At 54.0% G+C, this 113,455-nt stretch carries 96 protein-coding genes, 1 pseudogene and 1 other annotated feature (1 of these 98 only partly in view); of the genes and pseudogenes, 37 read left to right on the forward strand and 60 right to left on the reverse strand.

What is annotated here, in order from left to right; all coding sequences use genetic code 11:
- The 4 genes from HOY33_RS13615 to rluA form a co-directional block, all read left to right on the forward strand.
- On the forward strand, positions 1 to 1,205 hold the 3' portion of the coding sequence (locus tag HOY33_RS13615) for a sensor domain-containing diguanylate cyclase (RefSeq protein WP_172290760.1). 373 nt of this gene lie to the left of the window's left edge; the window shows 1,205 of its 1,578 coding nt (coding positions 374-1,578); the start codon falls outside the window, past its left edge; the stop codon is at positions 1,203 to 1,205.
- A gap of 146 nt (positions 1,206 to 1,351) precedes the next feature.
- Positions 1,352 to 3,718 (forward strand): DNA polymerase II, encoded by a 2,367-nt coding sequence (locus HOY33_RS13620; RefSeq protein WP_172290761.1) that lies wholly within the window; start codon positions 1,352 to 1,354, stop codon positions 3,716 to 3,718.
- Between the two features lie 181 nt (positions 3,719 to 3,899).
- Positions 3,900 to 6,803: an RNA polymerase-associated protein RapA gene (rapA, locus tag HOY33_RS13625; RefSeq protein WP_172290762.1), complete on the forward strand. Its 2,904-nt coding sequence runs from the start codon at positions 3,900 to 3,902 to the stop codon at positions 6,801 to 6,803.
- Positions 6,804 to 6,940: 137 nt separating this feature from the next.
- Positions 6,941 to 7,594 (forward strand): bifunctional tRNA pseudouridine(32) synthase/23S rRNA pseudouridine(746) synthase RluA, encoded by a 654-nt coding sequence (gene rluA / locus HOY33_RS13630; RefSeq protein WP_172290763.1) that lies wholly within the window; start codon positions 6,941 to 6,943, stop codon positions 7,592 to 7,594.
- Positions 7,595 to 7,689: 95 nt separating this feature from the next.
- Here the strand turns inward: rluA and djlA are convergent, their stop codons facing one another.
- Positions 7,690 to 8,559, reverse strand: coding sequence for a co-chaperone DjlA (gene djlA / locus HOY33_RS13635; protein WP_172290764.1), 870 nt, complete (start codon positions 8,557 to 8,559; stop codon positions 7,690 to 7,692).
- A gap of 151 nt (positions 8,560 to 8,710) precedes the next feature.
- Between djlA and lptD the strand changes: the two genes are divergently transcribed.
- The 6 genes from lptD (at position 8,711) to apaH (ending at position 15,532) form a co-directional block, all read left to right on the forward strand.
- A complete protein-coding gene (lptD, locus tag HOY33_RS13640; protein WP_172290765.1) occupies positions 8,711 to 11,101 on the forward strand; it encodes an LPS assembly protein LptD in 2,391 nt (796 codons plus the stop codon).
- Positions 11,102 to 11,193: 92 nt separating this feature from the next.
- A complete protein-coding gene (gene surA / locus HOY33_RS13645) occupies positions 11,194 to 12,489 on the forward strand; it encodes a peptidylprolyl isomerase SurA (RefSeq protein ID WP_172290766.1) in 1,296 nt (431 codons plus the stop codon).
- On the forward strand, positions 12,489 to 13,490 hold the full coding sequence (pdxA, locus tag HOY33_RS13650) for a 4-hydroxythreonine-4-phosphate dehydrogenase PdxA (protein WP_172290767.1): 1,002 nt from the start codon (positions 12,489 to 12,491) through the stop codon (positions 13,488 to 13,490). The genes surA and pdxA overlap by 1 nt, the downstream gene beginning before the upstream one ends.
- Positions 13,483 to 14,301 (forward strand): 16S rRNA (adenine(1518)-N(6)/adenine(1519)-N(6))-dimethyltransferase RsmA, encoded by an 819-nt coding sequence (rsmA, locus tag HOY33_RS13655; protein ID WP_172290769.1) that lies wholly within the window; start codon positions 13,483 to 13,485, stop codon positions 14,299 to 14,301. The genes pdxA and rsmA overlap by 8 nt, the downstream gene beginning before the upstream one ends.
- A 14-nt stretch (positions 14,302 to 14,315) precedes the next feature.
- Positions 14,316 to 14,693: a Co2+/Mg2+ efflux protein ApaG gene (gene apaG / locus HOY33_RS13660; protein WP_172290770.1), complete on the forward strand. Its 378-nt coding sequence runs from the start codon at positions 14,316 to 14,318 to the stop codon at positions 14,691 to 14,693.
- Between the two features lie 2 nt (positions 14,694 to 14,695).
- Entirely contained in the window at positions 14,696 to 15,532 is an 837-nt protein-coding gene (gene apaH, locus HOY33_RS13665) for a bis(5'-nucleosyl)-tetraphosphatase (symmetrical) ApaH (RefSeq protein ID WP_172290771.1), read from the forward strand.
- Between the two features lie 55 nt (positions 15,533 to 15,587).
- On the opposite strand, the gene folA is transcribed toward apaH, so the two are convergent.
- From folA to HOY33_RS13680, 3 genes are all read right to left on the reverse strand, one after another.
- Positions 15,588 to 16,070, reverse strand: a complete 483-nt coding sequence (gene folA / locus HOY33_RS13670) for a type 3 dihydrofolate reductase (RefSeq protein ID WP_172290772.1) — start codon at positions 16,068 to 16,070, stop codon at positions 15,588 to 15,590.
- Positions 16,071 to 16,163: 93 nt separating this feature from the next.
- Positions 16,164 to 16,634: a threonine/serine exporter gene (locus HOY33_RS13675; RefSeq protein WP_172290773.1), complete on the reverse strand. Its 471-nt coding sequence runs from the start codon at positions 16,632 to 16,634 to the stop codon at positions 16,164 to 16,166.
- Positions 16,625 to 17,401 (reverse strand): threonine/serine exporter ThrE family protein, encoded by a 777-nt coding sequence (locus HOY33_RS13680; RefSeq protein WP_172290774.1) that lies wholly within the window; start codon positions 17,399 to 17,401, stop codon positions 16,625 to 16,627. Before HOY33_RS13680 ends, HOY33_RS13675 begins: the two co-directional genes overlap by 10 nt.
- A 160-nt stretch (positions 17,402 to 17,561) precedes the next feature.
- On the opposite strand from HOY33_RS13680, the gene HOY33_RS13685 reads away from it, so the two are divergent.
- Positions 17,562 to 18,176, forward strand: coding sequence for a LysE family transporter (locus HOY33_RS13685; protein WP_172290775.1), 615 nt, complete (start codon positions 17,562 to 17,564; stop codon positions 18,174 to 18,176).
- Positions 18,177 to 18,214: 38 nt separating this feature from the next.
- Here the strand turns inward: HOY33_RS13685 and HOY33_RS13690 are convergent, their stop codons facing one another.
- The 9 genes from HOY33_RS13690 to ribF all read right to left on the reverse strand — a co-directional run bounded on the left by HOY33_RS13690 (position 18,215) and on the right by ribF (position 31,020).
- Positions 18,215 to 19,147, reverse strand: coding sequence for an SDR family oxidoreductase (locus tag HOY33_RS13690; RefSeq protein WP_172290776.1), 933 nt, complete (start codon positions 19,145 to 19,147; stop codon positions 18,215 to 18,217).
- A 228-nt stretch (positions 19,148 to 19,375) separates the two neighbouring features.
- On the reverse strand, positions 19,376 to 22,600 hold the full coding sequence (gene carB, locus HOY33_RS13695) for a carbamoyl-phosphate synthase large subunit (protein ID WP_172290777.1): 3,225 nt from the start codon (positions 22,598 to 22,600) through the stop codon (positions 19,376 to 19,378).
- A 14-nt stretch (positions 22,601 to 22,614) separates the two neighbouring features.
- Entirely contained in the window at positions 22,615 to 23,763 is a 1,149-nt protein-coding gene (gene carA, locus HOY33_RS13700) for a glutamine-hydrolyzing carbamoyl-phosphate synthase small subunit (protein ID WP_370541741.1), read from the reverse strand.
- A 444-nt stretch (positions 23,764 to 24,207) separates the two neighbouring features.
- A complete protein-coding gene (gene dapB, locus HOY33_RS13705; RefSeq protein ID WP_172290779.1) occupies positions 24,208 to 25,029 on the reverse strand; it encodes a 4-hydroxy-tetrahydrodipicolinate reductase in 822 nt (273 codons plus the stop codon).
- Positions 25,030 to 25,319: 290 nt separating this feature from the next.
- Positions 25,320 to 26,270: a 4-hydroxy-3-methylbut-2-enyl diphosphate reductase gene (gene ispH / locus HOY33_RS13710; RefSeq protein WP_172290780.1), complete on the reverse strand. Its 951-nt coding sequence runs from the start codon at positions 26,268 to 26,270 to the stop codon at positions 25,320 to 25,322.
- The gene (fkpB, locus tag HOY33_RS13715) at positions 26,251 to 26,724 is read right to left on the reverse strand and encodes an FKBP-type peptidyl-prolyl cis-trans isomerase (protein WP_172290781.1); all 474 of its coding nucleotides are present in this window, start codon (positions 26,722 to 26,724) and stop codon (positions 26,251 to 26,253) included. The genes ispH and fkpB overlap by 20 nt, the downstream gene beginning before the upstream one ends.
- Complete coding sequence (gene lspA, locus HOY33_RS13720; protein WP_172290782.1) at positions 26,724 to 27,233, reverse strand: signal peptidase II; 510 nt, start codon at positions 27,231 to 27,233, stop codon at positions 26,724 to 26,726. Before lspA ends, fkpB begins: the two co-directional genes overlap by 1 nt.
- The gene (gene ileS / locus HOY33_RS13725; protein ID WP_172290783.1) at positions 27,233 to 30,046 is read right to left on the reverse strand and encodes an isoleucine--tRNA ligase; all 2,814 of its coding nucleotides are present in this window, start codon (positions 30,044 to 30,046) and stop codon (positions 27,233 to 27,235) included. The genes lspA and ileS overlap by 1 nt, the downstream gene beginning before the upstream one ends.
- A 32-nt stretch (positions 30,047 to 30,078) precedes the next feature.
- Positions 30,079 to 31,020 (reverse strand): bifunctional riboflavin kinase/FAD synthetase, encoded by a 942-nt coding sequence (gene ribF / locus HOY33_RS13730; protein ID WP_172290784.1) that lies wholly within the window; start codon positions 31,018 to 31,020, stop codon positions 30,079 to 30,081.
- A 417-nt stretch (positions 31,021 to 31,437) separates the two neighbouring features.
- On the opposite strand from ribF, the gene rpsT reads away from it, so the two are divergent.
- Entirely contained in the window at positions 31,438 to 31,701 is a 264-nt protein-coding gene (rpsT, locus tag HOY33_RS13735) for a 30S ribosomal protein S20 (RefSeq protein WP_009111382.1), read from the forward strand.
- A 78-nt stretch (positions 31,702 to 31,779) separates the two neighbouring features.
- On the opposite strand, the gene nhaA is transcribed toward rpsT, so the two are convergent.
- The 3 genes from nhaA to dnaK form a co-directional block, all read right to left on the reverse strand.
- Positions 31,780 to 32,982 carry a Na+/H+ antiporter NhaA gene (gene nhaA, locus HOY33_RS13740; protein WP_172290785.1) on the reverse strand — a complete coding sequence of 401 codons (1,203 nt, stop codon included), beginning with the start codon at positions 32,980 to 32,982 and terminating at the stop codon, positions 31,780 to 31,782.
- Positions 32,983 to 33,129: 147 nt separating this feature from the next.
- A complete protein-coding gene (gene dnaJ / locus HOY33_RS13745) occupies positions 33,130 to 34,263 on the reverse strand; it encodes a molecular chaperone DnaJ (RefSeq protein ID WP_172290786.1) in 1,134 nt (377 codons plus the stop codon).
- Positions 34,264 to 34,374: 111 nt separating this feature from the next.
- Positions 34,375 to 36,291 (reverse strand): molecular chaperone DnaK, encoded by a 1,917-nt coding sequence (gene dnaK / locus HOY33_RS13750; protein ID WP_172290787.1) that lies wholly within the window; start codon positions 36,289 to 36,291, stop codon positions 34,375 to 34,377.
- A gap of 394 nt (positions 36,292 to 36,685) precedes the next feature.
- On the opposite strand from dnaK, the gene satP reads away from it, so the two are divergent.
- A complete protein-coding gene (satP, locus tag HOY33_RS13755; protein ID WP_172290788.1) occupies positions 36,686 to 37,258 on the forward strand; it encodes an acetate uptake transporter in 573 nt (190 codons plus the stop codon).
- Positions 37,259 to 37,351: 93 nt separating this feature from the next.
- Here satP and HOY33_RS13760 read toward each other — a convergent pair whose 3' ends face one another.
- Both HOY33_RS13760 and mog read right to left on the reverse strand, forming a co-directional pair.
- Complete coding sequence (locus HOY33_RS13760) at positions 37,352 to 38,698, reverse strand: MFS transporter (protein WP_172290789.1); 1,347 nt, start codon at positions 38,696 to 38,698, stop codon at positions 37,352 to 37,354.
- Between the two features lie 124 nt (positions 38,699 to 38,822).
- Positions 38,823 to 39,410 (reverse strand): molybdopterin adenylyltransferase, encoded by a 588-nt coding sequence (gene mog, locus HOY33_RS13765; RefSeq protein ID WP_172290790.1) that lies wholly within the window; start codon positions 39,408 to 39,410, stop codon positions 38,823 to 38,825.
- Positions 39,411 to 40,084: 674 nt separating this feature from the next.
- Here mog and HOY33_RS13770 point away from each other — a divergent pair.
- On the forward strand, positions 40,085 to 40,846 hold the full coding sequence (locus HOY33_RS13770; RefSeq protein WP_253906972.1) for a GGDEF domain-containing protein: 762 nt from the start codon (positions 40,085 to 40,087) through the stop codon (positions 40,844 to 40,846).
- A gap of 79 nt (positions 40,847 to 40,925) precedes the next feature.
- Here the strand turns inward: HOY33_RS13770 and tal are convergent, their stop codons facing one another.
- On the reverse strand, positions 40,926 to 41,879 hold the full coding sequence (gene tal / locus HOY33_RS13775; RefSeq protein WP_172290792.1) for a transaldolase: 954 nt from the start codon (positions 41,877 to 41,879) through the stop codon (positions 40,926 to 40,928).
- 70 nt (positions 41,880 to 41,949) lie between these two features.
- On the opposite strand from tal, the gene HOY33_RS13780 reads away from it, so the two are divergent.
- Together HOY33_RS13780 and yaaA are read left to right on the forward strand one after the other, a co-directional pair.
- Positions 41,950 to 42,183: a hypothetical protein gene (locus tag HOY33_RS13780; protein ID WP_172290793.1), complete on the forward strand. Its 234-nt coding sequence runs from the start codon at positions 41,950 to 41,952 to the stop codon at positions 42,181 to 42,183.
- 70 nt (positions 42,184 to 42,253) lie between these two features.
- Complete coding sequence (yaaA, locus tag HOY33_RS13785) at positions 42,254 to 43,027, forward strand: peroxide stress protein YaaA (protein ID WP_172290794.1); 774 nt, start codon at positions 42,254 to 42,256, stop codon at positions 43,025 to 43,027.
- A 40-nt stretch (positions 43,028 to 43,067) separates the two neighbouring features.
- Here yaaA and thrC read toward each other — a convergent pair whose 3' ends face one another.
- The 5 genes from thrC to HOY33_RS13810 form a co-directional block, all read right to left on the reverse strand.
- A complete protein-coding gene (gene thrC / locus HOY33_RS13790) occupies positions 43,068 to 44,357 on the reverse strand; it encodes a threonine synthase (protein ID WP_172290795.1) in 1,290 nt (429 codons plus the stop codon).
- A gap of 3 nt (positions 44,358 to 44,360) precedes the next feature.
- Entirely contained in the window at positions 44,361 to 45,290 is a 930-nt protein-coding gene (thrB, locus tag HOY33_RS13795) for a homoserine kinase (RefSeq protein ID WP_172290796.1), read from the reverse strand.
- A gap of 2 nt (positions 45,291 to 45,292) precedes the next feature.
- Positions 45,293 to 47,752 carry a bifunctional aspartate kinase/homoserine dehydrogenase I gene (thrA, locus tag HOY33_RS13800; protein WP_172290797.1) on the reverse strand — a complete coding sequence of 820 codons (2,460 nt, stop codon included), beginning with the start codon at positions 47,750 to 47,752 and terminating at the stop codon, positions 45,293 to 45,295.
- 27 nt (positions 47,753 to 47,779) lie between these two features.
- Positions 47,780 to 47,895, reverse strand: a sequence feature (Thr leader region).
- A complete protein-coding gene (gene thrL, locus HOY33_RS20815; RefSeq protein ID WP_172290859.1) occupies positions 47,834 to 47,902 on the reverse strand; it encodes a thr operon leader peptide in 69 nt (22 codons plus the stop codon). Its footprint overlaps the feature before it by 62 nt.
- Positions 47,903 to 48,098: 196 nt before the next feature.
- Positions 48,099 to 48,800, reverse strand: a complete 702-nt coding sequence (locus HOY33_RS13810; protein ID WP_172290798.1) for a tRNA/rRNA methyltransferase — start codon at positions 48,798 to 48,800, stop codon at positions 48,099 to 48,101.
- A gap of 648 nt (positions 48,801 to 49,448) precedes the next feature.
- On the opposite strand from HOY33_RS13810, the gene arcA reads away from it, so the two are divergent.
- A complete protein-coding gene (gene arcA, locus HOY33_RS13815) occupies positions 49,449 to 50,165 on the forward strand; it encodes a two-component system response regulator ArcA (protein WP_172290799.1) in 717 nt (238 codons plus the stop codon).
- A gap of 70 nt (positions 50,166 to 50,235) precedes the next feature.
- Here arcA and creA read toward each other — a convergent pair whose 3' ends face one another.
- Positions 50,236 to 50,724: a protein CreA gene (gene creA / locus HOY33_RS13820; protein ID WP_172290800.1), complete on the reverse strand. Its 489-nt coding sequence runs from the start codon at positions 50,722 to 50,724 to the stop codon at positions 50,236 to 50,238.
- Between the two features lie 179 nt (positions 50,725 to 50,903).
- Here creA and robA point away from each other — a divergent pair, with 179 nt between their 5' ends.
- Complete coding sequence (gene robA / locus HOY33_RS13825; protein WP_172290801.1) at positions 50,904 to 51,785, forward strand: MDR efflux pump AcrAB transcriptional activator RobA; 882 nt, start codon at positions 50,904 to 50,906, stop codon at positions 51,783 to 51,785.
- Here robA and gpmB read toward each other — a convergent pair.
- Entirely contained in the window at positions 51,774 to 52,424 is a 651-nt protein-coding gene (gpmB, locus tag HOY33_RS13830) for a 2,3-diphosphoglycerate-dependent phosphoglycerate mutase GpmB (RefSeq protein ID WP_172290802.1), read from the reverse strand. The genes robA and gpmB overlap by 12 nt on opposite strands.
- A gap of 51 nt (positions 52,425 to 52,475) precedes the next feature.
- Here gpmB and yjjX point away from each other — a divergent pair, with 51 nt between their 5' ends.
- Positions 52,476 to 53,012 (forward strand): inosine/xanthosine triphosphatase, encoded by a 537-nt coding sequence (gene yjjX / locus HOY33_RS13835; RefSeq protein WP_172290803.1) that lies wholly within the window; start codon positions 52,476 to 52,478, stop codon positions 53,010 to 53,012.
- A 69-nt stretch (positions 53,013 to 53,081) separates the two neighbouring features.
- Here yjjX and HOY33_RS13840 read toward each other — a convergent pair whose 3' ends face one another.
- A complete protein-coding gene (locus tag HOY33_RS13840; protein ID WP_172290804.1) occupies positions 53,082 to 54,101 on the reverse strand; it encodes a LacI family DNA-binding transcriptional regulator in 1,020 nt (339 codons plus the stop codon).
- Between the two features lie 433 nt (positions 54,102 to 54,534).
- Here HOY33_RS13840 and HOY33_RS13845 point away from each other — a divergent pair, with 433 nt between their 5' ends.
- On the forward strand, positions 54,535 to 55,455 hold the full coding sequence (locus tag HOY33_RS13845; protein ID WP_172290805.1) for a sugar ABC transporter substrate-binding protein: 921 nt from the start codon (positions 54,535 to 54,537) through the stop codon (positions 55,453 to 55,455).
- Positions 55,456 to 55,514: 59 nt separating this feature from the next.
- Here HOY33_RS13845 and trpR read toward each other — a convergent pair whose 3' ends face one another.
- Together trpR and sltY are read right to left on the reverse strand one after the other, a co-directional pair.
- A complete protein-coding gene (gene trpR / locus HOY33_RS13850; protein WP_172290806.1) occupies positions 55,515 to 55,856 on the reverse strand; it encodes a trp operon repressor in 342 nt (113 codons plus the stop codon).
- A 67-nt stretch (positions 55,857 to 55,923) separates the two neighbouring features.
- Positions 55,924 to 57,852 carry a murein transglycosylase gene (sltY, locus tag HOY33_RS13855; RefSeq protein WP_172290807.1) on the reverse strand — a complete coding sequence of 643 codons (1,929 nt, stop codon included), beginning with the start codon at positions 57,850 to 57,852 and terminating at the stop codon, positions 55,924 to 55,926.
- Positions 57,853 to 58,243: 391 nt separating this feature from the next.
- Here sltY and ettA point away from each other — a divergent pair, with 391 nt between their 5' ends.
- Positions 58,244 to 59,911, forward strand: coding sequence for an energy-dependent translational throttle protein EttA (ettA, locus tag HOY33_RS13860; RefSeq protein WP_172290808.1), 1,668 nt, complete (start codon positions 58,244 to 58,246; stop codon positions 59,909 to 59,911).
- Positions 59,912 to 60,043: 132 nt separating this feature from the next.
- A complete protein-coding gene (locus HOY33_RS13865; protein WP_172290809.1) occupies positions 60,044 to 61,045 on the forward strand; it encodes a zinc-binding alcohol dehydrogenase family protein in 1,002 nt (333 codons plus the stop codon).
- Between the two features lie 42 nt (positions 61,046 to 61,087).
- Here HOY33_RS13865 and serA read toward each other — a convergent pair whose 3' ends face one another.
- Together serA and rpiA are read right to left on the reverse strand one after the other, a co-directional pair.
- Positions 61,088 to 62,320 carry a phosphoglycerate dehydrogenase gene (gene serA / locus HOY33_RS13870; protein WP_172290810.1) on the reverse strand — a complete coding sequence of 411 codons (1,233 nt, stop codon included), beginning with the start codon at positions 62,318 to 62,320 and terminating at the stop codon, positions 61,088 to 61,090.
- 298 nt (positions 62,321 to 62,618) lie between these two features.
- The gene (gene rpiA, locus HOY33_RS13875) at positions 62,619 to 63,275 is read right to left on the reverse strand and encodes a ribose-5-phosphate isomerase RpiA (protein ID WP_172290811.1); all 657 of its coding nucleotides are present in this window, start codon (positions 63,273 to 63,275) and stop codon (positions 62,619 to 62,621) included.
- Between the two features lie 217 nt (positions 63,276 to 63,492).
- Here rpiA and HOY33_RS13880 point away from each other — a divergent pair, with 217 nt between their 5' ends.
- Positions 63,493 to 64,386, forward strand: a complete 894-nt coding sequence (locus HOY33_RS13880) for a LysR family transcriptional regulator ArgP (RefSeq protein ID WP_172290812.1) — start codon at positions 63,493 to 63,495, stop codon at positions 64,384 to 64,386.
- Positions 64,387 to 64,397: 11 nt separating this feature from the next.
- Here HOY33_RS13880 and HOY33_RS13885 read toward each other — a convergent pair whose 3' ends face one another.
- From HOY33_RS13885 to tkt, 7 genes are all read right to left on the reverse strand, one after another.
- On the reverse strand, positions 64,398 to 65,123 hold the full coding sequence (locus HOY33_RS13885) for an oxidative stress defense protein (protein ID WP_172290813.1): 726 nt from the start codon (positions 65,121 to 65,123) through the stop codon (positions 64,398 to 64,400).
- A 166-nt stretch (positions 65,124 to 65,289) separates the two neighbouring features.
- On the reverse strand, positions 65,290 to 65,904 hold the full coding sequence (argO, locus tag HOY33_RS13890) for an arginine exporter ArgO (RefSeq protein WP_172290814.1): 615 nt from the start codon (positions 65,902 to 65,904) through the stop codon (positions 65,290 to 65,292).
- 174 nt (positions 65,905 to 66,078) lie between these two features.
- Positions 66,079 to 66,933 (reverse strand): small-conductance mechanosensitive channel MscS, encoded by an 855-nt coding sequence (gene mscS, locus HOY33_RS13895; RefSeq protein WP_172290815.1) that lies wholly within the window; start codon positions 66,931 to 66,933, stop codon positions 66,079 to 66,081.
- A gap of 133 nt (positions 66,934 to 67,066) precedes the next feature.
- Complete coding sequence (fbaA, locus tag HOY33_RS13900; protein WP_172290816.1) at positions 67,067 to 68,143, reverse strand: class II fructose-bisphosphate aldolase; 1,077 nt, start codon at positions 68,141 to 68,143, stop codon at positions 67,067 to 67,069.
- Between the two features lie 128 nt (positions 68,144 to 68,271).
- Positions 68,272 to 69,435, reverse strand: a complete 1,164-nt coding sequence (gene pgk, locus HOY33_RS13905) for a phosphoglycerate kinase (protein ID WP_172290817.1) — start codon at positions 69,433 to 69,435, stop codon at positions 68,272 to 68,274.
- A gap of 74 nt (positions 69,436 to 69,509) precedes the next feature.
- Positions 69,510 to 70,526, reverse strand: coding sequence for an erythrose-4-phosphate dehydrogenase (gene epd / locus HOY33_RS13910; RefSeq protein WP_172290818.1), 1,017 nt, complete (start codon positions 70,524 to 70,526; stop codon positions 69,510 to 69,512).
- A 365-nt stretch (positions 70,527 to 70,891) separates the two neighbouring features.
- Positions 70,892 to 72,886: a transketolase gene (gene tkt, locus HOY33_RS13915; protein ID WP_172290819.1), complete on the reverse strand. Its 1,995-nt coding sequence runs from the start codon at positions 72,884 to 72,886 to the stop codon at positions 70,892 to 70,894.
- A 364-nt stretch (positions 72,887 to 73,250) separates the two neighbouring features.
- Between tkt and HOY33_RS13920 the strand changes: the two genes are divergently transcribed.
- Both HOY33_RS13920 and HOY33_RS13925 read left to right on the forward strand, forming a co-directional pair.
- Positions 73,251 to 74,003 (forward strand): M48 family metallopeptidase, encoded by a 753-nt coding sequence (locus HOY33_RS13920; RefSeq protein WP_172290820.1) that lies wholly within the window; start codon positions 73,251 to 73,253, stop codon positions 74,001 to 74,003.
- A 544-nt stretch (positions 74,004 to 74,547) separates the two neighbouring features.
- Entirely contained in the window at positions 74,548 to 75,096 is a 549-nt protein-coding gene (locus HOY33_RS13925; protein ID WP_172290860.1) for a LuxR C-terminal-related transcriptional regulator, read from the forward strand.
- Between the two features lie 53 nt (positions 75,097 to 75,149).
- Here HOY33_RS13925 and speA read toward each other — a convergent pair whose 3' ends face one another.
- Together speA and HOY33_RS13935 are read right to left on the reverse strand one after the other, a co-directional pair.
- Positions 75,150 to 77,129 carry a biosynthetic arginine decarboxylase gene (speA, locus tag HOY33_RS13930; RefSeq protein WP_172290821.1) on the reverse strand — a complete coding sequence of 660 codons (1,980 nt, stop codon included), beginning with the start codon at positions 77,127 to 77,129 and terminating at the stop codon, positions 75,150 to 75,152.
- A complete protein-coding gene (locus HOY33_RS13935) occupies positions 77,122 to 77,280 on the reverse strand; it encodes a hypothetical protein (RefSeq protein ID WP_172290822.1) in 159 nt (52 codons plus the stop codon). The genes speA and HOY33_RS13935 overlap by 8 nt, the downstream gene beginning before the upstream one ends.
- A gap of 552 nt (positions 77,281 to 77,832) precedes the next feature.
- Here HOY33_RS13935 and metK point away from each other — a divergent pair.
- The 7 genes from metK (at position 77,833) to ruvX (ending at position 83,302) form a co-directional block, all read left to right on the forward strand.
- Positions 77,833 to 78,984: a methionine adenosyltransferase gene (gene metK / locus HOY33_RS13940; protein ID WP_172290823.1), complete on the forward strand. Its 1,152-nt coding sequence runs from the start codon at positions 77,833 to 77,835 to the stop codon at positions 78,982 to 78,984.
- Positions 78,985 to 79,088: 104 nt separating this feature from the next.
- Entirely contained in the window at positions 79,089 to 79,601 is a 513-nt protein-coding gene (locus HOY33_RS13945; protein WP_172290824.1) for a SprT family zinc-dependent metalloprotease, read from the forward strand.
- 96 nt (positions 79,602 to 79,697) lie between these two features.
- The gene (gene endA, locus HOY33_RS13950) at positions 79,698 to 80,396 is read left to right on the forward strand and encodes a deoxyribonuclease I (protein ID WP_172290825.1); all 699 of its coding nucleotides are present in this window, start codon (positions 79,698 to 79,700) and stop codon (positions 80,394 to 80,396) included.
- Between the two features lie 131 nt (positions 80,397 to 80,527).
- Positions 80,528 to 81,262 carry a 16S rRNA (uracil(1498)-N(3))-methyltransferase gene (gene rsmE / locus HOY33_RS13955; protein WP_172290826.1) on the forward strand — a complete coding sequence of 245 codons (735 nt, stop codon included), beginning with the start codon at positions 80,528 to 80,530 and terminating at the stop codon, positions 81,260 to 81,262.
- 10 nt (positions 81,263 to 81,272) lie between these two features.
- On the forward strand, positions 81,273 to 82,232 hold the full coding sequence (gshB, locus tag HOY33_RS13960; protein WP_172290827.1) for a glutathione synthase: 960 nt from the start codon (positions 81,273 to 81,275) through the stop codon (positions 82,230 to 82,232).
- 84 nt (positions 82,233 to 82,316) lie between these two features.
- On the forward strand, positions 82,317 to 82,880 hold the full coding sequence (locus HOY33_RS13965; protein WP_172290828.1) for a YqgE/AlgH family protein: 564 nt from the start codon (positions 82,317 to 82,319) through the stop codon (positions 82,878 to 82,880).
- Positions 82,880 to 83,302 carry a Holliday junction resolvase RuvX gene (gene ruvX / locus HOY33_RS13970; RefSeq protein ID WP_172290829.1) on the forward strand — a complete coding sequence of 141 codons (423 nt, stop codon included), beginning with the start codon at positions 82,880 to 82,882 and terminating at the stop codon, positions 83,300 to 83,302. The genes HOY33_RS13965 and ruvX overlap by 1 nt, the downstream gene beginning before the upstream one ends.
- Positions 83,303 to 83,399: 97 nt before the next feature.
- Here ruvX and fbp read toward each other — a convergent pair whose 3' ends face one another.
- Positions 83,400 to 84,404: a class 1 fructose-bisphosphatase gene (fbp, locus tag HOY33_RS13975; RefSeq protein WP_172290830.1), complete on the reverse strand. Its 1,005-nt coding sequence runs from the start codon at positions 84,402 to 84,404 to the stop codon at positions 83,400 to 83,402.
- 168 nt (positions 84,405 to 84,572) lie between these two features.
- On the opposite strand from fbp, the gene mpl reads away from it, so the two are divergent.
- On the forward strand, positions 84,573 to 85,958 hold the full coding sequence (gene mpl, locus HOY33_RS13980; protein ID WP_172290831.1) for a UDP-N-acetylmuramate:L-alanyl-gamma-D-glutamyl-meso-diaminopimelate ligase: 1,386 nt from the start codon (positions 84,573 to 84,575) through the stop codon (positions 85,956 to 85,958).
- Positions 85,959 to 86,054: 96 nt separating this feature from the next.
- Here mpl and HOY33_RS13985 read toward each other — a convergent pair whose 3' ends face one another.
- The 11 genes from HOY33_RS13985 to nnr form a co-directional block, all read right to left on the reverse strand.
- Positions 86,055 to 87,353: an adenylosuccinate synthase gene (locus tag HOY33_RS13985; RefSeq protein ID WP_172290832.1), complete on the reverse strand. Its 1,299-nt coding sequence runs from the start codon at positions 87,351 to 87,353 to the stop codon at positions 86,055 to 86,057.
- A 99-nt stretch (positions 87,354 to 87,452) separates the two neighbouring features.
- Complete coding sequence (locus HOY33_RS13990; protein ID WP_172290833.1) at positions 87,453 to 87,653, reverse strand: DUF2065 domain-containing protein; 201 nt, start codon at positions 87,651 to 87,653, stop codon at positions 87,453 to 87,455.
- A 276-nt stretch (positions 87,654 to 87,929) separates the two neighbouring features.
- A complete protein-coding gene (gene hflC, locus HOY33_RS13995; RefSeq protein ID WP_172290834.1) occupies positions 87,930 to 88,919 on the reverse strand; it encodes a protease modulator HflC in 990 nt (329 codons plus the stop codon).
- 3 nt (positions 88,920 to 88,922) lie between these two features.
- Complete coding sequence (hflK, locus tag HOY33_RS14000) at positions 88,923 to 90,188, reverse strand: FtsH protease activity modulator HflK (protein WP_172290835.1); 1,266 nt, start codon at positions 90,186 to 90,188, stop codon at positions 88,923 to 88,925.
- A gap of 91 nt (positions 90,189 to 90,279) precedes the next feature.
- The gene (hflX, locus tag HOY33_RS14005) at positions 90,280 to 91,560 is read right to left on the reverse strand and encodes a ribosome rescue GTPase HflX (RefSeq protein ID WP_172290836.1); all 1,281 of its coding nucleotides are present in this window, start codon (positions 91,558 to 91,560) and stop codon (positions 90,280 to 90,282) included.
- A gap of 92 nt (positions 91,561 to 91,652) precedes the next feature.
- Positions 91,653 to 91,949 carry an RNA chaperone Hfq gene (gene hfq / locus HOY33_RS14010; RefSeq protein ID WP_048637380.1) on the reverse strand — a complete coding sequence of 99 codons (297 nt, stop codon included), beginning with the start codon at positions 91,947 to 91,949 and terminating at the stop codon, positions 91,653 to 91,655.
- Positions 91,950 to 92,049: 100 nt separating this feature from the next.
- The gene (gene miaA, locus HOY33_RS14015) at positions 92,050 to 92,991 is read right to left on the reverse strand and encodes a tRNA (adenosine(37)-N6)-dimethylallyltransferase MiaA (protein ID WP_172290837.1); all 942 of its coding nucleotides are present in this window, start codon (positions 92,989 to 92,991) and stop codon (positions 92,050 to 92,052) included.
- Entirely contained in the window at positions 92,984 to 94,915 is a 1,932-nt protein-coding gene (gene mutL / locus HOY33_RS14020) for a DNA mismatch repair endonuclease MutL (RefSeq protein WP_172290838.1), read from the reverse strand. The genes miaA and mutL overlap by 8 nt, the downstream gene beginning before the upstream one ends.
- Positions 94,916 to 94,966: 51 nt before the next feature.
- Positions 94,967 to 96,655, reverse strand: coding sequence for an N-acetylmuramoyl-L-alanine amidase AmiB (amiB, locus tag HOY33_RS14025; protein ID WP_172290839.1), 1,689 nt, complete (start codon positions 96,653 to 96,655; stop codon positions 94,967 to 94,969).
- Positions 96,652 to 97,131 carry a tRNA (adenosine(37)-N6)-threonylcarbamoyltransferase complex ATPase subunit type 1 TsaE gene (gene tsaE, locus HOY33_RS14030; protein WP_172290840.1) on the reverse strand — a complete coding sequence of 160 codons (480 nt, stop codon included), beginning with the start codon at positions 97,129 to 97,131 and terminating at the stop codon, positions 96,652 to 96,654. The genes amiB and tsaE overlap by 4 nt, the downstream gene beginning before the upstream one ends.
- Positions 97,128 to 98,654, reverse strand: a complete 1,527-nt coding sequence (nnr, locus tag HOY33_RS14035) for a bifunctional ADP-dependent NAD(P)H-hydrate dehydratase/NAD(P)H-hydrate epimerase (RefSeq protein WP_172290841.1) — start codon at positions 98,652 to 98,654, stop codon at positions 97,128 to 97,130. The genes tsaE and nnr overlap by 4 nt, the downstream gene beginning before the upstream one ends.
- Positions 98,655 to 98,822: 168 nt before the next feature.
- Between nnr and queG the strand changes: the two genes are divergently transcribed.
- Positions 98,823 to 99,962: a tRNA epoxyqueuosine(34) reductase QueG gene (gene queG, locus HOY33_RS14040; RefSeq protein ID WP_172290842.1), complete on the forward strand. Its 1,140-nt coding sequence runs from the start codon at positions 98,823 to 98,825 to the stop codon at positions 99,960 to 99,962.
- Positions 99,963 to 100,537: 575 nt separating this feature from the next.
- On the opposite strand, the gene ahpF is transcribed toward queG, so the two are convergent.
- The 6 genes from ahpF to HOY33_RS14070 form a co-directional block, all read right to left on the reverse strand.
- Entirely contained in the window at positions 100,538 to 102,106 is a 1,569-nt protein-coding gene (ahpF, locus tag HOY33_RS14045; protein ID WP_172290843.1) for an alkyl hydroperoxide reductase subunit F, read from the reverse strand.
- Positions 102,107 to 102,178: 72 nt separating this feature from the next.
- Positions 102,179 to 102,742: an alkyl hydroperoxide reductase subunit C gene (gene ahpC / locus HOY33_RS14050; protein ID WP_172290844.1), complete on the reverse strand. Its 564-nt coding sequence runs from the start codon at positions 102,740 to 102,742 to the stop codon at positions 102,179 to 102,181.
- Positions 102,743 to 103,025: 283 nt separating this feature from the next.
- Complete coding sequence (locus HOY33_RS14055) at positions 103,026 to 104,153, reverse strand: ABC transporter ATP-binding protein (RefSeq protein ID WP_172290845.1); 1,128 nt, start codon at positions 104,151 to 104,153, stop codon at positions 103,026 to 103,028.
- Positions 104,154 to 104,222: 69 nt separating this feature from the next.
- Entirely contained in the window at positions 104,223 to 105,593 is a 1,371-nt protein-coding gene (locus HOY33_RS14060; protein WP_172290846.1) for an aminopeptidase P family N-terminal domain-containing protein, read from the reverse strand.
- A gap of 13 nt (positions 105,594 to 105,606) precedes the next feature.
- On the reverse strand, positions 105,607 to 107,097 hold the full coding sequence (locus tag HOY33_RS14065; RefSeq protein ID WP_172290847.1) for a M81 family metallopeptidase: 1,491 nt from the start codon (positions 107,095 to 107,097) through the stop codon (positions 105,607 to 105,609).
- Between the two features lie 34 nt (positions 107,098 to 107,131).
- A complete protein-coding gene (locus HOY33_RS14070; RefSeq protein WP_172290848.1) occupies positions 107,132 to 108,295 on the reverse strand; it encodes an ROK family transcriptional regulator in 1,164 nt (387 codons plus the stop codon).
- 343 nt (positions 108,296 to 108,638) lie between these two features.
- Between HOY33_RS14070 and HOY33_RS14075 the strand changes: the two genes are divergently transcribed.
- From HOY33_RS14075 to HOY33_RS14085, 3 genes are all read left to right on the forward strand, one after another.
- Positions 108,639 to 109,925 (forward strand): ABC transporter substrate-binding protein, encoded by a 1,287-nt coding sequence (locus tag HOY33_RS14075; protein ID WP_172290849.1) that lies wholly within the window; start codon positions 108,639 to 108,641, stop codon positions 109,923 to 109,925.
- A gap of 240 nt (positions 109,926 to 110,165) precedes the next feature.
- Positions 110,166 to 111,074, forward strand: coding sequence for a carbohydrate ABC transporter permease (locus tag HOY33_RS14080; protein ID WP_172290850.1), 909 nt, complete (start codon positions 110,166 to 110,168; stop codon positions 111,072 to 111,074).
- Entirely contained in the window at positions 111,071 to 111,898 is an 828-nt protein-coding gene (locus HOY33_RS14085; RefSeq protein ID WP_216660512.1) for a carbohydrate ABC transporter permease, read from the forward strand. The genes HOY33_RS14080 and HOY33_RS14085 overlap by 4 nt, the downstream gene beginning before the upstream one ends.
- Positions 111,899 to 112,161: 263 nt before the next feature.
- On the opposite strand, the gene HOY33_RS14090 is transcribed toward HOY33_RS14085, so the two are convergent.
- Positions 112,162 to 113,103 (reverse strand): sugar phosphate isomerase/epimerase, encoded by a 942-nt coding sequence (locus tag HOY33_RS14090; protein WP_172290851.1) that lies wholly within the window; start codon positions 113,101 to 113,103, stop codon positions 112,162 to 112,164.
- 173 nt (positions 113,104 to 113,276) lie between these two features.
- Positions 113,277 to 113,455, reverse strand: a pseudogene (locus tag HOY33_RS20630) (gfo/Idh/MocA family oxidoreductase); the annotation flags it as partial.

Raw genomic sequence — 113,455 nt, forward strand, 5'->3', positions numbered from 1 at the left:
TGATGGGAAAAAAGGTGACTACCGCCGGCGTAAGACGGGCCTTGCAGGAAAAGAGCGCGTTGATTAGCTCACCTTACTTTTCCGTAACCGATAACCTGATCGTACTGGTCTCGGCCCCCATATTTACCCGGGACGGACGCTACAAAGGGTTTATCGGCGGCTCTATTCATCTGGAAAAACCCAGTATTCTTAATGCATTGCTTGAGCGTCACTATTATCGGGACGGTTCTTATATCTATGTCACCGACCACTACAGAAAAATTTTGTACCACAAAGATCCCACGCAGATCGGCGTCGTCGTCCGCAATAGCCCGATAATCGATAGCCGCACAGAGCGCAATGGCAGCCGGGAGATGACGGATAGTCAGGGAAGAAAGGCGCTTGTCGGATACGCCGTGGTTCCCGCCAACCGCTGGGAAGTGCTGGTGCTGCGTCCAATAAGCGAAACGTTAAAGCCCCTGGATAGCCTGATGCTTAATGTGTTACAGCATACTCTGCCGTTAGCTATTCTGACGCTATTCTGCGTTTGGCTGCTTGCCCGGCTCATCGCCCAGCCGCTGTGGCTGCTGGCCCGCAGCGCCAATAAAATGGACTCACTCAATGTGTCCGACGACATCAGGAAAATCCACTCCTGGTATTTTGAGGCCACGCAACTCAAGCAGGCGATGTTGATCGGCATCGAGCTGCTACAGAAAAAAATCGGCAAGCTTCGCTATGAAGCGCAAACCGATCCCATGACTGGGCTGTTCAATCGCCGGGGATTGGAGAGCATCCTGAGATACTGGCTGATCGGCCAGAAAAGTTTCGCCATCGTCGCGCTGGATATCGACCATTTCAAACGCGTCAACGACACCTACGGTCATGATGCCGGCGATAGCGTGATTAAATATCTTGCGCAACTCATTCGCTCCAGCTCCCGTGATACCGATATTTTATGTCGCAGCGGCGGGGAAGAGTTTCTGATTTTATTGCCGGAAACCAATATGAAGACCGCAGTGGATATTGCCGAGCGCCTGCGCAACACCACACAGCAGGCCACGATCCCGACCGTCGGCAAGATCACTATTTCGTTGGGCGTCTCAATGTGGCTGCCGGACACGCAGGAAATCACCATAAAACGCGCCTTTAAAATGGCGGACAAAGCGTTGTATAAAGCCAAACAGCAAGGCCGCAATCGGGTGATCTCCGCCGCTGACGCCGCCTGAATCCGTGGGATAGTTTGTTTTAATCAACCCGCAATTCTCTTTAATCCGGCCACCGGGAGAGGTATGCAAACGACTGGACATCAACTGTATAAATAACCATACTTAATCATCTTTCTCCGGTGATAACCAACGAAAAGGCAGTCTGAGTGACCGAGACGCGTCAGGGCTTTCTCCTTACCCGCCACTGGCATGACACCCCGGCGGGTATGCAGGTGGAATTTTGGCTGGCTACCGATGACGGCCCGCTACAGGCGCGCCTGCCCGCGCAACAGGCCGTGGCGTTTATCCCTGAAGCGCAACAGGCTCAGGCCAGCGTATTATTAAGTCAGGAAAACCAGTGGCGGCTACGGCCGCTGGCGCTGCAAAACTTCCATCACCAGCCGTTGCTGGGACTCTACTGCCCTAAATATCGCCAGCTTCTGAAGCTGGAAAAAATCCTGCGTGAAGGCGGAGTTCAGGTCTATGAAGCGGATATCCGCCCGCCCGACCGTTTCTTGATGGAGCGCTTTATTACCGCCCCCGTCTGGTTAAGCGGCGAACCGGCCTCATCCGGCCTGTTGACTCAGGTACGCATGAAACCCAATCCCGACTATCGTCCCAACCTGAAACTGGTTTCACTGGATATCGAAACCAATCGACACGGTGAGCTGTACTGTATTGGTCTGGAAGGCTGCGGGCAGCGTCAGGTTTATATGCTCGGCCCGGATAACGGTCATGCCGTCGATACGGATAATTTCACCCTGGAGTATGTCGCCAGTCGTCCGCAACTGCTGGAAAAACTGAATCACTGGATGAAACGGCACGATCCTGACGCCATTATCGGCTGGAATCTGGTGCAATTCGACCTGAGGGTGTTGCAAAAACATGCCGAGCGCTACCGTATCCCGCTGCTGCTGGGCCGTGACGGCAACGAACTCGAGTGGCGTGAACACGGCTTCAAACAAGGGCATTTTTTCGCCAGCGCCGCCGGCCGGTTGATTATTGATGGTATTGAAGCGCTGAAATCCGCCACCTGGAATTTCGCTTCCTTCAGTCTGGAATTCGTCGCGCAGGCGTTGCTGGGCGAAGGTAAAGCCATCGATACCCCCTACCAACGGATGGATGAAATCGACCGCCGCTTCGCCGAAGATAAACCGGCCCTCGCTCGCTACAACCTGCAAGACTGCGAGCTGGTGACACGCATCTTCGCCAAAACGGAATTACTGCCTTTTTTACTGGAACGCGCCAGCGTCACCGGTCTGGCCGCCGATCGCAGCGGAGGTTCCGTCGCCGCCTTTACCCATCTCTATCTGCCCCGCATGCACCGGATGGGCTTTGTGGCGCCGAATCTGGGCGAAGTCGCGCCGGAAGCCAGCCCGGGAGGATTTGTGATGGATTCCCGCCCCGGTCTGTACGATTCGGTATTGGTGCTGGATTACAAAAGTCTGTATCCCGCCATCATCCGCACTTTTCTTATCGATCCCGTTGGTCTGGCCGTCGGGATGCTACATCCCGATGAACAGCATTCCGTCCCGGGTTTTCGCGAGGCGTGGTTTTCCCGCGATCGGCATTGCCTGCCGGCCATTGTCGAACACATCTGGCAGGGGCGCGAGGCCGCCAAACGCACCGACAACAAACCGCTGTCGCAGGCGCTGAAGATCATCATGAATGCCTTTTATGGCGTGCTGGGCGCCAGCGGGTGCCGGTTTTTCGATCCCCGACTGGCCTCTTCCATCACCCTGCGCGGCCATGAAATTATGCTCAAAACGCGTGAACTGATTGAAGCGCAAGGGTATCAGGTAATCTATGGCGACACCGACTCCACCTTCGTGTGGCTGACACGTCCGCACACGGAGCAGGAAGCCGCCGTCATCGGTAAAAAGCTGGTACGGCAGGTTAATCAGTGGTGGCAAACGCATTTACGGCAAACGCACGGACTGACCAGCGCGCTGGAACTGGAATTTGAAACCCACTTCCGCCGCTTTTTGATGCCCACCATCCGGGGCGCTGAACAAGGCAGCAAAAAACGCTACGCCGGGATGATCGCCACGCCACAGGGCGAGAAAATGGTGTTTAAAGGGCTGGAAACCGTTAGAACGGACTGGACGCCGCTGGCGCAACAATTTCAGCAGCAGCTTTACCTGCTGATTTTTCAGCAAAAACCTTATCAGGAGTGGCTGCGGGAGTATGTCGGTAAAACCTTGAACGGCGAATTTGATGCGCTGCTGATTTACCGCAAGCGGCTGCGCCGCCGGCTCGACGACTATCAGCGCAACGTACCGCCCCATGCACGAGCAGCCAGGATCGCCGATGACTACAACCGCCAACAGGGGCGGCCGCTGCAATATCAGAATGGCGGCTGGATTAGCTACGTCATCACCACCAACGGGCCGGAACCGCTGGAAACCCGGCGCTCGCCGCTGGATTATCAGCACTACGTCGAACGTCAGCTACAACCTGTCGCGGATGCCATTCTTCCTTTTCTTCACGATGATTTTGCTACACTGATTACCGGACAGATGGGATTATTTTAACCCTCGGTATCGATTCACGGCTTTTGAGCAGGTGACGAACGCGCCGCCTTCCATTACCATAACGCCCTTTCTCAATTGACATCAACAACACCATTATCTTATTGGCGCCGGACATACCGCGCCAATAGCAAAGCATAACCTGACACTATCCCGACACAGACAAAAATCGAGCTAAGAATTTATGCCTTTTACACTTGGTCAGCGCTGGATCAGCGACACGGAAAGCGAACTTGGATTGGGTACTGTGGTTGCAGTCGATACCCGCATGATAACCCTGCTTTTCCCTGCCAGCGGTGAAAACCGACTCTATTCCCGCAGCGATGCGCCCATCACCCGGGTGATGTTTAACCCCGGTGATACCGTCACCAGCCATGAAGGCTGGCAGCTTAAGGTGGACAGCGTACGCGATGAGAAGGGTCTGCTGATCTATAGCGGCCAGCGTCTGGATGATGACTCTGCGGCTGAAATGCGTGAAATCCTGCTGGACAGCAAGCTGACTTTCAACAAACCGCAGGATCGCCTGTTTGCCGGGCAGATCGATCGTATGGATCGCTTTGCGCTGCGTTACCGCGCGCGCAAGCACCAAAATGAACAGGCGCTGCAACAGTGGGGCGGACTGCGCGGCATGCGCGCCAGCCTGATCCCGCACCAGTTGCACATTGCCTACGAGGTCGGACAACGCCACGCGCCGCGCGTACTGCTGGCGGACGAGGTCGGGCTGGGCAAAACCATCGAAGCCGGCATGATTATCCACCAGCAACTGCTGGCCGGCCGCGCCGAACGCGTGCTGATCATTGTGCCGGAAACCTTGCAGCACCAATGGCTGGTGGAAATGCTGCGCCGTTTCAACCTGCTGTTCTCGCTGTTTGACGATGAACGCTACGCCGAAGCGAAACTGGACAGCAGCAATCCCTTTGAAACCGAACAACTGGTCATCTGCTCACTGGACTTCGTACGGCGCAATGCGCAACGTTTCGAGCAGTTGGTCAATGCCGACTGGGGCTTACTGGTGGTGGATGAAGCCCATCATCTGGCCTGGAGCGAAGAACAAGCCAGTCCCGAATATCAGGCGATTGAACAACTGGCCGGAAATATTCCAGCCGTGCTGCTGCTGACCGCCACACCGGAACAGTTGGGTCAGCAGAGTCACTTTGCCCGCCTGCGTCTGCTCGATCCCAATCGCTTCCATGACTATCACGAATTCGTCGCCGAACAGCGGCAATACCGTCCGGTTGCCGATGCGGTAACGCTGTTGCTGGCGGGAGAAAAGGCCAGAACGCCGGAGTTGAACGCGCTAAGCGAGCTTCTGGGCGAACAGGATATCGAACCGCTGCTCAAAGCGATCAACAGCGACAGCGAAGACAACCTGCGGGCGCGTCAGGAACTGATCACCATGCTGATGGATCGCCACGGCACCAGCCGTGTGCTGTTCCGTAATACCCGTCAGGGCGTGAAAGGTTTTCCACAGCGTATTCTGCATCAAATCCGTCTACCGTTGCCGGCCCAGTACCAGACGGCGATCAAGGTATCCGGTATTATGGGCGCCAACAAAACGCCGGAAGCCCGGGCACGCGCGATGCTGTACCCGGAGCAGATTTATCAACAGTTGGAAGGGAACGACGCCACCTGGTGGAATTTTGATCCCCGCGTCGAGTGGTTGCTCGACTATCTGACCGCCAACCGCGACAAAAAAGTACTGGTGATCTGCGCTCAGGCCGCCACCGCCCTGCAACTGGAACAGGTGCTACGCACCCGTGAAGCGATTCGCGCCGCCGTTTTTCACGAAGGGCTATCCATTCTTGAGCGCGACCGGGCCGCCGCCTATTTCGCGTCGGAAGAAGAAGGGGCGCAGGTGCTGATTTGCTCGGAGATCGGTTCCGAAGGCCGCAACTTTCAGTTTGCCAGCCATCTGATCATGTTTGATCTGCCGTTCAACCCCGACCTGCTGGAACAGCGTATCGGACGATTGGATCGTATCGGTCAGACACAGCAAATCCAGATTCTGATCCCGTATCTGGAAAATACCGCCCAGGCATTGCTGGTGCGCTGGTATCACGAAGGGCTGGACGCGTTTGAGCATACCTGCCCGACGGGCCGCGCCATTTATGACGCCCACTACGCGCAGTTGATCGAACGCCTGACCATCCCGGGCGAACAGCAGGGTCTGGATGAATTTATCCATATCTGCCGACAGCAGCATGAACAGTTGAAACAGCAGCTTGAGCAAGGCCGCGATCGTCTGCTGGAAATGCATTCAAACGGCGGTGAACAGGCGCAAATTCTGGCGCAGGGGATCGCCGAGCAGGATAACGACATTAATCTGGTCACCTTTGCGCTGAATCTGTTTGATATCGTGGGCATCAATCAGGAAGATCGCAGCGACAATCTGATTATTCTGACGCCGTCCGACCATATGCTGGTGCCCGACTTTCCCGGCTTACCGCAGGACGGCTGCACCATCACTTTCGATCGTGAGCAGGCCTTATCCCGTGAAGACGCGCAGTTTATCAGTTGGGAACATCCGCTCATCCGCAACGGGCTGGACTTGATTTTGTCCGGCGATACCGGCAGTTGCGCCGTGTCGCTGTTGAAAAACAAAGCCTTGCCGGTCGGTACGCTGCTGGCGGAACTCATTTATGTGGTGGAAGCCCAGGCGCCGAAACACTTGCAGCTAACGCGCTTCCTGCCGCCGACGCCGGTTCGTCTGCTGATGGATCGCAAAGGAACCAATCTGGCCGCGCAGGTGGAGTTTGAAAGCTTCAACCGCCAGCTCAGCGCCGTCAACCGCCATACGTCGAGCAAGCTGGTGAATGCGGTGCAGGCCGATGTGCATGCTATGCTGCAACAGGCCGAACCGCTGGTCGCCGAGCAGGCCCGCCAGTTGATTACCGACGCGCAGCAGCAGGCCGACCAGCAGTTGCGCCGTGAACTGGAACGTCTGGAAGCGCTCAAAGCGGTGAACCCCAACATCCGTGAAGATGAATTAAGCGCGTTGGAAAATCAGCGTGAGCAGGTGCTGAGTAATCTTCATCAGGCAAACTGGCGTCTGGACGCCATTCGTCTGGTGGTGGTGACGCATCAGTAAGCGTATGTATTAACCCCGCCCCGGCCTCCCCCTTACGGGGAGAAAAGCGAATATCGCGCGCCGCCTCTGACAAAGGCGAAAGCCGATATCGCCGGCCGGGAAAGGGTTTATCAGCAATCTGAAGAAAGGCACTATCGATGGAACCCTACAACCCCCCAACCGATCCCTGGCTGCACATCCTGTATCAGGATCAACACATCATCGTGGTGAATAAGCCCAGCGGCTTACTTTCCGTTCCCGGCCGCGCCCCGGAGCACAAAGATAGCGTGATGCGTCGTATTCAGGCCGATTATCCCGCCGCCGAGTCCGTCCATCGTTTAGATATGGCCACCAGCGGGGTGATCGTTGTGGCGTTGACCAAAGCCGCCGAGCGGGAGTTAAAGCGTCAATTTCGCGAACGCGAACCCAAAAAATCCTACATCGCCCGCGTCTGGGGATTAATGGAACATGATGAGGGATTGATTGACCTGCCGCTGATTTGCGACTGGCCGAACCGTCCCAAACAGAAAGTCTGTTTTGAGCAGGGGAAAGCCGCGCAGACCGAATACCGGGTCTTGTCCCGCGATCGCGACGGCACCACCCGCGTTAAGCTGATGCCTATCACCGGGCGCTCTCATCAGTTGCGCGTTCATCTGCTGGCGCTGGGACACCCGATTCTGGGCGACGGTTTTTACGCGCCTCCCGACGCCAAAGCGCTGGCGCCCCGTCTGCTGCTCCACGCACAGGAACTGTGCATTCTGCATCCCGCCTTCAAAACGCCGATGCACTTCCGCTGTGAGGCGGACTTTTAAACGCGTTTTTAATCAAGTCGGCATGACGGGCAGAAAAAGGAATGATACGCGGGGGCAAAAACGGGAAAAAAGCGGAAAGGAGCAGATAGATACGGTTATTTCAATTGATTGGCGCTTTTCAGCAATTCATAGGCGGCCTGAATATCCTGCGCTTTTCGCTTAGCCATTTCCATCATTCTGGGCGATAACCCTTTCGCCACCAGCTTATCCGGATGATGCTCGCTCATTAGCTTGCGGTAGGCGCGCTTAATCGTCGCCGCATCGTCGTTGTGACGCACTCCCAGCGTACGGCGGGCGCTTTCCAGCGTCGGCCCGCGCGGCGGCGCAGACTGCCGTTGACCGCCGTAAGAATGGCCGTTGGACGACTGACCGCGGCGCTGATAGGACTTCCCGCCCTGTTTGGATCCACCGTGCCCCGACTGATAAGAGGTATTTTCTATATTGCGCAGAAAAAACTCGAACTGCTCGCGGGTTACGCCCAGTTCGTCGGCGATAACATAAAGCAACCGCCTTTCGTTCGGATGCAGCACGCCATCAACAAACGCCACCTGAAGTTGAATTTCCAGAAACATCTTAATTAAATCAAAACGTCCGAAGCAGGCGTCGCGCAGTTTTCGCAATTTGATACGCAAGGGGAAATGGCTGGCTTTGCCTTCACGAAACGCCTGTTGCGCCGCCGTTCGCGCCTCGCCAAACAGTTCAAGGCGATCCATCATTCTGGTCGCAATCTGGATATCCGCTTCCGTTACCCGCCCTTTGGATTTGGTCAGGTGCCCCATCGCCTGAAAGGTGGTCAGGAAAAACAGCGACTGGCGGGTGGATTGGGCTGAAAAAAAGCTGCGGCGACGCGATGCTCTGGCCCTGTCAATCAAGTGCCCCATCAGCAGTCCCATGATCATTCCCCAGATGCCGCCGCTGGACATAATTCCCAGCACAAGCCCCAGCAACTTTCCCCAATACCGCATATACTCCTCAAATCCTCATGCCGTCGGCTAAAAATTGCTTTATCATACCCGTCATTTATCTTTGCACCTAACGGCAGCGCGTATAAAAACAGCGGGGATTAAACACTGGCGCAACGCTGACGAGTGATATAGTCTCTGACCGTTTGTCGGCATGATGCCTCTGATGACGGAACACCTGATACCGCGTATGAAAAAAAGTTTCCCAACCCTGCTGGCCACCCTGATTTGGTCGGCGCTATACAGTCAGCAATCGCTGGCCGATCTCGCCGAACAGTGCATGCTGGGTGTACCTACGTACAACAGGCCGCTGGTGACAGGCGATCCCGATCAATTGCCGGTACATATTCAGGCCGACAAGAGCGAAGCCAGCTATCCTGACAGCGCCCGATTCACCGGCAACGTTAATATCGAGCAAGGCAATAGCGTGCTGACCGCCGAGCAGGTGGAGCTTAACCAGATTGAATCCGCCACTCAGGGCGCGCCCACACGAACGATTACCGCCACAGGCAATGTGCATTACGATGATAATCAGGTCATTCTGAAAGGCCCGAAAGCCTGGTCGAACCTCAACACCAAAGATACCGACGTGTATCAAGGCGACTATCAGATGGTTGGTCGCCAGGGGCGCGGCGCAGCCGACAAAATGAAAATGCGCGACGGTAATCGCTACACCATTTTGGAAAACGGCACCTTTACCTCCTGCCTGCCGGGAGATAATAGCTGGAGCGTCGTCGGTTCGGAAGTCATTCAAGACCGCGAAGAGCAGGTCGCTGAAATCTGGAACGCACGTTTCAAGATCGGCAACGTCCCCGTTTTCTACAGCCCTTACCTGCAATTGCCCATTGGCGACAAGCGACGTTCAGGCTTCCTGATCCCCAATGCCAAATACAGCAGCAGCAACGGTTTTGAGTTACTCACGCCATACTACTGGAATATCGCGCCGAATTTTGACGCCACCATCACGCCGCATTTGCAAACCCAACGCGGCGTGCAGTGGCAAAACGAATTCCGTTATCTGACCACGCCCGGCACCGGCACGATCCAGCTCGACTGGCTCCCCAGCGACAGCCAATACGCCAAAGACGTACCGCAGGATGATAACAATACCCGGTGGTTATTCTACTGGGGACACAGCGGCGTGATGGATCAAGTCTGGCGCTTCAACGCCGACTACACCAAAGTCAGTGATTCACGCTATTTCACCGATTTGGACTCGGAATACGGTTCAACCACCGATGGTTACGTCACCCAAAAATTCAGCGTGGGTTATGCAAACCAAAACTGGAATACCACGCTGTCCACCAAACAATTCCAGGTATTCTCCACCGCCAACAGCCGGGATGTCTACCGTGCGGAACCTCAGCTCGATATCAACTATTATCAGAACGATATCGGCCCGCTGGATATGCATCTTTATGGTCAGGCGGTAAAATTCACCAACGTTAACGAAAATCGGCCGGAAGCCACGCGTCTGCATATCGAACCGGCATTGAGTCTGCCGCTGTCCAACCGCTGGGGCAGCCTGAACAGCGAAGCCAAGCTGCTGGCGACGCATTATCAACAGGGAAATCTCGATCGCTACCGCGCAGACCCGACGGTCAGCGACAGCTCGAAGAATAATCTGAAAGACTCGGTAAACCGGGTCATGCCGCAATACAAGATCGACGGAAAAATGGTGTTCGAGCGCGAGATGGACTGGTCGCAAGGGTATACCCAAACGCTGGAGCCGCGCGCGCAGTACCTGTATGTGCCTTATCGCAACCAAAGCAGCATCCATACTTACGATTCAACGCTGTTGCAGGCCGACTACTCCGGGCTATTCCGCGACCGCAGCTATGGCGGGCTGGATCGCATTGCTTCCGCCAACCAACTGGCGACAGGGGTAACGTCGCGTATTTATGATGACGCGCTGGTTGAACGTTTTAATGCCTCTGTAGGTCAAATCTATTACTTTGATCGTCCGCGCACCGGCGATAGCAATATGTTGCTCGATCAAAGCGATGATAACGGCAGCATGGTATGGGCCGGCGACACCTACTTGAAGGTCGACGACAACTGGGGCGTGCGCGGAGGATTGCAGTACGATGCCCGTCTCAACGAAGTTGCGCTGGGCGATGCGGTGCTGGAATACCGCAAAGACGCCGAACGTCTGGTACAATTGAACTACCGTTTTGCCAGCCCGGAATATATTCAGGCCATGTTGCCGAACGTGCAGAATCCCGGCTTCCAACAGGGTATTTCACAGGTCGGCATCACGGCAAGCTGGCCGATTGTTGATCGTTGGGCCGTCGTCGGCGCCTACTACTATGACACCAAAGCCAATCAGCCCGCCAGCCAGTTGATTGGCGTGCAATACAACACCTGCTGCTGGGCCGCCAGCATCGGTTATGAACGTAAGATCACCGATTGGGAAAACGGCAGCAGCGTATATGACAATAAAGTGTCGTTTAATATTGAATTACGTGGTTTAAGCAATAATTACAGTCTGGGCTCCGAAAAAATGCTGCGTTCAGGTATTTTGCCTTACCAGCGCGCGTTCTGACCTAGCGTACGGAATGCAGCAACCAATGCGGCAGACAGACTGTGTCAATGAAACTTCTAACCCGCCTTGCGGATGAGATAAATGGGAAAGGTATGAACAACTGGAGAACGCTTATTCTCGGATTGGCACTGAGTGCTCCTGCCGTATTCGCAGCGCCGCAGGTGGTTGATAAAGTCGCAGCCGTGGTAGATAACAGCGTCGTACTGGATAGTGATGTAAACGGCCTTTTGCAGTCGGTTAAATTGAACGCTCAACAGGCAGGTCAGCAATTGCCGGATGACGCCACGTTACGTCATCAGATTATCGATCGTCTGATTATGGATAACATTATCCTGCAAATGGCGCAAAAAATGGGCATCCAGGTAACGGATGAACAATTGAATCAGGCTATTGCCAATATCGCCGCTCAGAACCGTATCTCGCTCGATCAGTTAAGAAGTCAGTTGGCTTATGAAGGCCTTGACTACAACACCTACCGCAACCAGATTCGCAAAGAGATGCTGATCGCCGAGGTTCGCAACAACGAAGTACGCCGCCGCGTCAGCGTACTGCCTCAGGAAGTCGAGGCGCTGGCAAAACAGATTGCCAACCAGACCGGTGAAAACGACGAACTGAATTTAAGCCATATCCTTATTCCCTTGCCGGAAAACCCAAGCCAGCAGCAGGTTGACGAGGCCGAAAATCTGGCGAACTCGCTGGTGAAACAAATCAACGAAGGCGCTGATTTCGGCAAACTGGCCATCACCTATTCCGCCGACCCGCAGGCATTGCAAGGGGGGCAAATGGGATGGGGCAAATTGCAGGAGATCCCGACCCTGTTTGCTGAAAGGCTGACTCAGTCCCATAAAGGACAGATCGTCGGCCCTATCCGTTCCGGCGTCGGTTTTCATATTCTGCGCGTCAACGATATTCGCGGCGGCGACAAAACCGTATCCGTCACCGAAACCCACGCCCGTCATATTCTTCTGAAGCCTTCCGTGGTGATGACGGACAGTCAGGCGCGAGCCAAACTGGAAGAGGTTTCGCAGCAGATCAAGAGCGGCGCGTCGGATTTCGCGGCGCAGGCCAAACAGCTGTCGCAGGATCCCGGTTCAGCCAATCAGGGCGGCGATCTGGGTTGGGCTTCCCCTGACATGTACGATCCGGCCTTCCGCGACGCGCTGTTGAAACTGAAAAAAGGCGAAATCAGTCAACCGATCCACTCCGCTTTCGGCTGGCATTTGATTCAGTTGCTGGATACCCGTCAGGTTGATAAAACCGACGCCGCGCAGAAAGAACAAGCATACCGTATGCTGTTCAACCGGAAATTCGCCGAAGAAGCGCAAACCTGGATGCAGGAACAGCGGGCGGCGGCTTACGTCAAAATCGTCAATGGCGCGGATAATTAATGCAAACGGAAAACGGTACGCAGCGTGTCGCGATCACGCCCGGCGAACCGGCCGGGATCGGTCCCGACCTGCTGATTGCGCTGGCGCAGCAGTCATGGCCGGTTGAACTGGTGGTTTGCGCCGATCCCGACCTGCTGATGAGCCGGGCGCTGCAACTCCGTTTACCGCTGACGTTGCAAAACTACCAGCCAGCGCTGCCCGCTCAGCCGCAACGGGCCGGCACCTTAACGGTGCTGCCGCTCGCCACGGCGGCGACCGTGGTGGCGGGCCGACTGAACGTCAGCAACAGCGCCTATGTGGTTAATACGCTGGCGCGGGCTTGCGATGGCTGTCTGAGCGGCGAATTTGCCGCGCTGATCACCGGCCCGGTACACAAAGGCATCATTAACGATGCCGGCGTTCCGTTCAGCGGACATACCGAATTTTTCGCCGATCGCAGCCACTGCAAACGCGTGGTCATGATGCTGGCGACGGAAGAATTACGGGTGGCGTTAGCCACCACGCATCTACCGCTTTCTGACGTTTCAGCGGCGATAACCCGCAATAGTCTGCATGAGGTCATCACGATTCTGCATCGCGATCTCCAGACCAAGTTCGGTATCGAACGGCCGCAAATTTATGTTTGCGGTTTAAATCCCCACGCCGGTGAAGGCGGCCATATGGGCCGTGAAGAGCTGGATACCATCATCCCCGCGCTGGATGAACTGCGTCAGCAAGGCATCGCCCTTATTGGTCCGCTGCCCGCCGATACGCTGTTCCAACCGAAATATCTGCAACATGCGGATGCGGTGCTGGCGATGTATCACGATCAGGGCCTGCCGGTTCTGAAATATCAGGGATTTGGCCGGGCGGTGAACATCACGCTGGGATTGCCCTTTATCCGAACCTCGGTCGACCACGGCACGGCATTAGAGCTGGCCGCCACCGGCGGCGCCGATCCCGGCAGTTTTACTACGGCATTGAATCTTGCCATTAAAATGACAACACACCTTAATGAATAATCGAGTACACCAGGGTCACTTCGCCCGTAAGCGCTTTGGGCAAAACTTTTTAAGCGATCATTTCGTGATCGATAGCATCGTTTCGGCCATTCATCCGCAGCCCGGACAGGCTATCGTGGAGATCGGCCCCGGACTGGGGGCGCTGACCGCGCCAGTCGGCGAACGCATGGATCGCTTTACCGTGATCGAGCTGGATCGCGATCTGGCCGCACGGCTGGAAACGCATCCCACGCTGAAAGATAAGCTGACTATTATTCAGCAGGACGCCATGACGGTGGATTTCTCGGCGTTGGCCGAGCAGGCCGGGCAATCTCTGCGGGTCTTTGGTAATCTGCCCTATAATATTTCAACACCGCTGATGTTCCACTTGTTCAGCTATACTCATGCTATCCGCGACATGCACTTTATGTTGCAAAAAGAAGTGGTTAACCGTCTGGTTGCCGGCCCCGACAGTAAAGCCTACGGCCGCTTGAGCGTGATGGCTCAGTATTACTGTCAGGTGATCCCGGTGCTGGAAGTACCGCCAACGGCGTTTAAACCGGCGCCGAAAGTCGATTCCGCCGTTGTCCGTCTGGTTCCTCACGCCCAGGTTCCGTATCCGGTGAATGACATCCGTATATTAAGCCGGATTACCACCGAAGCGTTCAATCAGCGTCGTAAGACGCTTCGCAACAGTTTGGGTAATCTCTTTACCCTGGAACAGCTGGCTGAACTGGGGATCGACGCAGGCTGCCGGGCTGAAAATGTGACGGTTGAGCAATACTGCCGGTTGGCGAACTGGCTGACCGAGCATCCTACAGCACAGGAATAACTGGAGTTGTCGTGATGATTAATGCGCCCCGTGTTTGTGTACAGGTTCAGAGTTTCTACGTCGAGTCTCAGTCACAGCCTGATGACGAGCGTTTCGTATTCGCTTATACGATCACTGTCCGCAACCTGGGGCGGCATGAAGTGCAACTCCTGGGGCGTTACTGGCTGATTACCAATGCTAACGGACGTCAGACGGAAGTGCAGGGAGAAGGCGTCGTCGGAGAACAGCCGCTGATCCAGCCCGGAAGTGAATTTCAGTACACCAGCGGCACCGTATTGGAAACCCCGTTAGGCACGATGGAAGGGCATTACCAGATGGTCGATCATCAGGGAAATGCTTTTCAGGTCAGTATTCCCGTATTCCGCCTGGCAATCCCCTCACTGATACATTAACTATGTCTACTTATTTAATTGGCGATGTTCACGGCTGTTTAGTTGAACTCAAGGCGCTATTGGCGCAGGTTTCCTTTAATCCCGAGCAAGACACCGTGTGGCTGACCGGCGATCTGGTGGCCCGCGGGCCGGATTCGCTTCAGGTGCTGCGTTTTGTCCGCTCTCTCGGCGCATCCGTGCGAATGGTGTTAGGTAATCACGATCTGCATTTGCTGGCGGTTTATGCCGGGATCGGCCGTAACAAGCCCAAAGATCGCCTTAATGACTTACTGAACGCCCCCGATGTGGATGATCTGATCAACTGGCTGCGCCGTCAGCCGCTTTTACAGGTTGATGACCATCTGAAGCTGGTGATGGCGCATGCCGGCATTACGCCGCAGTGGGATCTGGAAACGGCAAAAATGTGCGCCCGGGAGGTCGAATCCATTCTGGCCAGTGATAGCTATCCGCTGTTTCTCGATACGATGTACGGCGACATGCCGAATCACTGGAGCCCCGAACTCAGCGGACTTCCCCGTTTACGTTTCAGCACCAACGTCTTTACGCGTATGCGCTACTGCTTCTCCGGCGGCCAGTTGGATATGATCTGCAAGGAGCCGCCGACTCAGGCGCCGTCATTGCTGAAACCGTGGTTCGAATTACCGAGTCAGATCACCGACGAATACGCCATTGCCTTCGGACATTGGGCGTCGCTGGACGGACAAGGCACGCCGGAGAATATCTACGCATTGGATACCGGCTGCTGCTGGGGCGGGAAACTGACCATGCTGCGGTGGGACGACAAACGCTACTTCACGCAAAAATCCCTTTCGCGGGTTGATAAAGGTAAAACCGGGTAATCCATTTCAAGCATGGCAAGGCGCAGTATTTACACTGCGCCTTAGACCAAAGACGCTAATTTCTTTCCAGAATTTCAAAGCAATAGCTATGCGAGTTACGGTCATCCGCATCATGAAACTCGCTGAAAGTGGACGACCACTCATCAGGCTCATAATCCGGGAAATGCGTATCGCCTTCAACTTCCGCATCTATGTGGGTCAGATACAAACGGTCGGCCTTGGGCAACATCTGCTGGTAAATGCTCCCCCCGCCAATCACCATCACTTCTTCCACATCGCCGGCGGCGGCCAACGCATCCTCCAGTGAGGAAACCCAGGTAACGCGGTCATCATCACCGGGGTGACTGCTGACGACAATATTAAGCCTGCCCGGCAATGGCTGACCGATAGAGCGAAAAGTGTTACGCCCCATGACGATCGGTTTATTTAATGTATTTCGTTTAAACCACGCCAAATCCGCCGGTAAATGCCACGGCATGGCATTCTCCATGCCGATAACCCGATCCACAGCCAATGCGGCAATCAAACTAATAACCATGGTGAAACCCTGTAGGCCATAAAATTGCTGACACTATACGGAAAGGCCCTGCGTGCGTCGATATAGATACCTCTTATAGAAGAATATTTACCATCACACGCTGGGGCGCTTACGATACAGCCATAATCCCGGCAGCGACAGACCGATGGATAACGCCCCGACAATAAAGCTGGCCTTCAGGAAATTGGTCACCATGACGCTCATCAATTCTTCGCTATAGCCAAGATGAGAAATTTCCACCACGGAAATCATCGCCGTATAGGCCGAAATCCCCGGGAACATGGGAATAACCGCCGCAACGGTAAACACTTTGGGATGCGCCAATAGCCAGCGCGACCAGCGAATACCGAGGATCCCGATGGTGATCGCCGCCAGAAACGAAGCCCATTCGATATTCAAACCAAAATGCATCGTGATGAACCGCACGCCATGTCCCAGCGCCCCCAACGCGGCGCAATAGCGCAGCGCTCTGACCGGAACGTTGAATACCATTGCAAACCCTAACGCCGGCACGGCCGCCAATGCCATATCCTGTAACAGCGCCCACAGCAGATTCAAGCCCATCCGCGTAACCCCCACAGCGCCAGCGCCATCACGATGCCGATACAGGTCGCCAGCGTCAGCAGGCTGGCGACCGTCCAACGAGCCAGCCCGGTATTAACATGCCCTTTAAACATATCGGCCACCGCGTTAATCAGCGGAAAACCGGGAACCAGCAACAGCACACTGGCCGCCATCGCCACGGTTGAAGTCTGCTGAAAAACAGACAGCTTCATTAATATCCCCGAGGCCGACGTCGCCACGAATGCGGTAATACAAAAGTTAATCAAGGGATTAAGGTGGCGAGCGGTAAGCACCTGCCGGACATACATCGCCAGCCCACTGGCAAGCATCGTCACGATAAAGGCGTCCCACCCTCCCCCATTCAACCGGCTGAAGCAGCCGCAGGACAGCGCCACGATGGAAACCATCAGCCAGCGCGGATAGCGCAGCGGCTTGATGTGGGCAAAACGTTTTTTCACGCCGGCCACATCCAGCAGTTTATGTTCCGCCATAATCACCGCGTGCTGCACCTCGGTAACCACATGCATATTGATGCCGCGATCGACATTCTTACGCGTGGATGTCAGGCAATGTCCCTGCATGATCGTGGTCAGGACAATGGCATTCGCCGAGATTGAACTCTCAACGCTGTCAGCCCCCAATGCCACGCCAAGCCTGGAAGACAACTGTTCAACAACCATACTTTCCGCGCCATGCTGTAACAGCAAAAGCGCACACTGAATACACAGCCGGGTAATCTCCCTTTGCTGCGTTGTTTCACTGACCATGTTTTATCCCGACCCTGCCATGGAAAATAACAGTAAATAAAGCAAGGAGACTTGTTAACATATTGCAGGCCAATAGCCAATATAGGTGATGCGAATTAATGACTCTGGCGCTATTATTTTAGCGGTTTTGTATTTCTCTTTTCTCAACCTGGAACACATCATGTTCGAAACGTCGCTGTTTGTCGCCACCATTGCCACGCTGGGAATGCTTTCCCCCGGCCCTGATTTTTTTCTGGTCATCAAAAATGCAGCGCGCTACCCACGAGTCGCCGCGTTGATGACGGCATTGGGGGTGATTTGCGGCGTTGCTACTCATATGGCGTATTGTGTCGCCGGGCTGGCCGTGGTGATTACCACCACGCCGTGGTTGTTCAATTTGCTGAAATACGCCGGGGCCGCTTATCTGATATGGGTGGGGATCCAGGCGCTGCTGTCGCGCGGTGAAAGCAAAATGGATGTTGCTGATTTGGCTCCGCAAGGCGTCAGCCTGAAAAAAGCGTTTTTGCAAGGCTATTTATGCAATCTGCTTAACCCCAAAGCGACCTTGTTCTTCCTTGCCGTCTTCACTCAGGTGCTGAGTATCGACTCCGGCATCGGCGAGAAGTTGTGGTATGCGATGATTATCTGGGTGCTGTCTGTCATCTGGTGGCCGCTGCTGGTGGTGCTTTTCCAAAGCGGCCCGGTACGTCGTGGTCTGCAAAAAGCGCAAAAACGGGTGGATAAACTGCTGGGAACCGTTTTGATTGCGCTGGGCATCAAGGTGGCGCTGGGATAACCGGTTTCAGGGCCCGCCAGGCGGGCCTTGCGTTTTGGTTAAACCGTCCCGGTTCCGCCATCTGAACACCATACCTGTCCCGAGGTAAAGCTGCTCTCCGCCGATGCCAGCGTCACATACAAAGGCGCGATCTCCACCGGCTGGCCGGGGCGGCCCATCGGCGCATCCGCGGCAAACTCCATGACTTTATCCATCGGCTGCCCGCCGCTCGGCTGTAACGGCGTCCAATAAGGCCCCGGCGCCACCGCGTTAACCCGGATGCCTTTGCTCGCAACCTGCTGGGCGAGTGCTTTGGTAAAGGCAACATTACAGGCTTTGGTCTGGGCGTAATCCAGCAGGATCGCGCTGGGCTTGAATGCCTGTACCGATGAAGTATTAATAATCACCGAACCCGCCTTTAAATGGGCCATCGCCGCTTTCGAGATCCAAAATGGCGCATACACATTGGTTTTAAACGTCGCGTCAAAGGCTTCCGTCGAAAGATCGTCAATGGACTCAACATACCGCTGCCGACCCGCGTTGTTCACCAGAATATCCAGCCCACCCAGCTTTTCAGCCGCTTCCTTAACCAGATGCTTACAGAAATCCTCGGTGCGAATATCGCCCGGGATCGCCACCGCAATACGCCCTTCGGCACGGATCAGCGCAATGACTTCCTTTGCATCCGATTCCTCTTCCGGCAGATAATTAATCGCCACATCGGCCCCTTCTCTGGCATAAGCGATGGCAACAGCGCGCCCGATCCCCGAATCGCCCCCGGTGATCAGCGCTTTACGACCATTTAACCGCCCGCTGCCCCGATAACTTTTTTCGCCATGATCGGGAATGGGTTTCATTTTGCTGGCAAGTCCCGGCGGGTTCTGCGGCTGGCTTTCAAAAGGGGGGCGCGGATAGGCCTGCGCCGGGTTTTTTCCCGTCAGTGATGATAATGCGTCGTTGGTTAAGTTCGGATCCTGCTGGTTAGCACTCATACTCACCTCTTATATTGCTAAAAATATTGTTTACGGCATAAAACTTCAAACAATATCCATAAGGATAGACGATTATCCGGGGTTGTTTATAAAGGCCGATGAATCCGAGCCTAAAGGAACGGGAAGTGGAGGATTTCAGGGGAAAATATTATTTGAGGCGGAGCTTTCGCTAAAGAAAAGTAAAGCCAGCGTTCATCACGAACGCTGGCACGCTGTGTTGTGGCCGGACTAGCCTTTAATCAAGGCGTGCATTTCCTGCACCGAAATGACTTTCTCGGTCGGATCCGCGTTTAACGCCATCGCCGTAGCAAACCCGCCGTTCATGGTCGTATCGTAATGCACCTTGTATTGCAGCGCACTGCGGCGAATCAGCTTGGAATCCTCAATAGCCTGACGTCCCGCCGTGGTATTGACAATATAGGTGTATTCACCGTTTTTGATACGATCCTGAATGTGCGGACGGCCTTCATGCACCTTGTTCACCAGACGAGGGTTAATTCCCGCTTCGCCCAGTTCGATGGCGGTGCCGTGCGTCGCATCCAGCTCAAAGCCGTGTTTCAGCAGCTTGGCCGCCAGATCCACCACCCGGGCCTTATCGCCTTCGCGAACCGACAACAGCGCACGGCCGGATTTCTTCATCGGCGAACTACTCCCCAGCATGGCTTTGGCGAAGGCTTCCGCGAATGTCCGGCCCACGCCCATCACCTCGCCGGTGGAACGCATTTCCGGCCCCAGAATCGGGTCGACGCCGGGGAACTTGTTAAACGGCAACACCACTTCCTTCACCGAGTAATAAGGCGGAATGACTTCTTGCGTCACGCCTTGCTGAGCCAGCGTCTGACCGGCCATCACCCGGGCGGCCACTTTCGCCAGCGGCACGCCGGTCGCTTTGGAAACAAACGGCACGGTACGCGCCGCGCGCGGGTTAACTTCGATCAGATAGACTTCGTTGTTCTTGACGGCGAACTGCACGTTCATCAGGCCGCGAACGCCAAGCTCGAACGCCAGTTTCTCTACCTGCTGGCGCATCACGTTCTGAATCTCTTTGCTCAGCGTATAAGCCGGCAGCGAACAGGCCGAATCGCCGGAGTGAACGCCCGCCTGCTCGATATGCTCCATGATGCCGCCAATCAGCACACGCTCGCCATCACAGATGGCATCCACGTCGACTTCAATGGCGTCATCCAGAAAACGGTCCAGCAGCACCGGCGCATCGTTGGACACCACCACCGCGTTCTGGAAGTACCGGCGCAGGTCAATTTCGTCATACACGATTTCCATCGCCCGTCCGCCAAGCACATAAGAAGGACGAACCACCAGCGGATAGCCGATATCACGAGCCTTTTCCACCGCCTGCTCAATCGCCACCACGGTGGCGTTCGCCGGTTGTTTCAGGCCGAGGCGGTCGACCGCCTGCTGGAAACGCTCGCGGTCTTCCGCGCGGTCGATGGCATCCGGGCTGGTGCCGATCACCGGCACGCCCGCGGCTTCCAGCGCCCGCGCCAGCTTCAGCGGGGTCTGGCCGCCGTACTGGACGATAACGCCTTTCGGTTTTTCAATACGTACGATTTCCAGTACGTCTTCCAGCGTCACCGGTTCGAAGTACAGGCGATCGGAGGTATCGTAGTCGGTCGAAACCGTTTCAGGGTTACAGTTCACCATGATGGTTTCATAACCGTCTTCACGCAGCGCCAGCGATGCGTGGACGCAGCAATAGTCAAACTCGATGCCCTGACCGATACGGTTCGGCCCGCCGCCCAGCACGATGATCTTCTCACGATCCTGACTCGGGTTAGCTTCGCACTCATCCTCGTAGGTGGAGTACATATAAGCCGTATCGGTTGCAAATTCCGCCGCACAGGTGTCCACGCGCTTATACACCGGGTGTAGGTCAAACTTATCGCGCAATTTGCGGATTTCACTTTCAGCCACGCCGGCCAGCGTCGCCAGACGCGCATCGGCGAAGCCTTTACGTTTCAATTGACGCAGGAAGTCGGCATCCAGCGCGGTAACGCCTTTTTCCGCCACCTGTTCTTCCAGACGAACCAGCTCTTCAATCTGCATCAGGAACCAGCGGTCAATATTCGTGAGGTTAAACACGCCGTCGACGGACATGCCCGCCCGGAACGCATCGGCGATGTACCAGATACGATCGGCGCCGGCGTCTTTCAGCTCACGACGGATTTTGGTCAACGCTTCAGGATCATCCAGATCCACTTGCGGATCGAATCCCGTCGCTCCCACTTCCAGACCGCGCAACGCTTTCTGTAATGACTCCTGCTGAGTCCGGCCGATCGCCATCACCTCGCCCACCGATTTCATCTGCGTGGTCAGACGGTCATTGGCGCCGGCGAATTTTTCGAAGTTAAAGCGTGGAATTTTCGTCACCACATAATCGATGGACGGCTCAAACGACGCCGGCGTGCGGCCGCCGGTAATATCGTTCATCAGTTCATCGAGCGTGTAGCCCACCGCCAGCTTGGCGGCGATTTTGGCGATCGGGAACCCGGTCGCTTTCGATGCCAGCGCGGAAGAGCGGGAAACGCGCGGGTTCATTTCAATCACGATCAGACGGCCGTTTTTCGGGTTCACCGAGAACTGCACGTTCGACCCGCCGGTTTCCACACCGATTTCACGCAGTACCGCCATCGAGGCGTTACGCATGATTTGGTATTCTTTATCGGTCAGCGTTTGCGCGGGCGCAACGGTAATGGAGTCGCCGGTATGAATGCCCATGGCGTCGAAGTTTTCGATGGAGCAGACGATGATGCAGTTGTCGTTTTTGTCGCGCACCACTTCCATTTCATACTCTTTCCAGCCAATCAGCGATTCGTCGATCAACAATTCTTTGGTTGGGGAAAGATCCAGGCCGCGCTCGCAGATTTCTTCAAACTCTTCACGATTATAGGCGATGCCGCCGCCGGTGCCGCCCATGGTAAAGGAAGGACGAATAATACAGGGAAAACCGACATCGGCGGCGACGGCCAGCGCCTCTTCCATCGTATGCGCGATACCGGAACGGGCGGTATCCAAGCCGATTTTCTTCATTGCCTTATCGAAACGCTGGCGATCTTCGGCTTTATCAATCGCATCGGCGGTGGCGCCGATCATCGTCACGCCGAACTCGGCCAACACGCCCTGACGTTCCAGCTCCAGCGCGCAGTTCAGCGCCGTCTGACCGCCCATTGTCGGCAGCACCGCGTCCGGACGCTCTTTCTCGATAATTTTGCGCACCACTTCCCAGTGAATCGGCTCGATATAGGTGGCGTCGGCCATTTCCGGGTCGGTCATGATGGTGGCCGGGTTCGAGTTCACCAGGATGACGCGGTATCCCTCTTCACGCAGCGCTTTACACGCCTGAGCGCCGGAGTAGTCAAATTCACAAGCCTGGCCGATAACAATCGGGCCGGCGCCCAGAATCAGGATGCTTTTAATATCTGTACGTTTTGGCATTTTCTCGCTCCTGATTATTTGGCTGAAGAACGGTAAGTCTTAATCAATTCAATAAAGTGGTCGAAAAACGGGGCCGCATCGTGCGGGCCGGGACTGGCTTCCGGGTGCCCCTGAAAACTGAACGCCGGTTTATCGGTGCGATGAATCCCCTGAACCGTATGATCGAACAGCGAGATATGCGTCACGCGCAGCGTGTCGGGCAGATTATGTTCATCAACCGCAAAGCCGTGGTTCTGTGCGGTGATCATCACGCGGTTGTTATCCAGATCTTTTACCGGATGGTTGCCGCCGTGGTGACCAAGCTTCATTTTGACGGTCTGCGCGCCGCTGGCCAGCGCCAGCAGTTGGTGACCGAGGCAGATGCCGAATACCGGGATATCCGTTTCCAGGAACGTTTTGATCGCCCGGATTGCGTAGTCGCACGGTTCCGGATCGCCGGGGCCGTTGGAGAGGAAAATACCGTCCGGATTGAGTTTCAGGACGTCCTCGGCGGAGGTTTGCGCCGGCACCACCGTCAGGCGGCAGCCGCGGTCTACCAGCATACGCAGAATATTGCGTTTCACGCCGTAGTCATAAGCCACCACATGGTAAGGCAGCGCGCTTTCCTGTTTAGCGACGGGCAAGTCGCCTTCCAGCGTCCAACTGCCTTGCAGCCAGCTATAGCTTTCAGCCGTGGTGACCTCTTTTGCCAAATCCATCCCTTTCAGCCCCGGGAAAGCCTTGGCTTTTTCCAGCGCCAGCGCCGCATCCGGCGCGTCGCCCGCGATAATGCAGCCGTTCTGGGCGCCTTTTTCACGCAGTAAGCGGGTCAACTTACGGGTATCGATATCGGCAATGCCGACGATGTTGTTGCGTTTGAGGTATTCAGACAGGCTTTCTTCACTGCGATAGTTGCTGGCAATCAGCGGCAGGTCGCGAATTACCAGCCCCTGGGCTTGTATCGCGGGCGATTCTTCGTCTGCTTGGTTGGTGCCGACATTACCAATATGGGGATAAGTGAGAGTGACGATCTGGCGGGAATAGGATGGATCAGTAAGGATTTCTTGATATCCGGTCATCGACGTATTGAAGACCACTTCCCCCACAGCCGACCCTTCCGCCCCGATGGCCCGACCGTGGAATTGGGTTCCGTCTTCCAGAACCAATAGCGCTGACTTAATCAAAACACCCTCCAAGGAATAAAAAATCATGTTATTTGCATATTAATTCAGATTAATCGATCTAAATCAACGCAAAAACCACCTTCAAGGTAAATTTTTGGCAAATTGGGCGCATTTTAATGATGGTCGGCTAAATTGTCCACTTCAACCGCACTTTTTCCCTTCTTTCTATGCTTTATGGCATAAATATCTACTCACCATGCTAAAAAAGCATGTTAACTCGGCAAAGTAAACGGTTGCTAACCTACATGGTTAGAATAAGCCTAATAATCGACCAATAGAAGCTGCTTTACCGTTTTAGCGTAAAAAAACCGCCTCAAAAAGCATGAAAACAGAGAATATAAAGAGTTTCTGATAAAAAATATAACAAGAACGGTAAAATAAAAGCAACGATAAAAAATCGTCACTTTTATCATAATATTATATTTATAAAACTCAGATTAATTTTTATAAATCATCCAATCCAAGCACATCTTTCATATCGAAAAGTCCACATTTTCTGGCTTTTACCCAAATTGCAGCCCTGACGGCGCCATTAGCAAAGGTCATACGGCTGGAGGCCTTGTGGCTAATCTCAACGCGCTCGCCGATATCCGCAAACATCGCCGTGTGCTCGCCGACGATATCGCCCGCGCGCACCGTCGCAAAACCAATACTTTTCGGATCGCGCTCGCCGGTATACCCTTCCCGTGCATAGACGGCGCACGTTTTCAGATCGCGTCCCAGCGCGTCGGCGATGGTTTCGCCCATCGCCAGCGCCGTTCCCGAAGGCGCATCCACTTTATGCCGGTGATGAGCCTCGATAATTTCGATATCGGTATAATCCCCCATCACTTTGGCGGCTTTTTCCAGCAGCTTAAGCATCACATTGACGCCAACGCTGAAATTAGCGGCGAAAACAATGCCGATCTCCTGCGCCGCGTCGCGGATAGCCGCTTTTCCCTGCTCATCAAACCCGGTAGTGCCGATAATCATCGCCTTTTGGTGCTGACGACAAAAAGCCAGATGAGCCAGCGTGCCTTCAGGGCGGGTAAAATCGATTAAAATATCAAAATCATCACGGATGGCGTCCAGACTATCGCTCACCGCCACGCCGGACTTCCCCAGCCCGGCCAGTTCACCGGCATCGGCCCCCACCAGAGACGAGCCTTGACGCTCCAGCGCGGCGCCCAGCACCGCGCCTTCAGTCTGCTCAACCGCCGCAATCAGTTGGCGCCCCATGCGGCCGCCCGCACCGGCAACCGCAATACGGATTGATGAATCCTGCATAATGTCTCTCTCTTTGCTACTTCCGCTATGAAATAACGGTAGGTTAACGGGCGTGACGCACTATCGCCAGCGGATTTATGATCAGATTAGAAAATTATGTCAGAAGAAAAATAACATCAGTAAAAGTTGCCTGAGCGCGCCGCCTGCGTCGAGAGATCAATCGCGATAACGCATAAACATGCATTTTTATCAGATTTTTATTAGCGGGTAATCAGGCTGGCACGGACGGGAGATATGATTGGGATAAGACGGTGGGGAACAGGTTCTGCTCCCCACCGGCAATACATCACTTAGTCAATTTGTTTCACTTCGACACGCAGCTCTTTCGGCACTTCAAAAACGATATTTTCTTCGCGCCCCTGCAACTCAAGAGCGACCTCGCCGCCCAGCGCCTTTAAACGCTGAATCACCTGCTGCACCAGAATATCCGGCGCGGACGCCCCGGCCGTCACCCCAACGTGGGTAACGCCGGCCAGCCAGCTCTCCTGAATGTCTTCCGCCGAGTCAATCAGGTAGGCTGCCTTACCCGCCCGCTGGGCCAGTTCGGCCAGGCGATTGGAGTTGGAAGAATTTCTGGAACCGACCACCAGCACCACATCCGCCTCGGCGGCCAGATAACGCACCGCCTCCTGACGATTGGTGGTGGCGTAGCAAATATCGTCTTTACGCGGGCCGATAATCTGCGGAAAACGTTCGCGCAACGCATCGATCACCGCGGACGTATCATCCACCGACAGCGTAGTTTGCGTCATAAAGCACAGGTTGGTTTCGTCCTTCACCTGCAATTGCCAGACATCTTCAGGCGACTCCACCAGATACATCCCGCCGTCCGCATTGCTGTATTGCCCCATCGTGCCTTCCACTTCCGGATGACCGGCGTGGCCGATCAGGATAGCTTCTACACCTTTCCGGCTGGCCCTCGCCACTTCCATATGCACTTTGGTCACCAGCGGACAGGTGGCGTCAAACACCGTTAAATCACGATTTCTGGCCTCAAGACGAACGGCCTGCGAAACGCCATGGGCTGAGAAAATCAGAATCGAGCCGTCCGGCACTTCTTCGATCTGCTCAATAAATATCGCGCCGCGCTCACGGAGTCCATTGACCACATAACGGTTATGAACCACCTCGTGACGAACGTAGATCGGTGTGCCATATATCTCCAATGCCCGCTCAACAATGCTGATGGCGCGATCGACTCCGGCACAAAAACCACGTGGGTTAGCCAGCAATATCTGCATGCTGCGCCTCCTGTTGAGAGGGATCGATTTCCAACACTTCCAGATCGAACGTAATAGACCGGCCTGCCAGCGGATGGTTGAAATCCACCGTGACGGACTCTTGCGCAACCTCACGAATAATCCCCGGCATATCATGACCGCCAACGCCGCTGAACAACATGATGGTGCCCACATCCGGCACGCCGGTCTGCGCAAAGTCACGGCGCAGGAAAAACTGGATCAGATCCGGGTTTGCCTGGCCGAAAGCCGATTCCGGCGGCAGCGTAAACCGACGTTTGTCGCCGCGTTTCAAACCCAGCAGATGCTGTTCCAGCGCATCGGACAGGCTGCCATCGCCAAGACGGAACAGCGCGGGTTTACCGCTTTCACGGGTGGACTCCGCCGCTGAACCGTCCTCCAGTGTCAGGATAAAGTGCACCAGCACCGCGCTGTTGCTCTGTACAGTTTCGGACATCAATGACCCTTTTGCTTAACGGCGCCGTCGTGGGGAGTGAAAAAGCCTTCCAGTACGATCAGGGCGGCACCAATACAGATAGCGCTATCGGCCAAATTGAAGGTAGCGAAATGCCAGCTACCGACGTAAAAGTCGATAAAATCCACTACAAAACCATGCCACATCCGGTCAAACAGGTTGCCTAACGCGCCGCCGATAATCAGCGCATAAGCGATGTTATTCAGCTTCTGGCGCGCGCTGCCGCGATACATCATCACCAGCAGGGCGATAACAATGGCGATGGCGATGCCGGCAAAGAACCAACGTTGCCAGCCGCCCTTATCCGCCAGAAAACTGAACGCGGCGCCGTAATTGCGCGCATAGTGCAAATTCAGATAAGGGATCAGGGGCTGCGTATCCCCCAGCGCAAAGTGGGTTAAAATCCACTGTTTGCTGCCGAGGTCAACGACTAACACGACCAGCGCCAGCCAAAGCCAGCGCAATCCGCTCGAACAGATCGATTTATTCATCAGACAAATTTACGCTCTTCGCCTTTGCCGCCGACGTTGGTCGCACAGCGGCCACAAATGTCGGGATAATCGGTATCAGTACCGATATCTGACTCATAATGCCAGCAACGCGGACACTTGTGCCCTTCCGCTTTGCTTAAGGCAATTTTCAATCCGGGTAGTTCAGTGCCCTGCGCATCGGCGGGCGCATTTTCATAACGCTCGACCCGCGCTTTCGAGGTCAACAGGGCGAAATGCAGTTCCTGACGCAACTGATTAAGCTTATCGGCCAGAGCGGCGTCGGCGTACAGCGTGACGGCGGCTTCCAGCGATCCGCCGATGCGCTTGTCGTTACGCGCCTGCTCGATCGTCTTATTCACTTCGCTGCGCACTTTCAGGATATCCGTCCAGAATTCGTCATTCATGGTTTCTGCGCTATCCAGACCGAACAAACCGTCATACCACTCTTCAGTGAACACATACTGCGCGCGTTCGCCCGGCAGGTATGCCCAAACCTCGTCGGCAGTGAATGACAGGATCGGAGCCATCCAGCGCACCAGAGCTTCAGAAATATGATACAGCGCCGTCTGGCAACTGCGGCGGGCGATGCTGTCGCCTTTCGCGGTGTACTGACGATCCTTGATGATATCCAGATAGAACGAACCCATCTCGATAGAGCAGAACTGCATCAGACGCTGTACCACGCGGTGGAAATCATAGCTGTCATAGGCTTCGACGATCTCTTCCTGCGCCGCTTGCGCACAGCCGACCGCCCAGCGATCCAGCACCACCATCTCTTCCGGTTTTACCATGTGCTTCTGCGGATCGAACCCGTTCAGGTTGGCCAGCAAAAAACGCGCGGTGTTGCGGATACGGCGATAGGCATCCGCCGAACGTTTCAGGATCTCATCGGACACCGCGATTTCGCCGGAGTAGTCCGTCGAGCCAATCCACAAACGCAGAATATCGCCGCCCAGTTTGTTCATCACATCCTGCGGGCTGATGGTATTACCGATAGACTTGGACATCTTGCGACCCTGACCATCCACGGTGAAGCCGTGAGTCAGCACCTGACGGTAAGGGGCCTTGCCTTTGATGGCGGTCGAAATCATCAGCGATGACATGAACCAGCCGCGATGCTGGTCAGAACCTTCCAGATACATATCCGCCGAATGGCCGCCGAATTCAGGGCGCACATCGACCACGGAAGCATGCGTTGACCCTGAGTCAAACCAGACATCCAGCGTATCGGGAACCTTAACGTAATGCTCGGCATCGGCGCCCAGCACCTCTTTCGGATCGAGATCCCACCATGCCTGAATGCCATCCTGCTCAACGCGTTTGGCGACCGCTTCAATCAGTTCGCCGGTGCGGGGATGCAACGCTTCCGTCTCTTTATGCACGAAAAGCGACATCGGTACGCCCCAGGTGCGCTGACGGGAAATACACCAGTCAGGGCGGTTGGCCACCATCGCTTCGATACGCGCCTGACCCCAGTCGGGGATCCATTGCACGCCTTTAATTTCAGCCAGCGACTGCTTGCGCAGCCCTTTCTGATCCATGCTGATAAACCACTGCGGCGTCGCACGGAAAATGATCGGCGTTTTATGACGCCAGCAGCACGGATAGCTGTGCAGCAGTTTTTCCATATGCAGCAGTGCGCCGCTCGCGCGCAGGATCTCGACGACGGTGTCATTGGCCTTAAAGACAAACTTGCCGTCCAGCTCCGGGTAAGTCCCGGTCAGATAGCAGCCGTTCGGCCCCACCGGATTAGCCACTTCCAGCCCATACTTCTGACCAATGACATAGTCATCCGGGCCATGCCCCGGCGCGGTATGCACCGCGCCGGTACCCGCGTCCAGCGTCACATGGTCGCCCAGAATAGCCGGGACATCAAAGCCCATGAACGGATGCTGGAAGCGCAGCAGTTCGAGATCGCGGCCGCTGCATTCACCCAGCACGATCCAATGACTGACGCCGATGCGCTTCATCACGCTTTCAACCAGATCGGCAGCCAGGATTAACGCCCGGCCTTCAACCTGCACCAGTTGATAAGTGAATTCAGGGTTGAGCGAGATCGCGCGGTTAGCGGGCAGCGTCCACGGGGTGGTGGTCCAGATAACCAGCGAAAGCGGGCCTTCAACCTGACCTACGCCGAATTTCGCGCTCACCGCCGCCGCATCGACGGCGTTAAACGCCACATCGATGGAAGGAGAGGTTTTGTCGTAGTATTCCACTTCGGCTTCCGCCAAAGCGGAACCGCAGTCGGCGCACCAGTGAACCGGCTTGGCCCCCTTATGCAGATGGCCGTTTTCGATAATTTTGCCCAGCGCGCGAATAATGTTGGCTTCAGTCGAGAAGTCCATCGTCAGATACGGATGATCCCAGTCCCCCAACACCCCGAGACGGATAAAGTCCTTCTTCTGACCGGCGACCTGTTCGGCGGCATATTTACGGCATGCCGCACGGAACTCCGCGGCACTGACCTTCTCACCCGGCTTGCCGATCAGCTGTTCGACTTTCAGCTCGATCGGCAGACCATGACAGTCCCAGCCCGGGATATACGGCGAGTCATAGCCAGACAGCGTTTTAGACTTAACGATAATGTCTTTAAGAATTTTATTAACGGAGTGACCAATATGAATGCTGCCATTCGCATACGGAGGTCCATCGTGCAGAATGAAGGTTTTTTTACCTTTTTTAGCATTGCGAATAATCCCGTACAGATCCTGTTCATACCAACGTTTCAGCATGTCAGGTTCACGCTTGGCCAAATCGCCACGCATCGGGAACCCTGTTTCCGGCAAGTTCAGGGTAGTCTTATAGTCACTCATTAGATTCTCGATTTCGTTTTCGGCTAGAAAAATTAAACCGGTGTCTTTAACCCAAAAAATTTCCGGGCCGTCACCACATCATCGGCGATTTGCTGTTTTAACGCCTCAAGCGAAGCAAAACGCTGTTCATTACGTATCTTTTTGCGCAGTACCACTTCGATATGACGACCATACAAATTCATCGTCGTATCCAGTAAGTGCACCTCAAGCTGCTGGCGCTTGTCTCCGGTTATCGTCGGGCGCGTGCCAATATTGGCGACGCCCGGCAACGGTTCATCCCCCAGGCCGTTAACGCTGACGGCATAAACCCCGCTGACCGGCGATACCTGACGCTTTAGCGGCAGATTCGCGGTGGGAAACCCTATCGTTCGTCCCAGAGCATTACCATGAACCACTCGCCCGGAAATACTGTAGGGGTGCCCCAACAGGCTTTCCGCCAGCGCCAGATCGTCGCGGTAGAGCGCTTCACGTACGGCCGTACTGCTTACGCGTTTGCCGTCGTCACAGAATGAAGCCGTGCTGATAACGTCAAAACCCGCATCGCGCCCCGCTTGCTGTAATAACAGGAAATCGCCCTGGCGGCCAGCCCCGAAACGGAAGTCATCCCCCACCACCAAAAACCTGACGCCCAGTTTTTCCACCAGCAGCGTCGAAACAAAAGTTTGCGCATGGTTGGCGGCGAAGCGTGCGTCAAATTTAACGCACAGCAGATAATCCACGCCGGCCTTTTTCAGATAATTCACTTTATCGCGCAGGCGAGTCAACCGCGCCGGCGCTTTTTCAACAGAAAACAGCTCCAGCGGCTGCGGTTCAAAAATCATCACCATTACAGGAAGCCCGCGGGAACGACCTTCCTGCTTCAGTCGCTCAAGCAGCATCTGGTGTCCGCGGTGCACGCCGTCAAAATTACCAATAGTGAGCACACAGCCATAATGGTGTGCCCGAAGATTGTGTATACCGCGAATTAGCTGCATGGCTGGCTCAGAACAAATGGGTTAAAATTATGGAAATCGGCGGATTATACCTTGTACAGCGAGTAAGGTTAACCCGCGATTCGCGCCTTTTGCCGTCCGCATTCTGAATACCGGCGGTATTTTTGTTGTTTTGGGACGAATCATCGGCAACGTCCCGGGGCAAAGCGCGGTATACTAACCGGGTTTTAGCGGCGATTAATTGTTTTATCGATGATTAATGCGACAGAGTAAATTTATAAACGCGAAAAGCTGTATTCCACCGCGTGAAGCTGTTAAAATCCTGCGCCATCACAACGTAACAAGCGTCGACGTACAAACGGCGCTTATTTGCACAAATCCATTGACAAACGAAGGCTAAAAGGGCATATTCCTCGGCCTTTGAATTGTCCTCGATAGAATATATTTGGGAGTTGGACCTTGGCTAATATCAAATCAGCTAAGAAACGCGCCGTACAATCTGAGAAGCGCCGCAAGCATAACGCAAGCCGTCGCTCCATGATGCGTACTTTCATTAAGAAAGTATACGCGGCGATCGCTACTGGCGATAAAGAAGCGGCACAGAATGCGTTTAATGATATGCAACCGATCGTGGATCGTCAGGCAAGCAAAGGCCTGATCCACAAAAACAAAGCTGCACGTCATAAATCCAATCTGGTTGCGCGCATCAACGCCATGCAATAATCGCGTTTTCGCGTATTGTTGTTGAAAAAACCGGCTCAGGCCGGTTTTTTTGCGCTTATCGTTCGGTTAATCCCGCGGTTATTGCCGCAGCGTGGAAACCGACACGGCATCACGCGGCGCGGGTAAAACTACGCGCAACACCACATAGCCGGCGATTGCCGCCAGTCCGGACGCCAGCAAAATCCCCAGTTTGGCGTAGGTAATAAATTCAGCATCGCTGTTGGTAAACGCCAGCAACGTAATAAAGATCGACATGGTGAAGCCAATACCGCACGGCACGGAAACCGCCATAATCTGACCGAAACTGACGCCAGCCGGTAATTTGGCGTACCCCATTCTGATAACCAGCCAACTGCACAGCGTGATCCCCAGCGGCTTACCAATCAGCAAACCCGCCGCAATGCCGAAAATCAGCGGCGAAAAAAGTTTATCCGCTTCAACGCCCTGTAACACAATGCCCGCATTGGCGAAAGCAAACAGCGGAATAATCAGGAAAGAGACCCAAACATGCAGCCCATGCTCCAGCGTTGTCGCGGGGGAAGCGCGTCCATCCGTCGTACGCAGCGGAATAAAGAACCCCACAATCACCCCTGCCAGCGTGGCATGTACGCCGCATTTAAGGATACACACCCAAAGCACCATCCCCACCAGCAAATACGCCGAGGTTTTGGCGACATGCTGACGGTTCATATAAGCCAGCGCCGCAATGCATAGCAACGCCCCCAATAGCGCGGGCCAGAATATCTGCTGGGTATAAAACAACGCGATGATCAGGATGGCGCCCAGATCATCAATAATAGCCAACGCCAGTAAAAAAACCTTTAATCCCGGCGGGACGCGTTTACCCAGCAAAATCAGCACGCCGATCGCGAAGGCAATATCCGTCGCCGTGGGGATCGCCCAGCCGTGGCGAGTCACCTCATCGCCGGCATTGAACAGCAGGAAGATCAACGCTGGAAATACCATTCCGCCGATGGCGGCCACCAGCGGCAGCATCGCCTGACGCCGGCTTGCCAGCGCGCCGATCGCCAGTTCACGCTTGACCTCAAGCCCGATCATCAGAAAGAAAATCGCCATCAGACCGTCATTGATCCACAGCAACAGATTTTTATTAAGTTCCAGCGCCCCAAAGCGGATTTCCACCGGCATCATCAAAAACTGATGATAACCTTCCGAACTAAAAGGCATGTTGGCTAATATCATCGCCAACAATGTGGCGCCGATCAGCATCAGTCCGGCGGCGGCATCCAGGCCGACGAAACGGCGAAGCAGGTTTATCATGTCACTGACTCTCTATTACCGGAATAATTTTTATACGTTGCGCAGCAACGCCGCTAAAGATGGCGGGTAAGAAAAACGCCATAAAAAAACCGGCTGATGATTCGCCAGCCGGTTTTCTGCCTTATCTTGCTAACTATACAACAAATATCAGCGAGTCAGATCGTCAAAAAACTTCTTCACTCCATCGAAAAAGCTTTTAGAACGCGGGCTGTTTCTTTCGCCGGAAGGCCCGCCAAAGCTTTCCGCCAGCTCTTGCAGCAGTTCTCTTTGCCGTTCATTCAGGCTGACCGGCGTTTCCACCACCACCCGGCACAACAGATCGCCCTGGGCGCCGCCGCGCACGGACTTAACGCCTTTGCCGCGCATACGGAACAGTTTTCCGGTTTGCGTTTCAGCAGGCACTTTCAGCTTTACGCGGCCATCCAGCGTCGGCACTTCAATTTCCCCGCCCAGCGCAGCCATGGCAAAGTTAATCGGCACTTCACAGTACAGATTATTTTCCTCACGTTGGAAAATCGGGTGCGCTTTTACCTGAACCTGAACGTACAAATCTCCGGCCGGCGCACCGTGCTCCCCCGCTTCGCCCTCTCCGGATAAACGGATGCGATCGCCCGTATCCACCCCGGCAGGAATTTTCACCGATAGCGTTTTGCTCTTTTCTACGCGGCCATGCCCATGACATTTATTGCATGGATCTTTAATGATCTTGCCCCGGCCGTGACAGTGCGGACAGGCCTGTTGAACCGTGAAAAAGCCCTGGCGCATTTGTACCTGGCCGTTGCCGTGACAGGTAGGACAAGTGACCGGTGAACTACCCGGCTTCGCTCCGTTGCCATGACAAACGTCGCACTCTTCCAGCGTCGGGATACGGATCTCTTTGGTGACGCCACGGACAGCTTCTTCCAGCGACAGCTCCATGTTATAGCGTAAATCGGCGCCGCGACTCGCGCGTTGGCGACGGCCGCCGCCAAAAATATCGCCGAAAACGTCGCCAAAAATATCACCGAAATCGGCACCGCCGCCGCCAAAACCGCCGCCGCCGCCCATGCCACCTTGTTCAAATGCAGCATGGCCGTACTGATCGTAGGCGGCACGTTTCTGGGAATCAGTGAGAACCTCGTAGGCTTCTTTAATCTCTTTGAATCGTGCTTCAGATTCTTTATCACCAGAATTACGGTCCGGGTGATACTTCATCGCCAAACGCTTATAAGCCTTTTTAATTTCACGCTCATCCGCGCCTTTAGCTACACCTAAAATCTCGTAATAGTCTTGCTTCGCCATTCTTTTTTTCCTGCCCTCAACATGCGTGCACGGGCGCAGAGTTTCCTCAACGCCCGTGCTGGTTGCCAGCAACAGTTAATCGTTACCGCTACTGCGCCCGCTCAAGGGCGATTATTTTTTATCTTTTACTTCTTCAAACTCGGCATCAACGACATCGTCGTCTTTACGCGCGGACGCATCGTCAGCCGCCCCTTCCGCCGCACCAGCCTGAGCCTGCTGCTGAGAAGCTTCCAGCAATTTACCTGAAGCCTGCACCAGCGCCTGGATTTTGGCTTCAATGTCCGCTTTGTCTTCACCTTTCAACGCACTTTCCAATGCTTTCAGCGCGTCGTCAATGGCGGTTTTATCATCAGCGGCCAGGCTATCGCCCACTTCTTCAAGCTGCTTGCGCGTGCTGTGCAACAGATGATCGCCCTGGTTGCGGGTTTGAACCAGCTCTTCAAACTTACGGTCGGATTCCGCGTTCGCCTCAGCATCACGCACCATTTTCTGGATTTCATCCTCGTTCAGACCAGAAGAGGCCTTGATGGTGATTTTCTGCTCGCGGCCGCTGTTTTTATCTTTAGCGGAAACGTGCAGGATACCATCGGCATCGATGTCGAACGTGACTTCGATCTGCGGCATACCGCGCGGCGCAGGCTGAATGCCATCCAGGTTAAACTGCCCCAGTGATTTGTTGTCGCTGGCGCGTTTACGTTCGCCTTGCAGAACATGGATCGTCACCGCGGACTGGTTATCTTCCGCCGTGGAGAACACCTGACTGTGTTTGGTCGGGATGGTGGTGTTCTTGGAGATCAGCGCCGTCATCACGCCGCCCATGGTTTCGATACCCAGCGACAGCGGGGTAACGTCCAGCAGCAGAACGTCTTTCACATCGCCGGATAACACGCCGCCCTGAACAGCAGCGCCGATAGCCACAGCTTCATCCGGGTTGACATCTTTACGCGGCTCTTTACCGAAGAAATCAGCGACTTTTTTCTGTACCAGCGGCATACGGGTCTGACCGCCGACCAGGATCACGTCCTGAATGTCAGAAACGGACAGACCGGCGTCTTTCAGCGCCACTTTCAGCGGCTCCAGCGAACGGTTGACCAGATCTTCAACCAAAGATTCCAGTTTGGCGCGGGTCACCTTGATGTTCAGGTGTTTCGGGCCGCTCGCATCCGCGGTGATGTACGGCAGGTTAACGTCAGTCTGCTGCGCGGAAGAAAGCTCGATTTTGGCTTTTTCCGCCGCTTCTTTCAGACGCTGCATCGCCAGAGGATCGTTACGCAGATCGAAACCCTGTTCTTTCTTAAATTCGTCGACCAGATAGTTGATCATCCGGCTGTCGAAGTCTTCGCCGCCCAGGTGGGTATCCCCATTGGTTGCCAGCACTTCAAACGTTTTTTCGCCATCGACTTCATCGATTTCGATAATGGAAATATCGAAAGTACCGCCGCCCAGGTCATATACGGCAATGGTGCGGTTGCCCACTTCTTTATCCAAACCATACGCCAGCGCGGCGGCGGTAGGTTCGTTAATAATACGTTTCACTTCCAGACCGGCGATACGGCCGGCATCTTTGGTGGCTTGACGCTGCGCATCGTTGAAGTATGCCGGAACGGTAATAACCGCTTCGGTCACCGGTTCGCCCAGATAGTCTTCCGCCGTTTTCTTCATTTTTTTCAGCACTTCCGCTGAAATCTGCGGCGGCGCCATTTTCTGATCTTTGACTTCCAGCCAGGCGTCGCCGTTATCAGCCGCGATGATTTTATACGGCATGATGTTGGTGTCGCGCTGAACTTCTTCGTCTTTAAAACGACGGCCGATCAGACGCTTAATCGCAAACAGCGTATTTTTCGGGTTAGTCACCGCCTGACGCTTAGCCGGTTGGCCAACCAGAGTTTCACCGTCTTGCGTATAAGCAATAATTGAAGGCGTCGTACGATCGCCCTCGCTGTTTTCCAGTACTTTAACCTGCGTACCGTCCATAATCGCTACACAAGAGTTGGTTGTACCCAGGTCGATACCAATAATCTTACCCATCTAAACATCTCCACTAAAAAGTCATATCCGGTGTGGTAGTTCAACCTACTATGCGGGCTAAATGTCGTTTTTCAACTACACAACACCCTGTTCCACCTGTTCAGCCCTCATATTACAAAGGCGCTGCCCAAGTTTAACGACCCGACATAAACCTATTTGATTTGGTCAAACTGTTTTGGTTGAAAATAAGATGGGGCCAACAATCCCATCATCAAGGGGGGGGATGAAAAAAAATGGTCTTTATTCCTTGTTCGATCAAACTATTGTTGATTCGCCGTATTGTGTCCGCTCAAACCGCCCGATATGATGCCGCGCCCGCCGTCATTGGCGGCGCGGCAAAACGACAACTTCATATATGAAGGGAACATTGATTATCTGTCATTGCAGAGGATTTATGCATACGAACACGTTGGCGAATCCCGGTCCGTTAGGGCTGATGGGCTTCGGGATGACCACTATTTTACTGAACCTTCACAACGCAGGCTTTTTCCCGCTTTCTTCCATTATCCTCAGCATGGGCATTTTTTACGGCGGCATCGCCCAGATCCTGGCGGGATTACTGGAATATAAAAAAGGCAATACTTTTGGCGCCACCGCATTCACCTCTTACGGCGCCTTCTGGTTGACGTTAGTCGGCATTATTATGCTGCCGAAAACGGGTCTGGCGGAAGCCAGCGACGCGCGGTTCCTGGGAGTATTCCTCGGGCTGTGGGGCGTATTCACCCTATTTATGTTCTTCGGAACGCTGCGCGCCAACCGCGCATTACAGTTTGTGTTCGCCAGCCTGACCGTTCTGTTTGCCTTACTGGCCGTCGGTAATTTTACCGGCAACCACGCCCTGCTGACCGTTGCCGGTTTCGAAGGCATCATCTGCGGCGCCAGCGCCATTTATCTGGCGATGGCGGAAGTGCTGAACGAACAGTTTGGCCGAAAAGTGCTGCCCATCGGCGAACGCCGCGCCCACTAAGTCTCACGAAGATTTGACGTTAAAAAGGCCTGCGAAAACAGCAGGCTTTTTTTACGGTTACCGCCAATCATCGGTGCCCGACGGCCCCACGCCTTAAATACCGACGGGCGAACGGGCCTCCTCTTCTCCTATCTGTTCGCCGCTCTGCTCGCTGTTCAAATCACGCCGCAAATAAATCCCCAACAGCACGCCGACGACTGACAGCGTAAGCACATAAAATGCCGGAGCCAGCGGCGTTGCCTTCATAATCAATGTGACAAAGATCGGCGTTAACCCGCCAAAAACCGCATACGAAACGTTATAGGAAAATGAGATCCCCGAAAAACGCACCTCCGCCGGGAAAGCGCGCACCATCACATAAGGAACCGCGCCGACCACGCCGACGCTTAAGCCGACAATGGCGTAGCCGATAAAAAGCAGACTCGCGTTGCTGGCCGCCGTACTGTAGAAAAACCAACTGCATGCGGCCAGCGACAAACTGCCCAGAATAAACATTTTGCTGGCGCCAAAGCGGTCAACAATCAGGCCGGCGCCGATGCAGCCAACCATCAGCATAATGGTCGCCAGACAGTTTGCCTGTAACGCCAGCGCCGCAGAAACGCCGTGTACTTTTTGCAGGTATGTCGGAGCCATCAAAATCACCACCACAATGCAAGCGGACAGCATCCAGGTCAGCAACATCGAAACCACGATCGCTTTGCGATGGTTCATCACCACCGATTTTAGCGGCAACTCCTCAGCCAGTTTCTTATGGGCCTGCATTTCCATAAAGATCGGCGTTTCCTGTAACCAGCGACGCAGATACATCGCCACCAGCCCAAAGATCCCGCCAATAAAGAACGGCAAACGCCAGCCGCCGCCCGACATCTGCTCAGGAGTGAATACGGTATTCAACAAGGTGGCGACCAGCGATCCCAACAGAATTCCCATAGTCAGCCCCGCGGTCAACGTGCCGCAGGCAAAACCAATCCGTGAACGCGGGACATGCTCGGCGACAAATACCCATGCGCCGGGAACCTCGCCGCCGATCGCCGCGCCCTGTAACACGCGCATCAGCAACAATAATAAAGGCGCGGCGATGCCGATAGACGCATAGGTCGGCAGCATCCCCATCGCTAGCGTGGGCAATGCCATCAGCAAAATGCTCAGGCTGAACATTTTCTTACGTCCGACCAGATCGCCGAAGTGGGCCATAACGATGCCCCCCAGCGGGCGAGCGAGATAGCCGGCGGCAAAGATGCCAAAGGTCTGAACCTGACGCAGCCACTCGGGTATGTCCGCCGGGAAAAAGAGGTCGCCGATGACCGCCGCAAAAAAGACGAAAATGATGAAATCATAGAATTCCAGCGCGCCGCCCAGCGCAGCCAGAGAAAGCGTTTTGTAATCTTGCCGGTTTAGCCGACGTTGCCGCCGATGAGATTGATGATGCTCGTGTGCCATAAATTGCCGCGCAGTGCCAGAGGGGAAAATAAAATCCGCCATCGTGTGTAAAGAAAAAATTACTATAGCGGCAAAATTTCAATACACCAGCAAAGCTGAATCTTATATTTAAAATAGTCAAACTTCAGTTTTTTATTTCGCGTACAGCATTTTTAGGACGAAAAGCTGCTACGACATTCGGATCGGTTTCAACATAAGGGCCTTCCAGCAATTGGATGCAATACGGAATACTGGCGAAAATTCCCGCCACAATCACCTTGCCGTCCGCATCCTTCAGCCCTTCCAGCGTCTCTTTAATGGATTTAGGCTGTCCCGGCAGATTAAGAATCAATGCATGTTTACGAATCACCCCTACCTGCCTTGAGAGAATCGCCGTCGGCACGAATTGCAGGCTGATTTGACGCATCTGTTCGCCAAACCCCGGCATTTCGCGATCGGCAACGGCCAGCGTCGCATCGGGGGTGACATCACGACGCGCCGGCCCTGTGCCGCCGGTCGTTAGCACCAGATGACAGCCCCGCTCGTCAACCAGCTCGCACAGCGTTTGTTCAATCAACGGCTGCTCATCAGGCACCAGCCGGGTTTCGATTTCAAAGGGCGTCGTTAACGCCGCCGTCAGCCATGTTTCCAGCGCCGGTATGCCTTTATCCTGATAAACGCCGCCGGACGCCCGATCGGAAACGGATACCAGACCAACATGCAATACGTTCATAAGAGGACTCCAGTAAAATAAAAAATCAATTTTATCAGGATATTGTCTGATTCAAGTATCTATTTAGATCTGAATATAATCATAGTTATTAAATAGCGTCCCAAAAATGAAAAAATTTTCATTTTAATCAGTTCCTCTGAATCGGATCTCGCAAGGTAATACAAACAGCCTGAGTTTGTTGATCCCTTCCGCGCTATATTCAATCATTTGTAAATAAAAACCTTTTAAAAAAACAAAAAAGAACGATGGCGACTATCATTAAAGCTCACCAGACTCCGGGTAATATGTTAAAATTGAGGCATAACTTCACTGCCAAGAATAAGTAAAAAAGCCTCGCCAAGGAAGTATTCATGAAGAGCACTAAGTATAAGATATTAGAGTTTTTTTCCCATCCTATATCCGCATTTTTTCTGTTCGGTTCTATTTCCTTTTTAATCGCCATCGTTGTTATGCATGAGTCAAATAAAAGAACCTGGAAGTTAGAAAAACATAACCTGGACTCAATAATTAAAACTTATGAATCATATAGCTCCGGCGATGTGACCGAGGTCGATACAACAGAAAAAACAGGACGTTATGTTTTCACACGGATAAGAACGCTGGCATTTAATACCCGGGATGCAGGCAGTGAATGTATCAATAGATTATCGTCTTTGGAATTACAGTTTAAGGATATGGCAATTATCCGGGTCTGCCACAATAAACTCCCCTCAATAGGCGAGTACGCGGGGAAAGACACATTAACGATCATTTTTCCTCTGCTGTCGGCGAAAGACGATCTGTTGGGTATTCGGATCAGAACAACGTTAAAAGCCACTCCCCCTTCAGTATTTGATATCTTTTCGTCTCTCACCGCGATCGCCGGTATATCGAGCATTGTATTGCTTTTTGCCGTGCTGGGCAGTTTGCTCTCCATACTCGCCAAAAAGTACCTGATAGAATTGCCGATAACCGCAAGGTATGACGATCTGACCGGCTACCTGAGACGGGACGCGTTTTTTATGACGGCCAATAAAGCGCTGAACATCGCCGATTTTTCCAAACGCCCCGTTTGCGTCATTCTTATCGATATCGATCACTTTAAGATCGTTAATGATACCCTCGGCCATAGCGCCGGGGATGAAGCGCTGAAACTGGTGGCGGAAGTATTTAAAAAGTCATTCCGCCGCGAAGATATTTTTGGCCGGATCGGCGGGGATGAATTCGCCATTGTTTTACCCAATATCGGGCTGGAAGACGCCTACATGGTCGCAGAGCGGGCCAGATTACGGGTTAGCGACGCCAATAGTGAGATGTTCGGCAATGACGTGAACCTGACGGTCAGCATCGGATTGGTTGAATACCGTATTGAGAAAGAAGATTTAACCGCCGTTATGAAGCGGGCGGATAAAAAGCTTTATGACGCCAAGAAAACGCGAAATGCCGTGGCGAAATAACGCCGCGCGCGCCTGTAACCATAAAGAGGATGGCGCAAATAGCCGGATAGCGATCCCGGCTATTTTTTCGAACCGGCTGTTACAGTAATTCAGCGATCATTTTTTCCAGCTTTTCCTGATCGACGGCAAACTTGCGGATACCGTCGGCCAGTTTATCTACCGCCATCGGATCCTGATTATGCTGCCAGTAGAACTGCGCTTCCGTCATTTTCGCCGGGCGCGCCTTAACATCGCCGGTATAAGACAGCTTACGGACGACGTCGCCTTCGCTTTCCGACAGTTCTTTCAACAGCGCAGGCGCGATGGTTAGACGATCACAGCCCGCCAGCTCGATGATTTCACCCAGGTTACGGAAGCTTGCGCCCATGACCACCGTTTCATAACCGTGTTGTTTGTAATAGTTGTAGATTTCAGTCACTGAAACCACGCCCGGATCTTCGGTAGGGGCAAATTCTTTCTTATCGCCATTGGCTTTGTACCAGTCCAGAATACGGCCAACAAACGGTGAAATCAGGAATACGCCCGCTTCGGCGCACGCACGAGCCTGGGCAAAGGAGAACAACAGCGTCAGGTTACAGTTGATGCCGTCTTTTTCCAGCTGTTCTGCGGCACGAATACCCTGCCAGGTAGAGGCCAGTTTAATCAGAATACGTTCGTTGCTGATGCCGGCATCGTTATAAAGCTTGATCAGATGTTTTGCTTTCGCCACGCTGGCTTCAGTGTCATACGAAAGACGCGCATCCACTTCGGTAGAGATACGTCCGGGGATCAGTTTTAAGATCTCAAGACCGATGTTCACCGCCAGCTTGTCGGTCGCATCGACCACCTGCTGCTCGCGGTTATTGCTCTGCTCACGCGCCCAGACAACGGCGTCGTCAATCAGCTTGCGGTATTCGGGGATTTGAGCGGCATTAAGAATCAGTGAAGGGTTAGTGGTGGCGTCTTGCGGTTGATACAATTTCATTGCCGCGATATCGCCGGTATCAGCCACAACCGTCGTCAATTGGCGTAGGGAAGTCAGTTTATCCGTCATGTTGGCATTTCTCATTGTTTATGCGTGAAGTACTCATATATGAATTATTAATGCATGAACTGGTGGCATTATGTTCTCACCTGAATCCGATAATAACACGCGCGAAACCCGGCGCAAGACAGCCTTTTCACCAACGTTTTCCATCTGTGCAACGCCGCGCCTGACGTTTTTCCGCCCATATGGCGAGCGTTCAAATAAAAAGTTTATTAAACAATACATTACAGTTAATTCACTAAATAGAAACACCCGTGCCAATCTGATGATTGCTACTCCCTGTTATAACCATCAGCGTTTTCTTGCCTGATTTCAGCCCGGTTCTTGTTATGTTCTTGCTATAGTAAGGACATCAAAATCAGCCCGACAGGACATGGCGAATGTTAATAACCCTTTCACCCGCAAAAACCCTTGATTACACCAGTCCTTTGGCGACGCAACGCTATACTCAGCCGGAATTGCTGGACTATTCCAGCCAGTTGATCTCCCGGTGTAAGAAACTGACGCCGGCGCAGATCGCATCGTTGATGGGCATCAGCGACAAACTGGCCGGCTTGAATGCGGTTCGCTTTAATGACTGGCGCCCCGATTTTACGCCAGACAATGCGCGGCAGGCGCTGCTGGCGTTTAAAGGGGATGTTTATACCGGCCTGAACGCGGAAGATTTCAGCGAGCAAGATTTTGATTTCGCTCAGCAACACCTGCGCATGCTGTCCGGCTTATACGGCGTGTTACGCCCGCTGGATTTGATGCAGCCTTACCGGCTGGAAATGGGCACCAAGCTTGATAACAAGGCGGGCAAGGATCTGTATAGCTTTTGGGGAGATGTCATCACCGAAAAACTGAACCAGGCCCTGCGCGAACAGGGCGACGACATTCTGGTGAATCTGGCTTCGGACGAATACTTCAAAGCGGTGAAGCCGAAAAAACTCCACGCCCGTCTCATCAAACCGGTGTTTCTGGATGAGAAAAACGGCAAGTTTAAAGTCATCAGCTTTTACGCCAAGAAAGCCCGCGGGTTGATGAGCCGTTTTATTATCCAAAACCGCCTGACGCAGCCGGAACAATTAAAAGATTTCGATTTGGAAGGGTATTTCTTTGCCGATGCGGAATCTTCCGCTCAGGAACTGGTGTTTAAACGCCGCGAGCAATGATGGGCGAAGCAAGGGCGGCTAGTTCCGCCCTTGACAACGATTACGCAGGCAACGTCATCAGGAACTGACGCAGTCTGGCGAAATCATTCGGGAAGTCATGCGACAGCAAATCCAGATCGGCGCGTTTCGCCAGCGCCTCAGGCAACTCCAGCGTTTTCCCCAGAATGGCTTCCACGCTTTCCTTGAATTTCGCCGGGTGCGCCGTACCCAGGAACAACCCGAACTCGCCGGGCTGTAGCTGATCGCGTAATAAGCGATAGGCTATCGCCGCGTGAGGCTCCGAGGTATAACCCAGCGCATCGAGTTCATGCAGGGTTTCTTTGGTGACGTCATCGCTTACCGCGCCAGAGCCCAGCGTTTTCAACTGCCAGTTTTTACGACGGAACAGCTCTTCTACGCGCGGCCAGTTATTCGGCTGACTCACATCCATGGCGTTGGACAACGTGGCGACGGTCTTATTCGGTTCCCAGACCCCATTGCTCAGGAAACGCGGCACGGTATCGTTGGCATTGGTCGCGGCGATAAAACGTTTAATCGGCAGACCGAGGGATTTGGCTAACAGGCCGGCGGTCAGATCGCCGAAGTTGCCGCTTGGCACGGAAACCACCAGTTGATTACGCGCTTCCTGCGGCAGTTGCGCCACCGCTTCAAAGTAGTAGCAGATTTGCGCCAGCAACCGGCTGATATTAATGGAGTTGGCCGAATTCAGGCCAATCGCCTTTTTCAGTTCTTCATCATCAAAAGCCTGCTTGACCAGCGCCTGACAGGCATCAAAATCGCTGTCGACGGCGACAGTATGAATATTGCCGCCCAGCGTGCAGAACAGTTTTTCCTGCAACGGGCTGATTTTACCGCGCGGATAGAGGATCACCACGCGAATGTTTTCCAGACCGTAAAACGCGTGAGCGACCGCCGCACCGGTATCGCCGGAGGTGGCGGTAAGAATAGTGATTTTCCGATCGCCCGCCACTTCCGTCAGCATTTGCGCCATAAAACGGCCGCCGAAATCCTTGAACGCCAGCGTCGGGCCGTGGAACAACTCCAGTGAGGCGATATCTTCCGTTACCGAGACGACAGGCGCCGGGAAAGCAAACGCCTTTTTAACACGCTGATAGACCGTTTCATCGGACAGTTCATCGCCGATGTAAGCGGATAAAATACGGCTGCTGCGGGTAACAAAATCCATTTCCAGCAGTTGGTCGATATCGGCCCGGTCAAATTCTGGCAGTTCCAAAGGAAAGAACAGCCCCTGCCGGCTTCCCAACCCTCGTTGAATGGCCTGAGCAAAGTTGACCTGCTCATTGTGATCTTTAAGGTTGTACAGTTTCATGCATTATCCCAGTTGTCGTGCGCCTGTCGTATCCAGACGGCAAATATGAACAAAGCCTTCGTCGTTCTGCAAATAGTTATCCCTTAGCCAGTCAGCCAGGCGCTGAGCGCTGTTTATTTCATTGCAGACCGCAAATAACGTCGGGCCTGAACCCGAAATACCGCAGGCCAGCGCCCCGATATCCTGGGCGGCTTTCCGCGCCTCGGCAAAGCCGGGCAGGAGTTTCGTCCGGTAAGGTTCCGCGATGACATCCTTCATCAGCTTGGCCGCCAGCGAGGCTTGCCCGGTGTGGCAGGCGTGGATAAAGCCCGCCAGATAGCGCCCATGGCTGATGCAATCCTGACGGCGGTATTGAGCAGGTAAAATCGCCCGCGCTTCCGCCGTCGACACTTTGATGCCCGGATAGGCCATCACCCATAGCCAGTCGTCGAACGCCGGCACCGGCTGGCTGATAATGCCCTCTTCTTCCAGCATCAATTGAATGCCGCCGAGAAAACAGGGCGCCACATTATCATAATGTACGCTGCCGGAAATACGCCCTTCCAGCTCGCCCATCAGCGTCAGCAGGCGGGTATCATCCAGCGGTTTGCCGCAGAATTCATTCATCGCCATCAAACCGGCGACCACCGAACAGGCGCTGGAGCCTAACCCCGAGCCAATCGGCATGTTCTTTTCCAGCGTCATGGCGACCGGTACGGTTTGGCCGATTTCCTCACAGAAACGCTCCCAGCACTGATACACAATGTTTTGCTTTGGATCGTCCGGCAGCTTGCTGACGAATCGGCCTTCGCTTTTCAGGCTGAACCGATCGGCGGCGACCACCGAAACGCAGTCCCCCAGCAGCGCGCCATCGATCGGAGAAACAGCGGCGCCCAGCACGTCAAAACCGACGCTGACGTTGCCGATTGACGCAGGCGCATACACCTTAACCATAATTAAGCTCCCAACTTCCATGACAGGGTACGCAGCAAATCTGCAAATACGCCCGCGGCGGTAACGTCATTACCCGCCCCGTAACCCCGTAATACCAATGGCAATGGCTGATAATAACGGCTATAGAACGCCAGCGCATTTTCGCCATCTTTGACTTTAAACAGCGGGTCATTTCCCCCCACTGCGCTAATGTGGACTTTACAGCGACCGTCTTCAATCAGACCGATGTAACGCAGCACTTTGCCTTCATCACGGGCTTGCGCGATGCGGCTGGCGAACGCATCATCCACTGACGGCAAACGACGCATAAAGCTGTCGACATCGCCGGCGGCATCAAAATCGGCCGGCAGGACGGATTCTACATCAATATCCTCCAGCTCCAGCTTATATCCCGCCTCACGTGCCAGGATCAGCAGCTTGCGCGCCACGTCCATACCCGACAGATCGTCGCGCGGATCCGGCTCGGTATAGCCCTTTTCTTTTGCCTGGCGCGTAGCTTCAGACAACGACATACCTTCATCCAGCTTACCGAAAATAAAGGACAGCGAACCAGACAGAATGCCGGTAAAGCGAAGCAATTCATCACCGGCGTTCAACAGATTTTGCAGGTTTTCGATAACCGGCAGACCGGCGCCCACGTTGGTGTCATACAAGAACCGGCGGCGCGACGTCGCCGCCGCGCTGCGCAGCTGCTGATAGTAGTTCATCGAACCCGTATTCGCCTTCTTGTTTGGCGTCACGACATGGAAACCGTCGGCCAGGAAATCGGCATACTGATCGGCCACCGCCTGGCTTGAGGTGCAATCCACAATCACCGGGTTCAGCAGGTGATATTCTTTTACCAGACGAATCAACCGTCCCAGGTTAAAAGGTTCACGGGCTTTCGCCAGTTCCTCGCGCCAGCTATCCATCGGAATGCCGTTGATGTTGGTCAGCAACGCTTTGGAGTTGGCGATACCGCACACCCGCAGGTCGATATGCTTCTGCTTCAACCACGGCTGCTGACGGTGAATCTGCTCCAGCAGCGCGCCGCCCACGCCGCCCACGCCGATCACGAACACGTCAATCACCTGATCGGTATTGAACAGCATCTGATGCGCAACCCGCACGCCGGTCGTCGCCACATCATTGCTCACCACCACCGAAATGGAACGCTCGGACGAGCCCTGGGCAATGGCGACAATGTTGATATTGGCGCTCGCCAACGCGGAGAATAAGCGGGCGGACAAGCCACGAAGCGTGCGCATGCCGTCACCGACCACCGAGATAATGGCCAGACGCTGCATCACGTCCAACGGATCCAAAACGCCTTCTTTCAGTTCCAGATAGAATTCGTCTTCCAGCGTCTTTCTGGCGCGAGCCAGTTCATTTTGCGAGACACAGAAACTGATGCTGTATTCCGAAGACGACTGGGTAATCAGGACGACGGAGATGCCTGAACGCGACATCGCCGCAAATACCCGGGCCGCCATCCCCACCATCCCTTTCATACCGGGGCCGGAGACATTAAACATCGCCATATTATTCAGGTTGGTGATGCCTTTGACCGGATATTGGCTATCGGAGCTGTCCATACCGATCAGCGTGCCGGGAGCCTGAGGATTTTCGGTGTTTTTGATAAGGCAGGGAATCTGGAACTGGGCGATGGGAGCGATAGTGCGGGGGTGGAGGACTTTGGCGCCAAAATAGGATAACTCCATCGCCTCCTGATAAGACATCGACTTTAGCAGCCTGGCGTCCGGCACCTGACGTGGGTCGCAGGTATAAACGCCGTCGACATCCGTCCAGATCTCGCAACAGTCGGCGCGCAGACAGGCGGCCAGCACCGCGGCCGAGTAATCCGAACCATTACGGCCCAGCACCACCAGTTCCCCTTTATCATTGCCGGCGGTGAATCCCGCCATCAGGATCACGTGGTCTTTCGGGATGGCGCTTTCCGCGATACGACGGGTTGACTCGGCGATATCGACGGTGGATTCGAGGTAATAGCCCTGAGCCAGCAGTTTTTCCACCGGATTAATCACCGAAACCGCATAGCCGCGCGCCTGGAATACCGCTTCCATAATGGCGATCGACAGTTTTTCGCCGCGGCAGATGATGGAGGCATTCACGCTGTCCGGACACTGCCCCAGTAAAGCGATACCGTGCAGTACCTGTTTTAACTGCGCGAGTTCCTGATCCACCACGACTTTGAGGCGAGCATGATCAAACCCCGGCTGCGCCTGCGCCAAGCCTTGCAGCAAAGAGGAGAATATGGTCTCAGCGTCGTTAAGATGAGGCAGTAAATCCTGTCCGGAGACGGTTTTATCAATCATCGCAACCAAATGGTTGGTAATCTTTGCCGGAGCGGATAGCACGACGGCGACCTGTCCCTGACGCGCATTGCTTTCGATAATGTCGGCAACGCGCAAAAAACGTTCCGCATTTGCTACTGAAGTCCCGCCAAATTTCAACACTCGCATTTTTATTTTTTCTCCTGAATTTCTGTCATAAAAAAAGCCCGCACTGTTCGGTGCGGGCTTTTTTCGATTCTTCTGTATGCGTCAGCCCGCACCGTTACTGGTTGTACCGGTGATGGTAATAATCGTAATGATTAGGCTGATATTGCGCATGCTAAAAATCTTGTCTCGTTAAATGTATATCGGTCTGCCCTATTAGTTAGGGTAATCGCACCGTGAAGTCAATGGATTTCTTTTTTTTATACGCCGCGACAACCTTTCGCCGCGGACGAATAAACTGTAATAAAACCAACAGGCCAGATGATTATTTGTCAAAAATAACAAATCAACATCTTTTGCTGTAAAAAAATCACTTGCCGCTATCTTCTTTGGATATCGCTTTCTCGACGTCATGCAGCAACATATGCAGCATGGCGGTATCCCGTTGCTCTAACCGCCCCAACCGCTGATGGATCCAGTCGCGTAATTTTTCATCATCCTCTACCGCCAGATTAATGAGCAACTTATCCAACCGCTGACGTAACGCCGACAACGGCCCGGACGGCGGCGGAGTGTGCTCGTCAGGTCGGACCTGCATTAATTCCGCCAGTTGATAGCAATATACCATCACCGCCTGACCAAGATTCAGCGACGGATAATCCGCCTTCATCGGTACGCCGGTTAAAATATCCGCCAGTTCAAGCTCTTCATTGGTTAGCCCGGAATCTTCACGTCCGAAAACCAATGCCGCGGTTCCTATCCAGCGCTGTTTTTCCCGCATCACGCCCAACAATTCGGCGGGCGTACAGTAATAACGGAATCTGGCGCGACTGCGGGCCGTGGTCGCAATAGTAAAATCACTATCCGCCAACGCCTCCGCCAGCGTGGGGAACGTCTTTACCGCATCAAGGACGTCGCCCGAACCGTGAGCCACCCAGCGGGCGGCGGGTTGCTGATGAACCTGACTTGCGACAATACGCAACTCGCCGAATCCCATCGTTTTCATCGCCCTGGCGGCGGCCCCCACATTCTCGGCCCGCGCGGGTTCGACCAAAATAATATGAAACTGCATATCCCTCCTCAGCCGGGTTAAAAACGCGGCTAGCGCGCCTCTCCGTCAGGAGAAGAATCAATCATGAATCATTGTGTAAATTAACAATAAAACAACAAAATATTGGACGCCGCGCCGCCACAAAAAATCAACGCGGCGTGACGAAAAAATAGCTGTCTGACGGTGATTACTGCCGATAAAAATAGAATAATGTATTTAACTTCAATGCATTAACGAATATCATCTTACGTTAAGCTTTCAAAGCCCTGTTATCAGCATTTGCTATGCTGAATCGTTCACAAATAATGCTAAATTGTGACTTAAGCTGGCAATCTTGTAAGTGTTTTTCACAAAATAGTTAACGTGCTACAATGAAATTTGATATATGTCAACGTAACCGTAGATTTACCCGCAGGCAAAATCCGTCCTTACTGTTATGTTGCTGTTAATAAGGTTAAACTATGCACCACTTTGAGCTTTGTTAAACTGACTCCGTTATCGCCTGTTTGCCGTATCTCTGGGCAGGTTAATGTGCATCAAGAACGCATTTACGTACTTTAGTCCAATGTTGAGTGAGATGGTGATGATTACCTCTGGCACTCCTATGATAACAGCGACTTATGTACTTCCGATTTTTATTATTTCAGTTGGCAATTTTAGGTAGCAAACATGCAGACCCCGCACATTCTTATTGTTGAAGACGAGTTGGTAACTCGTAATACCCTCAAAAGTATTTTTGAGGCGGAAGGGTACCTTGTTCACGAAGCCACCGATGGCGCAGAGATGCATCACATTTTGTCCGAGAACGACATTAATCTGGTGATTATGGACATCAATCTGCCAGGCAAAAATGGTTTGCTGTTAGCGCGTGAACTGCGTGAGCAAGCCAGCGTCGCTCTGATGTTCCTTACCGGACGCGACAACGAAGTGGACAAGATCCTGGGTTTGGAGATTGGCGCCGATGACTACATCACCAAACCGTTCAATCCCCGCGAGTTAACCATCCGTGCCCGCAATCTGCTGTCGCGCACCATGAATCTGGGAGGCGGAACGGAAGAACGTCGTTTGGTTGAAAGCTATCGTTTTAATGGCTGGGAACTGGACATCAACAGCCGTTCACTGATCAGCCCGGCCGGCGAGCAATACAAACTGCCGCGCAGTGAATTCCGCGCCATGCTGCATTTCTGCGAAAACCCCGGCAAGATCCAATCCCGCGCGGAACTGCTGAAGAAAATGACCGGCCGCGAGCTCAAGCCTCATGACCGTACGGTCGACGTGACGATCCGTCGTATCCGTAAACACTTTGAGTCCACCGCCGATACGCCTGAAATTATCGCCACCATCCACGGTGAAGGTTATCGTTTCTGCGGCGATCTGGAAGAGTGATCCCACTGAGCCGAAGCAGGCTTCTGCTTCTGCTTCGGCTTTTGCGTTGCTACAGCCCGCTCGGTTGCCTTTACTCCGCGCTATCCCGCTTTGCCCATGGCATCACGGGCACCGCACTCAACGCGTTTTTTGGCGAACCTTCAACCAAACGATCGGAATAGGCCAGATAGATTAAGGCATTGCGTTTGCGATCGTAGAACCGCACCACCTGTAATTTTTTGAACACCAGCGACGTTCGTTTCTGGAATACCACCGTCCCTTTATCGCCGCCGTTTTTAATTTTGTCGTTCAGCGCGATCGGCCCGACCTGCTGGCAAGAAATCGCTGCGTCTGCGGTGTCCTCCGCCAGCCCTAACCCGCCTTTGATGCCGCCGGTTTTCGCCCGGCTGATGTAGCAGGTCACGTTAGCCACATCAGGATCGTCAAACGCCTCCACCACAATTTTGTGGTCCGGCCCCAACAGCTTAAATGTCGTATCAACAGAACCCACCTCTTCAGCCTGAACCGCTCCCGCAAACAACATCAGTAAGCCGGCACTTATCGTGAGCTTTTTATTCATATTCCGATTCTCAGATTATTCTCGTCAATTATTAACATCTGCGAGTGGCAGCGCTCTCTATGTCCTATCGACATGGCCCATTAAACATACTCAAAATCTTAGGCAGTGCCCATGTAAAAAAATTGCTATCATGCAGGCTTTCCACCCTTAGCGCTCAGTGTGTTTGATGAGGAAGATATATGGATCAAGCCAGTATAATACGTGACCTGCTTAACTGGCTGGAAAGCCATCTCGACCAGCCTTTATCACTTGATAATGTGGCGGCCAAAGCAGGCTATTCAAAATGGCATTTACAAAGAATGTTCAAGGATGTAACCGGACATGCCATTGGTTCATACATTCGCGCTCGCCGACTCACCAAAGCCGCCGTGGCGCTCTGCCTGACCAGCCGGCCGATCCTTGATATCGCCCTGCAATACCGCTTCGATTCCCAGCAAACCTTCACTCGCGCATTTAAAAAACAGTTTGCACAAACACCGGCATCCTATCGGCGTTCCGATGACTGGAACACCTTTGGCATCCGCCCGCCTATCCGGTTGGGCGAATTTACGTTGCCGCAGCCGCAATTTGTTACGCTGCCGGAAACTAAACTGGTGGGAATGACGCAAACCTACAACTGTAGCCTGGAGCAGATTTGTAATTTCCGCACGGAGATCCGCATACACTTCTGGCGCCAGTTTCTGGGCGAGGCCAAGACGATTCCACCGGTGCTATACGGCCTGCATCACACTCGCCCCAATAAAGAAAAAGACGATGAGCATGAGATCTTCTACACCACCGCCCTAGAGCCACAGCATTTACCGGAAGGCGTGCAGCCAGGAGACGCCTTCACCCTCCCCGGCGGGGATTATGTGCTGTTTGTCTATGAAGGCCCGACGGATGGATTACAAGACTTTATCATCACCCTGTACGACACCTGTTTGCCAACGTTCAAACTTATTCGTCGCAAAGGGTTCGATACCGAACGTTTCCATCCGCAGATGAGTGAAAAAGACCGACCGCTGGCCAACATTCAATGTGAATACCTGATCCCGATCCGTAATCCAGCGTTATCGTTGTAACTCATCCAGGGCCGGCACATCCAGGTGCGAAGTATCACCCGCGGTTTCAACCACCCATCCCGAGGCCAGCCACGGACTGTGTTGATAATCAATGCGTGACAGGGAACAGTTGCGCAGACGTAAACGCCGTTCGGCGGAGGCGGGTAAACCCAGAATGGTACTGAGCAAACACCCTAATGCCATGCCGTGACTGACCAACAGCGGCCGGCTACCTTCCGGCAGCGTCAGACAACGCGCCAGTACGCCGTGCATACGCGCCGCCAGTTCAGCCATTGACTCCCCTTTAGGGATACGGCCATCGGGCGTACCGTCCACCAGTTGCTTGCGCCATGCTTCCTCTTCCGGGCTCAACGTATCGATATCGCGTTCTTCGAGAATCCCCATATCCAACTCCCGCAGCCCCGGCTCCAGCACGATCTGACAATCCACGCAGACTCTGGCGATGATTTCCGTGGTCTGGCGCGTCCGCCCCAGATCGCTGGTAAAGATATGCGTGATGCCTAATTTTTTGATGCGTTCGGCAACCTGATAAGCCTGCCGCTCGCCTTTGGATGTTAGCACACTGTCAGATTGACCTTGAATACGTCGCGCCACATTCCATTCTGTTTCTCCGTGGCGAACAAGATATACCTGTAACATGGTTGTTTTCCGTTATACTGCGTCAAATTAACTAAAGAGTACGAAACCGTTATGTATCACGTTGTCGCTGCAACTACCAACCCGGCAAAGATCAAGGCTATTACTTTAGCATTCACGGACGTCTTTGGGGCAGAGAATTGCCGCATTGAAGGTGTTGACGTCGACAGCGGCGTTGCGCGTCAGCCGCTTGGTTCGCTTGAAACCCGCACCGGCGCCAGAAACCGGGTGATGATGGCGCGCCAGGTGCGTCCGGAAGCTGACTTTTGGGTCGGCGTTGAAGCCGGTATCGAGGAATGCATGACGTTTGCCTGGATGGTGATTGAAAACACCCACCTGCGCGGTGAATCACGCTCTGCCAGCCTGGTGCTGCCGGAAAGTATATTACACGGCATCCGTGAAGGCCGGGAACTGGGCGATGAGATGGAGCGATTGACCGGTATCCAGAATATTAAACACAAAGGCGGCGCCATTGGCGTCTTCACCGACGGCAAACTATCGCGCACCAGCGTTTATCATCAGGCGCTACTGTTGGCGTTGGTCCCTTTCCATAATGCTATCTATCAAACGCCGGTACAGATCGTCAATTAACCGCCGCCCGGAAGAGAACTGGAACACGGTTGTCAGCCCCGCAGTCATCGTGGCTTGAACGGCGTCTTTTTATAATGGTTTAAGATGAGAGCGCCGAATAGTCAGTTTCCCCGGCAGATAAGTATTATCACCGGGCGCTTTTTCCGCGGTGAGACGTTCAATCGCTTCGCTAACCAGCAAACTGAGCGGTTGGCTAAAGGTGGTTAACGCCCAGGATGGCGAAGCGGCCATCTCGATGTCGTCAAATCCGACAATCCCGATATGTCCATTACGCACGTCCTGACGCAATGCGTCCAGCGCGCCGACAGCCAGAATATCGTTTTCACAGAACAAAGCGTCAATACGCTGTTCCGGCGGCGTCCGGGACAAATACGCACTCATCACGTCGAAAGCGCATTGCCGCTGATAGTCGCTGGCGGCAAGCACCGTGTCGACGGTGTTGCCCAACGTTTGCAGTTTATTGCGATACCCTTGAAAACGCAGCAACGGACAAGTGTCGGTTTGCGGCCCTTTCATGTAACCAAAATGAGTATACCCCTGTTGATGAAGCAGTTCGGCAATCTGACCGCCGGCGGCGTAACCGTCTGTATTCACAACCTGAATATAAGGGTTGTCGTTATTGCGACAAAGCTGGATCAATGGGATCTGATGAATATCCTGCGCCAGCGTAACCAGGTCATCGGTCAACGCAGTGCCTAAAAACAGCAGCCCATCCACCTGAAGCTGGTCGGCAAGGGTCATGACCGCCTCATAATTGGCTTTGGACGTAATATTCAGCAGCAGCGCCATATACCTCTTGCGTTGAAGCTGCTGCGTCACCTCATCCAGCAACGGCATCAGATTGGGGTTCTTAAACTCGTCCGCGACCACGCCGATAATATGGGAATTTTTATCCGACAGGCTGCGCGCCAACAGGTTCGGGCGATAACCGAGCACCTTTGCCGCTTTTAACACATCTTCTTTCGCTTTTTTGGAAATGGACGCGCCCTCGGTAAAGGCGCGGGACACGGTCCACTTAGAGACGCCCGCCCGTTTTGCCACGTCACGAGCCGTTGCCTTGTATGGCTTATTCTTCTTTTTATTTTCCATAGAGTAAGTACGTTCTCCGTCAAAAACCGCTTTGATATACGATAGAACATAGTAGCGAAACCAGTCTGACTCAGACTACGGACAATGACAAGCACGGACAAATGCAACCAGGTGCAATTAATGTTACGGTTTTGTGACCACTTTCGAGAGTTTTGTTTTTTTTCGTTTACTTATTTGTTTATTGTGATTAAAAGTTAAACAGCCTTTCAGGCATTATTCCTTAACATACACGCTGCGATGTGTTGCGTCGCTTTTTGCACCCGAGTGCAGGAAAAGAGATGTTGCGGAAAATAAAGGCGCTTTGTACACCATCAACTATACGGAGTCGCTATGTTAAACGGTAAAAAATCAATTCCACCCCCGCAATGCCGGGCGGTGACCAGTTCAATTGCGGCACTAAAACAAACTATCGGTCAGTAACGGGAAAACAATTATGAAAAAGATCATCTTACTTCTCGCCTTGATTTGCCTGTTGCCGTTCAGCGCTGTCGCCAAAGATATCCGCATTGGCGTAGCTATGGGTTACTTCGATGACAACTTTCGTTCGTTGATACGCCAGACGATCGATAATCGTATCAAACAAGAAACAGGGGTTACCGTACAGTTTGAGGACGCCAAAGGCGATGTGGCGACCCAAATTCAGCAGGTCGAAAATTTTGTTAACCAGGGTATGGACGCCATCATCCTCAATCTGGTCGATACGCAAGCGGTCAGACCGATGATGCAGCAAGCGGAGAGAGCGGGGATCCCGCTGGTGTTTGTCAACCTGCGCCCGGAAGTCCAACTGGGTAAAAATATGGCCTATGTGGGATCCGATACCGAACTGTCCGGCCGGATACAGATGGAAGCGTTGGCAAAAGAGATGGGCGGCAAAGGGAATCTGGCGATACTGATGGGGTCGCTGTCCAGTGAAGCGACCCGCTACCGCACCAAAGGTGTGGAAGAAATCGCCAAGAAGTTTCCTGATATCCGCATCGTGCAGAAACAAAGCGCGATGTTCTTTCGCAAAGAGGCCGTGGATGTGACATCCAACTGGATCTTATCCGGCGATAAAATTGATGCCATTGCCGCAAATAATGATGAAATGGCCATCGGCGCAATCATGGCGCTACAGCAGGCGGGACGCAAAGATGTGCTGGTCGCGGGGATTGACGGCACCCCTGACGCGCTGGAACTGATCAAGCAGGGAAGATTGAATATCAGCGTCTTTCAGGATGCTAAAGGACAAGGCGAAGGCGCGGTGGAAACGGTGCTGAAAATGCTCCGGGGAGAACCTGTGGAAGAGAACGTATTAATACCTTACCAGTTGATTACCAAGGATAATTATCAACAATTCGCCCAAAACACCAACTAATCCGCCATTAATGAACGTCGTCCGGGGAACGTCTATGGTGAGGGCCATCGTAGACGTTCCTACTTCTCTTGTGCTTTATCCGTAGGCAGCAGTTGCGCTTCCAGCCAGATTTTCAGTGCGGGAGGCGCGACTTTCAGACTGTTGGAACCACGAGTAATGGTGGCAATCCCGGCCCCTAACTCATTCTTCAATTCACGCTGGCTCATTTCACCACGCATCAGTTCCTGAATAATACGAACCCGCGTTCCCAGCGCCGCGCGTTCATCGGGCGTCAGAAATAGCTGCAATAACGGCTGCTGAAGATCTTCATTGATTGACTGTTGCAATAGCGCCACAAAGCGTAACCAGTCTTCATTGCCCTGTTCGGAGAGTGCGGGATCGGTATGCGATAACGGGGTCATAACAGGCTGCCATACTATTTAACTAGTACAGCAGCATAACACAAGTTATGAAAAATGATCCGTAATCTCAATAACGCCGCAGCCATTCCTCATCAGTCAACACCGTGGCAGGCTGGTGCAGGAAATGACGATAAAAAACGTCATAAGCCAGAACATTTTTCACGTATCCGCGCGTTTCAGAGAATGGAATACTCTCGATAAACGCCACCGCGTCGATACGTCCGGCGCTGTTTCTCAACCAGGTATTTACCCGGGATGGCCCGGCATTATAAGCGGCTGAAGCCAAAATACGGTTGCGGCCGAACGTCTGATAAACATACTCCAGATAACTGGTTCCCAACTGGATGTTGGTCTGTGGGTCAAACAGTTGGCTGCTGTTGCTGTATCCCGTGATATTGCTCATCTGCGCCGTCTGTTGCGCCGTCGCCGGCATCAATTGCATTAGCCCCGAGGCCCCGACCGGCGAACGGGCCTGCGGATTCCAGGCGCTCTCCTGCCGGGCTATCGCCATCGCATAACTCTGGCTGATGCCTTTATCCTGAGTGGCGCGCAGGAATTCATCGTTCCAGGCCAGCGGGAAACGCTCTTCCAGATGATCCCATAGCTTGCCGACGATGGTGGCCTGCACGCTTAAATCCGGCCAGCGCTGTTCGAACGCATATCGGGCCAGCGCTTCCTGCTGTGGCTGACTGCTGTTGGCGACCAAGCCGACCCACTCGCTGCGCGCCAGATTGTCCATCTGCCAGAACATCAGTTCCCGAACCCGGACAACTTCCGGCAACTGTGATAATGCGCGCTCCGGCCTGACCGCCGTTTTTATCGTTATCGGATAGGGTTCATTCAGCTTGCGCGCCGCCGCCATGGGATAAAAACCACGTTCTTTCATCAGTTCGCGCAGCAGCGCTTCGCCTTCCTGACGTTGTCCCTGATCCAGCAGCAAAGCAGCCCGCCAATAACGCCATTCATCTTTCTGCCGCACCTCTGCCGGTAATCGCGCCAGCCAGGTCGCCAGCCCTTGCCGATCCCCGGCGCCCAGCGCCATACGCACCCGCCGCTCCAGCAACGTCGTCGAAGCGCTGCGCTGCACCACGGCATCACGCCAGTTCGCCTGTTCTGAAGTGGTATCGTTTCCCATCAGACGCCAGGCGATGGTTTCCTCCATCGTCTGACGTTCCGCCGCGCTCATCTTTTGCAGACGTACAATCACCGGCAGCATTGAGCGAGCGTTATCGGCGTCCTGACGGGCCACTCGGCTAAATGCCGACAGCGTAACCTTACGGGTAAAATCAGTCGGCCCCGCCGAGCGGGCGAAACTTTCCAGCGTATCGGGCGCATTTTGTAACGTCACCAGCGCCTCGCTGATGGTTTTATAATCGTCGGGAAGCTGTTTGGCCAGATAGGTCACCAACCCGGCGCTGCCTTCATTCATCGCCAGACGCATCCTCTCCAGCGTGGTCAACGGCGTTTGTTCGCCCGCCCGTTGCCAGACGGCAAACAGCTTGTCGCACGCCGAGGGGAGCGAGCGCCCGGTCAGCCAAATATCGCGCGTCGCCTCCCATACGCCCTCGCGCTGCCCGGTAGCCCATTGGGCGTAATAAAAATTGCAGCGCGCCGCTACCGGTTTCGGCGGCTGCGGGCTGAAAGCCAATAGCCCGTGCCAGTCCTGTCGCCGCGCCAGTTCATTAACAAAACTGGTGTTCAAATTTCGTGCCGGCGGCAGCGTGGGATGCGTCGCGATAAACTGTTTAACCTGCGACGCGCTGACCTGACGCAGATCCTGCGTCAACGCGCGGTATTCCAGATAAGGATAAAGCGGATAGTCGCGTAACGTAGGCATAAGCTGCGCCACGGTGTCCAACTGGTTACTATCCCATGCCTGCCTGACCTGTTGATAGCGCTGACGCTGTTCATCCAGAGAATCCGCCAGTACATGACCCGAAGCCCCTGCCAGACATACCGCCGCAATGGCGTACCACCAATGACCCGCTTTAACCATAACCTGCGTTAACCTCATCCATTATCGATTCTGCTAGCGACATGACGTAAACATATCGATAGCGCCGGACTGCCCTTGCCAAACATTATGACCCTGTTTTGCCTGATTAAGTGTGGCACATCATACAAGACAACGACATGCCAATCGGGACGAACGCCGAATCAGGCGCGCCTTTTCCCCAATAAAGGTATCGACGCCGCATCCTGACCAGGGCAAATAGCCGGATAGCTGGGATCGGGCACCGAAACCAGCTACACTCCGGGATCAGAACGATCGATCCGCCGGCGAGGGTTCGCCCTCTGCGCTAATCAGCCCCGGCGCGCCCACCACCGCGGGGCGCATAAATCATCGTGTCACTAACAACACAAACAGAAAGAGGCGAAGTCGCAACGTGGCTCAATATGTTTATACCATGCATCGCGTCGGTAAAGTCGTTCCGCCGAAGCGTCATATTCTGAAAAATATCTCCCTCAGTTTCTTCCCCGGCGCCAAAATCGGCGTACTGGGCCTGAACGGGGCCGGTAAATCTACGCTGCTGCGCATTATGGCCGGCATTGATAAAGACATTGAAGGGGAAGCGCGTCCGCAACCCGGCATTAAAATCGGCTACCTGCCGCAGGAGCCGAAGCTCAACCCGGAACACACCGTGCGCGAATCGGTTGAAGAAGCCGTTGCCGAGGTGGTCACGGCGCTGAAACGCCTTGATGAAGTGTATGCGCTGTACGCCGACCCGGACGCCGATTTCGATAAGCTGGCCGCTGAGCAGGGCAAATTGGAAGAGATCATCCAGGCTCACGACGGCCATAACCTGAACAACCAGTTAGAGCGTGCGGCGGATGCCCTGCGGCTGCCGGAATGGGACGCTAAAATCGCCAACCTTTCCGGTGGTGAACGCCGTCGCGTCGCGCTGTGCCGCCTGCTGCTGGAAAAACCGGACATGTTGCTGCTCGACGAACCCACCAACCACCTGGATGCTGAATCGGTGGCCTGGCTGGAACGCTTCCTGCACGACTTCGAGGGCACGGTAGTGGCGATCACCCACGACCGTTACTTCCTCGACAACGTCGCGGGCTGGATTCTGGAACTGGACCGTGGCGAAGGCATTCCGTGGGAAGGCAACTACTCTTCCTGGCTGGAGCAGAAAGATCAGCGTCTGGCGCAAGAAGCCTCTTCCGAAGCGGCGCGCCGCAAATCTATCGAGAAAGAGCTGGAATGGGTTCGTCAGGGAGCCAAAGGACGCCAATCCAAAGGCAAAGCGCGTCTGGCTCGCTTTGAAGAACTGAATAGCACCGAATACCAGAAACGTAACGAAACCAACGAACTGTTTATTCCACCGGGTCCGCGTCTCGGCGACAAGGTGGTCGACGTCGTCAACCTGAGCAAAGCCTATGGCGATCGGCAGTTGATCGACGGATTATCTTTCTCCGTACCGAAAGGGGCGATTGTCGGGATCATCGGCCCGAACGGCGCCGGTAAATCAACACTGTTCCGCATGATGTCGGGTCAGGAACAGCCGGATAGCGGCAGCATCGAGCTGGGCGAAACGGTGAAGCTGGCGTCGGTCGATCAGTTCCGCGATGCGATGGACAACAGCAAAACCGTGTGGGAAGAAGTTTCCGGCGGACAAGATATCATGCGCATCGGCAACACCGAGATGCCGAGCCGCGCCTATGTGGGCCGTTTCAACTTCAAAGGGGTCGATCAGGGCAAACGCGTGGGCGAGCTGTCCGGCGGCGAGCGTGGTCGCCTGCATCTGGCGAAACTGTTGCAGGTTGGCGGCAACGTGCTGCTGCTCGACGAACCCACCAACGACCTGGATATCGAAACGCTGCGCGCGCTGGAAAACGCCCTGCTGGAGTTTCCCGGCTGCGCCATGGTTATCTCGCACGACCGCTGGTTCCTTGACCGTATCGCCACCCACATTCTGGATTATCAGGATGAAGGTAAAGTGGAATTCTTCGAAGGTAACTTCACCGAGTATGAAGAGTACAAAAAACGCACTCTCGGCGCCGAAGCATTAGAACCACACCGTATCAAATACAAAAAGATGTCCAAGTAATACCCGCCGGCCCGCGCTCGCGGGCCGTTTTTGTTCTCCCTCCCCGCGAGTAGGCAAAAATGCGTTATCTCCTCGACAGAACGCTGTTCTAAACTGTGTAGTAGCAAAACAGACAATAAGAGGAACCACACCATGACCGTTCATGCGATAGCCGTAGACCCCCAACATCCTGAAAACTTCATTGCCGTCGATCAGGAAATGCCCGAGCCGGGGGAATACGATCTTCTCGTTGAGGTAAAAGCCGTTTCAGTGAACCCGGTGGATACCAAGGTACATGCGGGCTTGCGCAACAAGGGTTTGCAGCAGCCCCGCATTCTCGGCTGGGACGCCAGCGGCGTGGTACTGAAAGCGGGCCGCGCCGTCAGCAATTTCAGAGTAGGCGACGAAGTTTGGTATGCCGGAGACATTACCCGCCCCGGCAGCAACAGTACGCATCAGTTGGTCGATGCCCGTATCACGGCGCATAAGCCTGAATCGCTGGATTGGGCTGCCGCGGCGGCGCTTCCTCTTACCTCGCTGACCGCCTGGGAAGGGTTATTTGAACATCTGAAAATCCAGCAGGCGGATGATGAAAAAACGCTGTTGATCATCGGCGGCGCCGGCGGCGTAGGTTCACTGGCGATCTCACTTGCCGCCCTGCGCAGTCCGGTAAAAATCATTGCCACCGCATCGCAACCCGACTCCGCGCAATGGTGTCGCCAACGTGGCGCGCATCTGGTCGTCGATTATCGCAATCTGGTTGCCGAGTTGGAAAAAGAAGGCATCAAACAGGTGGATTATATTTTTTGCCTGAATGATACCGACGGCCACTGGCCGGCAATCGGCAAACTGATTGCTCCGCTGGGGCACGTCTGCACGATTGTGGAGAATCAGCATCCGCTCGATCAAAATGAGTTAAAGCTCAAAAGCGCCGCCCTGCATTGGGAGTTTATGTTTACCCGCAGCATGTTCAGCACGCCGGATATCGGCCAGCAGGGAAAAATTCTGCATGAAGTCGCCCAGTTGGTTGACGCCGGAAAATTACAGGGAACGGCAAGCGAAACCCTACAAGGATTGAGCGTCGAAACGCTACGGCAGGCGCACAAAAAAGTGCTGGACGGCCACATGCGCGGCAAAGTGGTTATCGCTTTCTGAGAACGGGAAACACCAGCTCCAAAGGAGCTGGTTAACCACCGATCAATACAGCAGGCGGGCACGGATCGTGCCGGGGATCGCCTTCATCAGTTGTAATGCGGTGTGCGCGCCGTCGGTTTCAACATCAATCACCACATAACCAATCTCCGGCGTGGTTTGCAAATACTGCGCCGCAATATTGATGCCTTGCTCGGCAAAAATCTGGTTCAGACGAGTCAGCACGCCAGGACGATTTTCATGAATATGCAGCAAGCGGCTGGCGCGTTCGCCATGCACTGGCAGCGAAACCTCAGGGAAATTGACCGCAGACAGCGTAGAGCCATTATCCGAGTATTTCGCCAGTTTTCCCGCCACTTCATCGCCGATGTTTTCCTGCGCTTCCTGCGTTGAACCACCAATATGCGGCGTCAGCAACACGTTATCAAACTCACATAGCGGTGACAGGAACGGATCGCTGTTGGATGCGGGCTCCTGAGGGAAAACGTCAATCGCCGCGCCCACAAGATGCTTACTGGCTAATGCATCGGATAAAGCGGGGATATCAACCACCGTGCCGCGTGATGCGTTAATCAGAATAGAACCCGGCTTCATCAGCGCCAGCTCTTCAGCCCCCATCATATTCTGGGTGCTGACCGTCTCCGGCACATGCAGACTGACCACATCACTCATATTCAACAGATCTGAAAGGTGGCGAACCTGCTGAGCGTTCCCCAGCGGGAGCTTGCTTTCAATATCGTAGAAATAAACATGCATCCCCAGGCTTTCCGCCAGAATGCCCAGTTGAGTACCGATATGACCATAACCAATGATGCCGAGCTTCTTACCGCGCGCTTCAAAAGAGCCGACGGCCAGTTTGTGCCAGACGCCGCGGTGTGCTTTGGCATTCGCCGCCGGAATGCCGCGCAGCAACAACAGCATTTCACCGAGCACCATTTCTGCGACGGAACGTGTATTGGAAAAAGGTGCGTTGAATACCGGGATCCCGCGTTTTGTCGCAGAGGGTAATTCAACCTGATTAGTACCGATACAAAAACAGCCGACCGCAATCAGTTTTTCAGCGGCGGCAAAAATTTCTTCCGTCAGGTGCGTGCGCGAACGAATACCCACGAAATGCGCATCACGGATGGAGGCTTTTAACGCTTCCGGATCCAGTGCGCCTTTGTGATATTCAATGTTGGTGTAACCTGCGGCACGCAGATTTTCCAGTGCGCTTTGATGCACGCCTTCAACTAACAGAAATTTAATCTTATCTTTTTCTAATGATACCTTTGCCATTTCACGACCTTATTTTCAGACTTCAGATGCGACAGTTTGCTAAACAGCCTCTGCCAACATAACAAAAATTACGCAGTCAGCAATACAAACGATTGCTCCGTCTGTATTACGCATTAGAGATGAACTCAAGATTTCTGGCGAAAAATATTGCTAAATAAACGCATCGCCATATCGACGACAAACAAAATAAGAAAATGTGATATTAAGTACCAAAAATGAGCCGTTAACGACAAACGTTTTTTTATACAAAAAATTTTCAGGCGCGGCAATCCGCTCGCGCCCAGGACGATGCTATATCTTACTTGACCGTTTTCACCCCTTCAGGCGTACCGATCAGCGCCACATCCGCGCCACGGTTGGCGAACAGCCCCACGGTCACGACACCGGCAATACCGTTAATGTGATTTTCAACGGCTATCGCATCCATAATGTTCAGATTGTGGACATCCAGAATGATATTGCCGTTGTCGGTGATGACGCCCTGACGATATTCCGGTTGCCCGCCCATTTTCGCCAGTTCCCGGGCGACATAAGCCCGAGCCATGGGGATCACTTCAACCGGCAGAGGAAACCGCCCCAGCACATCAACCTGTTTTGACGCGTCAACAATGCAGATAAACTGACGGGCGATGGCGGCAATGATTTTTTCACGAGTCAGCGCCGCGCCGCCGCCTTTTATCATCTGCATATGTCCGTTGATCTCGTCTGCGCCATCGACGTACACATCCAGAGAATCCACCTCATTACAGTCAAAAACCGGGATGCCCAGGCTTTTCAGCTTTGCCGTTGAGGCATCAGAACTGGATACCGCCCCGGTAATCTGATGTTTGATCGAACCCAGCGCATCGATAAAATGGGCCGCCGTCGACCCCGTCCCGACCCCAACAATGGTATCGGGGCGAACGTAGTCAAGCGCCGCCCAGCCAACCGCTTTTTTCAGTTCATCTTGTGTCATAGTCTGTTTCAGGCCCATAAATACGAAAACGTGTGCGTATTATAGAACATGCATTCAGAGAAATGGCGCAAATTCACTGCACCGCCCGCGCATTATTTCATGCTCTGCCAACGCTTTTCATGAACAATAAAACGGGGAATAAGATTTCTGCATGGTAAAACGGCAAAATGTGGCATAGTGAAAAAAACCGACTTCGTTCAGAGGAATTTTTACTTTCATGAAACGCCCGGACTATCGAACGCTTCAGGCTTTGGATGCCGTCATCCGTGAGCGGGGTTTTGAACGTGCCGCCCAGAAATTATGCATTACGCAATCAGCCGTATCGCAGCGAATCAAACAACTCGAAAACCTGTTCGGTCAGCCGTTGTTAGTCAGGACGATCCCTCCCCGCCCGACAGAGCAAGGGCAGAAATTACTGGCGCTGCTGCATCAGGTTGAGCTGCTGGAAGAAGAGTGGCTGGGTAATGAAACCAGCAGCGATATTCCGCTGCTGCTGTCGCTGGCGGTTAACGCCGACAGTCTGGCGACCTGGCTGCTGCCGGCCCTGCAACCGGTGCTGGCGGACTCGCCTATTCGTTTGAACTTACAGGTGGAAGACGAAACCCGCACTCAGGAAAGACTGCGGCGCGGTGAAGTCGTGGGCGCGGTGAGTATTCAGCCGCAGCCGTTGCCAAGCTGTCTGGTGGACAAACTGGGGGCGCTGGACTATCTGTTTGTCGCGTCGCCGGCCTTTGCCGAGCGCTATTTTCCCAACGGCGTGACACGTTCGGCGCTATTGCGCGCGCCGGCGGTGGCTTTCGATCATCTTGATGATATGCATCAGGCGTTTTTACAGCAAAACTTCGATTTATCGCCCGGCAGCGTGCCATGCCATATTGTGAATTCTTCCGAGGCGTTCGTGCAGTTGGCCCGACAAGGCACCACCTGCTGCATGATCCCGCATCTGCAAATCGAAAAAGAGTTGGCCAACAACGAACTGATTGATTTGACGCCGGGGCTGCTTCAGCGCCGGATGCTTTACTGGCACCGCTTCGCCCCGGAAAGCCGGATGATGAGGAAAGTCACTGATGCCCTGCTGGCGCACGGACATCAGGTACTGCGGCAATCTTAAACGCCGCTCGCTCAGGGATTGCGCTGAAGTTCAAATACCACGTCGACCTGGTCGTCAAAGTGAATGGTTTGCTGCTCATACGTTTGCGCGGCTTCACTTTGTGCCGCCACATCCGCCGTTTTAAACATTCGTGCCACCGGCATTGGCTGATAGTTGGCGACGTGATAACGAATACTGTAGATCGGCCCCAGTTTGGCATTAAACCCTTGCGCTAAGGATGCAGCCTGGCTGGTTGCCTGTTCAATGGCCTTTTTACGCGCTTCGTCACGGTAGGTCTCCGGGTTGGCAACGCCCAAATCGACGGTACGAATCTCATTCAGACCTGATTTCAATGCGCCATCAAGCAGTTCGTTCAGCTTATCCAACTGACGCAGCGTCACCTCGACCTGACGCACCGCGCGATACCCTTTCAGCACCGAGCCGCCGGTTTTCAGGTAATCATATTCCGGCTGAGTACGCAGATTAGCCGCGTTGATATCTTTTTTCTCAATGCCATTTTTGCCCAGAAAATCAAAATATTGAGCAACCCGGGCATCTACCTGCTTTTTCGCGTCCGCAGCATCTTTGGATGACACGCTAACCTCAATCGCTAAACGCGCAATATCAGGCGTCGCATCCACACTGGCGGTTCCCGACGTCACAATATGCGGGCCGTCCGGTAATTCCGCGGCCAGCCCAATCGTCGGTAAGGCACTTAAACCCACCATAGCGGCTAATGCCAATACTTTTAGCTTCACAATGTCTCCTTTATTGATGTCTTGTCGCCGAGGCGGAAACCGGAACGGCCTACCACTGCCCTCTTTCCCGCACCGGCGATAAATTCTGTATGCCGGCTAACATAACGCATTGCCGACACAACAAAATATAGGTGAATTTCTGAAACCAGGTGTAAAGCTGCGTAATTTATTGCGAGCCATGCTGCGCCAGCTGTAATGCAATCCCCCACATCACCGTCCCGACGAACAGGTTAATCACACGCTGTACGCGCGACGTATTCAGCCACGGCGCCAGCCAGGCCGCCAGCAGGGCCAGAGCGAAGAACCAGATAAACGAGGCGGTAATCGTGCCCAGCGCAAACCATCCGCGATCCCGATCGGCAAACTGACTGCCCAGACTGCCCAACACCACAAAGGTATCCAGATAGACATGCGGATTAAGCCAGGTGACGGCCAGCATGGCGGCAATAATGCGCCAGCGGCTCTGCTTCATCACCTCAGCTCTGGCCCGCGCCATATCCTGACTGAACGCCGTCCTAAACGCGCCCCAGCCGTACCACAGCAGGAATGCGACGCCCCCCCAGGTCATCAACCCCATAAGTAACGAAGATTGGCTGAGCAAAGCGCTGCCGCCGAAGATCCCCGCGCAAATCAGCGCGACATCGCTGAGCGCGCATAGCAACGCAATCATCAAGTGATACTGCCGACGAATCCCCTGATTCATCACAAAAGTGTTTTGCGGCCCCAATGGTAAGATCATTGCCGCGCCAAGGATAAATCCCTGTAAATATACCGCCAACATTACCGTCTCCCTGCATACACGATGGTTGCGATAGGCGGCAGTGTATGAACAGCGCATCATTAATGGAAATTTAACTTTCTAATAAATCATTAGGAGATCTAATAATGATGAGGGTAGAACGCAGAAAGGAAATCAGGCCCGGCGAACGACGCCGGGCCCGGTAGTGATAATGTATTACGCTTTCTCTGGCTGTGATGCCTGATACAGATGCACGTCCATCTGCGGATAGGGGATACCGATACGGTTCTCATCCAGTACCCGCTTGATGTTTTCCAGCAGATCCCAGTAAACCGCCTGCGCATCGCCATTGCTCGTCCACACCCACACCACGAAATTCAGCGAGGACGCCGCCATCTCATTCAAACGAATGGTTACGCCTTTATCGTGATCGATACGGGTGTCCGCGGCGACGATATCGCCCAGCAGCTTTTTAACCACATCGATATCCGCATCATAGGCCACGCCGACGACGATCTCGGTGCGACGATCCGGTTCACGCGAGCTGTTGATGATATTCCCGGCGATGATCTTGCCGTTCGGCACGACAATCATCTTGCCGTCTCCGGTACGCAGCGTGGTGGAGAAAATCTGAACCTGCGTCACCGTGCCGGCAATGCCGCCCAGATCGACCGACTCGCCGATCCGGAAAGGCCGGAAAGTCACCAACAACACCCCGGCGGCAAAGTTCGCCAGCGATCCCTGCAAGGCCAGACCAACGGCTAAACCCGCGGCGCCCAGCACGGCGATGACCGATGCCGTTTGTACGCCCACCCGGCTCAATACGGCAATCAGCGTAAACGCAATAACGCCGTAACGCACTATCGCCGCCAGGAAATCCGCCACCGTTGAATCAATGGAACGGCTCACCAGCAGGCGATTCAGCGTTCCGGACACGATACGGGCGATAATCAGACCAACGATAAGAATCAGTAACGCGGCAACAATATTAACAACGTACTGCAATAATACATCCTGGTGACTGACCAGCCAGCCCGTCGCCTGTTCTACACCAACATTCAGTTCTTCCATTTAACGACTCCTGTTTCTTACGCTCTCTAATCAGAGCATCACTTTCACACCAAAAACCGCAATCTGCGGCGAAATCTGTATAAAATTAAGGCTCCCGAAGGAGCCTTGGCAAATAAACCTTTACGAATCTGGCTTAGAGAACGTCGACCGCGTTCAGTTCTTTAAAGGCTTGTTCTAAGCGCGCAACCATCGTGGCTTGTGCGGCACGCAACCAGGCGCGCGGATCATAGTATTTCTTGTTAGGCTTATCGGCGCCTTCCGGGTTACCCAGTTGGGCTTGCAGATAGCCTTCATTTTTCTGGTAGTAGTGCAGAATACCTTCCCAGGTTGCCCATTGGGTATCGGTATCGATATTCATCTTAACCACACCGTAGCCTACCGCTTCTTCAATCTCAGCGGCAGAAGAACCAGAACCGCCGTGGAACACGAAATTCAGGCTGTTGTGCGGCAGGCTGTATTTTTCAGAAACGTAGTCCTGAGAATTACGCAGGATTTTTGGCGTCAACTGTACGTTGCCTGGCTTGTAAACGCCGTGCACGTTACCGAATGAAGCCGCGATAGTGAAACGCGGGCTGATGGCATTCAGTTTTTCGTAGGCATAAGCCACATCTTCAGGCTGAGTGTACAGCGCGGAGTTATCCAGATGGCTGTTGTCCACGCCATCTTCTTCACCGCCGGTGCAGCCCAGTTCGATTTCCAACGTCATATCCAGTTTCGCCATGCGAACCAGATACTTGCTGCAAATCTCAATATTTTCTTCCAGCGACTCTTCAGACAGATCGATCATGTGAGAAGAGAACAGCGGCTTACCGGTCGCGGCGAAATGTTTTTCACCGGCATCCAGCAGCCCGTCCAGCCATGGCAGCAGTTTTTTAGCACAGTGGTCGGTGTGCAGAATAACCGGCACGCCGTAGTGTTCCGCCATCTGATGAACGTGATGCGCACCAGAAATCGCACCCAGAATAGCCGCCTGCTGACCTTCTGCTTTCAGACCCTTACCAGCGATAAATGCAGCGCCGCCGTTAGAGAATTGAACGATCACCGGCGCACGTACTTTGGCTGCGGCTTCCAGCACAGCATTAATTGAGTCGGTACCGACGCAGTTAACAGCTGGCAGGGCGAATTTGTTTTCTTTTGCTACTGCGAAAACTTTCTGAACGTCATCACCAGTGATGACACCAGGTTTTACGAAATCAAAAATTTTAGACATGTTACGTGTCCTGTTTCGTTGGCCGTGGGGGTTAAAAAAACTCTTATTTCATCAACGGCTGTCCGCCACAGACGGGCGGGACAGCCAAGGCAGAGGCAGCGAACGACAGCTACGCTCCGCCTAAAGCATTACTGCTTGGCGCGTTCTTCCAGCATCACCACCGCAGGCAGTTTTTTCCCTTCGACGAATTCCAGGAAAGCGCCGCCGCCGGTAGAAATGTAGGAGATTTTGTCAGCAATGCCGAACAGGTCGATCGCCGCCAGCGTATCGCCGCCGCCGGCGATAGAGAATGCATCGCTTTCCGCAATGGCTTTGGCTACGATCTCAGTGCCTTTACGGAAATTCGGGAATTCAAATACGCCGACCGGACCATTCCACAGAATAGTTTTGGCGCTTTTCAGAATTTCCGCCAGGCGCTCGGCAGAAACATCGCCCAGATCCAGAATCTGCTCGTCATCTTTAATCGCGGTGACGGATTTCAGGGTTGCTGCGGCGGTTTCAGAAAATTCAGTCGCCACGCGGACGTCGCTCGGCACAGGAATATCGCAGGTTTCCAGCAGTTTCTTCGCTTCAGGGATCAGATCCGCTTCGTACAGGGATTTACCTACGTTATGGCCTTGCGCCGCCACGAAAGTATTGGCGATGCCGCCGCCCACAATCAGCTTGTCGGCAATTTTGGACAGCGAGTCAAGCACCGTCAGTTTGGTGGAAACTTTTGAACCGCCGACGATGGCGACCATCGGGCGAGCCGGGTTGCCCAGCGCTTTACCTAATGCTTCCAGTTCGTTGGACAGCAGCGGGCCGGCGCAAGCGACAGGGGCGAATTTACCCACGCCGTGGGTGGAAGCCTGAGCGCGGTGCGCCGTACCGAACGCATCCATGACATAGACATCACACAGTGCGGCGTACTTCTTGGACAGCACTTCGTCGTCTTTCTTCTCGCCTTTGTTGAAGCGCACATTTTCCAGCACAACCAGTTCGCCTTCGGCGACGTCTACGCCATCCAGGTAATCTTTTGCTAAACGAACCGGAGAAGACAATTTTTCTTTCAGGTAGTTAACCACCGGCAGCAGAGAAAACTCTTCGTTGTATTCCCCTTCGGTCGGACGCCCCAGGTGGGAAGTCACCATCACCCGGGCACCCTGTTTCAGGGCCGTTTCGATGGTCGGCAGAGAAGCGCGGATACGCGCATCAGACGTCACTTTGCCTTCTTTTACCGGCACGTTCAGATCCGAACGGATCAGTACGCGTTTGCCAGCCAGATCCAGATCGGTCATCTTAATTACAGACATGGTGAATCCTCTTGGTTGATTCTATTTTTAAAGTTGCTTGAGCGAGGTATCGATCGCCGACCAATACCGTCGTACTAGAAACCGCAGGCCGCCATCGCCCGTGTTGTATCCAACATACGGTTGGCGAAGCCCCATTCGTTATCGCACCAGACCAGTGTTTTAATCAGATGCTGACCACTGACCCGCGTCTGCGTGCCATCAACAATAGCGCTGTGCGGATCGTGGTTAAAATCGGCCGAAACTAGCGGCAATTCGGTGTAGTCAACTATACCACGAAATGCCCCATGCGCTGATTTTTGCAAAAGTGCGTTAATTTCATTCACATTTACGGCTTGTTTCACGCTAACGCTTAGGTCAATCGCCGTGACGTTAATCGTCGGCACCCGAACCGATATCGCTTCAAAACGATCGACAAACTGCGGGAAAATCCGGGTTATCCCTACCGCCAGTTTGGTATCCACCGGAATGATGGACTGGCTGGCGGCCCGGGTGCGCCGCAAATCGTGGTGGTACGCATCGATCACCGGCTGATCGTTCATTGATGAATGGATCGTGGTTACCGTGCCATTTTCAATGCCGAATGCATCATCCAGCAGCTTAATTATAGGAATAATGCAATTGGTTGTGCAGGAAGCATTGGAAACGATGCGATGTTCGGCTTTTAATTGTTGATGATTGACGCCAAACACTACGGTCGCATCCAGATCCGCGGCGCCCGGATGCGAAAAAAGCACTTTCTTGGCCCCCGCCGCCAGATGCGCCTCGCCGTCTGCGCGGCTGCCGTATATCCCACTGCAATCCAGCACCACGTCGACGTTGAGTTCACGCCAGGGCAACTGTTGAATATCGGCCTGATGCAACAGCCGAATGCAATCGTCGCCGACATACAGTTGATCGCATTCCTGACGAACATCCCAGGAGAAGCGACCGTGGCTGGAATCATATTTGAGCAGGTGGGCGATCCCTTCCGCACTCGCCAGCTCATTGATCGCCACGACAGCAACCTCGGCCCGGCGGCCCGACTCATACAGTGCGCGTAGAACACTGCGACCAATACGGCCGAAACCGTTTATCGCAATACGGATTGTCATGGAGTTCCCTGTATCATGGTAAGCATGTCATCCTCATAGAATAATCAGTACACTCTAAGGAATAAACCGCTTCTTATGCGTACTGCTTTTCCGTCTGCCCTTCATGCAGAAACCATCTCAGAAAACGATAGCCTAAATGCTGTGCACGTCACAACTGAAACGCTTCAGCTAGCATAAACGAATTAGTGTACAAAAGAAATATTCTCGCTCGACACACCTCAGAAGAGTGACCTGCGTCATAAAAAAGCGTCACCGGCAGGGAACGTCCGCCAAAAAAAAAAAGCCGCCTGATAACCCAGGCGGCTGCGACGGTTGGCCCTAACCCGCTCCTCCCCGAAAAAGAGGGGTGGAGAGAGAGGCGCGGCTTACTTTAACAACGCTTTGGCCTTCGCCACCACGTTATCCACGGTAAAGCCGAATTCTTCGAACAGCAGTTCGGCCGGGGCGGATTCCCCAAAGCTGGTCATCCCCACTATCGCGCCGTTCAGGCCGACATACTTGTACCAGTAGTCCGCGATGCCCGCTTCAATCGCCACCCGCGCCGCTACCGCTTTCGGCAGCACCGCTTCACGATAGGCCGCATCCTGTTTGTCGAACGCATCCGTCGACGGCATCGACACCACGCGCACCTTGTGGCCCGCGGCGGTCAATTGGTCATACGCGCCAACCGCCAGCTCGACTTCGGAGCCGGTGGCGATCAGGATAACATCCGGCTGGCCGCCGCTGTCTTTCAGCACATAGGCGCCTTTCGCCACGTCAGCCAACTGCTGGGCGCTGCGCTCCTGCTGCGCCAGATTCTGGCGGGACAGTATCAGCGCCGTCGGGCCATCCTGACGCTCAATAGCGTATTTCCACGCCACCGCCGTTTCCACCTGATCCGCCGGACGCCAGGTACTCATGTTCGGCGTCACCCGCAGGCTGGCCAACTGTTCAACCGGCTGGTGGGTCGGACCGTCTTCGCCCAAACCGATGGAGTCGTGGGTATAGACGTAAATGCTGCGGATTTTCATCAGCGCCGCCATACGAACCGCATTACGGGCGTATTCCACGAACATCAGGAACGTGGCGGTATAAGGGATAAATCCGCCGTGCAGCGCGATACCGTTGGCAATCGCCGTCATGCCGAATTCACGCACCCCATAGTGGATATAGTTGCCGGCATGGTCTTTATCCAACGACACGGAGCCAGACCAAACGGTCAGGTTGCTCGGCGCCAGGTCGGCGGAGCCGCCCAGGAATTCCGGCAGCAGTTTACCGTAGGCTTCCAGTGCGTTCTGCGAGGCTTTGCGGCTGGCGATTTTCGCCGGATTGGCCTGCAACTGTTCAATGAACTTCTGAGCGTCGGCCTGCCAGTTAGCCGGCAGGTCGCCGGCGGTGCGGCGTTTGAATTCGGCGGCCAGTTCGGGGTAGGCGCTGGCATAGGCGGCAAACGCTTCATCCCAGGCGGCTTCTTTACGCTGACCGGCGGCTTTCGCATCCCATTCGGCGTAAATCTCGGCGGGAATATCAAACGGCGGGTACTTCCATCCCAACTGCTCGCGGGACGCCGCCACTTCCGCGTCGCCCAGCGGCGCGCCGTGGGCATCGTGCGTACCGGCCTTGTTCGGCGAGCCGAAACCAATCACCGTTTTGCACATCAGCAGCGACGGTTTGTCGGTAACAAGCCGGGCTTCGCTGATGGCGCGTTTGATGGCGTCCGCGTCGTGGCCGTCCACGCCGCGTATCACGTGCCAGCCGTAGGCCTCAAAACGCCCGGCGGTATCGTCGGTAAACCAGCCTTCCACGTGACCGTCGATGGAAATGCCGTTGTCGTCATAAAACGCGGTCAGTTTGCCAAGCTTCATGGTGCCGGCCAGCGAACAGACTTCGTGGGAAATCCCTTCCATCATGCAGCCGTCGCCCAGGAACGCGTAGGTATGGTGGTCGATGATTTCATGACCGGGGCGGTTAAACTGCGCCGCCAGCGTGCGTTCGGCAATCGCCATCCCGACGGCGTTGGCGATACCCTGCCCCAGCGGGCCGGTGGTGGTTTCCACGCCGGCGGTGTAGCCGTATTCCGGGTGCCCCGGCGTTTTGGAGTGCAGTTGACGGAAGTTTTTCAGCTCTTCAATGGGCAGGTCATAGCCGGTCAGATGCAGCAGGCTGTAAATCAGCATTGAAGCATGGCCGTTGGACAGCACAAAGCGGTCGCGGTTAGCCCAGTTCGGGTTGGTCGGATTGTGGTTCAGGTAATCACGCCACAGGACTTCGGCGATATCCGCCATGCCCATCGGGGCGCCCGGATGACCGGATTTGGCTTTTTGCACCGCATCCATGCTTAGCGCACGAATGGCATTGGCAAGTTCTTTACGAGAGGACATGCTTTACTCCAGATCGGATTGAACAGATGTCTTGTCAGACATACGATATATAAATCAACACGTTAGGCAAGAAAGACAACGAAAATATGACTATAAATGTACATGAAAATCAAGGTGAATGCACTTGGAACCGTGAGCAAAAAAGAGGATTTAACGATTCGCAAATTCACCGCGCTTCTTCAGTCTATTCCTGCGCGAATCGATACCTGATGGGCGATGCTCAATAACCGTCTCATAAAGGGGGAAAAATCAGACTTCTTGTCTGTTTATTTACACGGTTTTCAGTTACGTTTATGCGGCTTTTTGAACCAATATAATGAGCAACCTTATACTTTCCACCAATCAATCGTAGGGAGATGATGTTATGACAATCCGCACTTCCTTGCTCGTTCTGTGCACCGCGGCATTACTGAGTGGCTGTCAGAACCTTAATACCGGTACGTTAATGCAATCCGGTGCTCAGGCTTTTCAGGCGGCCACATTGAGTGACGAACAGGTGAAAACGCTCAGCAACCAATCCTGTGAACAAATGGATAAAGAGGCCCAAATTGCGCCCGCCGATAATAAATATGCGCAGCGCCTGAAAAAAATCGCCGATGCATTAGGTCATGACATTAACGGCACCCCCGCCAACTATAAGGTATACCTGACAAAAGACGTAAACGCCTGGGCGATGGCCAACGGCTGCATCCGTGTTTACAGCGGCCTGATGGATATGATGACGGATAACGAAGTCGAGGGCGTGCTGGGTCATGAAATGGGCCACGTTGCTCTGGGCCACACCCGTAAAGCCATGCAGGTCGCCTATGCCACCACGGCGGCACGGACGGCGATCGCCTCTACTGGCGGTGTCGCGGCCACTTTATCGCAGTCACAGCTTGCCGATCTGGGAGAAAAACTGGTCAATGCGCAATTCTCACAGACACAGGAGCGCGAAGCCGATGATTACTCATTCGACCTGCTGAAGAAGCGCGGACTCAAACTTGAGGGACTGGCAACCAGTTTTGAGAAACTGGCCAAGTTGGATGAAGGACGTCAAAGCAGCATGTTCGATTCTCACCCCGCATCCGACGAACGCGCCAAACATATTCGTGAGCGTATTGCGTCCGGGAAGTAATGGTTTCGGCATTTAATAACCATTTCCGATAAAAACAATTCGTTCATCCGGCACCTGAATCTCTTAGGTGCCGGAAAAGCCTGATTAACGTAAGACGAGCTTGCGGCCGGGCATGAATAGCCAAATTGATAGCATTAACCAATCAAAAAAACAAAAAACAATAGATTTTTATACTTATGAATCTCTTTTGGCATCCGCTGCCCGCAGGATAAATCGATATGTTTTAAACATAGCAATGATTTTATAAATCAAGCATACTATATTCATGAGTAAAAAATAACTTTCCTAGAATAATCATAATGATATAGATTAAATGTTTAGCTACTTTAACGTTTTTTCAAGATATCCATCTTATAAAGATTTAAAATCACTTTAGAGCAACATTTTTTAACGGTTGAATAACACGAACAATATCAGTAGCCATTGTTGGTTTACGTTCTTTTTAAAAATATACTCTTATGTGTCAAAAATAATGGATGTCAGAATTTTCAGCAAATGCAACTTTACCATCGTCGGCTTACGAGAAATCCTGTCAAGCACGCCTATGCTATATGTAAGGCCGACTAATAGGTTTACGCTGCCTCAAGGAAAGACAAAGTGTATTTTTATCATCGATGGTAGCAGTGAAGGATTTGAGGAATATTATGAGTCTGTGAGAAGCGCTTTTTACAATATGGCCGCTTCGTTCATCATCATCAATAACTCTCCCTATCATCCCCCGGTGTGTATTGATGAAAAAACGGTTCTTATCTCTAAATCATCGCCGATAGAATCCTTCTACAAATTGCTGGACGTCATCCCTCCCTATGGCGGAAATTCATTCAACCCTGTCAGGCTGTCCAAATCAGAGTATGCCGTTTTTCAATATTGGAGTTCGGGCTATAGCGCAGAATCAATCTCGGAAATCATTGGGTTAAATAAAAAATCCGTATTGAACAGTAAATCAAGATTACTGAATAAATACGGCGTTCAGGACAAGAATTCATTACTGCTCATTGCTAAAATTCTCTTCAAAGAGAAGGTTGCCGGCAAGCCGCCTTACTCATCTGAGTCAACACAAGATATGGGTACAGCGGGGTCGTTGTTGGCGTAAGGTAAAAAGAATTAAAAAAGGATGTGCATAAGCACATCCTCTGCTGAAAAACGCTATTCGTCTTCTAAATAGGTATAACCATAAAGACCGGTTTCAAACTCTTCCAGGAACTGCGCCTGAAGATCCACATCAAGTTCGGTGGCTTTTACCTGATCGCGGAAACGGGCCATCAACACTTCAGGATCGAGCTGAACATATTCCAGCATATCAGCCACCGTATTCCCTTCGTCCGATTCCTCAATCTCAATGGAGCCATCCTGGAACACGAATACGTCGACCGTCGCCGTGTCGCCGAACAGGTTATGCATATTTCCCAGAATTTCCTGATAGGCGCCCACCATGAAAAAGCCCAATAACGGCGGGTTGTCGGGATCATATGGCGGCATAGGCATGGTGGTAGCAATACCATCGCCATCGACATAGTGATCGATAGAGCCGTCTGAATCACAGGTAATATCCAACAACACGGCACGGCGCTCAGGCGGCTTATCCAGCCCTTCTAGCGGCATAACCGGGAACAGCTGATCGATGCCCCACGCATCCGGCATCGACTGGAAAAGCGAGAAATTCACGTACAGCTTGTCGGCCATACGCTCCTGTAACTCATCAATAATCGGCCGGTGGGCGCGGTTGCTGGGATCCAACTGCTGTTGAATTTCCTGGCAGATGCTCAGATACAATTGTTCCGCTTTCGCTCGCTGGGTCAAGTCCAGCATACCGTGCGTATATTGGGTATGCACATCGTGCAAATCCATCTGGCTGTCATGCAGCCATTCACGCAGCGAGCGACGTTTGCCAGGCTGCTTAATTTCCTGCCAGGTCGACCACAGGCTTTCCAGCGCGCGCGGAGCGTCTTCTTCAGGCGCGGTAGGCTCGCTGAATTCATTGCGCTCCACCCCGATAATATTGGAAACCAATACGGTATGATGTGCGGTCACCGCCCGGCCTGACTCCGTAATTACCGTGGGGTGCGGCAAGCCATGCTCATTACAGGCATCGCCGATGCCCCAAATGACGTTGTTGGCATATTCGTTCAGACCATAGTTCACCGAACAGTCTGACTGAGAACGGGTTCCTTCATAATCGACGCCCAGACCGCCGCCTACGTCGAAGCACTGAATATTGACGCCCAGCTTATGCAGTTCAACGTAGAAACGGGCGGACTCACGCACCCCGGTGGCGATATCGCGGATATTCGCCAATTGGGAGCCAAGATGGAAATGCAACAGCTGTAGACTGTCCAGTCGTCCGGCGGTACGCAGCATTTCAACCAATTGCAGCACCTGAACCGCCGCCAGACCGAATTTGGATTTTTCGCCGCCGCTGGACTGCCATTTACCCGATCCCTGGGAAGCCAGTCGGGCGCGTACGCCAAGACGCGGCACCACGTTCAGACGCTCGGCTTCTTCCAATACCAGCTTAATCTCGGTCATTTTTTCAATGACCAGATAAACCTTGTGCCCCAGTTTTTCACCGATCAATGCCAGACGGATATACTCGCGGTCTTTATAACCGTTGCAGACAATCACCGTGCGCGTCATTCCGGCATGGCCCAACACCGCCATTAACTCCGCTTTTGAACCGGCTTCCAGCCCCATTGGCTCCCCGGAATTGACCAGCGATTCAATGACGCGGCGATGCTGATTAACTTTGATGGGGTAAACCAGGAAATAGCCGCCCTCATAGCCGAACGATTCGCGAGCCTGTTTGAACGCCGCATTAATAGAGCGCAGGCGGTGCTGGAGGATTTGCGGAAAGCAGAACAACGCCGGCAAACGTTGATGGTTTTCTTCCTGCAACTCTTTAACCAATCTGGCCAGATCGACGCGGGCTTCCGGAACATCCGGATCCGGGCAGACGCTGATATGCCCTAACTCATTGACGTCGTAATAATTATTACCCCACCAGGCAATATTATAGGTACGAAGCATTTCGCTGGCATTCCGGTCATTCATGGCAACCTCCTGCATAGAGCGCAAATTTTCAGATTTACCCGTCGCTGACGAGCCGTGATGAATCATGTCGTCAGACATAACGGACCTCTTCTTTTTTTATACTGCTGATCACATCAGTACCTGCATAAACAACCCGCATGCGCATGCCTGCAACATGCAGCACCGGCAGTGAAAAAACCGGCTCAACACAGTATGTCGCCGTTTTATTACTCTTATTAGTGTAAGACACGTTGTCAGACTCCGTGGTACGGGTCAGTAAAAACTCGTGGTGAAATCACTGCCGGGAGAACGTCATAGGTTTCCGGCTCAGGGAAAAAAGAGACGGGTTAACCGGCCCTGGAGTCCTGCGTCGAATTCAAAGACAGGCAACTTCGGGCAAACGAAAAGAAGGGTTGAGCAACTGACGCTATCGCGTCAAAAGAACAGCGTTGCGAGCGCAACACACTCAGTAAACAACGGCTCATTAATCCTATCACCTCCACGCGCTCCGCAAGGTTTGCGGTCAGCCACAATCACAGGGTCAATATACCACATCGCGGACAACAAACCGCTCGCCGTTTATACCGATATGCCAAGGGAAAAGCAAAATGAAAATATCCTGGCCGCCTGCTGTCACAGAAGAAAAAAAGTGCCGATGAATGAAAACGATGGACGGCGATAACCAAAAACTGCTGGTAATGGGGCTAAAATGTGACCTAGAATAGCCATCCAGATGTTAATCCATCTATACCGATTAACTGATACACTGCTTAACGGCTTTGATTTGAAGGTAAAGAAACTCATGGCTAAACACCTTTTTACGTCCGAGTCCGTCTCTGAGGGACATCCTGACAAAATTGCCGACCAGATTTCTGATGCGGTCCTTGACGCTATTCTGGAGCAAGATCCTAAGGCTCGGGTCGCATGCGAAACTTACGTAAAAACCGGTATGGTGTTAGTCGGTGGTGAGATCACGACCAGCGCCTGGGTAGATATTGAAGAAATTACGCGCCGCACCATACGCGATATTGGTTACGTCAATTCCGAAATGGGATTTGACGCCAATTCCTGCGCGGTGCTGAGCGCCATTGGCAAACAGTCTCCCGATATTAATCAGGGCGTCGATCGCAGCGATCCGCTGGAACAAGGCGCAGGCGATCAGGGCCTGATGTTTGGTTACGCGACCAACGAGACCGAGGTGCTGATGCCCGCACCGATCACTTACGCCCATCGTCTGGTCCAACGCCAGTCTGAAGTGCGTAAAAACGGCACGCTGTCGTGGCTGCGCCCGGACGCGAAAAGTCAGGTCACCTTCCTGTATGACGATGGCAAAATTGCCGGTATTGACGCCGTCGTTTTGTCAACGCAGCATTCCGAAGATATTGCACAGAAAGATCTGCATGAAGCGGTGATGGAAGAGATCATCAAGCCCGTCCTGCCGGCTGAATGGTTGTCCGCCAGCACCAAATTCTTTATCAACCCAACCGGACGCTTTGTCATCGGCGGCCCAATGGGCGACTGCGGTCTGACCGGGCGCAAAATTATCGTCGATACCTACGGCGGCGCCGCCCGTCACGGCGGCGGCGCATTCTCCGGCAAGGATCCATCAAAAGTGGACCGCTCCGCCGCTTACGCCGCGCGCTATGTGGCCAAAAACATTGTTGCCGCCGGTCTGGCCGATCGCTGCGAGATCCAGGTATCTTACGCTATCGGCGTGGCGGAACCGACCTCCATCATGATAGAAACGTTCGGCACGGAAAAAATCTCCACCGAGCAGCTTACTCTGCTGGTGCGTGAATTCTTCGATCTGCGTCCGTACGGTTTAATCCAGATGCTGGATCTGCTGCATCCGATCTATCAGGACACCGCCGCTTACGGTCACTTCGGTCGCGAACACTTCCCGTGGGAAAAAACCGATAAAGCCGCACAGCTGCGTGAAGCGGCCGGCTTGTAAGAACCGGTTCTGAACAGTCTGCAACGGCGAACCACGGTTCGCCGTTTTTTCTTCTGTCCGCCAGCCTCTTGCGCTACCGCGCCACTCGTTTTATGCTCCCCCGCATGAACACACCAAGAATTCCCATCGCTCACCATCAGGCGGTGATGCGCTGCCTGCGTGACAAACTCCGGTTGGCTAATCTTGCCCTGAACACACATTATCCTGAACCTGCCGTAAACTATCAGCAGCGCGGCTCTACCGCGGGAAGCGCCTGGCTGCAACACTGGGAAATCCGGCTGAATCCGGTTTTGTTACAGGAAAATCAGCAGAGTTTTGTTGATGAAGTCGTGCCCCATGAGCTTGCTCATCTGCTGGTCTTCGCCCGCTTTGGAAAAGTCGCGCCACACGGAAAAGAGTGGCGATGGATGATGGAAGAGGTGTTGCAGACTCCCGCCAGACGAACCCATCGCTTTGCCGTGAAATCCGTCCAGGGGAAAACCTTCCCTTACCAGTGCGGCTGTCGGCAGCATGAATTAAGCGTACGCCGCCATAATCGTGTGCTGCGGGGCGAAACAGAATATCGCTGTCGACACTGCGGCAGAATGTTACATTTCATCGTAACAAACTCTATTTAAAAGAAAATTCTCAGTTTAAAAAACTGCTTTTGCATTTGCCTGCCGAAGTGACATCCGGTAGTCTGCCAGCTTTATTGCTGTGGGTAATTTTGGAATATGCTACGCAAAACACTCGTTATCGTATCTGTGGGGCTTGGTCTGGTTTCCGCCACGGCCTTTAGTCAGAATATCAATAATTTCACTCAGGCCAAGGCGGCGGCGGCGGTGGTGAACCAGGGCGCTCCGGGTTCATTTTACTGCGGCTGTGAAATCAAATGGCAGGGGAAAAAAGGGATTCCCGATCTCGCTTCCTGCGGTTATCAGGTAAGAAAAAACGAGCTGCGCGCCAACCGCATTGAATGGGAGCATGTCGTTCCCGCCTGGCAGTTCGGCCACCAGCGTCAGTGTTGGCAAAATGGCGGAAGAAAAAACTGTAGTAAAGATCCGGTATACCGTGAAATGGAAATCGACTTGCATAACCTGCAACCCGCCATCGGCGAGGTGAACGGCGATCGCGGCAATTTCATGTACAGTCAATGGAATAGCCCGGCGACGCAGTACGGCCAATGTGAGATGAAAATCGACTTTAAAAACAAGTTGGCGGAGCCGCCTGCCCGCGCCCGCGGCGCCATCGCCCGTACCTATTTTTACATGCGCGACCGCTACCAGTTGCGTTTATCCAGCCAGCAAACCCGACTGTTTGAAGCATGGAATAAACAATTCCCGGTCACGCAATGGGAGTGCACCCGCGACCGGCGCATCGCCGCTAAACAGGGGAATCACAATCCTTACGTTCAACAGGCTTGCCAGCAATAGCCTGTCTACCTACTATAGCCATTATCGTTGTTTATCTATAAGACCACCGTTGGACAGACGGTGGTTTGCCTTTATTGGACCCCACGCGAGTCCGATTCAGATTAAAATAGGATTAAGGTCAGAACACCAGTATGCGAATACCGCGCATTTTTCATCCCGAAACGCTGCCGCTCGCCGGTGGTGAAGTTGAACTGAGCGAAGACGCCGCCAATCATATCGGGCGAGTTTTGCGAATGAACAACGGCCAGCCGCTGCAATTATTCGACGGCAGTAATCACGTCTTTGACGCCGAAATTGTTCAGGCGGGCAAAAAAAGTGTGCGCGTTCGCTTCACAGCAGGTAAGTTGGAAAATAAAGAGTCGCCGTTGCACCTGCATCTTGGGCAAGTCATGTCCCGTGGCGAAAAAATGGAATTCACCATTCAGAAATCCATTGAGCTGGGAGTGAATATCATTACTCCTCTGCTTTCTGAACGCTGCGGTGTAAAATTAGACGCCGACCGTCTGGAAAAGAAGATCGGTCAGTGGCAAAAAATTGCGATTGCGGCCTGCGAACAATGCGGTCGTAACCGCCTGCCGGAAGTGCGTCCTGTCATGACGTTGGAAAACTGGTGTGCGGAACAGGATGCGGGGTTAAAACTCAACCTGCACCCGCGGGCGACGCAGAGCATTAACACCCTACCGTTGCCGGTAAATCAGGTTCGGCTGTTGATTGGCCCGGAGGGGGGGCTTTCCTCCAATGAAATTTCGATGACCTCAGAATACGGATTTACCGACATCCTTCTGGGGCCGCGCGTCTTGCGTACAGAAACCACCGCACTCACCGCCATTACCGCCTTACAGGTACGTTTCGGCGATCTGGGGTAAAGGAGAAATAATGATCAAACTCGGTATCGTGATGGATCCTATTGACGCCATCAATATCAAGAAAGACACCAGCTTCGCCATGCTGCTGGAAGCACAGCGCCGCGGCTGGGAGCTGCATTATATGGAGATGAACGACCTCTATCTTCATGCGGGCGTTGCTCGCGCCACCACCCGTCGTCTGAACGTCCAGTACGACTATGATGGCTGGTATGATTTCTCCGGCGAGCAGGACATCGCGCTGGAAGAACTGGATGTGATCCTGATGCGCAAAGATCCGCCGTTCGATACGGAGTTCATTTATGCCACCTATATCCTGGAACGCGCGGAAGAGAAAGGCACGCTGATCGTCAATAAACCGCAGAGCCTGCGCGACTGCAACGAAAAGCTGTTCACCGCCTGGTTCCCGCATCTGACCCCGGATACCCTGGTTACCCGCAGTGCGGACAAGCTGCGTCAATTCCACCAGAAACACGGCGACGTGATCCTGAAGCCGCTGGACGGCATGGGCGGCGCGTCTATTTTCCGGCTGAAACAGGATGACGCCAACGTTTCGGTGATCATTGAAACGCTGACCGAACACGCCAGCCGTTACTGCATGGCGCAAAATTATCTGCCGGCGATTAAAGAGGGCGATAAGCGCGTACTGGTCGTCGACGGCGAGCCGGTTCCTTACTGCCTGGCGCGAATTCCCAAGAGTGGAGAAACCCGAGGCAATCTGGCCGCCGGAGGCCGGGGCGAAGCCCGTCCGCTGAGCGAAAGCGACTGGCAAATCGCCCGCGACGTTGCGCCGACGCTCAAGCGGAAAGGCCTGATTTTCGTTGGTCTGGATATCATCGGCGATCGGCTGACGGAAATTAACGTCACCAGCCCGACCTGTGTACGGGAGATTGAAGCCGCCTACCCGGATGTTTCCATCACCGGCATGCTGATGAATGCGATTGAAAAACGTCTGGCTGCGCGCAATAGCTGATAGGCTTTCAACGCCCCCATCTCCGGTTCGTCTTTTCCTGGCGAGCCGATTATCAAACGCTGACAGGATCGATAAAAATACATAATGAATTTACAGCATCACTTTCTCATTGCCATGCCAGCACTTCAGGACCCGGTATTTAAACGTTCGGTGGTCTATATATGCGAACATAATGAAGACGGTGCCATGGGGTTGATCATCAACAAACCCATGGAACAGTTTACTGTGGAAAATGTGCTGAAAAAGCTAAAGATAGATCCAGCGCCGCGCGATCCGTCAATCCGGCTGGACAAACCGGTTTTTGCCGGCGGACCGCTGGCGGACGATCGCGGATTTATCCTGCATACGCCCTGCCCCGGTTTCGCCTCAAGCATCGCGATTTCGGAGGACACCATGATCACCACCTCGAAAGATGTGCTGGAGACATTGGGAACCGCCGATCAGCCGAAAAATACGTTGGTCGCGCTGGGCTATTCCGCCTGGGACAAAGGCCAGCTCGAAAACGAACTGCTGGACAATGCCTGGCTGACCACGTCGGCGGACAAAGCGATCCTGTTTCACACGCCCATTGCTGAACGCTGGCGGGCGGCGGCGAAAAAACTGGGGGTGGATATCCATAATATCGCCGCTGAAGCAGGACACGCCTGATGGCCAGTCGGACCATTCTGGCCTTTGATTTCGGCACCAAAAGCATCGGCGTTGCTATCGGACAGGAAATCACCCGCACGGCTCGTCCGCTGACGTCATTTAAAGCGCAGGACGGCATACCCGACTGGCAAAAAGTCGAAAAGCTGTTGTCAGAGTGGCAACCGGCGCTGGTTGTGGTGGGTTTGCCGCTGAATATGGATGGTACGGAGCAGCCGCTTACCGCCAGGGCGCGAAAATTCGCCAATCGTCTGCACGGCCGTTTCGGCGTACAAATTGCCCTGCATGACGAACGACTGAGCACGGTAGAAGCCCGTGCCGGCCTGTTTGAACGCGGCGGTTTCCGCGCGTTGGATAAAGGCAGCGTGGATGCGGCGTCCGCCGTCATTATTCTGGAAAGCTGGTTCGAAGGGCAAAGTCAGTAAAGGAATAACGGTTTGGCATCAGTGCGCCTCTGATTGCGGGGCACACTGACGAACGCTCGGTCTTTCTCAGTTAAGCTAAATCAGACGACAACGCCAGTTACTCATCCGGGAACTCACGGATAAAACGCTCAACGTCATTGACCATCGATTCCGTCCCCACAAAGAAAGGCGAACGCTGGTGCAGCTTCTGCGGCATGATGTCCAGAATACGGTTTTTGCCGTCGCTGGCTTTACCGCCCGCCTGCTCCGCCAGAAACGCCATCGGGTTGCATTCATACAGCAAACGCAGCTTGCCTTTCGGGTAGCTCGCCGTGCTCGGATAGAGATAAATCCCGCCTTTCAACAGGTTACGATGAAAATCAGCGACCAGCGAACCAATATAACGTGAGGTATAAGGGCGCAGCGTCGATTCGTCCTGTTCCTGACAGTATTTAATGTATTTCTTCACGCCCAGAGGAAACTTGATGTAATTCCCCTCGTTAATCGAGTACATGTTCCCTTTTTCCGGGAAATGAACTCTTTCATGCGACAGGCAGAACACGCCAAGAGACGGATCGTAGGTAAACGCATGCACGCCGTGCCCCGTGGTGTACACCAGCATGGTGGACGATCCATAAACAATGTAGCCTGCGGCGACTTGCTTATTACCCGGTTGCAGGAAGTCGTCTTCCGTTACCGAGCTTCCCAGGGGGGTAATACGGCGGTAGATAGAGAAGATGGTGCCGACGGAGACGTTAACATCAATATTGGAAGAGCCATCCAGCGGATCCATCAACACGACATATTTCGCGTTTTCCGCCCGATCGCCTTCAAAGATAACTATTTCATCCTCTTCTTCAGAGGCTATGCCCGCAACCTCACCGCGCGCTTTTAAAGCGGCTTTCAATTTTTCATTGGCATACAGATCAAGCTTCATCTGTACTTCGCCCTGAATATTGGAAATGCCGCTGGTTCCCAGGATATCAACCAGACCCGCTTTGTTAATATCGCGGTGGATGATTTTGGCACCCAGTTTAATCGCTGACAGCAGCGCGGTAAGCTCACCGGTGGCATGAGAGAAATCGTGCTGTTTTTCGACGATAAATTCGCCTAACGTTTTCATAACACTATTCCAGAGTCTACGGATGAAAAGCGGTTCCATTTATACACCGCCAACGTTTTCGCATGCAGTGTAGCCCAAAGAGAAAGTGAGTACCTAGTCAAATCCATTTCTTATGATGGTTTCATAGGGTTAGAATGTGCGCAGACTCACTGTATAGATGGAAACTGTATGCGCATTCATATTTTAGGCATCTGCGGCACCTTTATGGGCGGCCTGGCGATGTTGGCCCGTTCATTAGGGCATCAGGTAACGGGTTCAGATGCGAACGTCTATCCCCCCATGAGCACTTTACTGGAAGAACAGGGGATCACGTTGATTCAGGGATATGATCCTGCGCAGCTCGATCCCGCCCCCGATCTGATTATTGTGGGCAATGCGATGACGCGCGGAAATCCTTGCGTTGAAACCATGCTGGAACAAGGGCTGCCGTATGTGTCCGGTCCGCAATGGCTGCATGATTATGTCTTGCGCGATCGTTGGGTGATCGCGGTCGCCGGTACGCACGGCAAAACCACCACGGCGGGAATGGTCGCCTGGATCCTGGAGGATTGCGGCTACCAGCCCGGTTTCGTGATTGGCGGCGTCCCCGGAAACTTTACGGTCTCGGCCCGTTTAGGCGACAGCCCGTTTATGGTGGTCGAAGCAGACGAATATGACTGCGCCTTTTTTGATAAACGATCTAAATTCGTCCATTACAGCCCGCGCACGCTCATTCTCAACAATCTTGAATTCGATCACGCCGATATCTTCGATGATCTGAAAGCCATCCAGAAACAGTTCCATCATCTTGTCCGTTTGGTTCCCGGCAGTGGGAAAATTATCCTGCCCGCCAATGATATTCACCTCAAGCAAACCATGGCGATGGGGTGCTGGAGCGAGCAGGAACTGGTGGGCGAAGACGGTGTCTGGAACGCCAGGAAAGTCTCGACGGATGCCAGTCAGTATCAGGTTTACCTGAATGGCGAGCAGGTTGGTGAAGTGCAATGGAGTCTGGTTGGCGAACACAATATGCACAACGGCTTGATGGCTATTGCCGCGGCCCATCACGTTGGGGTTCTGCCCGCCGATGCCTGCCGTGCGCTGGGGGGATTTATCAATGCCCGCCGCCGTCTTGAATTACGCGGTACGGCACACGGCGTCGCCGTCTACGACGATTTCGCTCACCACCCTACGGCGATCCTGGCGACACTGGCCGCGTTACGCAGCAAAGTCGGCGGAACCGCCCGCATTCTGGCGGTACTCGAACCGCGCTCCAACACCATGAAGATGGGGATGTGCAAAAACGAACTTGCGCCGTCACTGGGTCGCGCCGACGAAGTCTTTCTATTCCAGCCGCAGCATATTCCCTGGCAGGTTGCCGAAGTCGCGGAATCCTGCGTACAGCCCGCACACTGGAACGCCGACATCGACACGCTGGTCGATATGATTGTGAAAGCGGCGCAGCCGGGCGATCATATACTGGTGATGAGTAACGGCGGGTTCAGCAACATCCATAATAAGCTACTGGATGCATTGCAAAATAAAGCCCGTGCGGAAATTGCCGCGGGCAAATGAGAAACAGCAAAAAGGACGGAAACCCGTCCTTTTTTATGCTTTGCCTTCCAGCTCGTTAAAATCGCTCAGCGACTTATGAACCGGGGCTAAGTCCGTTCAAGCGTCAAACGGATCGCGCAGGATAATCGTTTCACTGCGGTCCGGGCCGGTAGAAATAATGTCCACCGGGACGCCGGTCACTTCTTCCACACGTTTAATGTAGTTCAGCGCCGCCTGCGGCAATTTGTCGCGCTCTTGCACGCCAAACGTGCTTTCGGTCCAGCCTGGCAAGGTTTCATAAATCGGCTCAATACCTTCCCAGCCTTCCGCGGCCAGCGGAGTCGTATCCACCTCGCTGCCATCAGGCATACGGTAGCCGACACAGATTTTGACTTCTTCCAGGCCGTCCAGCACGTCCAGTTTGGTCATGCAGAAACCAGACAGTGAGTTGATCTGTACTGCGCGGCGAACCGCAACGGTATCCAGCCAGCCGGTACGGCGACGGCGACCGGTCGTCGCGCCGAATTCATTCCCTTTCTGGGAAAGATACTCGCCGACATCATCAAACAGCTCGGTCGGGAACGGGCCGGCGCCAACGCGAGTAGAATAGGCTTTAACGATACCCAGCACATAGTCAACGTAGCGCGGGCCAAGGCCAGAGCCGGTCGCCACACCGCCTGCCGTGGTATTGGAAGAGGTGACATACGGATAAGTGCCGTGGTCGATATCCAGCAGCGTACCCTGCGCCCCTTCAAACATAACGAAATCGCCGCGCAGGTGCGCTTTATACAGCAGGTCGGCAACATCAACCACCATGCCGGTCAGGATGTCGGCGACCGCCAGGACATCATCCAGCACTTTCTGGTAGTCAACCGCGTCGACTTTGTAGTAGTTGACCAGTTGGAAGTTATGGTATTCAACGATTTCTTTCAACTTAACGGCAAAGGCTTGTTTGTCGAACAGATCGCCGACGCGCAGCCCGCGGCGGGCGACTTTATCTTCGTAGGCCGGGCCGATACCGCGCCCCGTGGTGCCGATTGCCTTCGCGCCACGTGCTTTTTCGCGCGCGTTGTCCAATGCGACATGATAAGGAAGAATCAACGGACAGGCTTCAGAAAGCAGCAGACGTTCGCGTACCGGGACGCCGCGCGCTTCAAGATCCGTCATTTCCTTCATCAGCGCATCCGGCGCCAGCACCACGCCGTTAGCGATGATGCTGACAACATTTTCACGCAAAATGCCAGAGGGAATTAAATGAAGAACGGTTTTTTCACCGTTGATAACCAGAGTATGGCCAGCATTGTGGCCACCTTGGTAGCGCACAACATATTTAGCCCGTTCAGTCAGCAGGTCGACGACCTTGCCTTTACCTTCGTCACCCCATTGGGTGCCCAGTACGACGACGTTCTTACCCATCTCAAGAATCACCAGGTTGCTTAAAAAAGGATTCTAACATCTCATCTGCTCGCTTTCAGTACTTTTAGCATACGTTTGCGCACATTTTTCAGATGAATTTTAACTGCCTATCCGGCTACGCAACATATAGTAGATCACGCATCCGGCAACCACTATTCCGCCCCCGAAACGCCGTAATGTGTTATCAGGCAACTGCGCCATTGCCAGAATCATACGCCGCCAGATACGGGGAAACAGTAACGGCCCCAACCCTTCGATAATCAACACCAGCCCCAAAGCTATCCACACGGTTGTATTCATAAGAACTCCATAAAAAATCGCCGGGGCGATTTTCAACGTCGCTTGCGACGGCCCGCAGGGTGGCGGGCAGAAGCCCGTCATAAAAAATCGCCGGGAGCGATTTTAAACGTCGCTTTCGACGGCCCAAAGGGTGACGGGCAGGATAGCCCGTCATAAAAAATCGCCGGGGCGATTTTCAACGTCGCTTGCGACGGCCCAAAGGGTGACGGGCTTCCAGCCCGTCATAAAAAAAGCCCGTAAGATACGGGCTTGAAGTCAGCTTGATCAAGCTAATGATTAACGACGGAGAGTTGTATCCGGCGATTTCATATAGCGGAAGAAATCGCTGTCCGGACTCAACACCATGACATCCTGATTAGAGCTGAAGCTGCTTTCATACGCACGCAGGCTACGAATGAAGGAGTAGAAATCAGGATCCTCGCTAAAGGCCTGGGCAAACAGTTTCGCTGCTTCCGCATCGCCTTCACCACGGGAAATACGTCCCTGGCGCTCAGCTTCCGCCAGCGTACGGGTTACCTCGTAGTCCGCCGTCGCTTTTAACTTCTCAGCCTCTTCCTGGCCTTGCGAACGGTGACGACGCGCTACCGCTTCACGCTCTGCACGCATACGTTGGTAGATGGCGTCAGACACTTCGGTCGGCAGGTTGATCTGCTTGATCCGCACATCGATAACTTCGATACCCAGCGCAGCCATGCTGTTCGGGTTAACGTGCGGCTGGGCGCCGGTCGTTTCCTCTGCAACACGCGCCGCGGCCGAAGCAATCGCGTTATCCGCTTCCGTCGTCTCACCCGTCCCGGTATTCAATGCTTCACGCACATCGGTCATTAACTGCCCGCGGGAATCGGTAACGATACCTTTCAAATCCAGACGACCAATCTCAGAACGCAGACGGTCGCTGAATTTACGTTTCAACAGGACTTCCGCCTGAGAAACATCACCACCGCCGGTCGCCAGATAATAGCGGCTGAAATCACTAATCCGCCATTTGATATAGGAATCAATGATCAGGTCTTTCTGCTCTTTGGTGATAAAGCGATCGGCCTGGTTTTCCATGGTCTGAATACGCGCATCCAACATCTTCACCGAATCTATGAACGGAATTTTAAACTGCAATCCCGGAGCATAAATCAGCGGTTTGTTTTCATCATCGCGCAACACTTTGCCAAAACGCATAACGATGCCACGCTGGCCTTCCTGCACCACGAACAGTGACGCATAGACCACCATCAGTACCAGGATCAGGATAAATAGTAAGGGCTTACGCATTGATTATTCTCTCCCTACTCGAGTGATGTCATCACGCTGCGCATTTGCTCTGCGCTGATCCATGATATTTCCGTTGTTGCTGCTTCGCGTCTGATTGGTGTTAGCGCCGCTGTTGCCCGATGTGGCAGGCAAACGCAGTGGGTTGGCGCTACTGCTGTTGTTGCTTTGCGGATTTTCGCCGCTGTTTGATCCGCGCAACATTTGATCCAACGGCAATACCATCAGGTTGCCGCCTTTATCATTAACCAGCACCTTACGGGTATGGCTCAGCACTCGCTCCATGGTTTCGATATACAGACGCTCACGCGTGATCTCAGGCGCGGCTTTATATTCCGGCAACACTCTGGCAAAACGGGCGACTTCACCCTGAGCTTCCAGAACGGTACGAGTTTTATAAGCGCGAGCCTCTTCCAGAATACGCTGAGCCTGACCGTTGGCGCGCGGCTGAACCTCGTTGGCATAGGCTTCCGCTTCACGAATATATTGCTGCTCGTTTTCACGCGCGGCAATGGCGTCGTCGAACGCCGCCTTCACCTCTTCCGGCGGACGCGCCGCCTGGAAGTTGACGTCCAGCAAGGTGATACCCATGTTGTACGGACGCACCGTTTCTTCCAGTACGCGCTGGGTGTCGGTACGCACGATGGTCCGGCCTTCAGTCAGGATCTTATCCATGGTGTATTTACCGATCACGCCGCGCAACGCGCTGTCCGTCGCCTGACGCAAGCTATCATCCGCATTGGTCACGCTGAACAGATAACGTTCCGGTTCCGTCACACGATACTGGACGTTCATTTCGACGCGAACCACGTTCTCATCCGATGTCAACATCACGCCAGACGTTGCCAGTTCACGCACCGACTCCACGTTAACGGCTCTGACAGAGTCGATAAACGTCGGCTTCCAGTTAAGGCCGGGCTCAACCTGATGGCTGAATTTACCAAAGCGTGTTACCACGCCCCGTTCCGCCTCTTTGATGGTATAGAAACCGCTGGCGGCCCAGATGACGACAGCCGCAACCGCGACAATACCGACCACCCGCCCGCCAAGGCCGGAACCGCCCGAAGTCCCGCTGTTGCCGGAACCCGTGCCCTTTCCTCCTCCCAGATCGCTGAGTTTTTTGCTCAGTTTACGGAAGATATCGTCCAAATCCGGTGGCCCCTGATCTCGGCCGCCTTTATTATTACTTCCGCCAGAGTTGCCGCTATTGTTATTGCTGCTCCCCCACGGGTCGCGGTCCTGTCCGTTATTACCGGGCTGATTCCACGCCATGTTTTAGCTCCATTCTTTATGATAGGTGTTCTTCAGGTTCAATATCCCAGAGTCCGTCAGACTATTTCGCCATTCAGACAATATCTGCCAGTCAGACAATATAATCCGCCAGTTCCTGCTCTTGTTTACAGAGGCGGCGCCAGTCGGCAATCGGCATGCGAATCGTTAAACCGATATGCCCGTCCTCTTCAATCCATTCTTTTTCTATTGCCTGAAGCTGGTAAAAACGGCTGCGCAAACGTCCGGCCTGCGGAGGAAGACTCAATGAATATTGTGCGATTTCCCCAGATAGCCGCTCGGTCAACGCTTGAAATAGCAACGGAATACCTTCACCGGTTTGAGCTGAAAGCCAGATTCTGACCGGTAAATTTTCTTCGTTGCGATCGATACGCGGTATGAAATCTTCCAGCATATCAATCTTGTTCATTACTAACAGCGTAGGAATCTCATCGGCTTCGATTTCTGCCAATACCGTATCTACCGCATCAATATTCTCGTCAAGACGAGGATCGGCGGCGTCCACAACATGCAATAACAGAGAAGCCTGACGCGTTTCCTGTAACGTAGCCTTAAACGCAGCCACCAAATCGTGCGGCAACTGCCGGATAAAACCTACGGTATCCGCCAACACCGTATCACCGACATCATCCACCTCAATACGGCGCAATGTGGGATCCAGCGTGGCAAATAACTGATCGGCCGCATACACGCCTGCCGATGTTATCTTATTAAACAGCGTGGATTTGCCGGCATTGGTATAACCCACCAGCGAAACCGTCGGCACATCAGCGCGAACGCGCGCCCTGCGCCCTTGTTCGCGCTGTTTTTCCACCCGTTCGAGACGGGACAAAATCTGGCTGATGCGGTTACGCAGCAGACGGCGGTCGGTTTCCAACTGGGTTTCCCCGGGGCCACGCAAACCGATGCCCCCTTTTTGCCGCTCAAGGTGCGTCCAGCCGCGAACCAGCCGAGTGGCAAGATGACGCAGCTGCGCCAGCTCTACCTGTAACTTCCCTTCGTGGGTACGCGCACGCTGGGCAAAAATATCCAGAATCAACCCGGTGCGATCGATAACGCGACACTCGCATAAGCGCTCAAGATTACGTTCCTGAGCCGGTGTCAAAGCATGATCGAACAACACCACAAAAGCGTTGGTATCTTTTACCGCCTGAGCAATTTCCTCGGCTTTGCCTTCGCCAACAAAATACTTGGGGTGAGGCGCCTTACGGCTGCCGGTAATTACCTGCAATGACTCAACGCCGGCAGAAGAAACCAGAGACTCAAACTCCAGCAGGTCTTCCGTATCTTTATCTTGCGAGAAGTAAATATGAACTAGTATGGCTCGTTCACCAGCTTCATAACGGTCAAACAAGCGAGTAACCTCTCAAACGATCAAAAAGCACCAGAGCGGAGGAAACAGGCGATGTATTCCGGCCCTCCGCCATGGTGAATTGACAATACGCTTTATTCAGCGTCATCACTTTCCTGCGGCTGTTGCTGACCAGCCGGATTGCTACCATGATAATTGCTGGTGCCTGGATTATTGCTGTGATGAGACACCGGACGGGATGGAACCACGGTAGAAATGGCGTGCTTATACACCATCTGGCTAACCGTATTCTTTAACAAAATGACAAACTGATCAAAAGACTCAATCTGACCTTGCAACTTAATACCATTCACCAAATAAATCGAAACCGGAACACGTTCGCGACGCAATGCGTTCAGGAACGGATCTTGCAAAGATTGCCCCTTAGCCATTCTATATTTTCCTTATTTGTTTGTTGTTTGTAACAAAGAACCCTATGGCTCTAAAAAATTTGTGCGCTGAGACCTAGCCAATTGTACACAATCACCCAACCTATGCACTAACAACCTGTATTACCTTGTCCAGTGCTTCTTTTGGCTTTTCACTATCCAGCCAGCAAACATCATCCCAACCGCGCAACCAGGTCATCTGTCGCTTGGCAAGCTGCCTCGTCGCACAAACTCCCCGATAAACCATTTCATCATAATCAATTTCACCGGATAAATATGACCACATCTGGCGATAACCGACACAACGAATGGAAGGCAAATCCCTGTGCAAGTCATTGCGGGCAAACAGCGCCCGGGCCTCCGCCTCAAAACCTGCCGCCAACATCTGATGAAAACGCAGTTCAATACGCTGATGCAACAACTCACGCGTCGCCGGGGCGATGGCGAACTGCTGAACCTTATACGGCAACGCTTCACCGGACATTTTTGTCAGTTCAGTTAAAGTGTTACCTGAAACGAAAAAAACTTCCAGTGCCCGAGAAAGTCTCTGCGGATCATTTGGATGAATCCGAGCCGCGGCAACCGGATCTATCTCACATAAGTGACGATGCATGGCTCCCCAACCGACGTCTTTCGCCTGTTCTTCTATACGCTGCCGCACCACGGCGTCGGCAGAAGGCAATGGCGACAATCCTTCAAGCAGGGCCTTAAAGTAAAGCATGGTGCCCCCCACCAGCAGGGGGATACGCCCGGCGGCGCTGATTTCCGCCATTTCCCGCAACGCATCGCGGCGAAAATCAGCCGCGGAATACGATTCCGCCGGGTCGAGAATATCGATCAGGCGGTGCGGCGCCTGAGCCAACTCTTCCGCCCCCGGTTTCGCGGTCCCGATATCCATTCCCTTGTAGATGAGGGCTGAATCAACACTAATCAACTCTACGGGTAAATGTTGGCGCAACGCCATTGCCAGCGCCGTTTTACCCGATGCCGTCGGCCCCATAATAAAAATGGCCGGGGGAAGCGACGCCTTTTCAAAATCACTCATGCTTCAAAGCCCTGATGGCGCTATTGATGTCCATCATATATAAAAGTTCGGGCGGCGGAGCCTTTACCAACTGAGGGCAAAGCCGCTCGACATCCGTCAAAAGTTGTATCGCCTGGGAATGGCTCCAGCTTTGCTGCTCGCTCTTCAACCGGGTCGCCAGCCACCCGGCCAGAGCGTCCGGTTCCGTGGTTTGAGAATCGGCCAGATAGCCTAACAGTTCAGAGATCAAGTTTTGTAAATTTTGTTGGCGCAATGGTAAAGGTACGGCGCGTAACGTGGCGCGTTGTGACTCAACCACAATATCAATACCAAAAAGCGCCAACAGGGTCTGATATTCTGCCACTACCGCCCTCTCTGATTTATTCAGCGTCAGGCGCTGAGGAATCAATAACGGCTGTGGGCGCAGCCCGCTTTCGGGCGGCGTCAACTGCACCTGCTTCAGGAAACGTTCCGCGACCGGCAAAGACAGTAACGCTAATCCCTTATGGTATTCCAGCAAAGCATAACAAGGCGGATAAACGGTAAGCACGCGGCCAAATCCCGCGGCGTTGCTTTCGAGCGGAGAGGCGATGGACGCGCGTATTTTTTCACCTTGCGTATCCGCTATCGGCGCCGTTTTATCAGGCTGCGGCGCCGCTCCGGCGTCGGAACGGGGTTGCGCCGGCGCGGCAACCGGCTGGCGGGATGACGACTCACTGACATCTTCGGCTTGCAGCAGTTTTCGGTACAGTTCGCCTTGTTTCTTCTGATAGGCAGGCGCCGTGGGATAATGGGGTTCACGGGCCTTACCCGCATGACCGGCAGATTTTTCCGCCGCTGTGGATGTCGGCTGGGCAAAATGGTTTTCACCGGCGGCGGTGCGATTTTCCTGTCGCCAATGAATTGGCTGCTCCGTTCCCGGTTCAGAGAGGGCGAGCGCAGGCGCAGAGGTCTGCTGTAGTACCGTCATCACCGCCTGATAAATAAAATCATGCACCAGCCGAGCCTGATGAAACCGGACTTCGTGTTTGGCCGGATGCACGTTGACATCCACCTGGTGGGGATCGATTTCCAGATACAGCACATAGGCCGGTTGCCGATCGTCGCTAAGCCGATCCTGATACGCCTGCCGGATAGCATGGTTGATTAACCGATCGCGCATCATCCGTTGGTTCACATAGCAGTACTGCATCTCGGGCAGTGGTTTCTCCCCGGCGGGATCGGCCACCCAGCCATGAATGGTCAAATCGTCATGCTGCCACGACACCGCCAGCGCTTGCTGTAAAAACACGCTGCCGCAGATGCTGCCGAGGCGTCGCTCATGCTGCGACGGATCGGTTACAGGCCGGTACTGCCGGATCAACTTCCCGTTGTGGTGCAACGTGATGGCGACATCAAACCGCGCCAGCGCAATTCGGCGAACGACCTCATCGATATGGGTGAACTCGGTTTTCTCCGTACGCATAAATTTGCGGCGGGCCGGCGTATTGTAAAACAGATCCAGCACTTCCAGCGTGGTGCCGACCGGGTGAGCGGCCGGCTTGACCGTTACCGACATATCGCGCCCTTCGGCATAGGCCTGCCAGGCTTCGGACTGCTGGGCGGTACGCGAGGTTAGCGTCAGACGGGAAACCGAACTGATGCTGGCCAGCGCCTCGCCGCGAAATCCCATACTAACGATGGCTTCCAGATCGTCGAGCGTGGCAATCTTGCTGGTCGCATGACGCGCCAACGCCAGCGTCAGTTCATCTTTGCCGATGCCCGCGCCATTGTCGCGGATACGAATCAGCTTAGCGCCGCCGCGTTCTATGTCGATCTCAATACGCGTCGCGCCGGCATCCAGACTGTTTTCCACCAGTTCTTTGACCACGGAAGCAGGACGCTCCACCACTTCCCCGGCCGCAATCTGATTGGCCAATTGCGGCGGCAGAACCTGAATCGGCATGGCGTTTCCCTCTTACATTATCCGGATGAAAAATCAGCGTAAAACATCAGCTCATGCGGACGGAATAATCAACGTCTGGCCCAGTTGTACGTTGCCCGAGTTCATCGCATTGACCTGCTGGATCTCTTTCATGCTGACACCATAACGAGCGGCAATCGCACTCAGGCTATCGCCCCGCACCACTTTATGCTTCACGGGCGCGGCTTTTTTCGCGCTGGCCGTCAAAACCGGCGACGGCGATTTGGCGCCTGCCGCCGGGATGGTTAAACGTTGCCCGATCCAAACGATATCCTTGTTCAGCTTATTCAGTTCGCGGATCGATGCCATGCTCACGCCGTAGCGCGTTGCGATAGCTGACAGCGTTTCGCCGCGCACCACGGTATGGCGGGTGGTTGCGGTGCTATTACTCCCGCTTTTCTTTTCAGTCGCGGCGCCGGTCGCGCTTTTATTCGTCGCTGACGACTGAACCGAGCGACTTTCCGGCTTTGGGACAGATTGCAGCGGGTGCGTCTGGAAATAACTTCTCAGCCCCTGATAAATCGCGTTGGCGATTTTCTCCTGATAATCATTGCTGCCCAGCAACCGCTCTTCCGCCGCGTTACTGATAAACCCGGTTTCAACCAGCAATGAAGGAATATCGGGCGAACGCAACACGCCCAGACTGGCGTGCTCCGGACGGCGCTTATGCAGTCCGCCGACGCGCTGAAGCTCTTGCAATACCTTGGTGGCGACGTCATAACCGACGCGCTGCGAGTGCCCGAATTGCAGATCCAGCACCGCCTGGCTCAGATAGGGATCGGCATTGTTGTTTGCCAATAAATCGCCGGCGCCGCCCAACAGTTCGGATTGTTTCTCATGCTGTTCCAGCCAGGTCGCCATTTCGCTGTTTGCCCGGCGATTGGACAACACCCATACCGACGCCCCGGTCGCGCTACGATTCGGCGCGGCGTCCGCATGAATTGAGACCAGAATATTGGCGCCCTGTTTACGCGCGACATCCGAGCGCCCCATCACCGAGATAAAATAATCACCGTCGCGGGTCAACACCGGCTTAAAGGCAGGGTCGCGATTCAGCAACGCCTGCAACTTACGTGAAATCGCAATGGTGACGTTTTTCTCGCGCAGCCCATTCTGGCCGATGGCGCCGGGATCCTGTCCGCCGTGTCCGGCATCAATGGCCACCACCACGCGTTCACTGTTCCCCGTCGCCCGCGCGGGCGTTCGGGCTGAGGCGTTGCTATTCACCACGACCGTCGGTTTATTATTAAACGGATTCTTCTTCGGCTCGCTCGTCGCCGGCCGCGGCTGACTGGGCGCCGCCGGCGCGCTTTTCTGCGCCACCGCTCTGGGTTTATCGCCGCTGACCGTAAAGACCACGCTATACCCCGAGCCGGTCTTCTGCGTGACCGCCCGCGTCCTGGCGGGCTGCGTCAAATCCAGCACCAAACGTATGCTTTGCGCATCCTGCGCATTGCTGGTGCGAATGCGCTTAATCAGATTTTGCCCGCTGAAATCCAGCGGCAGTCCTTGAATCAGCGCCGTCTGGCGAATATCAATCACTACCCGCTCAGGATTATTGAGCGGGAAGAATGCATAGATAGGCTGCTCGCTAAAAGTCAGGCTGACCGTTGCCTGAGCGGCGGCATTATCCACTTTAATATCAGACAGATTGGCCGCCCAACCGGTTCCCGCCAGCATCAGCCAGACGCAGGCGAACAGCGTGAGAATGCGATTCATCATGGCGTTGTCCCTGTCCGCTCGGCCAGCCGTTGCAGAATGGCCTCTCCCTGCGCCGATACGGCTGAGAGGTCCGCCTGCCGCCCTTGTTCCCGATAGCGCAAATGCAGTTCAAGATCGGCTGAAGGCAATACGCCCGCCCCCTGCTGGGGCCATTCAATCAGGCAGATAGCATCCTGAACCAGATAATCACGAATACCCATAAATTCCAGCTCTTCCGGATCGGCAAGGCGATAAAGATCGAAATGATATACCGCCAGCGGCGATAACGCATAAGGTTCGACTAAGGTATACGTCGGGCTTTTCACATTTCCCTGATGACCCAACGCCTGCACAAAACCACGGCTGAACGTCGTTTTTCCGGCGCCGAGATCGCCATATAAATGCACAACGCAGGCAGATTCACAGACTTTAGCCAACGCGGCGCCTAATGCGAGGGTTGCTGCCTCATCCGGCAGAGAGAACGCAATTTTTTTCATTCTGTCTTTTCTACGGGTATCCATTCGGGATTGACATACTGAGACAACACCGGCATCAAATCGGTTGCCAGCATACCTCGGGTTCCTCGCTGTACCGCCAACTGGTCAGCCGCCGCACCGTGTATCACACACCCCGCACAGGCGGCATCATACAGCGAGAGCTTCTGCGCCAGCAAACCGCCGATAATTCCCGACAACACATCTCCCATGCCGCCGGTCGCCATACCGGGGTTTCCCACATCCGCAATCGCCAATTGGCCCTGTTCATCGGCAATCACCGTACCTGCGCCTTTTAATACCACGATGCCGCCATAGCGTTTTACCAGTTTTTGAGCCGCAAGTAAGCGATCGCTTTCAATTTCAGACACACGGCAATTCAATAAACGGGCCGCCTCTCCGGGATGCGGGGTTAACACGCGATTTTGCCGTTTATGCGGATTGATTGCCAGCAGGTTAAGCGCATCAGCATCCCATAACATGGGTTTGTTACAATTTTCTGCTAATCGCAGCGCATTTTTCCCCCATTCATCCTGCCCCAGTCCCGGCCCAATCACCACGACATCCGCCCATTCCAGCCCGTGTCGTAAGCTCTCCCCCGTCAGTTCCTGCACCATCAGTTCAGGGCGCGCCGTCAGCAACGCCGCCAGGTATTGTTTGTGAGTAAGCACTCGCACCAAGCCGGCCCCGCTGCGCAGAGCGGCCTCTCCCGCCATAAACATCGCGCCGCCCATGCCGTAATTACCGCCGACAATCAGCAATCGGCCGTTATCGCCTTTGTGCGCGCCCGGACGCCGGGGTTTTAACCATTCGCTCAACAACGTGCCTGATAGCCGCCGGATCGGCGCAGTTTTTCTGCTTATCCACGCAGATAACCCTAACGCATTATAGTGTAGCCGCCCTACGCAATCGCGGGCGTTTCCCGTCAACAATCCCGGCTTCAGGGCGATAAACGTCACCGTGTGCGCCGCACGAATAGCCTCGCCCGCACATCCCCCGGTTTCCGCGTTTAATCCGGAAGGAATATCCAGCGCGACGACCGGGGCGGAATGAACGTTTGCCTGAGTAATTAACCTGTCATAGGGCGAACGCGGCGCGGCGGTCAGGCCGGTGCCCAGCAATCCGTCAATAATCAGATCGACGCTTTCCGGCCATACTTCGTCAGCGTCATGAACATCCCCGCCCTGAGCCAGCCACGCCTGACGCGCGGCCTGCGCTTCCTCGGGCAAAGGGCGTTGCCCGGTACAGACGATCACATGCGGCGTGATCCCCGCGGCCAGCGCCAGCGAGGCGACCACGTAACCGTCACCGCCGTTATTTCCGTGTCCGGCGAGAATCAACCAGTGCCGGGCAGAAGGATAATAACGACGCGCGACCTGAAAAGCCGCCTCTCCCGCACGCTGCATTAATGTATTCAATGATACTCCGGCTTCGCCGGCCGCGGCGGCTTCTTCAGCGCGCACCCATTCGGCCCGGAAAACTGAATGTGGTAAAGCGTCTGTTCGATACCTTTTTTGCTCAGACATCGCTTCCCCCTTAGGGTTTTACTGGATGCTTCCAACTTAGCAAGCAACCGGAGCAACTACCAGACTTAGCGCCGGCCTCACGCGGGATGTTGTCAAATCAGCAGAACGGCGATGGATAAAAAGGAATGTGGTAAAATAAACGCGTCTTTATTCCTTTTACGGTTCGTCATGACATACCCCTACGATCTCAGTGAATTAGCACAACTTATCAAGCAATGGGGTCAAGATCTGGGCTTCCAGCAGGTGGGGATTTGCGACACCGACTTGTCTGCTGAAGAAGTAAAATTACAGGCCTGGCTGGATAAGCAATATCACGGCGAAATGGAATGGATGGCGCGTCACGGCATGCTGCGGGCGCGTCCGCATGAACTTCTTCCCGGTACGCTGCGGGTGATCAGCGTGCGCATGAATTATCTCCCGGCTAAAGCGGCGTTCGCCAGTACATTGAAAAACCCTCAGTTGGGGTATGTCAGCCGCTATGCGCTGGGTCGCGATTACCACAAATTGCTGCGCCAGCGTCTGAAAAAGCTCGGCGAGCAGATTCAGCAGTATTGCGGGGAGCTGAACTTCCGTCCGTTCGTCGACTCCGCGCCGATTATGGAACGCCCGCTGGCGGCTAAAGCCGGGCTTGGATGGGTTGGTAAACACTCACTTTTATTAAACAGGGAATCAGGCTCCTGGTTCTTTCTCGGCGAATTGCTGATTGACTTGCCGTTGCCTGTCGACCAACCGCAGGAAGAGCAGTGCGGCCGCTGCGTCGCCTGCATGACCACCTGCCCTACCGGGGCGATTGTCGCGCCCTATACCGTGGATGCCCGGCGCTGTATTTCCTACCTGACGATCGAACTGGAAGGCCCGATCCCGGAACAATTTCGCCCGCTGATGGGCAATCGCATATACGGTTGCGATGACTGCCAGTTAATTTGCCCGTGGAACCGTTTTTCGCAGTTGACCGACGAAGCGGATTTCAGCCCGCGGGCCGCGCTGCATACCCCGGAATTACTGGATTTGTTCAGTTGGAATGAGGAAAAATTCCTGCGCATTACCGAAGGTTCGGCTATTCGGCGTATCGGCCATATTCGATGGCTGCGGAATATTGCCGTGGCATTGGGCAATGCGCCTTATCTGGATCGGATCGTCCTGACGCTGCAAAGCCGGCTCGGGGAGAGCGAGCTTTTGGATGAACATATCCTTTGGGCCATTCAGCAGCAGTTGATGCGCCGTGCATCACAGGAAATTGAGGTGCAATCATCTCAGAAAAAAAGACTGGTTCGTGCGGTAGAGAAAGGCTTGCCGCGCGATGCATAAGCCATCAGACGTGATGTATCAATTTGTCGCCCAGCCTGTGCATAAATATAAAAAGTCTTTGACAATCAACTGCCACAAAAAGTACAAGCGATCGTGATAACGTTTTATAAGTAATTTTTATCTATAAATATCAATGCAATAGAAAATGAAGCGTTGTCCGCCGGATAAGCGCGCGAATGCAGAACCCACCGGCAACCTGTGGATAAGTCTGTTCAAAAAAATATGATTTTTTATGTGGATTAATGAAAAAAGAGTAGTAACCGATGAAAAAAATAACCACAAAAGCAAATACAGCGAGGGGTCTAAGCATTAACAGTTGAACGCTTCGATTAAAACAATTTCCCTGCCTGATGCGAAGAGTGGACGGCATTATGAATTTGTTATCGTCCTTTGGCAAGCCCTGCATCACATTTTTTAGCAACCCAGAACGGCAAAAAACCCATTCAGCATCGCTCAATGGGTTGGTACGGAAAAGTCTGATTATTCGGAAGATACGGCGGGAATATCTTATCCCGCCGTATTTGGATATGACGGTGAAAAACCCTACCGGCGGTACTCCGCCGCCAGGGTCGAACTCATGCGGTCGGCTGAGTTCTGATCAGATAATCAAACGCGCTCAGTGAAGCTTTCGCGCCTTCCCCGGTGGCAATGATGATCTGTTTGTACGGCACCGTGGTGCAGTCGCCGGCGGCAAATACGCCTTTGACGCTGGTTTCGCACTTGGCGTCAATTTCAATTTCACCGATCCGGTTTCTGGCTACCGTGCCTTCCAGCCAGTGGGTATTCGGCAACAGACCGATCTGGACGAAGATCCCTTCCAGCGGCAACTCGTGCTGCGTATCGCTGACGCGATCCTTGTAGCTCAACCCGGTCACTTTCTGGCCGTCGCCCTTCACTTCCGTGGTCTGCGCGTTCAGAATGATATCGACATTCGGCAGGCTGCGTACTTTCTCCTGCAATACCGAGTCCGCCTTCAATTCTGGCGCAAACTCAAGCAGAGTCACATGTTTCACCACACCGGCTAAATCAATGGCCGCTTCCACACCGGAGTTGCCGCCGCCAATCACCGCCACATGCTTGCCTTTGAACAGCGGGCCGTCACAGTGCGGGCAGTAGGTGACGCCGCGCGTACGGTACTGATCTTCACCGGGCACGTTCATGTTTCTCCAGCGTGCGCCGGTGGCGATAATCACGCTACGTGATTTGAGCGTGGCGCCGGATACCGTAATGACCTGGTGCGGCTTGCCCGGTTCGCTGGCCGGGATCAGCGCTTCCGCGCTCTGCGCGTCGATAACGTCTACGTCGTAGTCGTCAACGTGGCTCTTCAACGCGGTCGCCAGTTTGGCGCCTTCGGTTTTCGGCACGGAAATGTAGTTTTCGATGTCCACGGTATCCAGTACCTGGCCGCCGAAACGCTCGCCCATCAATCCGGTGCGAATCCCCTTGCGCGCTGAATATACCGCCGCCGCCGCGCCTGCCGGGCCGCTGCCGATAATCAACACATCATATACGTCGCGCTGGTTCAGTTTCTCAACCTGTTTGGCGCCAGCGCCGGTATCAATCCTGGTGACGATCTCGCCGAGAGTCATGCGGCCCTGGCTGAAATGTTCGCCGTTAAGGAATATGGTCGGCACGCCCATGACGTTACGACTTTGGATCTCGTCCTGAAACACGCCGCCGTCAATCGCGGTGTGGCTAATGTTCGGGTTCAGAACGGCCATTAAATTCAGCGCCTGCACCACATCCGGACAGTTGTGGCAGGACAGCGAGTAATAGGTTTCAAACTGGAACTTACCATCAAGATGGCGAATTTGATCGAGTAATTCTTTCGCTTCTTTCGACGGATGACCGCCCACCTGCAACAGCGCCAGAATCAGCGAGGTAAACTCGTGACCCATCGGTGCGCCGGCAAAACGCGGGCCGCTTTGAGAACCTGGGTTGGTTATCAGGAATGAGGGTTTACGCACTGCCAGGTCATTGTTTTCAACAAAGCTAACCTGTTCGGATAACCCAGCGATCTCGGTCAGTAACTCTCTTACTTCAGACGATTTAGCTGATTCATCCAGAGTCGCAATCAACTCAACAGGTTTGGTTAATTTTTCCAGATAGGCTTTTAACTGGACTTTCATTGTATTGTCGAGCATCGGTAATCCTTAGTGCAAAAAATCGGGTGCCTGGCACCCGATATAAACATCACTATCTCAGCGGGGCCGGACTTAGATTTTACCGACCAGATCCAGAGACGGCGCCAGCGTCGCTTCACCTTCTTTCCATTTGGCCGGGCAAACTTCACCGGGGTGAGCGGCAACATACTGAGCGGCTTTCACCTTACGCAGCAGGTCGGATGCATCGCGGCCGATGCCTTCGGCAGTGATTTCCACCGCCTGAATGATGCCCTGCGGGTCAACGATGAACGTTCCGCGGTCAGCCAGACCTTCCGCTTCACGCAGGTTGTCAAAGTTACGGGTCAGTTGGCCGGTCGGGTCGCCAATCATGGTGTATTTGATTTTGGCGATGGTTTCAGAACTGCTGTGCCACGCTTTGTGCGTAAAGTGGGTGTCGGTGGAAACAGAGTAGATCTCCACGCCACGCGCCTGGAATTCGTCATAGTAGTCAGCCACATCGCCCAGTTCGGTCGGGCAGACAAACGTAAAGTCAGCTGGATAAAAGAAGAACACGCTCCATTTGCCTTCAATGTCCTTTTCGGTCACTTCGATGAATTTACCGTCTTTAAAGGCCATGTTTTTGAATGGTTTAACTTGGGTATTGATTACTGACATCACTTTATCCTCATATGTGTTGGCTTGGGGAATAAGGTATAGAAGTGTGACCTTGATCACCAATCTGTTGTCTTTATCGAATCGATAAGTAATACCTTACTTGGCGATAGGTGAAATAGTGGCATCGGCATAGTGCGGCGCTAAGCGATTGAGGGAGAACGGGGGGATTTCAATGCAGAGAAGATGCTCGCGGCAGGGACGGCAAGCTACTTCAAGGCTACGGCATCTATTTCGCCATTCAGTTGATGACCGAACACCGACAAGTCTGGGGATACCGGTTCGTTTAATTGCCCGATGTATTAAAGACGTTTTTGAGCCGAAAATAATCCCCCGCCACACGCCGTCCACTCTCCTGTTCAAATAGGTGGATCTTATCCAGACAGGGATAAAGCTTCAGCATCTCTCCCGGTGCACCGCTGAAGCTGGCGTCCAGCCGCACACAGTAATCTTCGCCAGTATGACGGAAATAAACCAGCGTCTCCTGACCGAGCGGTTCAACCACATCAATAGTCACCGGCAGGCAGGCCGCCTCGTCACCGCTCAGCGCCCAGTGCTCAGGGCGAATGCCTACCGTCAGTTTCTCCCCGGCAAGGGAGGCTGCCGCCAGAGTTCGCGGCAACGGCAACGTGATGTCGCCCGGAAGCGACAGAGTCGGCGTTTCATCGCGGAAGGTCAACGTGGCCGGAAAGAAATTCATCGCCGGAGAGCCGATAAAACCGGCCACAAAGCGGGTATCGGGAAAATGATACAGGTGCTGCGGCGGGCCGGATTGCTCAATGCGGCCACCGTTCATCACCACGACGATATCAGCCAGGGTCATCGCCTCCGTCTGATCATGGGTCACATAAATGGTGGTGGTCGGCACGGCCTGGTGCAGCCTCTTGATTTCGGTACGCATACGCACCCGCAGGCTGGCATCCAGATTGGAGAGCGGCTCGTCGAACAAGAACAGCGCCGGATTGCGCACCATCGCCCGGCCCATCGCCACCCGTTGACGCTGTCCGCCGGACAACGCGCGCGGTTTGCGATCGAGTAAGGTTTCAATCTTCAATATGGCGGCGATTTCATCAATACGTCTGGCGATCTCCAATGCCGGCAGACGCCGCTGTTTCAGACCGAAAGCAATATTTTGACGCACCGTCATATGAGGATATAGCGCATAGTTCTGGAACACCATCGCGATGTCCCGCTCTCCCGGCGGTAATTGATTGACCGCCCGATCGCCGATGCGGATCTCACCCGAGCTTATCTCTTCCAGTCCGGCGATCATCCTGAGCGTGGTGGACTTACCGCAACCGGAAGGCCCTACCAGCACCACAAAGGCGTGATCGGGAATGTCCAGGCTGATACCGCGCACAGCATGATAACCCTCATAGTGCTTTTCTACCTGGTGGAGTGATACTTTCGCCATAAAAACCGTTCCCGTAAAGTTATTTCATTTGATACGCCGTCCCGTAACCGGGCCGGCAACAAAGCGAACCTACTCACATACCAGCAGTTGGTCGGCGGCCAACCAACAGGGCGCCAGACACAGCGGCGTGTTGGACAAAGGCAGTATCGAAGGCCGCAGGCTGACACCCAGCTCATGCCGCATAAAGTGGCGTCGCGCTTCAATACGTTGCCATACGGCAGGATAGTGCTGACTGAGCTCACGGCACAGCTCGGCGTCAGCGAAAGTGACGGCGTCCTCGCAGTTAAGCGCCCAGCCTTCTGGCACCGGTGTCGGAATCACATCTACCTGAAACGGCATACCAGAATGGATGCGCTCTGTCGAACCCAACCGAACCGGGGTGTTGACCCATTCGTCATGCCCCACCAGATGGCCGGGATTCAACGCCGAACTCAGTCCCCCCTGCGCCAGCGCGTCAGTAACCCGGCCGAACAGTTCATCACCACTGACGCCAATATCCGCAGTTTCATACCAGGTCAGCAGTCCGTGGAAATAGGCCTTGGCGATACCGGTAAACATGTCGTTCTCGGTTGCCAGCAGACCGGCGCGGGACGACAGGCCGCCCCAGTAACTCACCGCCGTGGTCACGCCGTCGCCCTCGGCCAGCCGCCGCCCGCCGGGGCTGGCCAACCCTACCACCGGTCCCTCTCCGGGACGACTGGAGGAGAACATGACATGGGCGCTCAGCACTTCTCCGGCATAGCCCATGCGCGCGGCGGCGGACAACTCACTCTCACCCGGACGTGCGCCGCTGACCATACGCCATACGGCGGCCGAAGCCCGGGCCGCCCCCCATTCCTGAGCGGCTATCTGGTGCACATCCACCACAGCTCGCAAGCCGGTTTCCGGGTGCATCAGCACCGGCGTGACGTCAGTCAACGCCTGGGCATCCCCCAGAACCGCTCTCAGTGCATCCACCACCAGCGCCGAAGCGTGAAACGTGGGCAGCGGCGCCTGCCATTCCTCTGCCAGCAGATATTTCCAGCCCACCAGCCCGGCACGTTGACCCGGCGTCAGTCCAGCCTGACGCAGTACCGCCACCAGGTCTGGCTGTTGGCTACGATCCTGACCCAGCAGACTCATGGACTGACACAACAGCACCTCTATGTTGGTCAAGCCGGCGCGGGATACATAGCTCTGACTCTCATTGCCGGTAATAACGATGCGACGTTCACCAGGACCGAGCAACAACAGCGCCTCCTCGAAACGCGGCTCGAAGCCGGATAAGAACGCGATATTGGCCAGATGCTCACGATCGGCATACACCACCAGCCAGTCGCAGCCGGCTGCGTGCCAGGCCTTCTGGCAACGTGCCGCATAAATCTCAGGGGGGATCGCCGGCGCCGTTTCCGGCAGACCAAAATCCGGCAAGGTGACGGTACGCAAATTCAGTTTACGCATAAGGGATGCTTCCTCAGTCTGGGGTGGTGTAGGTATTGGCGGCGGCGGACCACTGCCCTTCGGGGTCCAGCGGCCAAACCGGGCGCGGCACCTGGCTGAAAGGCAATCGGCACACATCCAGATTGGCGGCACCGTCGCTCATCAGCAGAATATGGCGGGCGGAGATGTCCTCTAACTGCGGATGCAGATAACCCAGTTTGACCACATAAGCCTGATGAGCCAGAGGATCGATTCCCATCATGGTGAAATGAGCCGGCGTAGTGATACCGATGGACGCGGCATGGAACGTGACCAGTACATGGTCGATACGCACCCGTGCCCATGCAGCGCTTTCACGTAAATAAGGCTGGAAGCCGTCGGGTCGTAACTCGTCATCTACCGCCTCCACCACCGCGCTGACCTGCCGTGCGGTTTTGGGCGCCGATCGATGTTCCGCCCCGAGCGTTAGTTGTACGATGGCTCCGATCCCAGCCTGACGGCATTGCTGCACAATGCCGGGCGCCGTGATACCCGCGACCACCACATCGGTAAGTGCTGGTTCGGCCAGCACCGCCTGTAGCACGGTGGTCAAATCCCCGTAAGCGCCGGCGGTGGTGTTGTCGCCGGAATCAGATAGAAACAACGGACGTTCACGGGCTTCGGCAGCACGGCGGAGTCCCTCCACCACTCCGGCGGTTTCCATACGCAGGATAAAATCCCGCCGACGCGCCCAGATATCTTCGGCCAACTGTTGCGCCTGACGGGTAGCCAGCGCCAGATCCCCTTGTGCGGTCACATAAGCGGTCATGCCCACCCATGGACGATCGTTCCAGGCGAAGCCAACCAGTATATTCGCGTCCATGATGCCCGGCAGCGCATTGATTTCCGGCAGGCGAGCATACAGTTCTTTGCCCGGGGAGGTAGTGGTCACCGATTGCTCGCCAGGGATCAGCATCGGGATGCGCACTGCGGCGATTTTAGGCCGCCGACCGCTTTGCAGAATTTGTATCAGTTGGTGAGCGGCGCGATAACCGGTTTCCTGATCGTCACGGTGCGGTGCGGTTCGCAGGGCGCTAATAGCATCCACCACCGCCAGCATCTGCTGTGTGATATGACCATGCAGATCCAGTGCTACCGTAATGATCGCTTGCGGGCCGACCGCTTCACGCACCGCCATCGCAAAATCAGTATCGGCATGGCAACTCAGGCCGTGTACCTCCATTGCCCCGTGGTTCGCCAGCACCACACCATCCAATGGTCCGGCATTACGCAATCCTTGCAGACATTCCGCTTTTACCTGCTGGTAAATCTCCGCGGTAAAACCGCCGCCGGGCAGCGCAGTGGCCCACAGAATCGGCACTATTTCCACGTCGCTCTCTTCATTCAGGCGCTGCTCTATACCACGCACCAGCCACAAACCGGCGCCAAGCATATTTCGCCCACGCTGGATCTCCATGGTCTCGGTCGGCACCGGCGAGCGCAGTAACGCCTCATAAGAGATACCGAGTACAGCAATGCGTTTCATAAATCCTGTTTCCTTTTGGTCAGTAGTGACGGTATTAACCGAACAGAGCATCGGGAGCATCCAGGCTGGTGAAGCCCTCCAGCGCCAGCGCAACCCCGCCTAACGGCACCGGAGCGGCGCTAAGGCGGGAGATAACGATATCGACCTGAGCGAGCGGCGCCGGCAGAGCGTTTTCACTCAGCGAGCGGCGCACGCCGGCTTCTAGCCAGGGCCATAGACGCGCCAGCGTACCGCTCAGCACCACCGCCGGCGGGTTCATAGCATTAATCAGATTCGACAATACCAAACCGACATAACCGCCAGACTCATCCAGCAATCCCAGTATCCCGCGGTTACCGGCGGCGGCGGCCTCCTGTAAATCCTCTAACGAAGCAATGCCCGGTACGCAATGTGCTGCGCGCGTCAACAGCCCACCCTGCGACACATAGGCGGCCAGGCAGCCCATTGCTCCGCAGCTACAGGGGTGTCCGTTGGCTATCACTTTCTGGTGACCCAGTTCACCGGCAAAGCCGTTTTTGCCGCGATAGACCCTGCCATCCATGAATAGTCCGCCACCAATGCCTGCACCGCCTTCAATCAGCAGAAAGTCGTCAATGCCGGCACAGTCGCCAAACAGATGCTCAGCCAAGGTGGCGGCATTGGTGTCGTTGTCCGCCTGTACCGGCGCCGGCAGATGGGACGCCAGCAGCGCAACTACATCTACATCACGCCATCCCAGATTGGGGGAATAGATTAGTCCTCCGCCCATCCCCACCAGTCCGGGCAGGCACACCCCGACGCTGCGGATCTCTGAGGCCGGCCGCTGCTGACGCCGCATCATGACCGAGACGCCCTCGGCCAACTGCGGCCTCAACTCTTCGGGAACAGCAGGCAATGGTCCTTGCCAACTGTCCAACGGTTGGCCATCCAGAGTCGCCAGCACCAACATCAGCTGTTCAAATTCCAGGTGCACACCGAGCAGGAACCCGCTATTCATGGAAATGCGCAAGCACTCCTGGGGACGACCACGCGTGCCCTGGGGTTGCCCTTGCGTCCGCTCAATCAGTCCTACTGCTTCGAAGCGTTTGATGATCACCGATACGGTGGATTTATCGCATCCGGTCAGGGCGCACAGTTCGCGCTGAGAAATATTCGGATGCGCGCGCAAAGCGTGAAAGACCTGCGAAGCATGAAACTGACGCAGATAAGTAGGATTCATGATTCCCCGCTTGAGTGGTATTTAAGTTTGAATATCAAACAAAATAAAAAGCCATTGTCGATAAGTCAACATGTACAGAAAGCACTCACAATCATCAATAAGAATTAAATGCTGATTTTTATATTCATAATGGATTTAAGCTCCAGGTTATTATCTAAAAACCCAAATACATCACTATCACTTGCTGATAAAAAATTCTGCTCACCACTCTTTAACCGAAAATAAGCAAACGCTATGGTCCGTCAATTGACTCTTCGAGCTTCGATTGCATACTTTATGTTTGTGACTAAGAATTATTAATTCAGCGCTTGTCCATCGATTGTTAACTCAGGAGATCTCTATCATGAAGTCTGGCATCACTCTGGCCACGGCCACCCTGATTACCACTTGCGCGTTTACCGCCGCCCCGGCACAGGCTGCTCCCGCCAGCGAGATCTGGACCTACTGGGGCGCAGGGACAGAGTTGACGGCCATCGAGGGATTAATGGAGGTATCCAATCAACACTACCCGGATACGCCCATCAAACAGCGAGTCATCTCCGGCAACACCACCGAAATGCGCCAGGCATTGCAGGTGGGCTTTATGGGCGGCAACATTCCGGTGGCCTGGCAAAGTGCGCTGGGACAGGAACTGAAAAATTTTGTCGATAGCGACCGGCTGACGCCGATAGACGATATCTGGCAGCAGGTGAATGGCGATAAGATATTTCCTGAAGGACTCGCTCGGGTGGTGACCTTTAATGGCAAGCATTATGGTATTCCGCTCAATATGCACACTGTCAGCAACGTTTTCTATAACAAGCAAATTTTTGACAAACTCAAACTGGCGCCGCCCAAAAACTGGGAAGAATTTGCCGCCGTCAGCAAAGTATTGCAAGACGCCGGCTATGAGGCGCTGGCCAACGCCTCAGGCAACAACTGGACCACCTATAACCTGTACGCACCGCTGATTTCCACGCTGGGTACCGATGGCTACTACCGATTGGCCAGCGGCGACATGCCATTTAACAGCCCCGAAGTACATAAGGCTTTTGCCCTGTTTACAGAGATGTATGCCAAGAATTACATGAAAAGCTGGAGCGGTTACACATGGCCCAGCGCCGCCGACCGCTTGGCCCAGGGTAAGGTTGCCATGTATCAGATGGGGGACTGGGTTGCTTCCTATCTGAAAGACAAGGGGATGAAGCCGGGGATTGATTTCGACTTTTTCCCGGCACCGGGACTCGATGGCGCCACCGTGGTACAAGTGGACGTGATGACTCACGCCGATACCGGCGACGAGGCCAAGAACCGGGCCGGGAAAAACTTCCTGCTGGCGGCCGCCAGCGCCGAAGGCCAGCGGGCCTTCAACGCCCCCAAAGGCTCGATTACCGCCAACATGGCGGTGGATGACAGTATCTACGACACCATCGGCAAGAAAACCTGGCGAGAAGTGCAACAGTCCAACCAGCAGAATAAAGTACTGCCCAACTTCAAGTTTCTCCTACCGGTGGAGTTGGGGGAAGAACTGGGCAATCAGATAGCCGCTTATGCGCAAAATCCCAGCCCGCGAGCGCTGGATACCATGTTGGACACGCTGGAGCAGCAACGAAAAATGCTTAAGGAAGAAGGCCGGTTCGTTAAGTGGTAACCCATAGGGCCGACGGGTGTCTCTACCATCGGTCAAAAAGAAAGTAAGGGAGAGGCGGACTGAACCGTAATAGCGGCGCCGATCGCATCACTCCCTGCCAAAGGAAACACACGAAAGACCAAAAGGCCGAGGCCTGTTTTTAGAATCGGCATAGGGGCGGTCATCTGACTGCGCCCACGCCGGGCGCACTAACACCAGGGGGCTTGTCAGTCCGCCCTGTCGAGGAGCTGCGATAACACCATGCCATTTTTACACAGCCTTTCCGCCCGGCGGCGACGCAATCTGACCTACAGCCTGTTTTTATTGCTGCCGGTCGTGTTATTTGTCGCCTCCTATATATACCCCACTATTTATACGCTTAATTTATCGTTGCACGACTGGGACGGCCTGTCCCCACGCCAGCGTTTCGTCGGGCTGGATAATTACGCCACCCTGCTGGCTCAAACGCGTTTTCATAACGCCGTGTTGAACAACATTGCCTGGTTGGCCTTCTACCTGATAGTGCCCAGTTTGTTAGGACTCGGACTCGCCTTATTGGTGGATGGCAAACTGCGTGGCGAAAGCCTGTTTAAGCTAGCGTTCTTTATTCCCTATATTTTTACGCCAGTGGCGGTGGCCGCCATCTGGCGCTGGCTATACCTGCCGGATGGCGGACTGTTCAACGCGGTGATTGCCGGCCTGGGTTTCCCCGACCAAATACAGAACTGGCTCGGGGATCCGGCTATCGTCAATCTGTCGGTGATGCTGGCCGCGCTGTGGTCCGGTACTGGCTTTGCCTTTATCGTTTTTCTAGCCGGATTGCGCAATATTCCCTATGAATACCTGGAGGCGGCACGAGTGGATGGCGCGTCGCACTGGGGGATTTTCTGGCACATCATTGTTCCGCAGCTGTGGCCTTCGACTATTCTGGTGGTGGGCATTTTCGGCATCGATGCCATGCGGCTGTTTGATATTATCTGGTCGGTGACCGGCGGCGGACCGGCACGCGCCTCCGAGGTGCTGGCCACTCAACTCTACGATGTCGCTTTCGGCCAGTTCAAGATGGGCATGGCCAGCGCTATTGGCGTGTGCCAACTGCTGTTGGCCGCTTTACTGATCCTGCCCTATATCATCTATATCACCCGTCGGGTGGAGGATTTGAGCGAATGACATCGATAATGTTTTCGATCAAACCGCTGCGTCTGTTGCGCTATACCGCGGCGACGCTGCTGGCGCTGCTTTTTGCACTGCCGCTGATGCTGGCAGTAAGCGCGGCGTTGAAAACTCCGGCTGAGCTGATGGACGTATTGGCTCTCCCCGCCTCCTGGTATAGCGGCAACTTTTCCACTGGCTGGCATCAGATCAGCGGTAGCCTGTTTAATAGCATCAAGATCACCCTACCGGCGATTCTGTTGTCGGTACTGATAGGCTGTATCGCCGCCTTCCCCTTATCGATGCTGCCAATAAAAAGCAGCCGCTGGATTTATCTGTTTTTACTAAGCGGCATGTTCGTGCCTTACCAGATTGTGCAAATCCCGGTATTTTTCATGATGCGTCAACTCGGTCTGTATAACCAAATTGCCGGACTGTGGCTGGTGCATACTGCCTATGGCGTACCGATCTGCACATTTTTTATGCGCAATTTCTTTGCCACTGTCCCGCGTTCAATTTTTGAAGCGGCGCAGTTGGATGGCTGCGGACCGACCGGCTATTTTTTCAAGATCTTGCTACCGGCCTCCCTGTCGGGCATCGCCGCGCTGACCATAGTGCAAAGCCGCTCTATCTGGAACGATCTGCTGTTTGCCATGACGCTGACCAACAACGACAGCACCATGCCGGTAACCGCAAAGCTCAATGGTTTTGTCAGCGCCATTCAGGTGGATTACGGCGCACTGATGGCATCAGCGCTGATTTCAGTATTGCCGATACTGCTAGTGTTTCTCTGTTTCCAGAAAGCGTTCGTGCGGGGGTTACTGGGGGGCAATTCCAAATAACCTCATTCCCTGAAGTTTTTTACCCGGACTATCAGCTTCTTGGTTATACCCTGTTCCATAAAGCAGACGCCGGACGATGGAATAACACCTGTCGGAATATCATCAGATGAAAGTAATGAGGGGAAAATGCAATAACTTGGGTAAGCTTCCTTGCTTAAAAATCAAGATAGCCCTCCCGCATGATGCGTGATTGCAGATGAAAACAGTCTGCAATCACGCCTGAGAATCAAAGCGGGTGGGTAAGCTTGCGCTATCCCAACAATTTATCGACTGATGGATTGTTGCAGGGCCTGGATTGAGGTCTCAATACCAGCCTCGACGGACATGGTCAGATCCTCCATTTCCAACGATACCCAGTCGTTATAGCCGGTCATGCTCAATACGGAAAAGAACTCCTTCCACCACAGTAAATCCTTGCCGCAGCCGACAGCCACATAGTTCCAGGTGCGGGTTTTTGATTCGGTCACCGGCTGGTATTCCATCAATCCGTCAATATCGGCCAGACCTCTCTCGATACGCGCATCTTTCCCATGCACGTGGAAAACGGCCCCTTCCAGTTTTCGCGCTGCCGCAATAGGATCGGCTCCCATGGCGATCAGGTGCGACGGATCCAGATTCATGCCGATAATGTCGCCGACCGCATCGCGCAGCCGTAACAATGTCGAGGGGTTGTAAACCAACTGGCATGGAAACTCTTCCAGAGCGATTTTCTCTACGCCATGTTGTTTTGCATGCTCGGCAAACTTCTTCCACCAGGGAATGGCAACTTCATTCCACTGATACTCGATCACGCCCGGCATGTAATCCGGCCAGGAAATCGTCGAGGTGATCCAGTTCGGAATTTTGTCATCGGGCCCGCCACCGGGCAGACCGCTCATCATGACTATTTTTTTCACCCCCAGCTTGCCAGCCAGCTCAACCGCCTTATAGCTGCTCGCGGTATGTGTTTCACCCAGCTTACCCGGCGCAAGCGGATTACCGGAACAGTTCAGCGCGGCAATTTCCATATCCCGCTTTTCCAGTTCCTTACGGAAAGCGGCAAGTTTTTCCGGAGACTCCAGCAATTCATTGGTTTTGACATGCGGGCACGATGCCCAGCCCCCCGCCGTCATTTCAACCCCGGTAAGACCATAGCCTTTCACCCGATCCAGCATCTCCGTGAAAGACAAATTCGCCAAAACGTCGGTACACAATGCAAGTTTCATAATCAATCCTTTATGCGATGAATCATGTTTACGTCTGGCAGACCTGAGTCAGCCAGGCTCTTGAACGAACAAAATGGTGTTATGTTTTTCAAACTGCCGATAAGTTCTTTCATTTCGACTACTACGGAAAATGCCCGGATTTGCCGGTGCGGAAAGAACGTTTCCTTTTGTTTTTATTCAAAATTCACCCAGGTTGAACCGTCATTGGCGGAACGTACGCAATTCTCAATCCAGCGCACCCCTTCCAGACCGGCATCGATATTGGGATAGATTAATTTCTCCAGCGTCGCGGTATCGCCCGTCCGTTTAGCGTGGATGGCGATGGCGCATTGCAGGTAGATATTCGCCCAGG

The organism is Brenneria sp. hezel4-2-4 (genome assembly GCF_013155275.1).
GTDB lineage: Bacteria > Pseudomonadota > Gammaproteobacteria > Enterobacterales > Enterobacteriaceae > Brenneria.

Coding starts and splice junctions, on each gene's coding strand:
- gshB (WP_172290827.1), top strand. CDS start 81,273: ATGATCAAACTCGGTATCGTGATGGATCCTATTGACGCCATCAATATC.
- HOY33_RS13945 (WP_172290824.1), top strand. CDS start 79,089: ATGAACACACCAAGAATTCCCATCGCTCACCATCAGGCGGTGATGCGC.
- HOY33_RS13985 (WP_172290832.1), bottom strand. CDS start 87,353: ATGGGTAAGAACGTCGTCGTACTGGGCACCCAATGGGGTGACGAAGGT.
- fbp (WP_172290830.1), bottom strand. CDS start 84,404: ATGAAAACGTTAGGCGAATTTATCGTCGAAAAACAGCACGATTTCTCT.
- HOY33_RS13845 (WP_172290805.1), top strand. CDS start 54,535: ATGAAAAAGATCATCTTACTTCTCGCCTTGATTTGCCTGTTGCCGTTC.
- endA (WP_172290825.1), top strand. CDS start 79,698: ATGCTACGCAAAACACTCGTTATCGTATCTGTGGGGCTTGGTCTGGTT.
- dapB (WP_172290779.1), bottom strand. CDS start 25,029: ATGCAGGATTCATCAATCCGTATTGCGGTTGCCGGTGCGGGCGGCCGC.
- pgk (WP_172290817.1), bottom strand. CDS start 69,435: ATGTCTGTAATTAAGATGACCGATCTGGATCTGGCTGGCAAACGCGTA.
- rapA (WP_172290762.1), top strand. CDS start 3,900: ATGCCTTTTACACTTGGTCAGCGCTGGATCAGCGACACGGAAAGCGAA.
- HOY33_RS14065 (WP_172290847.1), bottom strand. CDS start 107,097: ATGAAACGCATTGCTGTACTCGGTATCTCTTATGAGGCGTTACTGCGC.
- HOY33_RS13780 (WP_172290793.1), top strand. CDS start 41,950: ATGTTCTCACCTGAATCCGATAATAACACGCGCGAAACCCGGCGCAAG.
- dnaK (WP_172290787.1), bottom strand. CDS start 36,291: ATGGGTAAGATTATTGGTATCGACCTGGGTACAACCAACTCTTGTGTA.
- rluA (WP_172290763.1), top strand. CDS start 6,941: ATGGAACCCTACAACCCCCCAACCGATCCCTGGCTGCACATCCTGTAT.
- apaH (WP_172290771.1), top strand. CDS start 14,696: ATGTCTACTTATTTAATTGGCGATGTTCACGGCTGTTTAGTTGAACTC.
- djlA (WP_172290764.1), bottom strand. CDS start 8,559: ATGCGGTATTGGGGAAAGTTGCTGGGGCTTGTGCTGGGAATTATGTCC.
- ahpC (WP_172290844.1), bottom strand. CDS start 102,742: ATGTCAGTAATCAATACCCAAGTTAAACCATTCAAAAACATGGCCTTT.
- rsmE (WP_172290826.1), top strand. CDS start 80,528: ATGCGAATACCGCGCATTTTTCATCCCGAAACGCTGCCGCTCGCCGGT.
- HOY33_RS13880 (WP_172290812.1), top strand. CDS start 63,493: ATGAAACGCCCGGACTATCGAACGCTTCAGGCTTTGGATGCCGTCATC.
- speA (WP_172290821.1), bottom strand. CDS start 77,129: ATGTCTGACGACATGATTCATCACGGCTCGTCAGCGACGGGTAAATCT.
- HOY33_RS13770 (WP_253906972.1), top strand. CDS start 40,085: ATGGCAATTATCCGGGTCTGCCACAATAAACTCCCCTCAATAGGCGAG.
- pdxA (WP_172290767.1), top strand. CDS start 12,489: ATGCAAACGGAAAACGGTACGCAGCGTGTCGCGATCACGCCCGGCGAA.
- mutL (WP_172290838.1), bottom strand. CDS start 94,915: ATGCCGATTCAGGTTCTGCCGCCGCAATTGGCCAATCAGATTGCGGCC.
- tsaE (WP_172290840.1), bottom strand. CDS start 97,131: ATGAAAAAAATTGCGTTCTCTCTGCCGGATGAGGCAGCAACCCTCGCA.
- arcA (WP_172290799.1), top strand. CDS start 49,449: ATGCAGACCCCGCACATTCTTATTGTTGAAGACGAGTTGGTAACTCGT.
- trpR (WP_172290806.1), bottom strand. CDS start 55,856: ATGACCCCGTTATCGCATACCGATCCCGCACTCTCCGAACAGGGCAAT.
- sltY (WP_172290807.1), bottom strand. CDS start 57,852: ATGGTTAAAGCGGGTCATTGGTGGTACGCCATTGCGGCGGTATGTCTG.
- nhaA (WP_172290785.1), bottom strand. CDS start 32,982: ATGATAAACCTGCTTCGCCGTTTCGTCGGCCTGGATGCCGCCGCCGGA.
- thrB (WP_172290796.1), bottom strand. CDS start 45,290: ATGGTTAAGGTGTATGCGCCTGCGTCAATCGGCAACGTCAGCGTCGGT.
- queG (WP_172290842.1), top strand. CDS start 98,823: ATGACATACCCCTACGATCTCAGTGAATTAGCACAACTTATCAAGCAA.
- hfq (WP_048637380.1), bottom strand. CDS start 91,949: ATGGCTAAGGGGCAATCTTTGCAAGATCCGTTCCTGAACGCATTGCGT.
- HOY33_RS14060 (WP_172290846.1), bottom strand. CDS start 105,593: ATGCGTAAACTGAATTTGCGTACCGTCACCTTGCCGGATTTTGGTCTG.
- surA (WP_172290766.1), top strand. CDS start 11,194: ATGAACAACTGGAGAACGCTTATTCTCGGATTGGCACTGAGTGCTCCT.
- argO (WP_172290814.1), bottom strand. CDS start 65,904: ATGTTGGCGGTATATTTACAGGGATTTATCCTTGGCGCGGCAATGATC.
- yaaA (WP_172290794.1), top strand. CDS start 42,254: ATGTTAATAACCCTTTCACCCGCAAAAACCCTTGATTACACCAGTCCT.
- amiB (WP_172290839.1), bottom strand. CDS start 96,655: ATGATGAATCGCATTCTCACGCTGTTCGCCTGCGTCTGGCTGATGCTG.
- epd (WP_172290818.1), bottom strand. CDS start 70,526: ATGACAATCCGTATTGCGATAAACGGTTTCGGCCGTATTGGTCGCAGT.
- mscS (WP_172290815.1), bottom strand. CDS start 66,933: ATGGAAGAACTGAATGTTGGTGTAGAACAGGCGACGGGCTGGCTGGTC.
- HOY33_RS14090 (WP_172290851.1), bottom strand. CDS start 113,103: ATGAAACTTGCATTGTGTACCGACGTTTTGGCGAATTTGTCTTTCACG.
- mpl (WP_172290831.1), top strand. CDS start 84,573: ATGCGCATTCATATTTTAGGCATCTGCGGCACCTTTATGGGCGGCCTG.
- HOY33_RS13965 (WP_172290828.1), top strand. CDS start 82,317: ATGAATTTACAGCATCACTTTCTCATTGCCATGCCAGCACTTCAGGAC.
- fbaA (WP_172290816.1), bottom strand. CDS start 68,143: ATGTCTAAAATTTTTGATTTCGTAAAACCTGGTGTCATCACTGGTGAT.
- ispH (WP_172290780.1), bottom strand. CDS start 26,270: ATGCAGATATTGCTGGCTAACCCACGTGGTTTTTGTGCCGGAGTCGAT.
- HOY33_RS13920 (WP_172290820.1), top strand. CDS start 73,251: ATGACAATCCGCACTTCCTTGCTCGTTCTGTGCACCGCGGCATTACTG.
- ahpF (WP_172290843.1), bottom strand. CDS start 102,106: ATGCTCGACAATACAATGAAAGTCCAGTTAAAAGCCTATCTGGAAAAA.
- rsmA (WP_172290769.1), top strand. CDS start 13,483: ATGAATAATCGAGTACACCAGGGTCACTTCGCCCGTAAGCGCTTTGGG.
- lptD (WP_172290765.1), top strand. CDS start 8,711: ATGATGCCTCTGATGACGGAACACCTGATACCGCGTATGAAAAAAAGT.
- HOY33_RS13865 (WP_172290809.1), top strand. CDS start 60,044: ATGACCGTTCATGCGATAGCCGTAGACCCCCAACATCCTGAAAACTTC.
- creA (WP_172290800.1), bottom strand. CDS start 50,724: ATGAATAAAAAGCTCACGATAAGTGCCGGCTTACTGATGTTGTTTGCG.
- apaG (WP_172290770.1), top strand. CDS start 14,316: ATGATTAATGCGCCCCGTGTTTGTGTACAGGTTCAGAGTTTCTACGTC.
- robA (WP_172290801.1), top strand. CDS start 50,904: ATGGATCAAGCCAGTATAATACGTGACCTGCTTAACTGGCTGGAAAGC.
- ileS (WP_172290783.1), bottom strand. CDS start 30,046: ATGAGTGACTATAAGACTACCCTGAACTTGCCGGAAACAGGGTTCCCG.
- thrA (WP_172290797.1), bottom strand. CDS start 47,752: ATGCGAGTGTTGAAATTTGGCGGGACTTCAGTAGCAAATGCGGAACGT.
- dnaJ (WP_172290786.1), bottom strand. CDS start 34,263: ATGGCGAAGCAAGACTATTACGAGATTTTAGGTGTAGCTAAAGGCGCG.
- HOY33_RS13675 (WP_172290773.1), bottom strand. CDS start 16,634: ATGGGCTTGAATCTGCTGTGGGCGCTGTTACAGGATATGGCATTGGCG.
- tal (WP_172290792.1), bottom strand. CDS start 41,879: ATGACGGATAAACTGACTTCCCTACGCCAATTGACGACGGTTGTGGCT.
- yjjX (WP_172290803.1), top strand. CDS start 52,476: ATGTATCACGTTGTCGCTGCAACTACCAACCCGGCAAAGATCAAGGCT.
- carB (WP_172290777.1), bottom strand. CDS start 22,600: ATGCCAAAACGTACAGATATTAAAAGCATCCTGATTCTGGGCGCCGGC.
- mog (WP_172290790.1), bottom strand. CDS start 39,410: ATGAACGTATTGCATGTTGGTCTGGTATCCGTTTCCGATCGGGCGTCC.
- ribF (WP_172290784.1), bottom strand. CDS start 31,020: ATGCAGCTAATTCGCGGTATACACAATCTTCGGGCACACCATTATGGC.
- HOY33_RS13925 (WP_172290860.1), top strand. CDS start 74,548: ATGCTATATGTAAGGCCGACTAATAGGTTTACGCTGCCTCAAGGAAAG.
- HOY33_RS13840 (WP_172290804.1), bottom strand. CDS start 54,101: ATGGAAAATAAAAAGAAGAATAAGCCATACAAGGCAACGGCTCGTGAC.
- HOY33_RS13990 (WP_172290833.1), bottom strand. CDS start 87,653: ATGAATACAACCGTGTGGATAGCTTTGGGGCTGGTGTTGATTATCGAA.
- hflK (WP_172290835.1), bottom strand. CDS start 90,188: ATGGCGTGGAATCAGCCCGGTAATAACGGACAGGACCGCGACCCGTGG.
- fkpB (WP_172290781.1), bottom strand. CDS start 26,724: ATGTCCGAAACTGTACAGAGCAACAGCGCGGTGCTGGTGCACTTTATC.
- HOY33_RS13810 (WP_172290798.1), bottom strand. CDS start 48,800: ATGCAGTTTCATATTATTTTGGTCGAACCCGCGCGGGCCGAGAATGTG.
- HOY33_RS13760 (WP_172290789.1), bottom strand. CDS start 38,698: ATGGCACACGAGCATCATCAATCTCATCGGCGGCAACGTCGGCTAAAC.
- miaA (WP_172290837.1), bottom strand. CDS start 92,991: ATGAGTGATTTTGAAAAGGCGTCGCTTCCCCCGGCCATTTTTATTATG.
- HOY33_RS14075 (WP_172290849.1), top strand. CDS start 108,639: ATGAAGTCTGGCATCACTCTGGCCACGGCCACCCTGATTACCACTTGC.
- HOY33_RS14080 (WP_172290850.1), top strand. CDS start 110,166: ATGCCATTTTTACACAGCCTTTCCGCCCGGCGGCGACGCAATCTGACC.
- gpmB (WP_172290802.1), bottom strand. CDS start 52,424: ATGTTACAGGTATATCTTGTTCGCCACGGAGAAACAGAATGGAATGTG.
- satP (WP_172290788.1), top strand. CDS start 36,686: ATGCATACGAACACGTTGGCGAATCCCGGTCCGTTAGGGCTGATGGGC.
- HOY33_RS14085 (WP_216660512.1), top strand. CDS start 111,071: ATGACATCGATAATGTTTTCGATCAAACCGCTGCGTCTGTTGCGCTAT.
- serA (WP_172290810.1), bottom strand. CDS start 62,320: ATGGCAAAGGTATCATTAGAAAAAGATAAGATTAAATTTCTGTTAGTT.
- tkt (WP_172290819.1), bottom strand. CDS start 72,886: ATGTCCTCTCGTAAAGAACTTGCCAATGCCATTCGTGCGCTAAGCATG.
- HOY33_RS14055 (WP_172290845.1), bottom strand. CDS start 104,153: ATGGCGAAAGTATCACTCCACCAGGTAGAAAAGCACTATGAGGGTTAT.
- metK (WP_172290823.1), top strand. CDS start 77,833: ATGGCTAAACACCTTTTTACGTCCGAGTCCGTCTCTGAGGGACATCCT.
- HOY33_RS13685 (WP_172290775.1), top strand. CDS start 17,562: ATGTTCGAAACGTCGCTGTTTGTCGCCACCATTGCCACGCTGGGAATG.
- nnr (WP_172290841.1), bottom strand. CDS start 98,654: ATGTCTGAGCAAAAAAGGTATCGAACAGACGCTTTACCACATTCAGTT.
- thrC (WP_172290795.1), bottom strand. CDS start 44,357: ATGAAACTGTACAACCTTAAAGATCACAATGAGCAGGTCAACTTTGCT.
- lspA (WP_172290782.1), bottom strand. CDS start 27,233: ATGAATAAATCGATCTGTTCGAGCGGATTGCGCTGGCTTTGGCTGGCG.
- HOY33_RS13680 (WP_172290774.1), bottom strand. CDS start 17,401: ATGGTCAGTGAAACAACGCAGCAAAGGGAGATTACCCGGCTGTGTATT.
- ruvX (WP_172290829.1), top strand. CDS start 82,880: ATGGCCAGTCGGACCATTCTGGCCTTTGATTTCGGCACCAAAAGCATC.
- HOY33_RS14070 (WP_172290848.1), bottom strand. CDS start 108,295: ATGAATCCTACTTATCTGCGTCAGTTTCATGCTTCGCAGGTCTTTCAC.
- rpiA (WP_172290811.1), bottom strand. CDS start 63,275: ATGACACAAGATGAACTGAAAAAAGCGGTTGGCTGGGCGGCGCTTGAC.
- folA (WP_172290772.1), bottom strand. CDS start 16,070: ATGGTTATTAGTTTGATTGCCGCATTGGCTGTGGATCGGGTTATCGGC.
- HOY33_RS13690 (WP_172290776.1), bottom strand. CDS start 19,147: ATGAGTGCTAACCAGCAGGATCCGAACTTAACCAACGACGCATTATCA.
- hflC (WP_172290834.1), bottom strand. CDS start 88,919: ATGCGTAAGCCCTTACTATTTATCCTGATCCTGGTACTGATGGTGGTC.